Source organism: Pseudomonas sp. Irchel s3h14, assembly GCF_900187425.1.
Classification (GTDB): Bacteria; Pseudomonadota; Gammaproteobacteria; order Pseudomonadales; family Pseudomonadaceae; genus Aquipseudomonas.
Genome location: NZ_FYDJ01000002.1, coordinates 1 through 114648, shown reverse-complemented (window position 1 = coordinate 114648; position 114648 = coordinate 1). Strand labels below are relative to the sequence as shown.

99 protein-coding genes and 2 pseudogenes (1 of these 101 only partly in view) are annotated in these 114648 nt (G+C 59.8%); 38 read left to right on the top strand and 63 right to left on the bottom strand.

Annotation, left to right across the window (positions count from 1 at the left end; genetic code table 11):
- The 16 genes from urtB to cbiE all read right to left on the bottom strand — a co-directional run.
- Nucleotides 1-381: the 5' end (the start) of an urea ABC transporter permease subunit UrtB gene (gene urtB, locus CKW16_RS04215; protein WP_095127347.1), read on the bottom strand. The gene continues 1122 nt to the left of window position 1, outside the view; the window shows 381 of its 1503 coding nt (coding positions 1-381); it begins with the start codon at nucleotides 379-381; its stop codon lies off the left edge, out of view.
- A 144-nt stretch (nucleotides 382-525) separates the two neighbouring features.
- Complete coding sequence (gene urtA / locus CKW16_RS04210) at nucleotides 526-1791, bottom strand: urea ABC transporter substrate-binding protein (RefSeq protein ID WP_033055613.1); 1266 nt, start codon at nucleotides 1789-1791, stop codon at nucleotides 526-528.
- A gap of 223 nt (nucleotides 1792-2014) precedes the next feature.
- Nucleotides 2015-2314, bottom strand: coding sequence for a hypothetical protein (locus tag CKW16_RS04205; RefSeq protein ID WP_095127346.1), 300 nt, complete (start codon nucleotides 2312-2314; stop codon nucleotides 2015-2017).
- Between the two features lie 44 nt (nucleotides 2315-2358).
- Nucleotides 2359-3369 carry an iron ABC transporter permease gene (locus CKW16_RS04200; RefSeq protein WP_095127345.1) on the bottom strand — a complete coding sequence of 337 codons (1011 nt, stop codon included), beginning with the start codon at nucleotides 3367-3369 and terminating at the stop codon, nucleotides 2359-2361.
- Nucleotides 3366-4313 carry an ABC transporter substrate-binding protein gene (locus CKW16_RS04195; RefSeq protein WP_095127344.1) on the bottom strand — a complete coding sequence of 316 codons (948 nt, stop codon included), beginning with the start codon at nucleotides 4311-4313 and terminating at the stop codon, nucleotides 3366-3368. Before CKW16_RS04195 ends, CKW16_RS04200 begins: the two co-directional genes overlap by 4 nt.
- Nucleotides 4310-5098, bottom strand: a complete 789-nt coding sequence (locus tag CKW16_RS04190) for an ABC transporter ATP-binding protein (protein ID WP_095127343.1) — start codon at nucleotides 5096-5098, stop codon at nucleotides 4310-4312. The genes CKW16_RS04195 and CKW16_RS04190 overlap by 4 nt, the downstream gene beginning before the upstream one ends.
- A 140-nt stretch (nucleotides 5099-5238) precedes the next feature.
- A complete protein-coding gene (locus tag CKW16_RS04185) occupies nucleotides 5239-7359 on the bottom strand; it encodes a TonB-dependent siderophore receptor (protein ID WP_095127342.1) in 2121 nt (706 codons plus the stop codon).
- 150 nt (nucleotides 7360-7509) lie between these two features.
- Nucleotides 7510-8889: a PepSY domain-containing protein gene (locus tag CKW16_RS04180; RefSeq protein WP_095127341.1), complete on the bottom strand. Its 1380-nt coding sequence runs from the start codon at nucleotides 8887-8889 to the stop codon at nucleotides 7510-7512.
- Nucleotides 8890-9032: 143 nt separating this feature from the next.
- A complete protein-coding gene (locus CKW16_RS04175; protein WP_095127340.1) occupies nucleotides 9033-11150 on the bottom strand; it encodes a TonB-dependent copper receptor in 2118 nt (705 codons plus the stop codon).
- Between the two features lie 84 nt (nucleotides 11151-11234).
- Nucleotides 11235-11681 (bottom strand): DUF2946 domain-containing protein, encoded by a 447-nt coding sequence (locus tag CKW16_RS04170; RefSeq protein ID WP_095127339.1) that lies wholly within the window; start codon nucleotides 11679-11681, stop codon nucleotides 11235-11237.
- Between the two features lie 20 nt (nucleotides 11682-11701).
- Nucleotides 11702-12181 (bottom strand): copper chaperone PCu(A)C, encoded by a 480-nt coding sequence (locus CKW16_RS04165; RefSeq protein WP_095127338.1) that lies wholly within the window; start codon nucleotides 12179-12181, stop codon nucleotides 11702-11704.
- Nucleotides 12182-12229: 48 nt separating this feature from the next.
- Nucleotides 12230-12628: a DUF2946 domain-containing protein gene (locus CKW16_RS04160; RefSeq protein ID WP_095127337.1), complete on the bottom strand. Its 399-nt coding sequence runs from the start codon at nucleotides 12626-12628 to the stop codon at nucleotides 12230-12232.
- A 98-nt stretch (nucleotides 12629-12726) separates the two neighbouring features.
- Nucleotides 12727-13017, bottom strand: coding sequence for an addiction module antidote protein (locus CKW16_RS04155; protein WP_095127336.1), 291 nt, complete (start codon nucleotides 13015-13017; stop codon nucleotides 12727-12729).
- Nucleotides 13018-13281: 264 nt separating this feature from the next.
- Complete coding sequence (locus CKW16_RS04150) at nucleotides 13282-14010, bottom strand: cobalt-precorrin-6A reductase (RefSeq protein WP_095127335.1); 729 nt, start codon at nucleotides 14008-14010, stop codon at nucleotides 13282-13284.
- Nucleotides 14007-15104, bottom strand: coding sequence for a cobalt-precorrin-5B (C(1))-methyltransferase (locus tag CKW16_RS04145; protein WP_095127334.1), 1098 nt, complete (start codon nucleotides 15102-15104; stop codon nucleotides 14007-14009). The genes CKW16_RS04150 and CKW16_RS04145 overlap by 4 nt, the downstream gene beginning before the upstream one ends.
- Nucleotides 15097-16308 (bottom strand): precorrin-6y C5,15-methyltransferase (decarboxylating) subunit CbiE, encoded by a 1212-nt coding sequence (gene cbiE, locus CKW16_RS04140; RefSeq protein ID WP_095127333.1) that lies wholly within the window; start codon nucleotides 16306-16308, stop codon nucleotides 15097-15099. The genes CKW16_RS04145 and cbiE overlap by 8 nt, the downstream gene beginning before the upstream one ends.
- A 249-nt stretch (nucleotides 16309-16557) precedes the next feature.
- Between cbiE and CKW16_RS04130 the strand changes: the two genes are divergently transcribed.
- From CKW16_RS04130 to CKW16_RS04105, 6 genes are all read left to right on the top strand, one after another.
- Nucleotides 16558-17211, top strand: a complete 654-nt coding sequence (locus tag CKW16_RS04130) for a hypothetical protein (protein ID WP_095127331.1) — start codon at nucleotides 16558-16560, stop codon at nucleotides 17209-17211.
- A gap of 155 nt (nucleotides 17212-17366) precedes the next feature.
- Entirely contained in the window at nucleotides 17367-18674 is a 1308-nt protein-coding gene (gene cobG / locus CKW16_RS04125; protein WP_095127330.1) for a precorrin-3B synthase, read from the top strand.
- A complete protein-coding gene (locus CKW16_RS04120; protein ID WP_095127329.1) occupies nucleotides 18667-19293 on the top strand; it encodes a precorrin-8X methylmutase in 627 nt (208 codons plus the stop codon). Before cobG ends, CKW16_RS04120 begins: the two co-directional genes overlap by 8 nt.
- Entirely contained in the window at nucleotides 19293-20024 is a 732-nt protein-coding gene (locus CKW16_RS04115; RefSeq protein ID WP_095127328.1) for a precorrin-2 C(20)-methyltransferase, read from the top strand. Before CKW16_RS04120 ends, CKW16_RS04115 begins: the two co-directional genes overlap by 1 nt.
- Nucleotides 20024-21727, top strand: coding sequence for a precorrin-3B C(17)-methyltransferase (cobJ, locus tag CKW16_RS04110; protein ID WP_095127327.1), 1704 nt, complete (start codon nucleotides 20024-20026; stop codon nucleotides 21725-21727). Before CKW16_RS04115 ends, cobJ begins: the two co-directional genes overlap by 1 nt.
- Before the next feature lie 680 nt (nucleotides 21728-22407).
- On the top strand, nucleotides 22408-29316 hold the full coding sequence (locus tag CKW16_RS04105) for a TcdA/TcdB pore-forming domain-containing protein (RefSeq protein WP_256580450.1): 6909 nt from the start codon (nucleotides 22408-22410) through the stop codon (nucleotides 29314-29316).
- A 61-nt stretch (nucleotides 29317-29377) separates the two neighbouring features.
- Here CKW16_RS04105 and CKW16_RS04100 read toward each other — a convergent pair whose 3' ends face one another.
- Nucleotides 29378-29974, bottom strand: a complete 597-nt coding sequence (locus tag CKW16_RS04100; protein ID WP_095127325.1) for a MarC family protein — start codon at nucleotides 29972-29974, stop codon at nucleotides 29378-29380.
- A 285-nt stretch (nucleotides 29975-30259) separates the two neighbouring features.
- Here CKW16_RS04100 and CKW16_RS04095 point away from each other — a divergent pair, with 285 nt between their 5' ends.
- The 4 genes from CKW16_RS04095 to CKW16_RS32245 all read left to right on the top strand — a co-directional run bounded on the left by CKW16_RS04095 (nucleotide 30260) and on the right by CKW16_RS32245 (nucleotide 32516).
- The gene (locus CKW16_RS04095; RefSeq protein ID WP_141232703.1) at nucleotides 30260-31069 is read left to right on the top strand and encodes a hypothetical protein; all 810 of its coding nucleotides are present in this window, start codon (nucleotides 30260-30262) and stop codon (nucleotides 31067-31069) included.
- A 63-nt stretch (nucleotides 31070-31132) separates the two neighbouring features.
- Nucleotides 31133-31858, top strand: coding sequence for a hypothetical protein (locus CKW16_RS04090; RefSeq protein WP_095127323.1), 726 nt, complete (start codon nucleotides 31133-31135; stop codon nucleotides 31856-31858).
- Between the two features lie 163 nt (nucleotides 31859-32021).
- Complete coding sequence (locus CKW16_RS32250; RefSeq protein ID WP_176471515.1) at nucleotides 32022-32333, top strand: hypothetical protein; 312 nt, start codon at nucleotides 32022-32024, stop codon at nucleotides 32331-32333.
- Between the two features lie 42 nt (nucleotides 32334-32375).
- The gene (locus tag CKW16_RS32245) at nucleotides 32376-32516 is read left to right on the top strand and encodes a hypothetical protein (protein WP_176471514.1); all 141 of its coding nucleotides are present in this window, start codon (nucleotides 32376-32378) and stop codon (nucleotides 32514-32516) included.
- A 38-nt stretch (nucleotides 32517-32554) separates the two neighbouring features.
- On the opposite strand, the gene CKW16_RS04080 is transcribed toward CKW16_RS32245, so the two are convergent.
- From CKW16_RS04080 to gcbA, 14 genes are all read right to left on the bottom strand, one after another.
- Nucleotides 32555-35332, bottom strand: coding sequence for a hybrid sensor histidine kinase/response regulator (locus CKW16_RS04080; protein ID WP_095127321.1), 2778 nt, complete (start codon nucleotides 35330-35332; stop codon nucleotides 32555-32557).
- 99 nt (nucleotides 35333-35431) lie between these two features.
- Nucleotides 35432-36727, bottom strand: a complete 1296-nt coding sequence (gene purD, locus CKW16_RS04075; protein WP_046044758.1) for a phosphoribosylamine--glycine ligase — start codon at nucleotides 36725-36727, stop codon at nucleotides 35432-35434.
- 151 nt (nucleotides 36728-36878) lie between these two features.
- Nucleotides 36879-38486: a bifunctional phosphoribosylaminoimidazolecarboxamide formyltransferase/IMP cyclohydrolase gene (gene purH, locus CKW16_RS04070; protein ID WP_095127320.1), complete on the bottom strand. Its 1608-nt coding sequence runs from the start codon at nucleotides 38484-38486 to the stop codon at nucleotides 36879-36881.
- A gap of 81 nt (nucleotides 38487-38567) precedes the next feature.
- Entirely contained in the window at nucleotides 38568-38888 is a 321-nt protein-coding gene (gene fis, locus CKW16_RS04065) for a DNA-binding transcriptional regulator Fis (RefSeq protein ID WP_007907419.1), read from the bottom strand.
- Nucleotides 38885-39895: a tRNA dihydrouridine synthase DusB gene (dusB, locus tag CKW16_RS04060; RefSeq protein ID WP_095127319.1), complete on the bottom strand. Its 1011-nt coding sequence runs from the start codon at nucleotides 39893-39895 to the stop codon at nucleotides 38885-38887. The genes fis and dusB overlap by 4 nt, the downstream gene beginning before the upstream one ends.
- Nucleotides 39896-40080: 185 nt before the next feature.
- Nucleotides 40081-41289: a DUF3426 domain-containing protein gene (locus CKW16_RS04055; protein WP_095127318.1), complete on the bottom strand. Its 1209-nt coding sequence runs from the start codon at nucleotides 41287-41289 to the stop codon at nucleotides 40081-40083.
- A 30-nt stretch (nucleotides 41290-41319) separates the two neighbouring features.
- A complete protein-coding gene (gene prmA / locus CKW16_RS04050) occupies nucleotides 41320-42198 on the bottom strand; it encodes a 50S ribosomal protein L11 methyltransferase (protein WP_095127317.1) in 879 nt (292 codons plus the stop codon).
- A 247-nt stretch (nucleotides 42199-42445) separates the two neighbouring features.
- Entirely contained in the window at nucleotides 42446-44095 is a 1650-nt protein-coding gene (locus CKW16_RS04040) for a Fic family protein (RefSeq protein WP_256580441.1), read from the bottom strand.
- Between the two features lie 38 nt (nucleotides 44096-44133).
- Entirely contained in the window at nucleotides 44134-45492 is a 1359-nt protein-coding gene (gene accC / locus CKW16_RS04035; protein WP_008153754.1) for an acetyl-CoA carboxylase biotin carboxylase subunit, read from the bottom strand.
- 17 nt (nucleotides 45493-45509) lie between these two features.
- Nucleotides 45510-45971 (bottom strand): acetyl-CoA carboxylase biotin carboxyl carrier protein, encoded by a 462-nt coding sequence (accB, locus tag CKW16_RS04030; RefSeq protein ID WP_095127315.1) that lies wholly within the window; start codon nucleotides 45969-45971, stop codon nucleotides 45510-45512.
- A 24-nt stretch (nucleotides 45972-45995) separates the two neighbouring features.
- On the bottom strand, nucleotides 45996-46451 hold the full coding sequence (aroQ, locus tag CKW16_RS04025) for a type II 3-dehydroquinate dehydratase (protein ID WP_008031265.1): 456 nt from the start codon (nucleotides 46449-46451) through the stop codon (nucleotides 45996-45998).
- 131 nt (nucleotides 46452-46582) lie between these two features.
- Complete coding sequence (locus CKW16_RS04020) at nucleotides 46583-48322, bottom strand: protein-disulfide reductase DsbD (protein ID WP_095127314.1); 1740 nt, start codon at nucleotides 48320-48322, stop codon at nucleotides 46583-46585.
- A gap of 194 nt (nucleotides 48323-48516) precedes the next feature.
- The gene (locus CKW16_RS32795) at nucleotides 48517-49560 is read right to left on the bottom strand and encodes a methyl-accepting chemotaxis protein (protein WP_371918009.1); all 1044 of its coding nucleotides are present in this window, start codon (nucleotides 49558-49560) and stop codon (nucleotides 48517-48519) included.
- A 955-nt stretch (nucleotides 49561-50515) separates the two neighbouring features.
- Nucleotides 50516-52186: a diguanylate cyclase GcbA gene (gcbA, locus tag CKW16_RS04010; RefSeq protein ID WP_095127312.1), complete on the bottom strand. Its 1671-nt coding sequence runs from the start codon at nucleotides 52184-52186 to the stop codon at nucleotides 50516-50518.
- A 286-nt stretch (nucleotides 52187-52472) separates the two neighbouring features.
- Here gcbA and CKW16_RS04005 point away from each other — a divergent pair, with 286 nt between their 5' ends.
- The 6 genes from CKW16_RS04005 (at nucleotide 52473) to CKW16_RS03980 (ending at nucleotide 59228) form a co-directional block, all read left to right on the top strand.
- Nucleotides 52473-53540, top strand: coding sequence for a DUF2333 family protein (locus CKW16_RS04005; RefSeq protein WP_074873450.1), 1068 nt, complete (start codon nucleotides 52473-52475; stop codon nucleotides 53538-53540).
- Between the two features lie 3 nt (nucleotides 53541-53543).
- Nucleotides 53544-54101 carry an NUDIX hydrolase gene (locus tag CKW16_RS04000; protein ID WP_095127311.1) on the top strand — a complete coding sequence of 186 codons (558 nt, stop codon included), beginning with the start codon at nucleotides 53544-53546 and terminating at the stop codon, nucleotides 54099-54101.
- 267 nt (nucleotides 54102-54368) lie between these two features.
- Nucleotides 54369-54740 carry a translation initiation factor Sui1 gene (locus CKW16_RS03995; protein WP_007907444.1) on the top strand — a complete coding sequence of 124 codons (372 nt, stop codon included), beginning with the start codon at nucleotides 54369-54371 and terminating at the stop codon, nucleotides 54738-54740.
- Between the two features lie 218 nt (nucleotides 54741-54958).
- On the top strand, nucleotides 54959-56872 hold the full coding sequence (gene speA, locus CKW16_RS03990) for an arginine decarboxylase (RefSeq protein WP_095127310.1): 1914 nt from the start codon (nucleotides 54959-54961) through the stop codon (nucleotides 56870-56872).
- A gap of 233 nt (nucleotides 56873-57105) precedes the next feature.
- A complete protein-coding gene (locus CKW16_RS03985) occupies nucleotides 57106-58449 on the top strand; it encodes a contractile injection system protein, VgrG/Pvc8 family (RefSeq protein ID WP_095127309.1) in 1344 nt (447 codons plus the stop codon).
- On the top strand, nucleotides 58446-59228 hold the full coding sequence (locus CKW16_RS03980) for a DUF4123 domain-containing protein (protein WP_095127308.1): 783 nt from the start codon (nucleotides 58446-58448) through the stop codon (nucleotides 59226-59228). The genes CKW16_RS03985 and CKW16_RS03980 overlap by 4 nt, the downstream gene beginning before the upstream one ends.
- Before the next feature lie 39 nt (nucleotides 59229-59267).
- Here CKW16_RS03980 and CKW16_RS03975 read toward each other — a convergent pair whose 3' ends face one another.
- Nucleotides 59268-60617, bottom strand: a complete 1350-nt coding sequence (locus tag CKW16_RS03975) for an MATE family efflux transporter (RefSeq protein WP_095127307.1) — start codon at nucleotides 60615-60617, stop codon at nucleotides 59268-59270.
- 159 nt (nucleotides 60618-60776) lie between these two features.
- Nucleotides 60777-61070, bottom strand: a complete 294-nt coding sequence (locus CKW16_RS03970) for a hypothetical protein (RefSeq protein WP_008153736.1) — start codon at nucleotides 61068-61070, stop codon at nucleotides 60777-60779.
- Nucleotides 61071-61232: 162 nt separating this feature from the next.
- Here CKW16_RS03970 and CKW16_RS03965 point away from each other — a divergent pair, with 162 nt between their 5' ends.
- From CKW16_RS03965 to CKW16_RS03945, 5 genes are all read left to right on the top strand, one after another.
- Nucleotides 61233-61535, top strand: coding sequence for a MazG-like family protein (locus CKW16_RS03965; protein ID WP_095127306.1), 303 nt, complete (start codon nucleotides 61233-61235; stop codon nucleotides 61533-61535).
- Nucleotides 61535-62284 carry a methyltransferase domain-containing protein gene (locus CKW16_RS03960; RefSeq protein WP_095127305.1) on the top strand — a complete coding sequence of 250 codons (750 nt, stop codon included), beginning with the start codon at nucleotides 61535-61537 and terminating at the stop codon, nucleotides 62282-62284. Before CKW16_RS03965 ends, CKW16_RS03960 begins: the two co-directional genes overlap by 1 nt.
- Nucleotides 62285-62296: 12 nt before the next feature.
- Nucleotides 62297-62911 (top strand): DUF4136 domain-containing protein, encoded by a 615-nt coding sequence (locus tag CKW16_RS03955; protein ID WP_095127304.1) that lies wholly within the window; start codon nucleotides 62297-62299, stop codon nucleotides 62909-62911.
- A 54-nt stretch (nucleotides 62912-62965) separates the two neighbouring features.
- Nucleotides 62966-63523, top strand: coding sequence for a DUF4136 domain-containing protein (locus CKW16_RS03950; RefSeq protein WP_095127303.1), 558 nt, complete (start codon nucleotides 62966-62968; stop codon nucleotides 63521-63523).
- Nucleotides 63524-63718: 195 nt separating this feature from the next.
- The gene (locus tag CKW16_RS03945; RefSeq protein ID WP_095127302.1) at nucleotides 63719-65701 is read left to right on the top strand and encodes a pilus assembly protein TadG-related protein; all 1983 of its coding nucleotides are present in this window, start codon (nucleotides 63719-63721) and stop codon (nucleotides 65699-65701) included.
- Here the strand turns inward: CKW16_RS03945 and CKW16_RS03940 are convergent.
- On the bottom strand, nucleotides 65671-68424 hold the full coding sequence (locus CKW16_RS03940; protein ID WP_095127301.1) for a PAS domain-containing sensor histidine kinase: 2754 nt from the start codon (nucleotides 68422-68424) through the stop codon (nucleotides 65671-65673). The two genes, CKW16_RS03945 and CKW16_RS03940, sit on opposite strands and share 31 nt — an antisense overlap.
- Complete coding sequence (locus CKW16_RS03935) at nucleotides 68421-68861, bottom strand: TadE/TadG family type IV pilus assembly protein (protein ID WP_095127300.1); 441 nt, start codon at nucleotides 68859-68861, stop codon at nucleotides 68421-68423. The genes CKW16_RS03940 and CKW16_RS03935 overlap by 4 nt, the downstream gene beginning before the upstream one ends.
- A 75-nt stretch (nucleotides 68862-68936) precedes the next feature.
- Here CKW16_RS03935 and CKW16_RS03930 point away from each other — a divergent pair, with 75 nt between their 5' ends.
- A complete protein-coding gene (locus tag CKW16_RS03930; RefSeq protein WP_095127299.1) occupies nucleotides 68937-69407 on the top strand; it encodes a prepilin peptidase in 471 nt (156 codons plus the stop codon).
- Nucleotides 69408-69520: 113 nt separating this feature from the next.
- The gene (locus CKW16_RS03925; protein WP_095127298.1) at nucleotides 69521-70303 is read left to right on the top strand and encodes a response regulator transcription factor; all 783 of its coding nucleotides are present in this window, start codon (nucleotides 69521-69523) and stop codon (nucleotides 70301-70303) included.
- A gap of 420 nt (nucleotides 70304-70723) precedes the next feature.
- Here CKW16_RS03925 and CKW16_RS03920 read toward each other — a convergent pair whose 3' ends face one another.
- The 5 genes from CKW16_RS03920 to cpaB all read right to left on the bottom strand — a co-directional run bounded on the left by CKW16_RS03920 (nucleotide 70724) and on the right by cpaB (nucleotide 76056).
- Nucleotides 70724-71614, bottom strand: a complete 891-nt coding sequence (locus tag CKW16_RS03920; RefSeq protein ID WP_095127297.1) for a type II secretion system F family protein — start codon at nucleotides 71612-71614, stop codon at nucleotides 70724-70726.
- Nucleotides 71611-72495, bottom strand: a complete 885-nt coding sequence (locus tag CKW16_RS03915; RefSeq protein ID WP_095127296.1) for a type II secretion system F family protein — start codon at nucleotides 72493-72495, stop codon at nucleotides 71611-71613. The genes CKW16_RS03920 and CKW16_RS03915 overlap by 4 nt, the downstream gene beginning before the upstream one ends.
- 10 nt (nucleotides 72496-72505) lie before the next feature.
- Nucleotides 72506-73786: a CpaF family protein gene (locus CKW16_RS03910; protein ID WP_095127295.1), complete on the bottom strand. Its 1281-nt coding sequence runs from the start codon at nucleotides 73784-73786 to the stop codon at nucleotides 72506-72508.
- On the bottom strand, nucleotides 73783-74979 hold the full coding sequence (locus CKW16_RS03905; RefSeq protein WP_095127294.1) for a pilus assembly protein: 1197 nt from the start codon (nucleotides 74977-74979) through the stop codon (nucleotides 73783-73785). Before CKW16_RS03905 ends, CKW16_RS03910 begins: the two co-directional genes overlap by 4 nt.
- 129 nt (nucleotides 74980-75108) lie before the next feature.
- Nucleotides 75109-76056, bottom strand: a complete 948-nt coding sequence (gene cpaB / locus CKW16_RS03900; RefSeq protein ID WP_095127293.1) for a Flp pilus assembly protein CpaB — start codon at nucleotides 76054-76056, stop codon at nucleotides 75109-75111.
- 324 nt (nucleotides 76057-76380) lie between these two features.
- On the opposite strand from cpaB, the gene CKW16_RS03895 reads away from it, so the two are divergent.
- Both CKW16_RS03895 and CKW16_RS03890 read left to right on the top strand, forming a co-directional pair.
- On the top strand, nucleotides 76381-76581 hold the full coding sequence (locus CKW16_RS03895) for a Flp family type IVb pilin (protein ID WP_095127292.1): 201 nt from the start codon (nucleotides 76381-76383) through the stop codon (nucleotides 76579-76581).
- A gap of 80 nt (nucleotides 76582-76661) precedes the next feature.
- Nucleotides 76662-77075 carry a response regulator gene (locus CKW16_RS03890; protein WP_095127291.1) on the top strand — a complete coding sequence of 138 codons (414 nt, stop codon included), beginning with the start codon at nucleotides 76662-76664 and terminating at the stop codon, nucleotides 77073-77075.
- A gap of 86 nt (nucleotides 77076-77161) precedes the next feature.
- Here CKW16_RS03890 and CKW16_RS03885 read toward each other — a convergent pair whose 3' ends face one another.
- Both CKW16_RS03885 and CKW16_RS03880 read right to left on the bottom strand, forming a co-directional pair.
- On the bottom strand, nucleotides 77162-78016 hold the full coding sequence (locus CKW16_RS03885) for a MaoC family dehydratase (protein ID WP_095127290.1): 855 nt from the start codon (nucleotides 78014-78016) through the stop codon (nucleotides 77162-77164).
- 2 nt (nucleotides 78017-78018) lie between these two features.
- Nucleotides 78019-79371 carry a 3-oxoacyl-ACP reductase gene (locus CKW16_RS03880; protein WP_095127289.1) on the bottom strand — a complete coding sequence of 451 codons (1353 nt, stop codon included), beginning with the start codon at nucleotides 79369-79371 and terminating at the stop codon, nucleotides 78019-78021.
- A 224-nt stretch (nucleotides 79372-79595) separates the two neighbouring features.
- Between CKW16_RS03880 and CKW16_RS03875 the strand changes: the two genes are divergently transcribed.
- Nucleotides 79596-80873 carry an acetyl-CoA C-acetyltransferase gene (locus tag CKW16_RS03875; RefSeq protein WP_095127288.1) on the top strand — a complete coding sequence of 426 codons (1278 nt, stop codon included), beginning with the start codon at nucleotides 79596-79598 and terminating at the stop codon, nucleotides 80871-80873.
- Here the strand turns inward: CKW16_RS03875 and CKW16_RS03870 are convergent.
- On the bottom strand, nucleotides 80860-81888 hold the full coding sequence (locus tag CKW16_RS03870; protein WP_095127717.1) for a bile acid:sodium symporter family protein: 1029 nt from the start codon (nucleotides 81886-81888) through the stop codon (nucleotides 80860-80862). The genes CKW16_RS03875 and CKW16_RS03870 overlap by 14 nt on opposite strands.
- A gap of 84 nt (nucleotides 81889-81972) precedes the next feature.
- Here CKW16_RS03870 and CKW16_RS03865 point away from each other — a divergent pair, with 84 nt between their 5' ends.
- Complete coding sequence (locus tag CKW16_RS03865) at nucleotides 81973-82764, top strand: helix-turn-helix transcriptional regulator (protein WP_095127287.1); 792 nt, start codon at nucleotides 81973-81975, stop codon at nucleotides 82762-82764.
- 124 nt (nucleotides 82765-82888) lie between these two features.
- Here CKW16_RS03865 and CKW16_RS32790 read toward each other — a convergent pair whose 3' ends face one another.
- Together CKW16_RS32790 and CKW16_RS32785 are read right to left on the bottom strand one after the other, a co-directional pair.
- On the bottom strand, nucleotides 82889-83617 hold the full coding sequence (locus CKW16_RS32790; protein ID WP_371917828.1) for a methyl-accepting chemotaxis protein: 729 nt from the start codon (nucleotides 83615-83617) through the stop codon (nucleotides 82889-82891).
- 129 nt (nucleotides 83618-83746) lie between these two features.
- Nucleotides 83747-84835: pseudogene (locus tag CKW16_RS32785) on the bottom strand (cache domain-containing protein); the annotation flags it as partial.
- 400 nt (nucleotides 84836-85235) lie between these two features.
- Between CKW16_RS32785 and CKW16_RS03855 the strand changes: the two are divergent.
- Nucleotides 85236-86129 (top strand): PA4780 family RIO1-like protein kinase, encoded by an 894-nt coding sequence (locus tag CKW16_RS03855; protein ID WP_056746159.1) that lies wholly within the window; start codon nucleotides 85236-85238, stop codon nucleotides 86127-86129.
- A gap of 245 nt (nucleotides 86130-86374) precedes the next feature.
- Nucleotides 86375-87589, top strand: a complete 1215-nt coding sequence (locus CKW16_RS03850) for an MFS transporter (protein ID WP_095127285.1) — start codon at nucleotides 86375-86377, stop codon at nucleotides 87587-87589.
- On the opposite strand, the gene cueR is transcribed toward CKW16_RS03850, so the two are convergent.
- The 3 genes from cueR to CKW16_RS03835 all read right to left on the bottom strand — a co-directional run bounded on the left by cueR (nucleotide 87543) and on the right by CKW16_RS03835 (nucleotide 90866).
- The gene (gene cueR, locus CKW16_RS03845; protein WP_095127284.1) at nucleotides 87543-87956 is read right to left on the bottom strand and encodes a Cu(I)-responsive transcriptional regulator; all 414 of its coding nucleotides are present in this window, start codon (nucleotides 87954-87956) and stop codon (nucleotides 87543-87545) included. The genes CKW16_RS03850 and cueR overlap by 47 nt on opposite strands.
- On the bottom strand, nucleotides 87953-90346 hold the full coding sequence (locus CKW16_RS03840) for a heavy metal translocating P-type ATPase (protein WP_095127283.1): 2394 nt from the start codon (nucleotides 90344-90346) through the stop codon (nucleotides 87953-87955). Before CKW16_RS03840 ends, cueR begins: the two co-directional genes overlap by 4 nt.
- A 136-nt stretch (nucleotides 90347-90482) precedes the next feature.
- Nucleotides 90483-90866: a hypothetical protein gene (locus CKW16_RS03835; protein WP_095127282.1), complete on the bottom strand. Its 384-nt coding sequence runs from the start codon at nucleotides 90864-90866 to the stop codon at nucleotides 90483-90485.
- Between the two features lie 147 nt (nucleotides 90867-91013).
- On the opposite strand from CKW16_RS03835, the gene CKW16_RS03830 reads away from it, so the two are divergent.
- Nucleotides 91014-91211, top strand: coding sequence for a heavy-metal-associated domain-containing protein (locus CKW16_RS03830; RefSeq protein WP_046044719.1), 198 nt, complete (start codon nucleotides 91014-91016; stop codon nucleotides 91209-91211).
- A 189-nt stretch (nucleotides 91212-91400) separates the two neighbouring features.
- Nucleotides 91401-92597: a multidrug effflux MFS transporter gene (locus CKW16_RS03825; protein WP_095127281.1), complete on the top strand. Its 1197-nt coding sequence runs from the start codon at nucleotides 91401-91403 to the stop codon at nucleotides 92595-92597.
- An 8-nt stretch (nucleotides 92598-92605) separates the two neighbouring features.
- On the opposite strand, the gene CKW16_RS32240 is transcribed toward CKW16_RS03825, so the two are convergent.
- The 3 genes from CKW16_RS32240 to CKW16_RS03815 all read right to left on the bottom strand — a co-directional run bounded on the left by CKW16_RS32240 (nucleotide 92606) and on the right by CKW16_RS03815 (nucleotide 94254).
- Nucleotides 92606-92776, bottom strand: a complete 171-nt coding sequence (locus CKW16_RS32240; RefSeq protein WP_176471512.1) for a hypothetical protein — start codon at nucleotides 92774-92776, stop codon at nucleotides 92606-92608.
- A gap of 136 nt (nucleotides 92777-92912) precedes the next feature.
- A complete protein-coding gene (locus tag CKW16_RS03820; protein ID WP_095127280.1) occupies nucleotides 92913-93926 on the bottom strand; it encodes a zinc-binding alcohol dehydrogenase family protein in 1014 nt (337 codons plus the stop codon).
- A gap of 34 nt (nucleotides 93927-93960) precedes the next feature.
- Nucleotides 93961-94254, bottom strand: a complete 294-nt coding sequence (locus CKW16_RS03815; RefSeq protein WP_095127279.1) for a putative quinol monooxygenase — start codon at nucleotides 94252-94254, stop codon at nucleotides 93961-93963.
- A gap of 119 nt (nucleotides 94255-94373) precedes the next feature.
- On the opposite strand from CKW16_RS03815, the gene CKW16_RS03810 reads away from it, so the two are divergent.
- The 3 genes from CKW16_RS03810 to CKW16_RS03800 all read left to right on the top strand — a co-directional run bounded on the left by CKW16_RS03810 (nucleotide 94374) and on the right by CKW16_RS03800 (nucleotide 97859).
- Complete coding sequence (locus CKW16_RS03810) at nucleotides 94374-95303, top strand: LysR family transcriptional regulator (protein ID WP_033059503.1); 930 nt, start codon at nucleotides 94374-94376, stop codon at nucleotides 95301-95303.
- A 317-nt stretch (nucleotides 95304-95620) separates the two neighbouring features.
- Nucleotides 95621-96355: a helix-turn-helix transcriptional regulator gene (locus tag CKW16_RS03805; RefSeq protein WP_095127278.1), complete on the top strand. Its 735-nt coding sequence runs from the start codon at nucleotides 95621-95623 to the stop codon at nucleotides 96353-96355.
- A gap of 127 nt (nucleotides 96356-96482) precedes the next feature.
- Nucleotides 96483-97859 (top strand): MFS transporter, encoded by a 1377-nt coding sequence (locus CKW16_RS03800; RefSeq protein ID WP_095127277.1) that lies wholly within the window; start codon nucleotides 96483-96485, stop codon nucleotides 97857-97859.
- A gap of 116 nt (nucleotides 97860-97975) precedes the next feature.
- Here the strand turns inward: CKW16_RS03800 and CKW16_RS03795 are convergent, their stop codons facing one another.
- From CKW16_RS03795 to CKW16_RS03785, 3 genes are all read right to left on the bottom strand, one after another.
- A complete protein-coding gene (locus CKW16_RS03795; RefSeq protein WP_095127276.1) occupies nucleotides 97976-98929 on the bottom strand; it encodes an adenosine deaminase in 954 nt (317 codons plus the stop codon).
- 82 nt (nucleotides 98930-99011) lie between these two features.
- Nucleotides 99012-99977 carry a 2-oxoglutarate and iron-dependent oxygenase domain-containing protein gene (locus CKW16_RS03790; protein WP_095127275.1) on the bottom strand — a complete coding sequence of 322 codons (966 nt, stop codon included), beginning with the start codon at nucleotides 99975-99977 and terminating at the stop codon, nucleotides 99012-99014.
- A gap of 144 nt (nucleotides 99978-100121) precedes the next feature.
- Nucleotides 100122-101204, bottom strand: a complete 1083-nt coding sequence (locus CKW16_RS03785) for a BMP family ABC transporter substrate-binding protein (protein ID WP_095127274.1) — start codon at nucleotides 101202-101204, stop codon at nucleotides 100122-100124.
- 307 nt (nucleotides 101205-101511) lie between these two features.
- On the opposite strand from CKW16_RS03785, the pseudogene CKW16_RS03780 reads away from it, so the two are divergent.
- Nucleotides 101512-101637 (top strand): annotated as a pseudogene (locus tag CKW16_RS03780) (calcium:proton antiporter); the annotation flags it as partial.
- A gap of 115 nt (nucleotides 101638-101752) precedes the next feature.
- On the opposite strand, the gene CKW16_RS03775 reads toward CKW16_RS03780, so the two are convergent.
- The 3 genes from CKW16_RS03775 to CKW16_RS03760 form a co-directional block, all read right to left on the bottom strand.
- Nucleotides 101753-103111, bottom strand: coding sequence for an 8-oxoguanine deaminase (locus CKW16_RS03775; protein ID WP_095127273.1), 1359 nt, complete (start codon nucleotides 103109-103111; stop codon nucleotides 101753-101755).
- 258 nt (nucleotides 103112-103369) lie between these two features.
- On the bottom strand, nucleotides 103370-104056 hold the full coding sequence (locus CKW16_RS03765; protein WP_095127271.1) for an SDR family oxidoreductase: 687 nt from the start codon (nucleotides 104054-104056) through the stop codon (nucleotides 103370-103372).
- A gap of 25 nt (nucleotides 104057-104081) precedes the next feature.
- Nucleotides 104082-104432: a MerR family transcriptional regulator gene (locus CKW16_RS03760; RefSeq protein ID WP_095127716.1), complete on the bottom strand. Its 351-nt coding sequence runs from the start codon at nucleotides 104430-104432 to the stop codon at nucleotides 104082-104084.
- An 82-nt stretch (nucleotides 104433-104514) separates the two neighbouring features.
- On the opposite strand from CKW16_RS03760, the gene CKW16_RS03755 reads away from it, so the two are divergent.
- Complete coding sequence (locus tag CKW16_RS03755; RefSeq protein ID WP_095127270.1) at nucleotides 104515-104955, top strand: hypothetical protein; 441 nt, start codon at nucleotides 104515-104517, stop codon at nucleotides 104953-104955.
- A gap of 40 nt (nucleotides 104956-104995) precedes the next feature.
- Here the strand turns inward: CKW16_RS03755 and CKW16_RS03750 are convergent, their stop codons facing one another.
- The 6 genes from CKW16_RS03750 to CKW16_RS03725 all read right to left on the bottom strand — a co-directional run bounded on the left by CKW16_RS03750 (nucleotide 104996) and on the right by CKW16_RS03725 (nucleotide 111376).
- A complete protein-coding gene (locus CKW16_RS03750; RefSeq protein WP_095127269.1) occupies nucleotides 104996-105922 on the bottom strand; it encodes an ABC transporter permease in 927 nt (308 codons plus the stop codon).
- Entirely contained in the window at nucleotides 105922-107028 is a 1107-nt protein-coding gene (locus CKW16_RS03745) for an ABC transporter permease (protein ID WP_095127268.1), read from the bottom strand. Before CKW16_RS03745 ends, CKW16_RS03750 begins: the two co-directional genes overlap by 1 nt.
- 11 nt (nucleotides 107029-107039) lie before the next feature.
- Nucleotides 107040-108599 (bottom strand): ABC transporter ATP-binding protein, encoded by a 1560-nt coding sequence (locus CKW16_RS03740; protein ID WP_095127267.1) that lies wholly within the window; start codon nucleotides 108597-108599, stop codon nucleotides 107040-107042.
- Nucleotides 108600-109130: 531 nt separating this feature from the next.
- Complete coding sequence (locus CKW16_RS03735) at nucleotides 109131-109712, bottom strand: YigZ family protein (protein ID WP_095127266.1); 582 nt, start codon at nucleotides 109710-109712, stop codon at nucleotides 109131-109133.
- Between the two features lie 7 nt (nucleotides 109713-109719).
- Nucleotides 109720-110370 carry a TetR/AcrR family transcriptional regulator gene (locus CKW16_RS03730; protein WP_046044703.1) on the bottom strand — a complete coding sequence of 217 codons (651 nt, stop codon included), beginning with the start codon at nucleotides 110368-110370 and terminating at the stop codon, nucleotides 109720-109722.
- A gap of 85 nt (nucleotides 110371-110455) precedes the next feature.
- Nucleotides 110456-111376, bottom strand: a complete 921-nt coding sequence (locus CKW16_RS03725) for a LysR family transcriptional regulator (RefSeq protein ID WP_046044702.1) — start codon at nucleotides 111374-111376, stop codon at nucleotides 110456-110458.
- Nucleotides 111377-111500: 124 nt separating this feature from the next.
- Here CKW16_RS03725 and CKW16_RS03720 point away from each other — a divergent pair, with 124 nt between their 5' ends.
- Together CKW16_RS03720 and CKW16_RS03715 are read left to right on the top strand one after the other, a co-directional pair.
- Nucleotides 111501-112850, top strand: coding sequence for an aspartate aminotransferase family protein (locus CKW16_RS03720; RefSeq protein ID WP_095127265.1), 1350 nt, complete (start codon nucleotides 111501-111503; stop codon nucleotides 112848-112850).
- An 80-nt stretch (nucleotides 112851-112930) separates the two neighbouring features.
- A complete protein-coding gene (locus tag CKW16_RS03715) occupies nucleotides 112931-114424 on the top strand; it encodes a CoA-acylating methylmalonate-semialdehyde dehydrogenase (protein WP_095127264.1) in 1494 nt (497 codons plus the stop codon).
- Nucleotides 114425-114648 lie beyond the last annotated feature (224 nt).

The following is a 114648-nucleotide window of genomic DNA, read 5'->3' as shown; positions in this document are numbered from 1 at the left end:
ATCTTTTTCGCCAGCCAGTTGCTGGTCGAGAAATTTCAACTGCGCCGGTTTGGCGCTTTTCTGCAATTGCTGCGCGGCGACCAAACGGGTTTTGGCGTCGGTGGCGAGCAATTGGTGGCTGGCCAGTGCGGTGTCGATCAGACCCCGCAGGCGGTTGTTCAGGCGCAGGGTTTTCGGTTGGCCGTCGACGGTCAGCTCGCCTTGCTGCAGGGCGTTGATCAGCTCGATACGGGCCGGATCGGGCTGCGCGGCCCAGGCTTCCAGGAGCTTGGCTTGCTGCACGGGATTGGCCGCGACGAAGTCTTCGGCGTCGCTGGCGTGGGCGGCCATCGGCAGCAAAAGTGCGATGGCGAAAATGAGGCGGTAAAGGGCAGTGGGCATGTCATTGGCCTTGCGTATTGATCGTTCCCACGCTCCGCGTGGGAATGCCTCACCGGACGCTCCGCGTCCGCTTTTGGGACGCGGAGCGTCCCTGGCTGCATTCCCACGCAGAGCGTGGGAACGATCAGGCTGTGCGGGGTGGCTTTAGTTGCTCTTCACCGCATAATCCGGCTTCTTGTCGTTACCCGAGATGAACGGGCTCCACGGTTCAGCACGGATCGGCCCTTCGGTCTGCCACACCACGTTGAACTGACCGTCCGCCTGAATCTCGCCGATCATCACTGGTTTGTGCAGGTGGTGGTTGGTCTTGTCCATGGTCAGCGTGTAACCGGACGGCGCGGCAAAGGTCTGGCCGGCGAGGGCTTCGCGGACTTTGTCGACGTCAGTGGACTTGGCCTTCTCAGCCGCTTGCGCCCACATGTGAATGCCCACGTAGGTGGCTTCCATCGGGTCGTTGGTCACCGCTTTGTCGGCGCCCGGCAAGTTGTGTTTCTTGGCGTAGGCTTTCCAGTCGGCAACGAACTTCTTGTTCGCCGGGTTCTCGACCGATTCGAAGTAGTTCCATGCCGCGAGGTTGCCCACTAGCGGTTTGGTGTCGATACCGCGCAGCTCTTCTTCGCCGACCGAGAACGCCACGACCGGAACGTCGGTGGCTTTCAGGCCCTGGTTGGCCAGCTCTTTGTAGAACGGCACGTTGGAGTCGCCGTTGACGGTGGAGATGACCGCTGTCTTGCCACCGGCCGAGAATTTCTTGATGTTGGCCACGATGGTTTGATAGTCGCTGTGACCGAACGGGGTGTAGACCTCTTCGATGTCCTTGTCCGCCACACCTTTGGAGTGCAGGAACGAACGCAGAATCTTGTTGGTGGTGCGCGGGTAGACGTAGTCGGTGCCCAGCAGGAAGTAACGCTTGGCGCTGCCGCCTTCTTCGCTCATCAGGTATTCCACCGCCGGGATCGCTTGCTGGTTCGGCGCGGCGCCGGTGTAGAACACGTTCGGCGACATCTCTTCGCCTTCGTATTGCACCGGGTAGAACAGCAGGCCGTTGAGCTCCTCGAACACCGGCAATACCGACTTGCGTGACACCGACGTCCAGCAACCGAACACCACGGCAACCTTGTCCTGAGTCAGCAGTTGACGGCCCTTTTCAGCGAACAGTGGCCAGTTCGACGCCGGGTCTACCACCACCGGCTCCAGCATCTTGCCGTTCACGCCGCCCTTGGCATTGATCTCGTCGATGGTCATCAATGCCATGTCTTTGAGCGACGTTTCGGAGATCGCCATGGTGCCGGACAACGAATGCAGAATACCGACCTTGATGGTCTCGGCGGCCTGGAGGCTCCAGGTCATGCCCATCGCGGCAATCGATGCCGATAGTGTGAAAGCCTTGATCAAGCTGCGACGCTTCATTGTGCGATCTCCATGAACTTATGAATTTTCTTGGTGGCAGATGCGGACTACTGAAGGGTCTTTAGCAAGGGCTGTGCCTGGTCGGCAAAAGGCAGGGAAATGTCGTATTAGAGCGGTTGCGCGGTTCGGGTGGCGCACCATGAAGGGACGAGGGCGGGGCGGTGGTGCGGCGGTGTGCGTCATTGTGGTGCTGCCGCTTGGCGGCAGCGGTGATGCGGGGGATTCAGTTAACACCCGGAAAGGAGTCGACGTACTTGATGGTGAAATCGGGGAAGGAGTCGACGATCTGAATCTTGTAGTCGGGGAAACTATCGACTGTTTTCCATTCGCCGGCTGAATCCGGGAAAGAGTCGACTTTCTTTACCTTCAGATCAGGGAACGAATTCACCACCTTCACCTTGTAGTCGGGAAAGCTGTCGACGAATTTGATCTTGCCGTAAATCCTTGAGACGTCGACGGTGGTGTCGGCCGAGGCGGAAAAGGAACCGAGCAGCAACAGGGACACAAATACAGCTTTCAACATGGGGCTCATCCTGAGAATGGTGATGTGCGCAGTCTAAGTAACGATCAACGGCGGCGCATCAGTCCGATGAAAAACAAGCCGCCGATGGCGGCGGTGGCGACGCCGATGGGCAGGTCTTCCGGGGCGATCAGGGTGCGGGCGGCGACATCGACCCAGACGAGAAAGAGGCTGCCCAACAATACGCACACCGGCAGCAACCGCCGATGCTCCGCCCCGACCAAACGCCGCGCAATGTGCGGCACCATCAGCCCGACAAACCCGATAGACCCGCTTATAGACACCAATACCCCGGTCATCAGCGAAGCAATCAAAAACACCCGCAACCGCACGGTACGAGCGTTGAGCCCGAGGGTCACGGCCGTCTGCTCACCTGTCATCAATGCATTCAACGGTCGCGCCATGCCCAGCAACAACACCAACCCGAGCAACACGCTGGCCGCTGGCACCGCCAGCAATTCCCAACGTGCCAACCCTAGCCCGCCAAGCATCCAGAACATCACCGCCGAACTCGCGCGGTGATCGCCGAGAAACAGCAGTAGATTGGCGATCGCCATCATCACGAAGGACACCGCGACGCCACACAGCAGCAGCCGATCACTGTCCAGCCGCCCGTTGCGGTTGGCGATCATCAGCACAATCAGCATGCTCAGCAACGCGCCGATAAACGCCGCGATCGGCAAGGTCAGCAAACCGACGATTTCACCGACATGCAGCACCACGATCACGGCACCGAGGGTCGCGCCGGAGGTGACCCCAAGCAAATGCGGGTCGGCCAATGGATTGCGCGTCACCGCTTGCAGCACCGCACCGATCAGCGCGAGCCCGGCGCCGACCAACGCACCCAATAGCATGCGCGGCACGCGAATCAGCCAGACGATGTGTTCCTGCCCGGCGGCCCAGTCCGGCACGCCGAAACCGAAAATATTGTGCAGCAAAATCCGCCACACAACATCCACCGGCACCCGCGCCGGGCCAAAGCCCAGCGACACCACACACGACACCAGCAACAACGCGCCGAGGGCCACCAGCAACAAGGCGTAGCGACGATTGATCATTCGCCGTGGAAACCCTTGGCCAGGGTTTCAACCGCCAGCACGTTGTCGATACCCGGCGTGGCCTGCACATACGGAATCACGATGAAGCGCTGGTTCTTGATCGCGTCCACCGACTGCAGCGCCTTGTTGTTCAGCAGGAATTGCTCTTTCTGTTCGGCAGTGACTTCGCCGTAGTCGACAATCACGATCACCTGCGGATTGCGCTCGACCACGTTCTCCCAGTTGACCCGCGTCCAGCTCGATTCGACGTCATCCAGAATATTGCGCCCGCCAGCCGCGTCGATCAGCGCTTGCGGCATACCGAGGCGACCGGAAGTCATGGCGCGGTCTTCACCGCTGTCATAGAGGAACACGCGAGGTTTGTCCGCCGGCAGATCCTTGCGCACTTCAGCGACTTGCGCCTGCATCTGGGCGATCACGGCGTTGGCGCGATCCTGCACGTCGAAGATTTTGCCGAGGTTGCGCAGGTCGTTGTAGGTGTCTTCCAGGCTGGCCGGCGGACGCTTCATCACGAACGCGCAGGACTCGGTCAGCTCGTAGACATTGATGCCCAGCGGCTGCAACGTTTGCGGCGTGAGGTCACCGCCTACGCGCATGCCGTAATCCCAACCGGCGAAGAAGAAATCAACGTTGGCGTTGAGCAGGGTTTCTACCGACGGGTACTTGGCTGCCAGCTCCGGCAAGCCATCGAGGATGGTCTGCATCTGGGGCGTGACCGACTTCCAGCCGGTCACACCGCTGTACCCGGCCATGTTTGGTTTGAGGCCGAGGGCGAGCATCATCTGGGTCATGTTGATGTCGTGGCTGACCGCGTGTTTCGGCGCTTGCTTGAAGGTCACTTCGCGGTTGCAGCTCTGCACGGTCAACGGGTAGTGAGTGGCCTCGGCAAATGCTTGGGCATTGCCCAGCAACAGGGCGGCGCAAAGCAGGGAACGCAAAGTCATGATTGGGTTATCCAGGTGATTCGTGGGTAGCCGTGCAAGGGATGTTCGTCGATCAGCGCTTCGACACCGAACACGTCGCGCAGCAGTGGGGCGGTCAGGACTTCTTTCGGCGTGCCGCTGGCGACGATGCGGCCGTGATTGATCACGTACAGCCGATCGCAGAAAGCCGCCGCCAGATTGAGGTCATGGATGCTCGCCAGGGTGCCGATCTTCAGGCGTTTGACCAGTTGCAGCAGTTCGAGCTGATAACGCGGGTCGAGGTGATTGGTCGGCTCGTCGAGGATCAGCATTTGCGGTTGCTGAGACAGGGCGCGGGCGAGGATCACGCGCTGTTTTTCACCGCCGGAGAGAGTGGCGAAGGCATGATCCTCGAAGCCTTTCAGGCCGACTGATTCGAGGGCCTCGGTTGCGAGTTCTCTGTCCTCCAGGGTGTCGCCGTCGAACAGACCTTTGTGCGGTGTGCGGCCCATGGCGACGACTTCGTCGACGGTGAGGCCGAAGGCGTCGGGGAATTCCTGCAGGACCACGGCGATGCGTTGCGCGCACCAGCGTGAGGATTGCTTCCAGACGTTGTGGTGGTCGAGCTTGACCTCGCCGCGCTCGGGTTTGCTGAAGCGCCAGGCACAGCGCAGCAGGCTGGTTTTGCCGCTGCCGTTGGGGCCGATCAGACCCACGAACTCACCGGGGAGCACGTGCAAGGTTGCATCACGCAGTTGGAACTGGTGATGGCAATGGCCGTGGCCCAGGGGTGTCCAGGTCAGGTTTGTGAGGTTCAGCGAGGTCATGCGTTAACTCTGAGATTTTCGGTGGTGCTGACGGCCTCATCGCGAGCAAGCTCGGCTCCTACAGGAATTATGTCGATCACATATTTGCGAACGACACAAACCCTGTAGGAGCCGAGCTTGCTCGCGATGAGGCCCTATGCTCAAAAGGTGTAATCAGCCGTGACGAAAAACGACCGAGGTTCGCCGAGGATCCACTGCTGCCCCTCATTGTATTGGCTTTGCGCGTACTGCCGGTCAAACAGATTGTTCACCTGCAACCCCAGCGTCGTATTCCGCAACGCTTTCCAGGACAACGTGGCATCCACTACGGTGTAGCTCGGCAGCTCGTTCTGGTTGGCCATGTCCGCATAACGCGCATCCACATAACGCACGCCGGCTCCGGCCTTCAAGTCATCATTGATCGCTTTGCTCAACCACAGATTCGCCGTGCGCCGTGGCACGTCCACCGGACGATTGCCGTTGCGCGACACCGGCATACCACTCACCACTTCTTCGAAATCGTCGACCCTGGCTCTGACGATGGCCGCATTGGCTTGCAGTTGCCAGGCGTGCGGCAGTTGCAGATCGAGGCTGGCTTCCAGGCCGTTGGACGATTGCTGGCCGACCTGCTGTTTGAGCGTCGGATTGCCCGGGTCGTCGGTCAGCAGTTTCTTTTTGACGATGCGATAGGCCGCCAGCGTCCACTCGCCGCGCTGATCCCAGAACAGCTGCTTCACGCCAATCTCGGTCTGCTTCGCGGTGGACAAGTCATATTGTTGTTGGCTGGGGCTCAGGGATATCAACCCGCCGACGCCATCGGTGCTGGTGGCGTACTGGCCGTAGAACGAGGTGTCCGGCGTCACGGCAAACACCAGCCCGGCCTTCCAGTTGTTGCCAGTCAGGGTCTTATCGCTTTGGCTGCCATCGACCAGGTTGTCGCGATCGACGTGCACATAATCGCGGCGAACACCGGTCACCAAGGACCAGCGCTCGCTCAACTGCGTGCGATTTTCGGCGAAAGCCGACATCTGTTTTGTCGTCGACTGGAACTGATCACGGTACGGATCGGCGCTTTCAAAACTACCGCGCTGCGGGTGATACAGATCGATCGGTTGGCCTTTCGGCAATACGTCATTGAACGGCGAGTTGCTGTCGAGCTGGAAGCGAATCCGGTTGTAATCGACACCGGTCACGGTCTGGCTGTCGAGGCCGAACAGAGAGTGTTTGAAAGTGAAGGTTTGACGGTCGCCGACCTGTTCCTGCTTGTGGCCGATGCCGAAGTAACCGCTGCGGCTGAGCTGTTGAGTGTCTCGGTCGAAGTTGTAGTTCTCGGCGTTCTGCCAACGACGCTGGGCCTTGAGGTAATACAGCTCGTTGCTTGAACTGACGTTTTCGGAGATCTGCCAGTCGCTGGTCAGCCGCGTCCACTGATCGTTGTAGTGCTGCTTGTCGTTGCTGACGTTGTAGTTCTTGTCCCGCAGGCCTTCGTGAAAGCGCCCGTTGATCAGCGGCGTGCCAAAGTAGTTCATCGGTTTTTGATCGCCGTAATCGTGGGCCAGCGTAAACGCCAGATCATCGTTCGCTTGCCAGCGCAGGGCGGCGCTGATGAAGTCGCTGGACGAATCGCCGCGATCAACCCAGCCGTTGCTGCGCAGGCGATTGAGGTTCAAGCGGTAGCTCAGGGTATCGGTCAGCGAACCGCCACTGTCGAAGGCTTGTTGCTGACTGTCGTAAGAGCCGTAGCCGAGACGCAGGTGGTTTTCGATCTCGCCTTCAAACGGTTTTTTCGGGATCACATTGACCACCGCACCAGTCGCGCCTTCGCCATACAGCACCGATGCCGGACCGCGCAGCACGTCAACGCGCTCCACCGACCAGGTGTCGACCGGGAAGGTCACGGTGCCCATGCCGGTGTACATCCGGTTGCCGTCATACAGCTGCATCACCGAACCCTGCCCGGTAAAACCCCGAGCCGACAACGACGTGCCGCCATCGCCCGGCGTGCCGGTGCGGCTGATCCCGGTGCTGCGCGACACGGCGTCCTGGACACTGCGATCACCCCGCGCGCGAATCTGTTCGCCGGTCAGGCTTTCGACACTGGCGGGGGTTTCCAGGGCGGTGAGTTTGAGGCGGGAGCCGGCGGTGGTCGGGGTGTTCAGGCTGACAGTTTCGTCGTCATTGGCTTGGGCGGTGATGGTGCCGGTGGGCAGGGTCAACGGTTGCGCGTCGGCGCTGTTGTTCATGGCGAGCAGGCAAAGGCCGGACAAGAGGAACTTGTTCATCGGGACGGTGAATCACTTCTTCAAAAGAAAACCCGCAGCATCCGGCTGCGGGCAGGGCGGTACATTGGCGTTGTATAGCAACACCAAGAATGACCGGGAGATAAGCGCGGGAAGTCTACAGATCCCTCTAAACCGCGCATCTCGCCTGTTTCATGATGAAGGTGAGGTTGATTCAGTTTGCCGATTGAATCGCGACAGCAGCACCCGATCGAACAGCCAGACCACCACCAAGGACGCGCCCACCAACGGAAACGCCACCGCCAATGCGAACATGATGACCATCGCGGTTTTCCATTTCGGCAGGTCGTGGCGCAGCGGCGGAACACCGAATTTGCCTTGCGGGCGACGCTTCCACCAGATCACCACGCCGCTGACGGCGCTGAGCAGAATCATCAGGCAGATCAGCAGGATGATGATCTGATTGAGCGGGCCGAACATTTTGCCTTCGTGCAGCATCACGCCGATTTCCGTCGCACGGGCGACGGTGCCGTACTGCTCGAAACGCACGTCGGCGAGGACATCGCCGGTGTACTGATCCACATGCAGCGTAGCGTCGTTGCGCGGGTCATCGGCGAACACTGCGATGGTGAACACGCCCGTGGCGGTTTTCGGGAAGGTGATGCTGTAACCCGGTTCGACCTTGCGTTGCGCAGCGATGTTCTGCACGTCCTGCAAGCTGATGGTCGGCGCGGCGGGGCCAGCTTGCGCGCTACCGTGGGCCATGTGTTCGGCGTGGTCGCCGGACATTGGCATCGGTGTGTTTTCCATCGCCCAAGGCACGGTCTGGCGGGTGGCAGTGTTGAGGCTGCGAGCCTCGACATCGGACTTCGGTACGTCGTCCCACATCGCTGCCGGAAAGACATTCCACACTTCGGCGTATTGCTTGCCCCAGAACCCGGTCCAGGTCATGCCGCTGAGCAGCATCACCAGCAGCAACGACGCGCCCCAGAACCCGGTCACTGCGTGCAGGTCACGCCAGAGTACTCGACCGCGACTGTTCAAGCGCGGCCACAGGATGCCGGCTGCCTGGCCACGCGGCCACCACAGAAAGACGCCGGAGACCACCAACACCACGCCCCAACCGGCGGCCAGTTCGATCAGTCGATCACCGACGGTGCCGATCATCAATTCGCCATGAATCGCTCGCGCAACGGCTTGCAGATTCTTTTTGGCGTCTTGCTCGCCGAGGATGTCAGCGTGGTAGGGATCGACGAATACGTTGAGCTCGTTACCGCCATCGATCACGACAAATTGCGCGCTGCGTTCGGCGTTGACCGGTGGCAGATACTGCTTGATCGTGGCTTGTGGGTAAGCCTCTTTCACCCGCTTGAGCAAGTCATCGGCCGGGACGCTGTGATGCCCGGCCGGGACATTCAGCAGGCTGCCGTACATCAATGGGTCGAGTTGCGGCTTGAACAGGTAAATGATGCCGGTCAGGGCCAGCATCACCATGAAAGGCGCGACGAACAGACCGGCATAAAAATGCCAACGCCAGGCCAGGTTGTAGAAATTCACTTTGGGCTGTTTCATCGGTTGTGCTCCGCTTGGCTTGGATCTTTTGTTGTTGTCTGGTGACTGCTGCGCAGTCATTCGCGGGCAAGTCGGATCGCCGCCCGCTCGCTCCTACAGGTTCGGTGTTGTCCTTGTAGGAGCGATGCTTGCTCGCGATGCTTTTAGAAGCTCATGTCCACTTTGGTCCAGAGCGTGCGCCCCGGTTCTTTTATGGCTTGCGGGTCATTGGCCGGATAGCCAAAACCAGCGTTGCCGGCCAGGTTCAAATGCTCGGCGTACGCCTTGCCGAACAGGTTGTCGACGCCCGTGCTGACCTTCCAGTTTTTGTTGATCCGGTACGCGCCATTGAGCGAGAACACGCCAAACCCCGGGGTCTTGTCGAAGTCCTTGCCAACGACGTTGCCCTTGTTCTGGTCGATGCGGTTTTGCGCCGCGACCACCCGCCACAAGGCCCCGGCGCTCCAGTTGTCTTCGCTGTAGGTCAGGCCAAAACGTGCGTCCAGCGGCGGCATTTGCGGCAGTGCGTTGCCGTCGCTGCTGTTCTTGCCCCAGGCGTAGGCCAGGGTCGCATCGGCCTTCCAGTTGGAGGTCAGCTTGTAAGCCGCCCCCAATTCACCGCCCATGATCCGCGCGTCGATGTTCTGTGCTTGCGAGGTCATGCCCATCATTGTTGGCGTGTAGTTGAACAGGATGTAGTCGCGCACCTGCCCGACGTAACCCGAGGCCCAGGCTTCGAGGTCTTCGGTCTTGTATTGCAGGCCGAAGTCGAGCTGGGTGGTTTTTTCTGGCTTGATCGAATCGAAGGCATTCACCGAGCCGGCGGGGCCGGACTTGGGTGAAAACAGCTCCCAGTAATCCGGGAAACGCTGGGTGTGACCGAGGCCGGCATACAGCGTGGTCGGGCTGTCGGCCAGGTCATGCTCGTAACGGACGAAGCCGCTTGGCAGTGTGTCGGCGCGGGTGTCGTCGGCGGTCGGGTTAGGGCGCGCCATCATCCCGGAGCCAGTACTCTGCCGGAAATCCTTGGCCGAAGCGCGGTCCAGTCGCGCGCCGGTAATCAGCCGGTCACGGTCGGCGGCGTACCAGGTCAATTCGCTGAAAACGCCGTAGTTGTGGAAGTCGGCGTCCTTGTTGCGCGGCAGATCCTTGTAGACGTCGATGCCCATGGCGTTGCGTTGGCGATGTTCGCTGGTCTGCGCATCGATGCCGCTGATCAACTGCACATCGGCCCAGCGCCAGGTGGCTTTGATCCGTGCGCCGAGGGTTCGACGGTCGACGTTGGAGGCCATGGGACCTGCCATCATTCCGGTGCCGGACGGCGTGCGCAGGGTGTAGTTGTCCATCACGTGGTCGGCGTAGTTGTAGTAAACCTGCGCCTCGACCTTATCCAGCACATCGCCGATGTTCGACTGCTCGAAACGCAGGCCCAGGCTTTCGCGCTTGAACTGCGAACCGTCCATGCCGCGCCCGGCATAACGCGCTTCGCCATCGCCCTTGCCGGCGGTGAGTTCCAGCAGGGTGTCGGCGTCCGGGGTCCAGCCCACCGCGACATCGCCGTTCCATTTGTCATAGCGCGACGGCACGGTGTCGTTGTTGCCGTCCTGGTAGTCGTCGGCATGCGCGGTGTTGCCGATCACTCGCACGTAACCCAATGGCCCGCCGGCAGCAGCGTCTACCACTTTGTCGAAACGGCCGTTGGAGCCGGCCAGCACGCTGGCGTTCACCCGGGTGCCGAGTTCGCCGAAGCTCTCCGGCTCACGGTCGAAGAGGATGGTCCCGGCCGACGCCCCCGGTCCCCAGAGCACGGTTTGCGGGCCTTTGATCACGGTCAGTTTGTCGTAGGTTTCCGGCGAGATGTACGAGGTCGGTGCGTCCATTCGGCCGGGGCAGGCGCCGAGCAATTGGCCGCCGTTGGTGAGGATGTTCAGCCGCGAGCCGAACATGCCGCGCAGCACCGGGTCACCGTTGGTGCCGCCATTGCGCACCAGGGCGAAGCCGGGAATGGTTTTCAGGTAATCGCCACCGTCGCTGGCCGGCACCGGTTGGCGCGGGTCCTTGGGGTTGGTGACGATGGTCAGTGGCGAACTCGGCGCGACGGCGGTGATCACCGTCGGGCTCAGTTCTTCGCTGTGACCGGCGTGTTCATCGGCCAGCACCATGGGTGTCAGCAGTGCACCGCAAAGGAAGGCGGTGGCGTGCCTGAAACGAATGCTGGATTCGTTCAAGGCAAAAGAAGCTTGGGCAGCGCTCAAGCGTGTGTCAGCAGAAAACCTGGACATGACAATTTCCATCGAACAGTCGTAAACGACACGGCCGGCAGCCTGCGGCTGTCTTCTAAACCGTGTGAGATCGGAGGTGGGTGTTTACGCGTCGATGGGCGGGGCGCGGGTGCGGGCACCGGGGAAGAAGGTTTGCCGGGCGTGGCCCAGGCGAGGGGAGGGTGTGGTGAAGGTGCTGGCTGTTGGTGTGTCGAATGCGACGAAAGACTGGCCGCCGGTCAGCGCCGGGCAATTGAACAGCAGGCTGCAATAGCCGCATTTTTCCCAGAGCGCGTGATGTGAGGCCTTGGGCGGGCAGTGCTCGGCAGCGGGTTGTGCGTCGTGGTCGGCGTGATCCATCGCCGACATGTTCATGCTCATGTCCATCGACATCGTCATGGACATCGAGGCGCGCTGATCCATCGGCATCGACTGAGAAATCAGCGGGCCGATAAAGATCATCAACATGGCGAACAGGCTGATCCAGCTACCCCGCGTCAGGCTTAACGGCTGACGACGGTGTGCGGATGACCTGGCGCTAAGCGGGCGCATGGGCGTTTTTGCTCAGTCGCTTACTGGGCGTGGGCGTGCGTCTGCATGCCTTCCGGCGGCTTCTTCTGCACCGAGATGTCGACCGTCACGTCGCCGGATTTTTCGAAGTGCATCGTCAACGGGAAGCGTTTGCCGTCGCTCAACAGGCTGCGGTCTTTCAGGTTTACCAGCATCACGTGATAGGCCATCGGCGCAAAGGTGACGTTGCCACCGGCAGGAATGTCGACGCTCGGCACCTGCTGCATTTTCATCAGATCGTTTTGCATGACGTGCTCGTGCAACTGGGCTTCGCCTGCAATGGGCGAGTCGACACTGAGCAGCCGGTCAGCCGTTTTACCGTTGTTGTTAATCACGAAATACGCCGCAACCGTTGGCGCGTTTGGCGGCAACTCTTGCGACCACGGATGAGCGATCTCCAGCTCCCCGGCTTTGTATTCGTGAGCATTGGCAAAACAGGCAGGCAGCAGCAACACAGCCAGGACGATGAGTTTGTTCAACATGGCAGTTCTCCAGAACGATTCAAAACGCAGGTCAATTGCGAGAAGGAATCACACCAGAGGGGAAGCGCGGGGGTTGAGGTTCGGCCATTGCTGGCGCGGTGTCGGTGTATCGAGAGAGGCGTCAGGCAGGCTTCGATTGGCTTCGAAACGCGCGAAGTACAGTTGCGGCACATGCCCGGGCAGCGCCACCAGTGGCGCGGAACCCGAACAGCACCAGCAATGTTGCATGTTGGAGTGATCGTCACTCTGCGGGGTTTTCTGTTCGATATCGCCCAGGGAAATCGCCACCATCTTGATGCCGCTGGACGAACAGAAACTGCCCCACAACAACTGCTCGGCGGGTGATTTCGCCGTCTGCGCTATCGCTCCGGACATCGGCATGGCGAGCATGTTGAACAGCACTGCGAAGCAGGCGATCCAGGCAAATGCGAGCCGTTGTCGGGACATGGGAAAAATCCGGTTGGGTGGGCGATCAGGCGCGGCTATTTAGCCTGATCAGGGCCGATAAGTAAAAAAGCGGCGTGCGGTGTGGTGTCGCAGCGCAGTCAGAGAGTGCTGGCGTGCAAGCGCAGGCCCAAAGCTTTCATAACCTTCATGATAGTAGTGAATTCCGGATTGCCAGTGCTGCCCAGTGCTTTGTACAGGCTTTCACGACCCAGCCCCGCATCACGGGCAATCTGTGTCATGCCCTTTGCTCGGGCTATGTCGTTAAGGGCTGCACGTATGAGCACTCCGTCGCCAGCATCTTCCTCAAAACAGGCGTCCAGGTAAGCGGCCATTTCTTCTGGTGTTTTTAGAAACTCGGCTGCGTCGAAACGGGTGAATTGTTCGGTCATCGTAGTCTCAGAGCAGCTTGTTTAAGGGGCTCAGAACCATAAGGGGAGGATTGCGAACCGACTAGTCGGTCGTTTTGGATGATGTTGTGTGTGAGGTCCGATAGAGATGTAGGGCGTTGCGCATTCTTTTGTAGCAGCTGGCGAAGCCTGCGTCCGGCTGCGAAGCAGTCGTAAATCCTCCATCCACGATTAACCTGAAAAACCGAGGCGTTTGATTTTACGACTGCTGCGCAGCCGGACGCAGGCTTCGCCAGCTGCTACAGGTTATGTGGTGGTTTCTGCTATCAGGGCTGCCAACACCTCTGTCACCGACCCAAACTCCCGATCAACCTCCGTCAACACCGGCCGCTGCAAAACAATTACCGGCACCCCACGCTCCCGTGCCACTTCCAGCTTCGGCTCGGTCGCGGTGCTGCCGCTGTTCTTGCTGATCAACACATCAATCTGCCGACGTTCAAACAGTTCACGTTCATCCTCGATCAGAAACGGTCCACGCGCGCCGATGACTTCGCAGCGTTCGTTGCCGGGGTAAACGTCCAGGGCACGCAGGGTCCAGAATTGCTCTGACGGTATTTCGTGCAGATGCTGCAACGGTTCACGGCCAAGGGTGAACAGCGGCCGCCGGAACGGTTCCAACGCTTCGATCAACTCGGCCCAATCGCTGACATCTCGCCAGTCATCCCCAGCCTGTGGTTGCCAGGCCGGGCGCCTTAACGCCCAGCAGGCAATGCCGCTCAACCGCGCAGCGGTGGCGGCGTTCTGGCTGATTTGTGCGGCGTAGGGATGGGTGGCGTCCAGCAACAGGTCGATCCCTTCACCCTGAATGAACTGCGCCAGACCTTCAGCGCCGCCGTAACCGCCAACGCGAACCTGGCAGGTCAAATCCGTTGGCACGCGACCGACGCCGGCCAGGCTATAGATGTGTTCTGGCCCGAGGGTTCGAGCGATGGCCAAGGCTTCCGTCACGCCACCCAGCAACAACACGCGCTTCATTGAAAAGCTCCCGCATGGCCGACAATCCCGCCCTGGCGATCGATGGCAAATACTTCGACCTGAACCTGCGCCGGCACGACGCTGCGGGCAAAGTCCAGCGCGTGCTGACACACCGCATCACCGAGGGCGATGCCCGCCGCACTGGCCATCGCCAAGGCTTGCTGACTGGTGTTGGCCTCGCGAATCCCTTGCTGCAATACCTCATCGGCGCCAATCGCCGCCGCCCACTCGGCCAGTTGCGGCAGGTCGATGCTCGAATGCCGGCTGTGCAAATCCATGTGCCTGGCCGCCAGTTTGCTGATCTTGCCGAAACCACCGCAGAGGCTGAGTTTATCCACAGGCACTTTGCGCAGATGTTTGAGCACGGCGCCGACGAAGTCGCCCATTTCGATCAGGGCGATTTCCGGCAGGTCGTAGACCCGGCGCATGGTGTCTTCGCTGGCATTGCCGGTGCAGGCGGCGATGTGCAGGTAGCCGTTGGTTTTTGCGACGTCGATGCCCTGATGGATCGAGGCGATGTAGGCCGCACAGGAAAACGGCCGGACGATGCCGCTGGTGCCGAGAATCGACAAACCGCCAAGAATCCCCAGGCGCGGGTTCATGGTTTTCAAGGCCAGCGCTTCACCGCCTTCGACGTTCACCGTGACGTCGAAACCGCCGCGGTAATCGAGTTCTTCGGCCAGCAGGGTCAAGTGGTCGGTGATCATCTTGCGCGGTACCGGGTTGATCGCGGGTTCGCCGACGCCCAACACCAGCCCCGGCCGGGTCACCGTGCCGACACCACGACCGGCATTGAAGCGAATGCCCGGCGCCGTGTTCAGTCGCACGTGGGAGTAGAGCAGCGCGCCATGGGTCACGTCGGGGTCGTCGCCCGCGTCCTTGATCGTCCCGGCCTCGGCGCCGTCATCCGTCAGTCGACAGAACTCCAGACGCATCTGCACGTGCTTGCCTTTGGGCAGGACGATGTCCACGGCGTCCGAGCCTATCCCGCTCAGTAACAGTCGAGCCGCCGCAAGGCTGGTGGCGGTGGCGCAGCTGCCGGTGGTCAGGCCGCTGCGCAACGGTGCGGGTTGTTCGGCGGTTTCGTCACGCATTGAAAGGCTTCGTCACTTCCAGCAAGGTAATCGGCAACGCCTGACGCCAGGTATCGAAGTCTCCCAGCGGTTGGGCTTGAGCGATATGGATTCGCGTCAGTTCCCCGCCGTGCTGCTCGCGCCAGGCCATCAAGGTCATTTCACTTTGTAGCGTGACGGCGTTGGCGATCAGTCGGCCGCCGGGTTTGAGTTGTGCCCAGCAGGTGTCGAGTACGCCTTCGCGTGTGACGCCACCACCGATGAAAATTGCATCCGGGCGTTCCAGTCCGGCCAAGGCTTGCGGCGCACTGCCGCGAATCAATTGCAGGCCGGGCACGCCGAGTGCATCGCGGTTGTGCTCGATCAACAACTGCCGACTTTCATCGGCTTCGATGGCCAGCGTTCGGCAACTCTGATGGGCGCGCATCCACTCGATGCCGATCGAACCGCTGCCGGCACCGACGTCCCACATCAACTCACCGGGGATCGGGGCAAGACGCGCGAGCGTGATGGCGCGCACGTCGCGTTTGGTCAGTTGGCCGTCGTGCTTGAAGGCTGAGTCCGGCAGACCGGCCAATCGGGAGAGGCGCGGCGTATTGGGTTCGGCGATGCACTCGATGGCGATCAGGTTCAGATCGGCGAACACAGGATTGTTCCAGTCATTGGCGACACCTTCGATGCGTCGTTCGGCTGCACCGCCCAGATGCTCCAGCACGGTGAGGCGACTCGCACCGAAACCGCGCTCACGCAATAACGTCGCGATCGCGGCCGGGCTCTGACCGTCGTTGCTCAACACCAGCAAGCGAACACCGCTGAACAACTGCGCATTGAGTGCGGCGATGGGACGAGCAACCACCGAAAGCGTCACCACATCCTGCAACGGCCAGCCCATTCGCGCTGCCGCCAGCGAGCAGGAGGAGGGCGCCGGCAGTATCAGCATTTCATCGTTGGGCAGTTTTCGGGCAAGGCTGGCGCCTACACCGAAGAACATCGGATCGCCGCTGGCCAGTACGCAGACCGGTTCGCCGCGCAGCGCTAAAACCGGCTCAAGGGAGAAAGGGCTGGGCCACAACTGCCGCTCGCCACGGATGCACACCGGCAGCAAATCCAGTTGCCGCTGACCGCCAATGATCCGCGAAGCGCGCAGCAGAGCGTGCCGGGCGTTTTTGCCCAGGCCCTTGAAGCCGTCTTCACCGATTCCCACTACTGTCAGCCAGGAGGCCATGTTGTTCCTCAACCCAATGTTCATGTTCAAAGGCGGCATGATAGCGCGGCTTCTGTCATCTGACGCGGATCTATGCCCGAGACAGGAGAACTCCGAGTTGCAGACACTTAATGTTGAGGAAAAATTGTTTTTTGAACGGGAGGTTTTGGTAGTTTGGTTTGTGTTTTGGTTGCACGATTTTATATGTAATAAGTAAGCGGCCAATAGTTGATGTTGGCTGCGACACTATCAAGGATGAAAGAAACTTATATGGATAACGTGTTAGCTAAAGGCGTCATCGAGCATGATGCGCTGATGATGAATAATGTGCTGCTGACCGGCATTGCCGGCCAGACGATCGCCGACAATAGCTTTGTCAAAAATTGCATTCATCTGGCCCAGCATGGCGCGAATAAAGTCGCAAAGAGCGAGACGCAGCCGGGGCCTTGGTTCGATCATTACGCCGGTATGTTCTGGTCAATGGACTGGACGCTTGCCGAGCCTGTCGAGTACATCAAGCCGCAGTTTTCGGGCAGTTTGAAACAGGCCTGGTTGAACGTGGCACGTCCCTACCTATCGAGCGCTCAAATAGCTCAGGTTGGAGCAGTACTTGGAAAGCTGGAGAGTGACGCCAAGTTGCTGGCAAAGATTGCGGGCTTAAGTGGGAAAATAGGCGGATTCAACATCGTACCGGTCAGTTATAAGCCCAACGGAGATCTGGAAATGGTGGTCAGTCATGTCAGGTTGATCAAGTCGGGCATCACTACACCCTATCTGTTCTGGACGATAGACCAGAGTCTGTCCCAATTGGATATCCGGATTCGGCGGTTGGAGATCAAGCGTCGAGACATGGACGCCATTCGACAAAGCGTGGAAGAAGCGACTCGAGCCCTTGCGCTCGAGTTCAGCGAGTACGAGCTCTAATCCACGCAGGCCGAAGCATTCTTTTGCTTGATTGATACTTCGGCAGCGTTTCCGACCGGCAGACTTTTCATGCACTCGGGCAAAGCAGGCATAATGGCGGCCCTTCGCCCTTCACGTGCATCCAGTCAGCCGGTCACTCATTGAACAAACGCCCGATGTCCTCAGCCTTACGCCCCTCGGCCTGCCCGGGGTTGCTGCGTATCGTCCAGGCGCTGGACGGCGGTATCTGCCGGATCAAACTGAATGGCGGTTCGATCAGTGCGGCTCAGGCCGACGCAGTGGCCAGTGCTGCCGAAAGGTTCGCCGGCGGCGTGATCGAGGCGACCAACCGCGCCAATCTGCAGATTCGCGGGATCGGTAGTGAACATGACGCCTTGATCGACGGCCTGATGGCAGCAGGGTTGGGCCCAAGCACTGCTGCTGGCGACGATGTGCGCAATCTGATGCTCAGCCCCAGCGCCGGGATCGATCAGCAGATGCTGTTCGACACGCGTCTGTTGGCTGAACAGATCCTCGCCACCTTGCAAAGTCATGAACGCTTCCACGACCTCAGTGCCAAGTTTGCCGTGCAACTGGATGGCGGCGAAGGCTTGGCGATGCTCGAACATCCCCATGACCTGTGGTTGTCCGCCACTGAGCGAGACGGCGAGCTGGTTTTTGCATTCGGTCTGGCGGGTTGCCCTGTGGACCCGCCTGCGGGCGCGGTGTCACTGGATCAGGGCCATGCGCTGGTGGTCGCGGTGCTTGAGTTGTTTCTTGATCTGGCGCGTCCCGATCAAACGCGCATGCGGCATTTGCTCGCTGAATGCTCGCTAGACGAATTACTCTCCCGTCTGGCCGAGCGTGTGCCGCTGATGCCCATCACGGGTTGGCAGCGCAAAGTAAGTCCGAGTGTCTTGCACATCGGCGCTCATCCACAACGCGACGCCGAGCATGTCTATATAGGCGCGGTGCCGCCGCTGGGCCGTCTCAATCCCGCGATGCTCAGAGGCGCTGCACAACTGGCTCGTGACCACGGCGACGGCAGCCTGCGCTTCACACCTTGGCAAAGCCTGTTGTTACCCGGTGCCCATGTCGACGATGCGCCGCAAGTTATCCACAACCTTGAACAACTGGGCCTGCGTTGCTCGGCCGACGATGCCTTGGCGCACCTGGTCGCCTGCACCGGCTCGACGGGTTGCGGCAAAGGCCTGGCCGACACCAAGGGCGATGCCCGGCAACTGGCCGCGCTGTTGCAACACCAGGGCCAGACACAGAACGTGCATCTGTCCGGTTGCTCACGTTCCTGCGCGGCCGCGCACATTGCACCGGTCACGTTGCTGGCGGTTTCTCCCGGTCACTACGACCTCTATTTTCGCGATGCAGCGCATCCGGGTTTCGGCGCGCTGCACGCACACAACCTTACTATTGAAGCGGTCGCAGCCTTGCTCGACGCCCGCTCACGGAGCCCCCTTGATGCTTGATTACATCCGCGACGGTCAGGAGATCTATCGCAACTCCTTCGCGATCATTCGTTCCGAGGCCAATCTCGAGCGTATTCCGGCCGATCTGGAGAAACTCGCGGTCCGTGTGATCCACGCCTGCGGCATGGTCGACGCCATCGACGGCCTGCAATTTTCCGAAGGCGCGGGCAAGGCCGGGCGTGATGCGCTGGCCGCCGGTGCACCGATCCTGTGTGATGCGCGGATGGTCAGTGAAGGTGTGACCCGCACGCGTTTGCCTGCGAACAACGAAGTCATCTGCACCCTGCGCGATGAAAGCGTTCCGGAGCTTGCCCGCGAACTGGGCAACACCCGCTCCGCCGCCGCGCTGGAACTGTGGCGCCCGCACCTGGAAGGCAGCGTGGTGGTGATCGGCAACGCACCGACCGCGCTGTTTTATCTGCTGGAAATGCTCGACGCTGGCGCGCCGAAACCGGCACTGATCCTCGGCTTCCCGGTGGGCTTCGTCGGCGCAGCCGAATCCAAGGCAGCGCTCGCGGCGGACAGCCGTGGCGTGCCTTTCGTCATCATGCAAGGTCGGCTGGGCGGTAGTGCCATGGCCGCCGCCGCCGTCAATGCCCTCGCTACGGAGATCGAATGATGCAGCAACCTGGACGTTTGATCGGCTTGGGCGTCGGCCCTGGTGATCCGGAACTGATTACCGTCAAAGCCCTGCGCCTGCTGCGCGAATCGCCGGTGGTGGCGTACTTCGTCGCCAAGGGCAAAAAAGGCAACGCATTCGGCATCATCGAGGCGCATTTGCAGGACGCGCAAACGCTGCTGCCGCTGGTGTATCCGGTGACCACAGAAGCGTTGCCAGCGCCGCTGTCGTACGAACAAGTGATCAGCGATTTCTACGATGCGGCCGGCGAAGCACTCGCCGCGCACCTGGACGCTGGCCGTGACGTGGCGGTGATCTGCGAAGGCGATCCGTTCTTCTACGGCTCCTACATGTACCTGCATGATCGTCTGGCTGAGCGTTATGAAGCCGAAGTTGTGCCGGGTGTCTGCTCGATGCTCGGCGGTGCCTCGGTACTGGGCGCGCCGCTGGTGTATCGCAATCAGAGTTTGTCGGTCCTGTCGGGTGTATTGCCCGCCGAGGATCTCAAGCGTCGTCTGGCCGATGCCGATGCCGCGGTGATCATGAAACTGGGGCGCAACTTCCCCAAGGTCCGTCAGGTACTCGAAGAACTCGGGCTGGCGGAACGTGCGCTGTACGTTGAACGCGCGACCATGGCCAACCAGAAAATCGTTCCGCTGGATCAGGTCGAGCCGATGTCCTCGCCGTACTTCTCGCTGATCATTGTGCCCGGTGAAAGGTGGCAAGGCTGATGGCCCGTCCAGTTCCGGCGATTGTCATTCTGGGCAATGGCAGCCTCGCCACCGCGCGCAAGATTGCGCAGCTGTACCCTGGCGCATTGATCCATGGCCTGGCCGAACGGGTGGAAGGCGCGGACCGCGTCTATCACGAATTCGGCGCCACCTTGCGTGAGTTCTATCAACAGGACACGCCGATCATCGCCTTGTGCGCTGCGGGCATCGTGATCCGCACGCTGGCCCCGCTTCTGCTGGAAAAAGGCGCCGAGCCGCCAGTCCTGGCCGTGGCTGAAGACGGCAGCGCCGTGGTGCCGCTGCTTGGCGGTCTCGGCGGGGTGAACGTCATGGCGCGCGAGATTGCCGCCGGTCTCGAGGTTGCTGCGGCGATTACCACCAGCGGTGAATTGCGCTTCGGCACCTGCCTGCTCAATCCACCCAGCGGTTACGCCCTCGGCGATCTGGAACTGGGCAAGCGCTTCGTCTCGGATTTGCTCGCCGGCCAAAGCGTACGCGTCGAAGGGGCTGCGCCGTGGCTGGCGCAAGCGCAGTTGCCGCAAGATCCTCAAGCGCAGCTGTCGATCCATGTCGGCCATGCCGAGCGTGCGCCTGCGGCCAATGAATTGATGATCTACCCGCGTAATGTGTTGGTGGCGGTGAGCGCCGAGGTCGCGGATCTGCCAGGCGCGATTCGCTCAGCCTTGCATCAGGCGAAAATCGCCGTGCAATCGGTGGCGTGCCTGTTAGCGAGCGATCTGAACATGGCCAGCACGGCATTGCGCGAAGCGGCACTTGAACTGGGTGTACCTCTGCGGTTTGCGTCGGTCAGCGGCGGCGTTAGCGAGTTGTCCCGCCACACCGTGCCGAACGCTACCATCGTGTCAGCGGATACCGGCATTGCCATCACGGTGGCCACTCAGCCGCTGGACGCTACGCAGATCGGCCGTGCACGCGGTCGTTTGGCGGTGATCGGTCTGGGTCCTGGCGCCGCCGAACTGATGGTGCCAGCGGTCAAGGCCGAACTGGCCAGGGCCACCGACGTACTCGGTTACGAAACCTACGTGCGCATGGCCGGGCCGTTCCGCGAAGACCAAGTGCTGCATTGCACTGACAACCGCGAAGAGATGCAGCGTGCCCGTCACGCCTTCGAGCTGGCGGCGCAAGGCCGTTCGGTGATTGTGGTGTCGTCCGGTGACCCCGGTGTGTTCGCTATGGCGGCGGCGGTACTTGAAGCGTTGCATGAGTCGAGTGAGCCGAGCTGGCACAGCGTCGATCTGGAAATCCTGCCGGGTGTCTCCGCGTCGCTGGCGACCGCTGCGCAGGCCGGTGCGCCGTTGGGGCATGACTTCTGCGTGATGTCGCTGTCGGACAACCTCAAGCCTTGGGCGATCATCGAGAAGCGCCTGGACCTGGCCGCCGAAGCCGATCTGGCGTTGGCGTTCTACAACCCGATCTCGCGGTCGCGTCCTTGGCAGTTGGGTCGGGCACTGGAGATTGTCGCGCAACACCGCACCGTAGAAACGCCGGTGGTGTTGGGACGAGACATTGGTCGCCCGGGCCAGACCTTGCGCGTGACTACGCTGGGGCAGTTGACCCCGGATCAAGTGGACATGCGCACCATGGTGTTGATCGGCTCGTCCACCACCTGTGCATTTCCTCGTGCCGAGGGTGGTGAGTGGGTGTATACGCCGCGTTGGTACGGTATCAAGCCTGCCTCCTGAACCACAGCGGCCCCGCGTGGGCCGTTTTTCACTTGATACATTCCCGTCTGCTGATTTGGCACTTTCACTTTGGCGTTGATGCGTCATTTATTTCACCAGCCGTTGTGGGATTTATGACTCTCGCCACGACGAATTAATACTGTTTTCTGTCGCTGATTTCTTCCTTTATACAGTGCTTTTTTTGCAGTCGAAAACTTCGGCGTTGCGCATGAGTCACAACGCTGCCTGTTTGTTGATGGCCTCGATGATTTTGTTTGTCCAAGTGCGATTATTTAAGTCGGCAATATAAAGTTTTATTATTTTCAAATTTGATTGTATTGAAATTAATTGAATTTCTTCGGGTTTGAAGTGCCTGCTTTTACGATTTAGTTTTGTCTCGTGTGAAGTGGTTGCTTCACGTAATGATCTGGTCTCGTTCAAAAATACGAAATGGTTGACGTTGTCGTCGAGCGGTATTTGCGTGGCTGGCTTACAGAACTTAATTGCATGTATTGAAGCTGGAGAGTGCCTTGTCTAATAGTCATTTGGATGTTCCGTATGTCGGTGAATATGTAAAGTTCGCAAAACTTTTTAATCTTAAAGATCTTGAGCAGGCGTTAATTTCACACAAAGGTACCGATGAGTATGACGCCGTCTTCAGGTATTACTCAGGCTGCATCGACTTGCTCGATTCGCCAAGGATGCTGGAGCCGCTGGGCCTGTTGAAGCAGGCTTTGGCATCTTTTGGCGGGCCTGTGGGTCGACCACGACGAACGACTGAGTCGCTTCCTCCCAAGAGCGCGCCCCCCGACGTGACAGACATCTACGAACGGCTCGAAGGTTTCGAGGCTCGTTTGTCGAACGGTACCCAGCAGTTGCTAATTCCCAAAACAAACGTTCCTGACAATCTGCATTTTGTCTGGCTCGGCGGTGGTATGGGCGATATCCAGCGCGACTACATCAACATCTGGAAGCAGACATTGTCTGGGCAGGGTTACACCCTCAAACTCTGGTACGACAGCGATGCATTGCTGGCCTACGAAACCAATCGGATTATTGTCGAGGCGGCCAAGGCTGACGCCATGCTTGATGGCGGGCAGGCCAGTAGTACCGCTATTGAACTAGGCGATAAATATGAAGAACGGGTCATTGCTCTCAAGCAGCAGATGTTTGCGCACATTAATAAAGCGGTAGAGCGCGGAGAGAGCGCCGACGACGCCAGGATCGATCTGTTGGTTCGAGCCTATAGTCAAGATGAAGGACGGTTGAAAGTACTCAGGGAAAACAACCACCAGAGTCTGTTGTCGTTGAAAGAGAGCGCTATTGTTCTTTGCGATCTCGCCACCGAGGCGACACCCTTGTACTTGCAGGACATCTACGAGCGAGAAGTCAGCTTGCGTGGCAACTTTGCTGCCGCCTCCGATATTGTCCGCGCCGAGGCACTGCTCGCCGACGGTGGCAGTTATGCAGACGTGGATAACCTGCCGCCGCTGTTAGAAAAGCTGGGCGGGGTGGATATAAGCCGGTTTGGCTCGGATGCACGCCTGGGTGTTTTGCAGTTGATACTTGACCACCGTCCTGAGTGGATGCCGGGGCGGCAGGTTATACGCAGCAGGTACACAAGCTATTTCGAGCAAATTCCTCAGGAGCACCGTGAGGCGCTGGAGAGTTTTGCCAAGAGCAGCCCTGATATCAGCAGTGTTTTCCGTCGCCCGGTAGAGCGCCAGGTGCGACCGGATGGACTGCGTGCCGTCGCCGAACAAAGCACAATGAGTAACGCGTTCATGATGGCTCATACCGGGTCAGCGATGCTCAAGGCTGTTCTTGACCGTTTCAGGCTTAACTATGAGGTAGTTGATGCCACCGCCCGGTTAGCCGTTGAAAGAAGGATCGCGCTTATCGATGCCCAGGCAGTCAGTGACGTTGCCGAGGAGGTGGTCGAGAAACGGTTCGGGCCCTTGCATGAACTGTCGATGGAGGAAGAAATAGCGCTCAGGTTTTTGGTTGAAGCTGCCGCTGCTTACTACAGCGACGGAATCCGTCCACAGAGTGAAGTGACCATTTATCTGACCGGGCCTGCTGCGATGCGCGATGGGCTGGCGGATTACGAGAAGATGCATTTCACTCCACGGGGCGCTGAAGCTTCGAGAGCTGAAGTCGCCATACCCGCCATCGCAACCGTCAACCGGGCGACCGAGGAGGAGCTGGATCACTCCTGGAAGGAGAACGAGAGCGATACGGCTCAATGGCTGAATAGAGAAAAGCAGCGTTGGGAGGCCGGGAAGTTCAAAGCCCGCTATGCCGGCGATGTCACACAACTGCTCAAGTACCAGCGTATTGATTTCGAAGAAGGCTGGCCGGTGATCGAAGGTCGTCATGTGTTGATTACCGATCTGTTGCAGCAACTGGCCGATGACCTCGGTGAGCCATTTCGCCAGGCAATGAGTCAGCGCCACAACGGCAGCGTGACGTTTGAAAAGCCGTTGTCCCTGAGCTTCGATGACCGGCAAGCGATCATTGCTCAGGACGCCAACATCCGCCCCCCGGCACCCTTCCCGGACGCGGCGACACAAAACCTGTCGGTGGATGAACTGCTGAGCCAGCTCGCCAAAGACCCACTGCTCACCCTGAATCTAAACCCGCTGCAACGTCTGTTGCTGGGTGGCCTGTTGGGGGTCAATGCCCTGGATAACCGGCATTTTGATGCAGCCAGTGCAACGCTTGAAAACCTTGCCAATACGATGTCGGAGTTGGGAGTCATCCACCGTTACGGGGCCATTGAGCGGGAGTTGTTCAAGCAAAGTCATCCGGCTTTCCTTGCCGGGTTGACGAGTGCTTCCAACCCGCCCGTGGCCTTGTCCGAAACCAGCGTCGAGCTCAAGAAGCAGGCACTCGAACGCCCGCTGACGCTGGTGGAATGGGGGCGTTTGGTCGCCAGGATTCAGCACGTGGCGAAACTCGAGTACCGCGACCGGATTGGCGAACGAATCGGTGAAGTGCTGGAGAGCTTCGATCACGGCAGTTTCAAGTTGGTGCCCCAGGACTTGTTGCTCGAAGGATCGGGCGATCGGGTTGCCGGACGCTGTTACCCACTGGCACTGGCCATGGCTGCTGCGCTCCATAAAGGCAGCAACGCGGCAAATACCTTGCGGGAACGCTTTTACCTGGCGGTTACCGAGCCTGAAGCCGGCGACTCAAAGGGGTTTGTGAACATGATCGAGGAGCTGCGTGACGTCCCGGTCAATGAATCAGGCAAGCCATTGATGCGTTCCGATCTGACTCAGGTCGTAGCGATGCTGGAAGAAAAAACGGCCACCACCACCCTGATGCTCAACTCGGACAACCACTCGATGCTGGTTGCGAAAACGTTTGAGGGGCCACACAGCGCTTACCTGCTCTACGATCCGAATTTCGGGATCTTCGAGTTTGTGACTGCCTCGACGTTCAGTGAGGCGCTGACGCACTTTTTCATCCGCAAGGAGATGGCCAGGCATTACGCCGCCTTTGGGGATGTGGCACGTCCGATTTTTGACTTGATCGAACTCAATGGCGCAGGGCTGAACGCCATGGTGCTTGCGTCCGGTGCTCAGGTCTCAAGTCTGTTGGTGCCGGGAGCGTTGCCTGAGCAGGCGCCTCGGGTAAGACAACGGCTGGCCAGTGCCCGGGGGCAGTCGTTGGTCAACAATGCGGCGCTGGGCAGTTCATTGCTGGAACTGGACGCGCACTGGTGGGGTGGGCAGATCGCGCAGGCGACACGGCAGTTGCAGGAGCAACACGGGCTGGCGTCGGATTCTGTTGTGTTGTTCGAGACACTGGAGATAACCCCAACGGGGGAATACACAATCAGTCTGGTCAACACCGATGCCGGGCAGACCATTGAGCGTGTCACCACCAGCGATCACCGGTTCCTGAGAATTAAAAACTTCCTCTCCGAAACCTTCCATTCATTGGCCGCTCGCCCGCGTGCGCCGGTCAATCCGCTCGATCCGACGGACGCCGGCAGCGTTCATACGCTCAATGCCGGTTTCACCATACAGGCCCTGATGAATGCGCTGCGACATCACGAGGGCGCGGCCAGCGGTGGTGACAAGGCCCTGACCACCGCCATTCGCCTGCATGCCTACGTGAACTATGCCCAGTTGGCCCATGGCAACGTAGTGGACGTTATTGGTGTGATCAAACTGGTCCGCCAGGCACTGGACGATGAAAAGCTGATCGCCAGGACCAGCGCGCCGTTTGTGCGAAGGGCGTTGGGGCATATCGCCAATGAAGGGGTCGGTACGGTATTGGGGATGGTGAATGTCGGGTTTGATATTTATCAGCTAAGCCACGCCACCAATGAGATTGAAAAGGCGCAGTTCGGGACGCAGTTGGCCTTCGACTCCGCGAGTGTGGTGTTGGGCGTAGCGGGTCTGGGGGCAGCCCTGGCTGGCGCGGGTACGGTGGCCGCGGTGCTGGGGGGCGCCGGGGTGATTTTTGGCGGAGTGGCAGTGGGCGTTACTGCGCTGGCCGAAGGTTTTGCGACGATTGCGGAGGAAGCCAAGGAGGTCGCGCTGTTTTTTGCTGGGCTTGAAAAGGCGTATGTACAAGGCGGCTATTACCTGGACAAGGCGTTGAATGCCTGGATTGCGCAGCCCTTGCTGGTGTTTGCCGATTTGGATTTGCGCGCATCCACCGTCCATTTCGACAGCCCGAAACTGTTCCCGCTTCGGAACCATTTCGGGGTCCCGGATTACGATGTGAATTACGAACGAGCCATCGATATTCGTCAGGGACTTGAGTTGCCGGACTCGGCGAATTTCTCACCACAGGCAGGACAGACCATCGTTCTGCCCTGCCGACCGAAGACCTGGTACGGCTACGAATACAAGGCGCTGCCGTTTGTCACGTTTCGTCATGCCGGCGGGTTCGACACGGCACGTCGACTGGAGAAAAAGAACGCACAGGGGCAATGGCAGTTTCTGTTTTCGTTCTATTCGTTTCCCAGCGATTACGTGGTCAACCGGCTGTACCCGGTCTACAAATCAACGGTATTCAACGTTCGTCTCGATAACATCGAGCGATCACTGGCGGTACCTGCGCTGCCGAAGATGTGGCACGGGCTGGTGTCCTACCGGGTAGAAGGCGCAGGAGCTCAATGTTCCGTGCTGCTCAATCCCGGGGTGAGCCTTGAACTCGTCGCACCCGGTCACATTGCCATGCAATGGATGCTGCTGGCTCCATGGCTGGTGGAGGCAGACATCCGGATAGAAGCCGGGGGGCGCCTTGTCTCGGGGACATTGGATGTGACGTTCAGTGGCAGTGGCGTTCACCATGTGTTGCTCAAGCTGTCGAAAAACAAAATCGTGCTCGTTGATCTTGTTGCCTGCAAGCTTGAAGTGGTCGAAGAAGAGGCCAGTCCGGCCCTCGGGGAACAAGCGTTGCTGGATCACTTCAAGACACTGACCCATGAACATCGCCTCGCCGCGTCTTACACCCCTGTTCGCAACTTCGTGGTGCCGTTCGAAAAACCGGACGAACCCAGGACAGTAACCGCGTATTACGACTCGGCGCTGGATCGTTTTCTGTACATCCGCGACTCGCATGTCCTGATGTCGGATGAGGTGAGATTGGGCGCGGTGGTGGAGGGTTCGGCTTACTTCTATCACCCCGAGACTTTCTATGTCTGGCAGGTCGATGCGATCACCGGCACGCTGGTTCAGCGCTATCGTTTGCTTTTTAGAGATAGCATGGCGATTGTCCGCTTCGAGGCTGTGACCAATGGCGGCATTCAGATCGTGCAGCAGCTCCCTGGAAAGGACGGCCAGCGCGATGAACTGACCTATGTGATCCATGACCGGGCCGTGCTGCTCAGCTCGATCACCCGCGGTCAGGATCCTGCGTTGCAGGTCGTTTTGGAGGCTGACACGCTGAAGGACTGGAAGCAGGTGCTGGGCGACTATGTGTTGCTGGCAGAGTCCGCCAATTCAGTGAACTGGCGTCCCGGTGCACTGGTTTCGATTTGTTGGCAGATCGATGCCGAGTCGCGGGATCTGGTCTGGGTGCGCAGCAGTGATGGGTTGATTATTCGTGCACCTGCCAGGCGTCACCATGCGCGGGGATGGGCAGACTCGATCAAGGCCTTGAATGATCTTGTGCTCATTGCTCCCGCCGGTGTCGAGGGCGACGTGTTCGTTACCTACGACAAACTTCACCAACGCCTCATGTGTCAGCAAAGGTCGATGGTGGAGGGTCGCGCACAATGGGCGTCCAGCAACATCTCCCCCCCTGGGCTGAAAAATGTTGTCGCCGTTGAGCGGGACTATCTCGTCCTGACCGACTCTGGTCTGTTCTTTAACATTATGCCGGACGGGAATCTGAGACTCGGCGGGCTGACCGAGCACTGGTTCAAGGGAAAAACCCAATGGTGGTCGGCGCTGGAAACGGTTGCGGTGCAATACCCGGTGTCGAGTTTTGCCATCCTGGGTTTGACCGGTTTCAAGGGAGATGCCTTGTGCGCCTGGTACCTGGATGGTCGGCTGCTGCTCGCTGAAATGGGGCGCGGTAAAGAAGTACGGTTGCTGAGTCTTACTCCAGACAATCAGGCCACCTGGCTGTTTGATCTTTCAACCGGCAAGATTGTCCGTCAGGGTTTTATCGATCCAGACCGCTTGAGCACGGCATTTGCCCAGGGAACGAAACTGTTACTGGCTGAGGCATTGCCAGCCCTGACGCAGGAATGGGCGAGCTGGACCTTTAGCGACGTAACAGAGGAAGGCTCTGGCCTGAGGGCAACGACGCTTGAAGGTGTGGAGGTGGATTTACAGTACAACGAACCGGTACGGATTACGGGCGTTAACAGCCATTGGGTCGCTGCATTGGAAGTTGAGTTGAGTGAGGGCCTGGCGGTGCTGGCGAACGAACATCGATGCGCCGATTTTCTGTCCGTCAAAGACCCTGACTACCAACAATGGTACGTGGTCCGGACCGGACGGTTGATCCGAATTCCGAAGACCGCTATTGCTGCGCCATTCACGCTCGTCGGCACCCAGCATCAAACCAATGTGATGCTGCATGACCGCAGGGACGGTTTTTTGCACACCTATCCGCAAAACAACAGGGTCGGGCCGCTCGACTATGTCCAGCGAAACGCCGAAGTACTGGTGGTCGAGGGGGCGAAAACGCGTACGGACCTGCTCCCGTTGATTGCCGATAATGTCAGCATCCTGGTGCTCAAACTGGGTCAAGGTTCAACGACCTGTCGGCTTACCAGAGCCGCATGGTTGAAACTTGAATCGGTCATTGTCGATTGCCGCTATGCACTCGATCACCCGCCTTCGGTTCCGGGAAAACTGATCTGGGATATCGTGGTCGCGGATCAGTTGTGGGCGAGCCGGGTCGATGAACACTTGGTGATTGTGGATGCGGACAGCGGACACAGTTTGATCTTTCGCGACGTATTCTCGACCGATGTCGTTTTGCAACGGAACGTATTTCTGACGATGAGCGGCTATCACTCCTTAGCGGTGTCAACACTGGTGAGTGCCCTTGTTGCCAGGAAAGGCAGCACGAGTAGTGTGTTGCTCAAAGACATTTTGCCCACCGCAATAGTTGAAAAAATAGAAGATTGAGTTCTGACAGCCATCGATGGCGAGGACAGGCAGTTCGCCGCGCTAATGACGAAGGTGGGCGTCACGGAACCAGATAGCCCTTCACCCCGGTAAAGATGATCTGCGCCGCCAATGCGCAGACGAACAACCCCATCAACCGGCTGACGATCTGCAAGCCCTGGTCACCGAGAATGTGCTCGATGCGGTTGGACAGATAAAGCACTATGCCGACCGTAAAACTGGCCAGGGCAATACTGAGAATGGCCGTGAGTTTGTCGTCCCAATGAGGCTGGCTCACGCCCATCACCAGCAAGGCGCCGATGGTGCCGGGGCCGACCGTCAGGGGAATGGTCAGCGGGACGATGGTCACGTCCTGCTGCACGTTGTCGGTCTGCACCGCAGACTTGCCTTGGGCCATGCCCAGCGCCGAGATGAACAACACACTGCCGGCGCCGATGCGGAAGGCGTCCACGGTGATGCCGAAGACACTGAAAATCACTCGCCCGAACAGGTACAGCAAGACGCTGGAGACCAGGGTGGCAGTCGCCACTTTCCAGGCCAGGCGACGTTGTTCCTTGCGCGAATAACCGCGGGTCAGACTGATGAAGCAGGACAGTACGAAGAACGGGCTGTAGAGCACCAGCATCTTCAGGTAAACGCTGAACAACACGTGGAGCATGGTCGAAGCCCGCGGCGATTGAAATTGAAGTGGAGTCTATCAGGCGCCGGGCAGTCTGTCGGCTTGCAGTCATGGGCCGGTTGCAAGTGCCAAAGTCCTCGTTATGTTAATAGTGGCTTAGTTGTTTGTTTGTTTGTTTGTTTGTTAGTGGGTGGTTGGCTTGTCGGGATAATAATAAATTACATTATTTGAAGTTACAGTTGTGTGCTTGTTCGTTTTTTATAAGTTGCGTAAGTTTGTCGCTCGGGCCCATGGAGGGCCTTAATTAAATAAAAGGAAATTGAAATGAACATTGAGTCTAATCCGGTTGTAACTCTGTCTGACCGTCTTGAGCGTTTGAATGCTTATGATGCAGCACCTGAGAATGTTGTTATCGCTCCACGGGGTATGGCGATCAAATCTGTGCAGATTAATACCGATATCGAACAGCCGGACCGTGCATCGATTGTAGGTGACGGTGTGCTGTCTTTTGTGTCGGGGATGTCCGAACAAAACAAGACCGACATTCAACACACTTATCTGTTTGCCTCGTTAGTGGCGAACAAAAAGTATCCGCGTGATGATCAAGGCAAGGAGTGGTATCAGTACTTCCTGCAAGTCATGCAGGATGCGGGCTGGACCATTCTGCAGAAGTATTACGACACCGTTGCGGCCTCGGGCAAGAGCTTCAAAATGGATCAACTGGTCCTGAAGGTTTTGGGCTCCGCCGTTGCCGCCGCCGCTGTACCTGGTCCGACCTCGGCGCTGATGTTGAAAGTTGCCGGCGATGCGCTGGCTGCACTGCAAGCCAGTGATAAACCGCTTCAGGTCTTCGACCAGAACATCAAGGATTCCGGTACGGGTGGTTTTGGTGTGGCGTCCTGCATCGAGAGTCAACACGGTGAAGTCATCCTGGCTCTGGGCGCGGTGCGCTTCATCAAACATGTTAACCAGACCAAAGTCCTGTTTGTTGATTGGGATGCCAGTTCGGTTGATCTGTACAAAGGCGAGAGCCATATGACCATGGTGCCATCCATTGTTGCGCGTACTCGTGCCACTATCATCGCGAAGTTAGGTGATCGTGCACTGACTAAAATCGACGAATACGAACTCTGATCACGGGTGATCGCTTGGCGACTGCGTAGCAGTCGCCATTCTTGAATGGATCAGGAGAATGTGATGGACAATCAGTATTCAGTTTTTATTGATGCAGGTGCCGTTGTATTACTGTCCTCTACGCTATTGGCGCAGGAGAGGCAGGATGTATTGAATTCGGTATTGTTTGCGCAGTTAGTGGCTAACAAGAAATACCCGGAGTTCGCCCGTGCTGGCGGGTGGTATGAGACATATCTGGGGGTGTTAAAAGACAGTTGGTTGCAGAGGTCTGTTGCGTGGGACAGTTTCGCCGTTGACGACGCGTCGAAACGCGCCATGGTCAATTGGGTTGAGAATCGGTTGGAAGCGCCATCGGCTCGCACCACGATTGCCCATGTCATGCGTGCCTTTGACGATATTGTCCACTTGCCTGATACCCACCCGGTGATTGAGCGGCTGCGGGAGCAAACACTCAGGCCAGAAAATGACAAGGATGGGGACTCTCCAGCGAGTTGTAACGTCAGGTTGCAGATCATCGTGGCCCGACAAGGGTTGTTGATGGACAGTCTTTTTGTAGAGTTTAAAACTACTGTACAAGGGGCGAGCGATCCCTTGGGCCATCTTTTTTCTACCGAACATGTGGAGGGTAATATCTATCTAAGGTGGTTTAATGCCAACTTGTCGCCTGTACTTTATGGCTCCATTCGTGAAGCCGTGGTAAGGAAACTGGGGGGCAAGGCCGCGAATAATATCCTTGCCGTTGACGTCCAAGCGGGCGAAGTGCCGTTAACGCCAGAAGTGTCTTTATGAGTATTCTGAGCGCTCGGCAGGCCGTCACTCAGACCATCAACGATGGCACCTCTCCAGGCGCAGCAGTGGTTTCAGTGAGGGTCTGTCTCCCCAAGACAGGGAAGATATCTACCTGAGCAATCTGTATGCGCAACTCGCCACCCGTTCGGCATACGAGGACGGGTTGGTAGGTAACTGGTTCGATTACTATAAAAACAAACTCAAGTTTCTGGGTTGGGATACCACGCGTCCTGTCACTCCTGCACAGGCAAGGGGAGGACAGATGGCGGATAGCGTGTCGCGGCAACTATCAGACTCGGCGGGCGACCGCTTTTCGCGCCCGGCAAGTCAGGCGTTAGCCGCTCTGAAGCGTAACAGCACAGCGCTTGAGGTATTTGAAAGGACCAGTCTGCTACGTGAGAAGGGGATTTTCCAGATGATCCCCTATGCGCTGAAATCGCCCGGGAAAGTCGAAATAGCCCTGTATCACAAGTAGTTCAACACTCGCCCACGGGTCTCGAAGTTCTTGTTCTGGCCAATGGAGGAAATCGTTGAAACCAGCCAGGAAGAAATGGCGATCATTACTTTCAGCACGTTTCACTACGCAACGTTCAGAAAGAAAGTTGCTGCTGCAGTTGTCGCCGAAACGACTCGTCATTTACATGCGCTGGAGTTATGAGCGGCGTTTCGAGCGCCTGATTATTGCAACGTCGAGGCTCAGGACGTTTGAGTCGCTGCCCGGATCTGCTGATCACGCTGGGCCACCCAATGCTCGATCAGGTCACGCAGTTGCGACAGCTCGACCGGTTTGGCCATATGCCCGTCCATACCGGCCTGGCGTGCACGTTCTTTGTGCTCGGCGAGGATGTGCGCAGTCAACGCCACCACCGGCGTGCGAGTCCGCTGATTACCGACTTCCCAGGCACGCAATTGCTGAGTTGCGGAGAAGCCGTCGAGGATCGGCATTTCGCAGTCCATCAGGACCAGGTCATAACGCTGGGCTTTCATCGCCTGCAAGGCTTCTTCGCCATTGCTGGCGGTATCCGGTTGCAGGTTGAGCTTGCCTAGCATGCCGCGAATCACTTTGGTCGAGATGCTGTTGTCTTCGGCCACCAGGATGCGGAAATCGCTTGGCACCTTCACCGGTAAGGTCGGGCCGGTGGGCAGGTGCTGCGAGATGGAGAGGCCCTTGTTTCGCTGGTTCAGCTCGTCGGCCAACGTCGTCTTGAGGGTATAGCCGGCCACCGGTTTGGCGAGGATGCGTTTGATCCCCGAGTTGCGCGCGATGATCTTGCTGGGCGCATTGCTGATGCCGGTGAGCATGATCAGCAGGATGTCGTGGTTCAGGCTCGGGTCTTCCTTGATCTTGGCCGCCAGTTGCATGCCGGTCATGCCAGGCATGTTCTGGTCCAGCAGGACCACGTCGAAGTAATCGCGCAAGTGAGCCTTGGTCCGCAGCAGCGCCAGCGCTTCCTTGCCGGACGCTACGGCACTGACATTCAGGCCCCAGGCGGTGCACTGTTGCACCAGCACTTTGCGACAGGTGTCGTTATCGTCCACCACCAATACCCGTGCACCCTGCAGGGGGCCATCAAGGTCAGACGTCGGATGTTCGAGGCGGTCAGGGTCCAGCGGCAGGGTCAGCCACAAGGTGCTGCCTTGGCTGGCGCCGCTCTTGATCCCGAACTCCCCGTGCATCAAGCGAATCAGCTGACGGGCAATCACCAGCCCCAGATTGCCTCCCAAGCGGGTGGCCGAAAGGAAGTGCTTGCTGTGCAGTTCGGCGTGCATCAATGCGTCGCGCTCTTCGGCGTCCATCGGCTCACCGCTGTCCTGCACGGCAATGCGCAAGCGCGGTTTGGCACTGCGTTCATCGAGGGCGACGACGATCAGGATTTCGCCTTCGTCGGTTTTTTTCAGGGCGTTTTCCAGCAGGCTCAGCAGGGTTTGACGCAGGCGAGTCGGGTCACCGCTGATGACGCGCGGCACTTGCGGCTGGATAAAGCTGATCAGCTCGACGTTCTGCTGTTCGGCCTTGGCGCGGAAGATGCTCAGGCAGTCTTCGATCAGTGCGTTGAGGTCGAACTGCACATCGTCCAGTTCGATCTGCCCGGATTCGAGCTTGGAGATATCGAGAATCTCGTTGATAAGTGTCAGCAGTTCGTTGCCGGCACTGTGGATGGTCTGTACATAGTCGCGCTGCTTGACCGAGAGCGGCGTGCCCAGCAGCAGCTCGGTCATGCCCAGTACGCCATTCATCGGGGTGCGGATTTCGTGGCTGATTTTTGCCAGGAATTCGGCCTTGGCGTTGATCTCGGCGTTGCTGGCAGCCAGGTCGCGGCTGACGCTGAAACGGTCTTCGGTGATGCTGCGCTGACGTTCGCTCAAGGCAATGCTCATCAACACGCCGCTGATGCAGATTAACCCCAGCAGCGTCATGATCAAGCCTTGCGGTGCGACCAGGGTCAATCCCAGCAGTGCCGGCAACATGATCAGAGTGCCAATGTTGAACACCACCATCGCCGCGACGAACAGGCGCGCCGGGCGATAACCTTTTTGCCAGTGATAGGCGCTGACGAACAACATGCTCAGACCTGCCAGAGCGACCAGGGCGTAGGTCATGATGTTCAGCGGCAGCGTGTTGACGAACAACAGCAGCAAGCCGCAGACCACGATGAACAGAATGTCCCCCAGCAGCAGTTTGTTCAGCGGGTGCGGGCCGAGTGGGGCGAAGAAGCGATAGGCGAACATCAGGCCGCACGGCGCCGTCAGCAGCAAGGCGAGGTAGGCGCCGGGTGTCTGCACCGCGTGCCAGTTCGGCAGCCAGGGCCCTGCCAGATTCAGCAACAGCAACAGGCTGAGCATCAACAATGCTTCACATCCGGCCAGCCAGAAACTGCTGCGTGAGCGGGTATAGGCGTAGCGGACGAGGCTGTACAGGATCAACATCCCGAGGCAACCGAACAACAGTCCGTAGATCAGCGTCTGATTCTGATTGGCCGCGGTCATGACCGCTGACTGCAGGGTGATGTAAGGCCTCAACTGATGGTCGGAGACCAGTCGCAGGTAAACATCGAGAGGTTTTTCGTTTTGCGGCAGCGGCAACATGAAGTCGCTGCTGGGCAGTGGTCGTTCAGCCTGGGGCTGACCGGTGCCGGTGTTCAGTTGCTCGATCAGCGTGTCGCCGTCCAGCACATACAGATTGAAGTGCGACAGGTCGGGAGCGAACACCCGCAGCAACTGTTCATGCTTGCCGGGAGCGAGTCTGAAGCGCAGCCATAACGCGCCATCGGGTTCGGCGGCGGTGAGGCGGTCGAGTTCAATGGGGCTGAATTGATTGGTGTAGCGAGCGGAACGGATGTCGCTGAGCTGCAAGTCGCCCTGTTCGTCAAGCAATACCGCCCAGCCACTGCCTTGCGCGGCCTGGGCCGGGAGCATGCAGAGCAAGGTCAGCAGAGTGACGGTGAAACCTATGGCAATCCTGAGCCAGCGCACGGCGAAATCCCTTCGTAGGTTGATGCCAGAATATAACTATGCGCGGCGCCGGAATAGTCAGGCAAGGGCCCGAAGCCCTTGCCTGGCCGAAAGGCGCTCTTATTCCTGATTTTCGCCACGCTCGCGGGCAATGGCACGGTAGCCAATGTCCTTGCGATAGAAACAGCCTTCCCAGTCAATTTTGGCGGCCAGCTTGTAAGCCTGCTGCTGAGCGGCATCGACGCTGGCACCCATTGCCGTGGCGCAGAGTACCCGACCACCGGCCGTCACCACTTGACCGTCCTTGAGTGCAGTACCAGCGTGGAAGACTTTGCCTTCCAGTGCTGCAGCTGCATCGAGACCGTTGATGGCAACGCCTTTAGCGTAGTCACCAGGATAGCCGCCAGCGGCCAGCACAATGCCGACGCTCGGACGCGGATCCCATTGTGCTTCGACCTTGTCCAGGGCTTGCGCCAGCGCCGCTTCGACCAGCAACACCAGGCTCGACTGCAAACGCAGCATCACCGGTTGGGTCTCAGGGTCGCCGAAACGGCAGTTGAATTCGATGACTTTTGGGTTACCAGCCTTGTCGATCATCAGACCGGCGTACAGGAAACCCGTGTAAACGTTGCCTTCCTCGGCCATGCCGCGCACGGTCGGCCAGATCACCAGATCCATGACGCGCTTGTGCACTTCAGCGGTCACGACCGGGGCAGGGGAGTAGGCACCCATACCGCCAGTGTTTGGACCGGTGTCGCCGTCGCCGACGCGTTTGTGGTCCTGGCTGGTGGCCATCGGCAATACGTTCTTGCCGTCGACCATGACGATGAAGCTGGCTTCTTCGCCGTCCAGAAACTCTTCGATCACCACGCGCGAACCGGCATCGCCGAATGCGTTGCCGGCCAGCATGTCGCGCACGGCGTCTTCGGCTTCGGTCAACGTCATGGCAACGATCACGCCTTTACCGGCGGCCAGGCCATCGGCCTTGATCACGATCGGTGCGCCTTTTTCACGCAGATAAGCCAGGGCAGGCTCAATCTCGGTGAAGTTCTGGTAGTCGGCGGTCGGGATCTTGTGGCGCGCCAGGAAATCCTTGGTGAAGGCTTTCGAACCTTCCAGCTGAGCAGCGCCAGCGGTCGGGCCGAAGCAATCCAGGCCACGGGAGCGGAACAGATCGACGACACCAGCGACCAGCGGCACTTCCGGGCCGACGATGGTCAGTGAAACGTTTTTCTCGGCGAAGTCAGCAAGCTGTTCGAGTGCCAGCACGTCGATAGCGACGTTCTCGCACTTGGCTTCAATGGCGGTGCCGGCGTTGCCGGGCGCCACGAAAACTTTCTGCACGCGCGGATCCTGAGCCACTTTCCAGGCCAGGGCGTGTTCACGGCCACCGCTGCCAATGATCAAAACATTCATTTCAAAAACCTCGGATGACGCTAATTCTGTGGAGGGCGATCGTTCCCACGCTCTGCGTGGGAATGCCTCTGCGGACGCTCCGCGTCCGAGGGACGCGGAGCGTCCCGGGCTGCGTGCCCACGCAGAGCGTGGGTACGATCAAGCAAACAAATCAGTGACGGAAGTGGCGCATGCCAGTAAAGACCATGGCGATGCCAGCTTCATCAGCTGCTGCAATCACTTCGTTATCGCGCATCGAGCCGCCAGGCTGGATCACCGCAGTGATACCAACCTTGGCCGCGTTGTCGATACCGTCGCGGAACGGGAAGAATGCATCCGATGCCATGACCGCACCCTGAACCTGCAGACCAGCGTGTTCAGCCTTGATCGCAGCAATACGCGCGGAGTTCACACGGCTCATCTGGCCAGCGCCGACACCGATGGTCTGACGGTTCTTGGCGTAGACGATGGCGTTGGACTTAACGTACTTGGCGACTTTCCAGGCGAAGATCAGGTCGTGGATCTCTTGCTCGGTCGGGGCGCGCTTGGTCACGACTTTCAGGTCGTCGGCACCGATCATGCCGATGTCGCGGCTCTGCACCAGCAGACCACCGTTGACGCGTTTGTAGTCCCACGCAGCGGCGCGATCAGCCGACCACTCGCCGCAGGCCAGCAGGCGCACGTTGGCTTTGGCAGCCACGATGGCGCGAGCTTCTTCGCTGACGGACGGGGCGATGATCACTTCGACAAACTGACGCTCGACGATGGCCTTGGCGGTTTCAGCATCCAGTTCGCGGTTGAAGGCGATGATGCCGCCGAACGCCGACTCGGTGTCGGTGGCGTAGGCCAGTTCATAAGCCTGGCGGATACCGCCTTCGGCGTCCGGGCTCACGGCCACGCCGCACGGGTTGGCGTGCTTGACGATCACGCAAGCCGGTTTGACGAAGCTCTTCACGCATTCCAGCGCGGCATCAGTGTCGGCCACGTTGTTGTACGACAGCTCTTTGCCTTGCAACTGGGTCGCCGTGGCGATACCGACTTCGGCAGGCTTGGCTTCAACGTAGAACGCCGCGCTCTGGTGCGGGTTCTCGCCGTAGCGCATTTCCTGAGCCTTGACGAACTGGCTGTTGAAGGTGCGCGGGAACTCGCTGCGACCTTCGGTGCTGAGGGTGTCAGCCGCCTGGTTCACAGTGCCCATGTAGTTGGCGATCATGCCGTCATAGGCGGCAGTGTGTTCGAAGGCCTTGAGCATCAGGTCGAAACGCTGAGCGTAGGTCAGGCCGCCGGCCTTGAGGCTTTCGAGGACGCTGGCGTAGTCGCTGGCATTCACCACGATGGCCACGTCTTTGTGGTTCTTGGCTGCCGAACGGACCATGGTCGGGCCGCCGATATCGATGTTCTCGATCGCGGTCGGCAGGTCGCAGCCTGGCTTGTTGATGGTGGCTTCGAACGGGTACAGGTTGACCGCTACCAGGTCGATCGGCTTGATGCCGTGCTCGTTCATGATGGCGTCGTCGATACCGCGACGACCGAGGATCCCGCCGTGGATTTTCGGGTGCAGGGTTTTTACCCGGCCGTCCATCATTTCTGCGAAACCGGTGTAATCCGCGACTTCCACTGCGGCAACACCGTTGTCGCGCAGCAGCTTGAACGTTCCGCCGGTGGAGAGGATCTCGACGCCCAGGGCTTCAAGCTCTTTGGCGAATTCGAGGATCCCGGTCTTGTCGGAAACGCTGATCAAGGCGCGGCGGATCGGCAGGCGGGTAGTCTGGTCGGTCATTTCAATTTCCATCAAAAGCAAAGGAGTCAGCAAAAAAGGCGACCGTTTTTACGCGGGCGCCTTTCTGGTTTGATTGAATGCTTACAGCAAATCGTACTGCTTGAGTTTCTTGCGCAGCGTGCCTCGGTTCAGTCCGAGCAGCTCGCTGGCCTTGGTCTGGTTGCCCTTGACGTAGTTCATCACGCACTCGAGCAGGGGCGCCTCGACTTCGGAGAGCACCAGGTTGTACACATCCGTGACGGCAGCGCCCTCAAGGTGGGCGAAATAATTGTGCAGCGCCTTCTCGACACTCCCGCGAAGGGTCTGACCTTCTTCGCTCGGAGTATTGAGGTGCTGTTTCAAATTCACGTTGTCGCTCACGGGTGTTGTTCCACTCACTAAAGTCTCGGTCATCATCGTCATGCGGCCACCCCTTCTCCGTCCCCTGTCAGGCTCTTGTAACGTTCGGCGAAGAAGCCCCGAACGTTGGCGCATTGTGCTTCCGTATCTTCCAAACGATTGAAGTGGGCGCGAAACTCCCTGGCGCCCGGCAAGGTTGCGAGATACCAGCCCACATGCTTTCGAGCAATGCGTACGCCCATGACGTCTCCATAGAAGACGTGCAGCGCAGCCAGATGCTCTAGCAGAATGCGTTCCACCTCGATCAGTTCCAGTGCCGGGAGTTTCTCGCCGGTACGCAGAAAATGATCGATCTCACGAAAAATCCACGGCCGCCCTTGGGCGGCCCGGCCTACCAGCAGGCCATCGGCACCGGTCGCATCGAGCACGTACCGGGCCTTCTCTGGCGAATCGATATCGCCATTGGCAAAGACCGGAATCGACACGGCCTGCTTGATTGCGGCAATGGTGTCGTACTCGGCTTCGCCGGTGTACAGATCGGCACGGGTGCGGCCATGGACTGCCAGCGCCGTTATGCCTGCCTGCTCGGCGATCTTCGCCACGGTCAGGCCGTTTTTGTTGTCCCGGTCCCAGCCGGTACGGATCTTCAGGGTCACCGGCACATCAACTGCAGCCACTACGGCCTGCAGGATCTCGGTCACCAGTGCTTCATCCTTCAACAGCGCGGACCCGGCGGCCTTGTTGCAGACCTTTTTCGCCGGACAGCCCATGTTGATATCAATAATCTGTGCGCCCAGTTCAACGTTGGCCCGGGCCGCATCCGCCAGCATTTGTGCATCACCACCGGCGATCTGTACCGAGCGGGGCTCGGGATCACCTTCGTGGATCATGCGCATCCGCGATTTGCGGGTGTTCCACAAGCTCATGTCGCTGGTGACCATTTCCGAGACTACAAGTCCTGCGCCCAGTCGCTTGCACAGCTGACGAAAGGGTTGGTCTGTGACTCCCGCCATCGGGGCGAGAATCAAGCCGTTGTGCAATGTGTAAGGACCGATGCGTACCGCCGACATAGGACTTCCCTGTTGTGGGGTCGGATCATGAGAGTTCGAAAAAGGGTTGGCATGATACCCGCTCTCGATGACTGGATAAAGGCTGAATTGAACAAAATCTGAACAGTTATTCTGTTATCGCCAGCGGTTTGGTGTGAGCGGCCAAAGTCAGAAATATGCCGTCAAAGCCGTAACACTGAACCGTTTCACTCGGGCGAATGGAAGCTCAGGCTGTAATTCACCGCTTTGGAGCCTGGATCGAGGATATCCAGTGCGATGTGGATCGGCGTTTGCGGAGGCATTTCCGCCATCCCTTCGAGATCGCCGTTGAGGTACTCGCCGGGCTTGAAGCGACGGCTGGCGATCAGGTGGCCGTTGAGGTCGGCAAAACGCAACTCCAGCAGCGGGAAAGGCTGGGAGAAGGGCGCGCGGTTGTAGATGATCGCGTCGACCACCAGTGCACCGTTGAAGTCCGGGTGACTGCGGACCACCAGGTTGCTGCTTTTGATTTTGGCGATGTCGACTTTGGATGGCACGGTGCAGCCGATTTGCGGACACACTTGCTGGAACCACGGACGGTACTGGTCCTGACGCGCCAGTTCATCGAAATGGTAGGCGATGTACTGACCGGCGAGCGCGGCGGCGCCGAGCAGGATCAGCAGCAGCCAGAAAAATCGGCGACCCCAGGGTGAGCGGCGCTTTTGCCAGTCCAGCTGCAGCGGGTCATCGGTCAGCTCTTGCAGGGCTTCGGCGCGGACAGCCGGCTCACGCTTTTTGCGCTGAGGCTGGATCGAGGGCCGATCGTCGTCGATATCATCGGTCGCCGACAGGCGTTCGTGATGCATCGGTGCGTCGAGCGGGTCGTGCAGTCGCAGCTGTGGCGGCAGATGTTCGTCGTCCAGTTCCACCGGTTCCAGGGACAGCGAAGGTTCGGTGCGCGAGTATTTGCTCGGATCGAGTTCCAGCTCCGGCAAGTCGGCTTCAGTGGTCTGCGCACGATCGGCAGCCGATTCGCTGAACAGGCTGTCGGGCCACGGCGCTTCTTCGTGCTCGACGGTATCCCGGCTGGCACTCAGATTGTCTTCGCGGGGCCGGCCGAATTCCGTGGTCGGCTGGATCTCCCGTTGTTCGAGGCGAGCGAGCTCTTCGTCCAGGTCCAGACTGTCCAGATCCAGCTCGGCCGCGGTCCATTGCTTTTGGCTGATGGCTCGCGGCTCCGGCGGTTCGACGATGACCGGGGCAGCCGGCGTGATCGCGTCCTTGCCGGACCGTTGCTCAAGTAGCTGCTGGGCGGCGTTGAACACCTGCAAGCACGAGCCGCAACGAACCACTCCGCGGGCCACGCTCAATTGAGCATGGCTGACGCGGAAGCTGGTTTGGCAATGCGGGCACTGAGTGACGAAGCTGTCGGTCATGCGGCAATCCGGTTTATGCAGGCGTTCATTCTAGCGCCGACGGCCAGTGATGCGCACCCAGCCATCGCGATTGGCGATCGGGTCCAGATCGAAGTCCTGAGCGTAAGCCTTGGCGACTTCTTCACCTTGCTCGGCGAGGATGCCCGACAGTGCCAGACGACCACCGGATTTGACCAGGCTGGACAATTGCGGCGCCAGGGAAACCAGCGGGCCGGCCAGGATGTTGGCGACCAGCACGTCGGCCTGAACCTGCGGCAGATCTTGCGGCAGATACAGCGGGAACAGTTCGTCGGCGATGTTGTTGCGCCCGGCGTTATCGCGGGAGGCTTCCAGGGCTTGCACGTCGATATCGGTACCGACGGCTTCCTTGGCGCCCAGCAGAAGGGCGGCAATTGCCAGGATCCCCGAGCCGCAGCCGAAGTCCAATACGTTGCAGTCCTTCAGGTCCTGGCCGTCGAGCCATTCCAGGCATAGCGCGGTGGTCGGGTGAGTGCCGGTGCCGAACGCCAGGCCCGGGTCCAGCAGCAGATTGACCGCGTCAGGCTCGGGAGCTGCGTGCCAGCTCGGCACAATCCACAGGCGCTGGCCGAAACGCATTGGCTGGAAACCGTCCATCCAGCTGCGTTCCCAGTCCTGGTCTTCGATGACTTCGCTGTGATGCTCGGGCAGCGGACTGCCGGTCAGCAACTCAAGGTGGGCCAGCACGGTGGCGGCTTCGGTGCCACCTTCGAACAGGGCCAGCAAGTGCGTGTGCGACCACAGCGGCGTGGTGTTGAGTTCCGGCTCGAAGATCGGCTGATCTTCGGCGTCCATGAAGGTCACCGATACGGCGCCCACTTCAAGGAAAGCGTCTTCGTAGGTTTCGGCTTGTTCTGGGCTGATGGCGAGACGGACTTGCAGCCAAGGCATGGCGGGCACCTTTGAAAAATATTGATTGCAGCCTAGCGGGCTGCGAGAAGCGCGCAAGTTTACGCGAGCGCGGGGCAGAAGACGACAGGACCGACATGTGTATGCTTTTCGTAGGAGCATGGCTTGCCCGCGATTCAGGCGACGCGGTCTCTCAGGTAGACCGTATCATCGTTCATCGCGGGCAAGCCTTGCTCCTACAGAAACAACAAAGCCGCTCGAAAGCGGCTTTGTTGGTCTGGATCACATATTAGTGCTGATTCCCTGCATTGTTGGCTGTGAGCCATTGCAGGCCTTTGTTCGTCAGACGATAGCGTTGCAGGCGGCTGTTGGGGCGTTCAGGCAGCGTCATTTCAAGCACCCCGGCGGCCATGGCCGGCAGTATGTAAGCCTTACGGAAATGGTCGGCGTTTTTCAGGCCCATAGTGGTCTGAAGTTCCAGCCTGCTCATGTTGCCTTCAATGGCCCTCAGCACCGAAGCGACTTCCATGCTGACTTCCATGGTTGTTGCTTCTGCTCTCTGTGACTGAGGGTGCGCTGGAAGCCGTACGACATACGAAATCCGATCATCGTCGGTTTCAAATAGTGGCGCAGGTGAGCCATTGCCCGCCATGACCTTGAGGATTTTCGGGATGCCTGTCGAGCGGCCTTCGGTCAGATTCAGTTCTTTCAGGAGCTCACCAATTCGCCGGTTACGGTAGCGGCGGCTCACGGCGCGGCCTATTCGCAGGTCCTCCATTCGAATCGAGCGGTCTGGCCCCGGAAAGCTCAGAATCACCAATTCTTCCTGGCTGATGCGGACCTCAATCGGTTCGCGTTCTTCATAGGACCGGTGATAAACGGCATTGACCAGCGCCTCTTCAATAGCAGCGAAGGGGAAGTTCCAGATCCGTGTAGCTTCGGCGCGGTCTGCATGCTTGATCACTGTTTCATGCAGGTAATTGCGCTGGATATAAGCCAGTGATTCGCGGGTTATGGTTGCCAGTGGTCCCTTGAAGATCTTTTCGTCAAGGCGATCACCGCCAGCACCCTCCGGAAACCACAGCACATCAATCTGTGTGCCGGGGAAGAATCGCTCTGGGGCTGGGCTAAAGAACATCAGGCCTGCATTTTTAGGCCATGGCGACTCGGTCGGGCCGCCCACGACGTTCATTTGTCGCCCTAGCGCTTCGGTAGACAGAGCTGCTGCATCCTCGGCCAGGGCACTGCCCACTTCTTGCAGAAAGCTTTGCATTAGAGGTTTGGACAGATCACTGACACGAGCACCCAAATTGAAGCGGTCATCAAAAGGTACCTTGGCAGTAAGGCTCAAGAGTTCCTGTTCGGTTTCGCCCTTGGCTTCCACCGTGCTGCTGTAGCGACGGATGTAGTAGTGCAAGCTTCTGTGTTTGGCTGTCACTGCGGCCGGAGCTTTATAGGGACGATTTTGCCCGCCGGGCGCCCATAGCACGATCAACTTGCGACCTTCGACCTCTTCCATGCTCAACACTGGAAAGTAAGCAGGCTGAATTGATTGGCAAGCCGCTAGCAGTTCGAGCTGGATCTTGTCGAGCACCTGATCGGAAAGTCCCTGTGGAGGAAAGATCGGCTGACCATTGGCATCGCAATCCTGCCCAATCACAACGTAACCACCGCCCAGGTTTTCGAAGTCGTTGGCGAAAGCGCAGAGCGTGCGAATGATCGGATCAGGATTCCAGCCTGATTTGTATTCGATTCGCTCACCCTCGACTGCGCCTCTGGCGCAGGAGATCGTTGAGATTGATGGGCAGTTTTTCAGGCATGGGCTGGCTCTGGTTCGTCGGCGTTGCGCTGATAAGAGGGCGATTATAGCCAGCCCGGACAAACCAGTGCCTGCCAGATTAGCCCTCGCTGGGACGGATGAAACCACCAGAAACAACAAAGCCGCTCGAAAGCGGCTTTGTTGGTATGGATCACAGCTTAATGCTTTTCGCCAGCCAGCTTGTGTTCCAGGTAGTGGATGTTGATTCCACCTTTGCAGAAGCCTTCATCACGGACCAGATCGCGGTGCAGCGGGATGTTGGTCTTGATCCCGTCGACAACGATTTCGTCCAGCGCATTGCGCATGCGCGCCAACGCTTCGTCACGGGTTGCGCCGTAGGTGATCAGCTTGCCGATCAACGAATCGTAGTTCGGCGGAACGGCATAGCCACTGTACAGGTGCGAATCGACGCGAACGCCGTTGCCGCCTGGTGCGTGGAAATGCTTGACCGTGCCTGGGCTCGGCATGAAGGTTTTCGGGTCTTCGGCGTTGATTCGGCATTCCAGTGCATGACCGCGGATAACCACGTCTTCCTGGGTGTACGACAGCTTGTTGCCAGCGGCGATGCTGAGCATCTCCTTGACGATGTCGATGCCGGTGACCATTTCAGATACCGGGTGCTCAACCTGAACGCGGGTGTTCATTTCGATGAAATAGAACGCGCCGTTCTCGTACAGGAACTCGAAAGTACCCGCGCCACGGTAGTTGATGTCGATGCAAGCCTTGACGCAGCGTGCGAGGACTTCAGCCCGTGCCTTCTCGTCGATGCCCGGTGCCGGCGCTTCTTCGAGAACCTTCTGGTGACGACGTTGCAGCGAGCAATCGCGGTCGCCCAGATGGATGGCGTGACCCTGGCCGTCGGAAAGTACCTGAACTTCCACGTGACGTGGGTTGGTCAGGAATTTTTCCAGATAGACCATCGGGTTGCCGAACGCTGCGCCCGCTTCGGTGCGGGTCAGTTTGGCGAAGGAGATCAGGTCTTCTTCTTTATGCACAACGCGCATGCCGCGACCACCACCGCCGCCAGCGGCTTTGATGATCACCGGGTAACCGACTTCGCGACCGATGCGCAGAGCGGTTTCTTCGTCTTCAGGCAGTGGGCCGTCGGAACCCGGAACGGTTGGAACGCCCGCTGCGATCATGGCGTGCTTGGCCGATACCTTGTCGCCCATCAGGCGAATGGTGTCGGCTTTCGGGCCAATGAAGGCGAAGCCGGAGTTCTCGACCTGTTCAGCGAAATCAGCGTTTTCCGCAAGGAAACCGTAGCCTGGGTGAATGGCGGTAGCGCCAGTCACTTCAGCCGCGGCGATGATTGCCGGGATGTGCAGGTAAGAATGCGCGGCCGAGGCCGGGCCGATGCAGACGGATTCGTCTGCCAGACCCAGGTGCATCAGCTCTTTGTCAGCCTTGGAGTAAACGGCGACAGTCTTGATGCCCATCTCTTTGCAGGCACGCAGAATCCGCAGGGCGATCTCACCGCGGTTGGCGATCAGAACTTTTTCCAACTTCGCAGTCATCAAAGTCTCTCCGCGGTTCAAACGATGGTGAACAGCGGTTGGTCGTACTCAACCGGCTGGCCGTCTTCGACGAGGATAGATTCGATCACACCGCTGGATTCAGCTTCGATGTGGTTCATCATCTTCATGGCTTCGACGATGCACAGGGTGTCGCCTTTCTTCACGGTCTGGCCGACTTCAACGAAGGACGGCGAGGATGGCGAAGACTTGCGATAGAAGGTGCCGACCATAGGCGAACGGGCAACGTTACCGTTCAGAACTGGCGCGGCCGGAGCAGCAGGTGCGGCGGCAGCAACCGGGGTAGCAGCAACAGGCGCAGGCGCCGGAGCATGCATTGGAGCCGGTGCGTAGTACTGCTGAGCCGGGGTCTTGCTGTGACGGCTGATGCGTACGGACTCTTCGCCTTCCTTGATCTCGAGCTCGTCGATGCCGGACTCTTCCAGCAGTTCGATCAGTTTCTTAACTTTACGGATATCCATGAATCATCAACTCCCAAGGGTCGGTCAGGGGCGTATAGCTTGTTGTTCAAGCTGTTCCAGGGCGGCCTCCAGGGCCAGTCGATAACCGCTGGCGCCAAGGCCGCAGATCACTCCCACCGCTACGTCGGAGAAGTAAGAGTGATGGCGGAAAGGTTCGCGTTTGTGCACGTTAGACAAATGCACTTCGATGAATGGGATGCTCACCGCCAGCAGCGCGTCACGTAATGCGACACTTGTGTGCGTAAAAGCTGCTGGGTTGATCAGAATGAAGTCCACACCTTCGCTGCGGGCAGCGTGGATGCGGTCGATCAATTCGTACTCGGCGTTGCTTTGCAGGTGCAGCAAATGGTGGCCGGCTTCACGGGCACGGCGTTCCAGGTCCTGGTTGATCTGCGCCAGTGTCGTAGCGCCGTAGGTGCCCGGTTCACGGGTGCCGAGCATGTTCAGGTTGGGTCCGTGCAGAACCAGTAGCGTCGCCATCTGCTGTTCCTTGTTATCTGTGTGCAATTGTCAGAACCCGGCGACTATGCCGCAAAGCCTTTGTGACTGTCCAGTTCTATGCAATAGCCAGCACGATGGCCGATGTTTGCGCGAAATATGTGACCGGGTTATTAAATCCGGTCATTTGCTTTCGCAACACGTTCGGCGAAGTCGGTGGCGTTGATCTCGCCGATCACTCGCACATCGGCGTGTTCGATGCCGTCCTTGCCGAAAAACATCAGCGCTGGCGGGCCGAACAGTTTGTAGCGGTCGAGCAGGGCGCGTTGCTCGGCGTTGCTGGCGGTGATGTCGAAGCGGATCAGTCGATAGCCTTTGAGGCGTTCGACGACCGTGGCGTCGTTGAGCACTTTATGTTCGATGACTTTGCAGCTGATGCACCAGTCGGCGTACCAGTCGAGCAGCAGCGGGGTGCCCGATGATTTGGCTTCGGCGAGGACACGGTCCAGGTCTGCCGGGGTGCTGATGGTTTGCCAGGTGCTGGTGCTTTGCGGTTGCTCATTGCCTGCAACCGTGCGCGGCTGGCCAATCGGATTGAGCGGGTCGGTCTGGCCGCTGAACGCTCCGTACCAACACGCCAGCGCATAAAACAGCAGGAACATCCCAAGCAATTGGCCCAGGCGTTTTCTCGGCGGTTTGTAGACAAACTCCAGCGCACCCATGAACAACCCGGCGCCACCGGCCAGCAAACCGATCAGCAGCAACGTGATCTGGCCCGGCAGTACTCGACTGAGCAGGCCGATCGCCAGCCCCAGCAACAAAACGCCTATCGCGTTTTTCACATAGATCAGCCAGGGTCCGCTTTTCGGCAGCCAGGCGGCACCACCGGTGGCGACCAGCAACAGCGGGGCGCCCATGCCTAGGCCAAGCATGAACAGTTTCAAACCACCGCCCACTGCATCGCCGCTGGCGCTGATGTACAGCAGCGCGCCGGCCAGCGGTGCCGAGACGCAGGGCGAAACCAGCAGGCTGGAAACCACGCCCAGCACAGCGGCACCCCACAACGAACCACCCTCGGTGCGACCGGCGATCCGATCCAGCCGACTGCTGATAGCGTGAGGCAGCTTGAGTTCGAAGACACCAAACATCGCCAAGGCAAACAGCGCAAAAAACATCGCGAACGGCACCAGCACCCACGCCGATTGCAACCGCGCCTGAAGATTGAGCTGTGCGCCGAACATCCCCATCAGCGCGCCAAGCAGGGCGAAGCAGACGGCCATTGGCAGCACATAAGCGAGGGACAGATTGAAGCCGCGCAAACCACCCACCTGACCGCGCAACACTACGCCGGACAGGATCGGCAGCATCGGCAGCACACACGGTGTGAACGTCAGGCCTACGCCTGCGAGGAAGAACAGCGCCAGTTCGCGCCAGCTCCAGGCCGGGGGCGCGCCTGTGCTGCCATCAATACTCAGGCGCTCGGTCTCGGGTGGATAGCACAAGCCTTTGTCGGCGCAGCCCTGATAGGTCACGGCCAGGGTGAAGGCGCGTTGATCGGTGCGCGGCAGCTCTACATCGAGAACCCCGTGGTAGACCTCGACATCGCCGAAATACTCATCGTGCTTCTGTTCGCCCTTGGGCAGTTGCGCGGCGCCCAGGCCAACATCACTCGGGTCAGCGCGAAACTGAAAACGATGGCGATAGAGGTAGTAACCCTCTGCGGCGACGAAACGCAGCTTGATCGATAGCGGTGTGCTTTCGACCAGGCTCAGCTGAAAGGCTTCGCGTACCGGCAGAAAGTCGGCGCTGTTGTTGATCGAGCCCAGCGTCGAACTGGGCCGACTGTCCAGCAACCCGGCGGCGGTGGCCGGCAGGGCGAGCACTAAAAACAACAGGCAGAGCAAACGGCGCATGACAATCTCGCGTATCGAAAGTGAAGGCATGATAGCGGACAGTCGCGGGGAGTGCAGGGCCGGAGTTTTGATCGTTCCCACGCTCTGCGTGGGAATGCAGCCCGGGACGCTCCGCGTCCCAAGAGCGGACGCAGAGCGTCCATTGAGGCATTCCCACGCAGAGCGTGGGAACGATCATCAGGTAAGGGCAACTATCAGACGCGGAAGGCCTGGACGGCGGTATGCAACCTTCCACCCAGCACCAACAAATTCTCACCCTGCACGCGCCCCTCACCGATGCGCAGCAAGTTATCCCCACCCAATTGGTGAATCCGCTCACTGTGATCGCGGATCTCGCTGACGGCACCGCTCTGCTGGGCGGTGACATCGGCGATGCGCACGGCGGTGTCGGAAATGGTCTGGATCGCGCCGACGATTTTATCCAGCGCACCGTCGGCGGCCTGGGCCTGATTGGCAGTGGCTTCGGCGTGTTCGACCTGGGCGCGCATGCCTTCCACCGATTGTCGCGCCGCGGTTTGCAAACCGGCGATTAACGTCTGGATCTCTGCTGTGGCGCCAGCGGTGCGTTGTGCCAGTGAACGAACTTCTTCGGCCACCACCGCAAATCCTCGACCCATTTCCCCGGCACGGGCCGCTTCGATGGCGGCGTTCAGGGCCAGCAGGTTGGTCTGGTCGGCAATCGAGCGGATCACTGTCAGCACGCCGCCAATGGTTGCCGACTCCTCGGCCAGGTGTTCGATCATCTGCGCGTTGCCTTGCACTTCACCGACCAGCGCGTGCAGCCCGGTGAGACTCAAACCGATGACTTTCTGGCCGTGCTCTACCGCCAGCCCGGCATGGCGGCTGGCGTCGGCCGCCTGGCTGGCATCGCCGGCAACCTGTTGAATGGTCGCTTCCAGCTCGCCGAGGGAATCGCGGATCAGCGCCGTGTCGCCGGCCTGATGTTCGGCGCCGCTGTGCAGGTCATTGCTCAACTCGGCCAAGGTTCGGCTGCTGCCGGCGACCTGTTCGGCGTTGAGGCGAATGGTCCCGACCAGGTCGACCAGATAGGCGCGCAAGCGATTGAGCGACGCTTCAATGTCGTGCAGTTCACGATTGGTTTTACCCAGTTGAATGTCCTGGCTGAAGTCGCCCTCGGCCCAGGTCGAAAGGGCCGGGGCGAGGTTGGTCAGCGTCCGGGCCAGTTTCCGTTGCAAGGTGTCGATGAGCAAAGCAATCAGCAGAATCAGGCCAATCATCACGCCTTGCATCAGCCGCACTTCGCCCTGGATCTGTCCGTGCTGGGCGCGAACCACCGGCTCCAGTCCGGCGATGGCCTGCTGCACGGCGGCGATTTTCAGGTGAGTGGCGGCGCTGAGGTCGGTGCGTTTCTGGATCTGGTCACGAGTGCGCGCCAGTTCGGCCGGGTAGCGAGTGAGGAGGCTGTTCAGTTCACGCTTGAGGCCCACGCCTGCATCCTCGGCAACAGCTTTTTCGGTGTTCTCCAAGCCCATCATCGCGGCGAAATCATCGGTGCCGGATTCGCTGCTGCTGGCTACACCGAGCAGCGGCAAGGCGCCCAGCAACTCAGCCTGAGTGCGAATGTTGGCGACTTCACGCTCGACATCGGCGGCCAATTCGCTGCGGCCGCTGCTGACCAGTTTGTTCCGGGCCAGAGACAATTTGCCCAAGTGCTGGGAGGCGGCGAGCAATGGCGTCAGATACGCCGCGTTAGCGCTGGCGTACTGACTGAGCTGATCGAGGCTGGCACCGAGTTCGCGTTCGGCCTGAAGCAGCAGCGCTTGCGGATCACCGGCCAGTTTGCCGGCCGCCAGCAGATCGGTTTTGCTGAATTCTTCGAGGTTCGACAGGCTCGGGCGCAAGGTGTCGGCCAACGCCGGCGGCAACTCTGCGAGTTCCTTTTGCACGCCGTCAATGGCCTGGCTGGCGCTGCTCAGGCGCAGGGCATCGCCGCTGGCGAGGTAGTCCTCGATGTTACGCGCCACTTCATTTTGAAATTGCTGGGACAAGCCCAAGTAGCGCTCCATCAACAGATAGGGGCGTTCCAGGGCTTTTTGCGACCACCAAAGCGTGACGCCAAGGGCCACGCACACGGCGACTAAAAGGAGGGTATTGAGATTGGTCAGCAGCTTCAAGCGCATCGCGGGTCTACCAGCGGCAGAATGGTAAGCGCCTGAAGTTATTGCGTTTGTGTTACAGGGTTATGACCGAATGGGTCGACTCCGATGAAAAGGTGGCACTTTGCTTTGATGTTCGCGCGGCCTGCACGCGGTTGCGTCCGGCGTCTTTTGCGCGGTACAGCGCTTCGTCTGCCTGGCTGGCCATCATCAGGCTGTCGGAGTGTTCACACAGCTCCACCACCCCGGCGCTGAACGTGCACCAGAGATCCTGCGGTTGAGCCGGGTAGTGAATCTCGGCAAAACGTCGACGGATTTCGTCGAGCACTTTATGGGCCGATTCGAGATCGGTGTCCGGCATGACGATCGCGAACTCTTCACCGCCGTAACGGCCGATGAAATCGGTCTTGCGCAAGCGTTGCTTGAGAAACAGCGCCAGGCTCTTGATCACTCGATCGCCCATGGGGTGGCCGTGGCTGTCGTTGACCCGTTTGAAGTGGTCGATGTCGAGCATCGCAAAGCTCAGCGGCTTGTTCTCGCGACGGGCGCGGAACGAACAGTCTTCAAGCAATTGCAGAATGTGGGTGTGGTTGTACAGCCCGGTGAGGCTGTCGCGGACCATCCGCGCCTTGAGATTGCGTGCCCGCGCCGCGCGGTTTCGCACGGTGGTGATCAGGTGCCGGGGCTTGATCGGTTTGGTCAGGAAGTCGTCGCCGCCCTCGCTCATGGCGTCGAGCTGCTTGTCCAGATCGTCTTCGGCCGACAAGTAAATGATCGGTACGCTGACATAACGGTCGTTATGGCGGATCACTTTGGCCAGTTCAGTGCCGGTGCAGGCCGGCATGTACATGTCGAGGATAATCAGGTCTGGCTGGAAATCCGCGAGCTCGGCCATGGCCTGGATCGGCTCGATCAAGGTCCGCGTGACGATCCCGGCGCTATTGAGCAGGCGCTCTGTGTGCAAGGCCTGGGCGCGGGAGTCGTCGATGATCAGCACTTTATAAGGTTCGTACTGGGCGACGCAGGTCAGGACTTCGATTTTCTCCAGCAGGCTCGAGGCTTCGAGGGTGCCGGTCAGGAACTCCTGGCCGCCGGCACGCACGGCGGCGAGACGGGTCGGGGTATCGGTTTCGTGCAGGCTGAAGAACAACAGCGGCAATTGATGATCGAGGCCTTCCTGGGCTTCGGCGGCCAGTTTCAGGCCGATGCCGGCACCACTGAAATCCACGTCCATGACGATCGCCGCAGGCAAGCGCTCGACCATCGAAGAGCGGAACGCCGCTACGCTGTCGAGGGCTTGAGCGCTGAGCCCAAAAAATTCCAGCTGCTTGGCCAGACGCTCGGCGCGGTCGTAATCCTGCAGCATCACGTAAACCGGCTTGCGCAGCGGCGGCAGAAAGGTCTGCTCCAACTGATCGCCATGGCGCAAACCGGTGCGTGACAGGCGCTGCATCAAACGATTGAGGTCAGTGATCAGTCCGCTGCTCAGGCGTCCGCGATTGGCGTCGACAGCCTCCAGCGACTGACCGATGTGGCGTGCCAGCTGCGAGTGTTCAGGTTGTTCGAAGCGCTCGGCGAAACGCAGCAGGCGCAGGTTGGCCTCGCTCAGTTCCGATAAGTCGGTGGTGGACCACTCGCTGCGTTGCAGGCGCTGCCATATCTCAAGAATTTGACGTGCCTGATGAATTACCCGCTGGGCAAAGTGGTGCTTGAGGCGCTCGCGGCTGGGGTCTTCTGGCTCGGTCATATCCTGACTACTAGTTAGGGTGCATGCTGAGATCGACTGGTGGCTCTATGCTAGCACCTCTTTTCGATTGCATGAGTGTCGTACGTCAATTAACTGCAAAGCGACCTGATTCAGTTCCTGACCGACTGGTCGCATAGGATCGAAGCTGTGCTTCATTTATAGTGGCCGTCGATCATGGTCATTGTGCGGGTAGTGTTTACGCAGGATTTAATGCGCGGCAAACGAGGCACGATGAGATAGGGTTGTGGTCGAACCGATGAACTCAAGTGATTGAAAGGATATCGCCATGCTGGACTGGAAGAACCGCGCGGGCAGCGCGCCTGAACGTGCCGCTGAACCGAAATCGGCCACCCGTAGTTACTTGGGTGGCCTGTTGTTCAGCCGGGCGCTGGCCACTCTGATTGGCCTTTACTTGCTGGTGGCTATTGCGCTGGGCTGGTACTGGAGCCAGGAACCTGCGCTGTTCCCGGTTCAGCAGAATGCCCAGATGGCCGCCGAGAAAGAAGGCAAGCAAATGGTCATCGGCTACACCACGGTCGAAACCCTGAAGACCGTCGCCGGTACTTTGCTGACCAAACCGGGTGGCTATATTTCCAACGACCGTTTCCCGCCAGGCCTGTGGATGGATAACACGCCGAGCTGGGAATATGGCGTGCTGGTCCAGGTCCGAGACTTGACACGTGCCTTGCGTAAAGACTTCGCCCGTTCGCAGTCGCAATCTGCCGAAGACTCCGATCTGGCCAAGGCCGAGCCGCGTTTCAACTTCGACAATAAAAGCTGGGTGCTGCCCTCCAGTGAGTCCGAGTACCAGGAAGGCATGAACTCCCTGAGCCGTTATCAGGCGCGCCTGTCCGATCCGTCGCAGAAAAACGCGCTGTTCTACGCCCGCGCTGACAATCTGAACAACTGGCTGGGCGATGTGGGGACTCGTCTGGGTTCACTGTCGCAACGGCTGTCGGCCAGCGTTGGCCGGGTCAAACTCAACACTGCGCTGAAAACCGAAGTCGTCGCACCGGGTCAGGTGCCGCAGGTTGACGAAGAAATCGTCGAAACCCCGTGGATGCAGATCGACAATGTGTTCTACGAAGCCCGCGGTCAGGCGTGGGCCTTGTCCCATCTGCTGCGCGCCATCGAAGTCGACTTCGCCGATGTGCTGGCCAAGAAGAACGCCACGGTCAGCGTGCGTCAGATCATTCGTGAACTGGAAGCCTCGCAGGAACCGGTCTGGAGTCCTATGATCCTTAATGGCAGCGGCTTCGGGGTGCTGGCCAACCACTCGCTGGTCATGGCCAACTACATTTCCCGGGCCAACGCTGCAGTGATCGATTTGCGTCAATTGCTCAATCAGGGCTGAGTCATGGTCGATAGCGCCAGAGAGGTCGCGCACCGCGCGGCCTCGGATGCCGAACAGATCGCCTGGGTTGACGAGCAGGACAACCTGCTCGGCGCCCTGGTCCGCTCCGACCTGCGTGAACGCGGGCTGATCGGACGCGGCACTTACATCATGCTGTTCAATTCCGCCGGTGAACTCTGCGTGCATCGACGCACGCTGAGCAAAGCCATTTATCCAGGTTTCTGGGACGTGGCGGCGGGGGGGATGGTGCTCGCTACCGAAACCTACGCCGAATCGGCTGCCCGCGAACTGGAAGAAGAGCTGGGTGTGAGCGGCGTGGAACTGACCGCCCATGATCACTTTTTCTTCGAAGACACCGGTAATCGGCTCTGGTGTTCGGCGTTTTCGGCGGTGTGGGACGGCCCGTTGATCCTGCAGCCCGAAGAAGTCCTTGAAGCGCGCTTTATCCCCGTTGATCAAGTCCTGCTGGAAATCCAGCAAAAGCCTTATTGCCCGGACTCTCTGGCCGCATTGAAGCGGTATCTTGGTTCTCGGGCGAATGACGTCGCAAAAGAGGCATAAATTGGCGCCGATTGGCTCTTAGCAAGTCGGCTTTTTGCCGTTACACTGCGCGACCTTTTGTAGGAGCAAAGCTTGCTCGCGAAAGAGCGCATGGACGACACGTGCTGTCTGATGTCGCGCGTTTTCGTTGACGTCCATCGCGAGCAAGCTCAGCTCCTACAAGGTTGTACCGTTTCAGTAGCGCTGCCCCTGCCTGAGTGGGGCTTCGCGGTCGATAGCCTTGCCCAAGTGCTGCGACCAGTCTTTGTCCTCCCAAGAGGATTGCCGGTGGCCAAAAAAGCCGCATCCTTCGCCGCCCTTGGTGGCCTGGTATTTTCCACCGACGCAGGTCGTCATTGCCCGGATTGCAGTCAACCGGTGGATGCCTGCATCTGCAAACAGACCGTTATCCCGGCCGGCGACGGCATCGCTCGCGTGCGTCGCGAAAGCAAGGGCCGTGGCGGCAAGACGGTGACCACCATCACCGGCGTGCCGTTGGCCGAAGACGCACTCAAGGACCTGGCGACCACGTTGAAGAAACGTTGCGGGACCGGTGGTGCGTTGAAAGACGGAATCATTGAAATCCAGGGCGATCATGTCGAGCTACTCTTGGCCGAGCTGATCAAACACGGTTTCAAAGCGAAGAAGTCCGGCGGCTAGCAGCCTCTGTGAAAACCACCCTCGGCTTGATCCAGCCCTGATCCGATTCAGGTCTGGCGTCGTCTACATGGTTTTCACAGAGCCTGTTCTGACCGGTTTCTAAACTCACTGCGGTCAGCGAGGTCTATCCCCTCGTTGACGAACCGTCATTTTCATTCTTTAGACTGCGCCGGCCTGAACCCAGGCGACGCTCTATGACTTCTTTATAGGGGACTTCAATGTCCGTACGACGCACACGCAAAGACGATGGCAGCCAATGGACAGTTGCGGACAGCCGCAGTGTTTACGGGATTCGCCATTGGGGGGCCGGGTACTTCGCGATCAATGACGCCGGTCGCGTCGAAGTTCGTCCGAACGGTCCGACCAGTTCGCCTATCGACCTGTTCGAGCAAGTCGACCAGCTGCGTAAAAGCGGCCTGTCCTTGCCGTTGCTGGTGCGTTTCCCTGACATTCTGCAAGACCGCGTGCGTCAGCTGACCGGCGCGTTCGACGCCAACATCGAGCGTCTGGAATACCAGAGCAAGTACACCGCGCTGTACCCGATCAAGGTTAACCAGCAAGAAGCGGTGATCGAGAACATCATTGCCACCCAAGACGTGTCGATTGGTCTTGAAGCCGGCTCCAAGCCTGAGCTGCTGGCCGTGCTGGCCCTGGCGCCGAAGGGCGGCACCATCGTCTGCAACGGCTACAAGGATCGCGAATTCATTCGTCTGGCGCTGATGGGCCAAAAGCTCGGCCACAACGTGTTCATCGTGATCGAGAAAGAATCCGAAGTCGCGCTGGTGATCGAAGAAGCCGCCTCGCTCAAGGTCAAACCTCAGGTTGGCCTGCGCGTGCGTCTGTCGTCCCTGGCGTCGAGCAAGTGGGCCGACACCGGTGGCGAGAAATCCAAGTTCGGTCTGTCGGCGGCGCAACTGCTGTCAGTGGTCGAGCGTTTCCGCGCGGCTGGCCTGGACCAGGGTATTCGCCTGCTGCACTTCCACATGGGCTCGCAGATCGCCAATCTGGCGGACTACCAGCACGGTTTCAAGGAAGCGATTCGTTACTATGGCGAACTGCGCAACCTCGGCCTGCCGGTAGATCACATCGACGTCGGTGGCGGTTTGGGCGTGGACTACGACGGTACGCACTCGCGTAACGCCAGCTCGATCAACTACGACATGGACGATTACGCCGGTGTTGTGGTCGGGATGCTCAAGGAGTTCTGCGATGCGCAGAACCTGCCGCACCCGAACATCTTCTCCGAAAGCGGCCGCTCGCTGACCGCTCACCACGCCATGCTGGTGGTCCAGGTGACCGACGTCGAGAAGCACAACGACGACGTGCCGCAGATCGACAACAAGGAAGAACTGCCGGAAACCGTGCAGTGGCTGGTTGACCTGCTGGGCCCGACCGACATCGAGATGGTCACCGAAACCTACTGGCGCGCCACTCACTACATGAGCGACATCGCGACCCAGTACGCCGACGGCAAGCTGACCCTGGCCGAGAAAGCCCTGGCCGAGCAATGCTACTTCGCCGTGTGCCGTCGCCTGCACAACTCGTTGAAGGCTCGTCAGCGTTCGCACCGTCAGGTGCTCGACGAACTCAACGACAAGCTGGCCGACAAGTACATCTGCAACTTCTCGGTATTCCAGAGCCTGCCGGACACTTGGGCCATCGGCCAGGTCCTGCCGATACTGCCGCTGCACCGTCTCGACGAAGAGCCGCTGCGCCGTGCCGTGCTGCAAGATCTGACTTGCGACTCCGACGGCAAGATCAAGCAATACGTCGACGAGCAGAGCATCGAAACCAGCCTGCCGGTTCACGGTTTGAACGACGGTGAGGACTACCTGCTGGGTATCTTCCTGGTCGGCGCCTACCAGGAAATTCTCGGCGACATGCACAACCTGTTCGGTGACACCGACTCGGTGAACATCTACCAGAACGCTGACGGCAGCGTGTACCACGCGGGTATCGAAACCCACGACACCATCGAAGACATGCTGCGTTACGTGCACTTGTCGCCGGAAGAGTTGATGACCCACTACCGCGACAAATGTGCCAGTGCCCGCATCACCGCCGCCGAGCGTACCCAGTTCCTCGACGCGCTGCGTCTGGGTCTGACCCGTTCCTCTTACCTGTCTTCTTGAGGTAAGGCACGGCTCTCATCAGGTTGTCTGAAAATGTTCCGCACGTAGCGGAAATTTCAGATGGCTTGGTGGGATGCCTCTCTGATTTCAAGCGAAATGACTTACATTCTTGGTCATCCAAGCGATGTGGTCTTCTTTTCGCGTAGGTCATTTCCTAAGTTGTACTTCGGCACTCTACTCGGCCAACTCTCTCGGAGAGAATCCCCGGCCGCCCCTCCTGTAGAGAATCGCCGATGTTCGATCCAGTCAACGAGCCGTCATTTCGTCTGGATGTAGAGGGTCTGCCCGACCCCTTTGAGGTCTTGGCCTTTACCGGTAGAGAAGCCATCAGCGAGCCTTTTGTGTTCGACGTGGATCTGCTGATCGATGACCCGACACTCGACCTTGCAAGCCTGTTGTACCGTCCGGCCTTTTTGCATGTCGGGCCTGCGGGAAACGGCTTCCACGGACAATTGCATGAACTCGTCCAGCGTGATCATGACTTGACTGTCAGGCACTGTCGCGTACGTCTGGGGCCTAAGCTGGAGTGCCTTTCCCTGCGCTTCAGTCAGCGAATTTTCAGCGCGCGCTCGGTACCGCAAATCCTCAGTCAGGTGCTCAAGGAGCACGGTATTGCCGGCAAGAGTCGGCGCTTTGAGCTGAGTGGCGATTACCCGGCCCGTGAATTCTGTACGCAGTACCGGGAATCAGACCTGCAATTTATCCAGCGTCTGTGTGCCCAGGAACGGCTTCAGTACCATTTCGAACACGGCGAGCGCGGGCATTGCGTGGTCTTTGGCGAGGGGCAGGAGCAATTTCGCCTCGGCGAAAATACGCTCTTCCAGGTCGAGAGCGAGCAATCGGCTGTGCGTCAGTTCAAGGTTCAGGGTTGCGCTGATGCAGCCCGAGAGGGACAACGAACCGCGCAGATTGCCGAAGGTCGCACGGACCTGACGACGCTGCGCAGCGGTCAGTTGATGCCGCTGTCCGGTCATCCGATCGCCGACTGGAACCATCTCTGGCTGTTGACCCACGTTGAGCATCAGGGCAGCCAGGATTTAGCGGCGTCCTACAGCAACCAGATCCGCGCGATTCACTGGCAGGTGCCTTTTGTAGCGCCTCATTGCGCAGTGAAACCCAGGATGCACAGCCTGCAACGGGCCTGGGTGGTCAACATTGATGAGTCATGCCCCGATCCGTCCAGACCGGTTGCCGTGCAATTTGACTGGCTCTATCAGGGCGAGGGCGCGGTGCCCAGCCACAGTTGGCTGCCGGTGGCCGCTGAACTGGGCGACGCGGCAGTCACCCAGCTGAGTGAGGGGACCGAGGTGGTGGTGAGCTTTATCGAGGGGGATCCGGATCAGCCGCTGATTACCGGGTTTCTTCACGTCCCTTCGTCCGTTGAAGAGGCTGAGGAGGTCGACCCGCAGCGCACATCCGCGACAGATGATGTCGAGGGCTTGCTGGAGCTTCTGCAATCGAGCGAACCATTGATGTTGCTATGTCTGCTGCCCGGTGGTGGCAGTTTCAACCATTGCACGCAGGCCCTCTGCACCTGCCGGGCGGCGAAGCGATTTGGCCAGAGCGGTGCGGCATGATCGTCGCGACCCCGCAATGGCTATTGCTGGATGTGCCGGGTGCGCCACAGGCGGGGGCGATGCTGCAACAGCAGTTTGCGCAAGCCCGGTGGTTCTGGTTGTTCGAAGGCACTGAGTGGCATGCGTTGCGTGAACACGGCCCGGCCCTGATCGACCTTCGGACATGCCCAGCGCTGGCCGGGTTGTGCCACAGCGAAGTGCCCCTCTGGCGTGGCTTGCTGATCGCCAGTGAAGCGTCGTCGTCGCAGTTGCTGGAGCATCTGCGCCGCATGCTCACGGTCACTGTTGGTGTGCATCACCGAGCCTTGTTGAGTTACTACAACCCACACACCGCCAGTTACTTGTTCGATGCCTGCGATGCGCAGGAGCTGAGTCGCTGGCTGGGTCCTATCAGCCATTTGCGCTGGTTCGGCGGGACGTGGGCTGACCGCGCGATCGGCAGTCAGGGCTGGCAGCAACTGGTCAATCCGGGGCTTGCCGTCAGCCCTTTGGCGATTGAAGAAAACCTCAGTCCTCGTCAGCAGGAAAAACTGCAAACCTGCCTGCTGGAGCAACATGCCTGGCACTGGAGTCGATCCACCGGGACGGACTACAACACGCTGTGGTCCCACGTGCAGGAAGGGCTGGCGCTGGATTTTACCGAGCGTCCGGTACTCGATGACTGGTTATGGCTACGTTTGCAGTACCCCGGCGCTTTGCCTGGGCACGCGTTGCCGGGACTCACCCAGCAGGAGCGTCTCGATAGCCTGCGCAACCGGTGGCAGAACGATCAACCCTGAACACGGTGATCTGCCGCTGCGCTTCAAAGCAGCGCCGACTCAGTGAGCTTTGCCTGCGAACCAGCCGTCGTTTTTGTGCAGGTACCAGGCAAACGCGCCGAGGGTCAGGCTGCGCAGCAACATGAACAATAGAAAGGTTATCCACAGTCCATGGTTGCCAAAACCTTGCAGCGCCCAAGCGAACGGCAGCAACAAAACCACCGTCAGCAGCATGCCGTTGCGCATTTCCCGGGCGCGGGTGGCGCCGATAAACAACCCGTCGAGCAGGTAACTCCCCACCGCGATCAGCGGCAGCGCGGCGAGGTAGGGCAGGTAGATGAACGCCGTGTCGCGCACGCTCTGAATGTCGGTCTGCATCTCGATAAACAGATGCCCGGCGAACAGGAACAGCACGGCAAAACCCAGGCTCGCCAGCAACGACCAACCGCAGGCCACCACCAATGAGCGGCGCAGGGCCTCTCGATCACGAGCACCGATGGCATGCCCACAAAGGGCTTCCACGGCGTGGGCCAGGCCGTCCAGCGCATGGGCGGTCAGCAGCAAACCGTTGAGCAGCAGCGCGTTGGCGGCGACGGTGGCATCACCCAGTCGCGCGCCTTGCACGGTGATCAGGAAAAATACCGATTGCAGCGCCAGGCTGCGGATGAAGATGTCGCGGTTGACTGCCAATAGCGGTCGCCAGCTCTGCCACAGCGCCAGCGCGGCCCAGGCGATGTGGCCGGGATAGGCGCGCAGGGCGTTGCGGGTCATCAGCAGGCCGATCAGCGCGCCGGTCCATTCGGCGATCACCGATGCTCGGGCCGCACCGACCACGCCCCATTCCAGCCCGAGGACGAACCACAGGTTCAGCGCGATGTTCACCAGGTTGGTGCTGAGCAGAATGGCCAGCGGCGCGCGTGCGTTCTGAGTGCCGAGGAACCAGCCGACCAGCGCATAACTGGCCAGCGCCGCCGGCAGACCGAACAGGCGCGTGTGGAAAAATTCGCGGGTCAGCTGATCCAGCTCCGCCGATGGCTGCATGAAATGCAGCGCAACCCCGCTCAACGGCACACCCAGTATTCCCAGGACAATGGCCAGGCCCATGGCCAGCAACAAGCCCTGCAGCAAGATCTGCCGCAATGCCGCGCCGTCCCCACGCCCGGCGGCCTGTGCGGCGAACCCGGTGGTGCCCATGCGCAGAAAACCCATGGCCCAGGCGAGAAAGGTATACAGGCTGGCCCCGACCGCGACGGCGCCCAACTGATGGGCGTGGGGCAAGTGGCCGATGACGGTACTGTCGACCAGCGCCACCAGCGGTACGGAAATGTTCGAGAGAATCATCGGCGCGGCGAGCGCCCACACTCGACGATGGGTAGGGCGGTCGCGCCAGTCGGCGATCAGGTTGGACATGCAGGCTCCTTGGGGGAGCGGGCATTGTAGCGACAGTTTGCGGTGATCGTTCCCATGCTCTGCGTGGGAATGCCTCCTGTGACGCTCTGCGTCACGCCGTCAGGGACGCGGAGCGTCCCGGGCTGCATTCCCACGCAGAGCGTGGGAACGATCAGGTTGCTAGTGGATTATCCAGCTCAACAACCACAACCCCAGCAGCAACCAGATAATCCCCATGATGATCGACGCATTCATGAACGCCCGAATCGCCGACCACAACAGCATCAACCCCAAAATCAGCGCAATGATGCTGATGATCGACGCGTCCATGCCCAGCGCCCGGGACAGCCCTTCAACAAAGTTGCTGCCGGCGTGGCTCAGCAGATTGAACAAGCCGCTGAGGCTGTCGACGATGAAGCGGATAACCGAACCGAGTGCCTGGCCGAGCCATTCGAAAAAACTTTCTACCTGCATGTTGTAAGCGTCCTTGATGAAAGTGGTGGCGTGGTTGCCGGACTTGAGCCTTGGGCTATCGAGCAGGGTTCCGAGTTCCCTCCAAGCATAGTGGTTTTGCAGCGGTTGCCGCTTGCCTTCATTCCTTATCCCCCCGAAGCTATACGCCTTCAGGAGAGCCCGATGAACCTTGTTGAACTGACCGAACGCCTGCACGCCATCCGTGACCGCAATGACTGGCAGCAATTTCACAGCCCGAAAAACCTGGCCATGGCCGCGAGCGTGGAAATGTCCGAGCTGGTGGAGATTTTCCAGTGGCTGACCGAAGACCAGTCGCGCCAGTTGCCAGCGGACAAGCTCGCCCATGCCGGGCAGGAAATCGGCGACATCGTGCTCTATCTACTGCTGCTGTGCAGCGAGTTGGGGTTGGACATGAATGAAGTGGTGCGCAGCAAACTCGCGGACAGCGAACGGAGGTTCAGCTGATGAGCGACCGTCATTTCGATCAACTGGCGACCCGCTTCGCCGAAAAAATCTACGGCGGTGCCAAAGGCGCGATCCGTCTGGCGGTGCTTCAGGCCGACCTGGCCGAAACCCTGCCGGACCGACCTTTGCGCGTACTGGATATCGGTGCTGGTCTGGGCCACATGTCGTTGTGGCTGGCCCAGCGCGGCCATGACGTCACGCTGGCCGAGCCCGCCGAGCCGATGCTCGAAGGCGCCCGCCAACGCTTTGCCGACGCCGGGCAAACAGCGACGTTCATTCAGGCGCCGTGGCAGGATCTGCTCGGCCAACTCACCGAACCCTACGACCTGGTGCTGTGCCACGCCGTGCTGGAATGGCTGGCCGAACCTCACGCGATCCTGCCGGTGCTGCACCAATTGACCAAACCAGATGGCTGGTTGTCTCTGGCCTTCTACAACCGCGATGCGTTGATCTATCGCAACTTGCTCAAAGGCCATTTCCGCAAGATGCGCAAGAACGACATGGCCGGCGAGAAACAGAGCCTGACCCCGCAGCAGCCCCTTGATCCACGGGAACTGGCGGCGCAACTTGAGGGAATGTGGCAGGTCGAAACCCAGAGCGGGGTGCGAGTTTTTCACGACTACATGCCGGTGGAATTCCAGGCCCGCGTCGAACTAGCGGATTTGCTGGAAATGGAGCTGGCCCACCGTCGTCACCCAAGCTTTGCCGGGCTTGGGCGCTACTTGCACTGGATCTGTCGGCCGGTCTGATCGGAGCGCGAAATGAACAGTCGTTCGGGGTTATTGGTGATCTGTCTCGGGTTGGCGGCCTGTCAGGGCAGCAACCCTTATGTGGCGTCATCCAACCCCTTGCCACCCGCGCCGCCTCAGGCGGCCAACACCTTTGACCGCAGCGCCTACCCGGCCCCTTCGCGCGACTACGGGCGTTACCGCAGCTGGGCCTGGCTCAACGGGCAGCTGCCACCGGGCAGCGCCTGGGCGGATTCGGCGCAGGTCGCCGAAGCCGTCAGCAATGCGCTCGATCAACGTGGCTTGCGCCCGCTGCACGATAACCGCCCGGCCGACCTGTTTGTCAGCGCCGACCTGCACCTGGAAACCCGCCTGCGTCAGGTTCGGGACGACTATGGTTATTACGGCGGCGGTTATGGCGGCTACAACCGCTACGGCAGCGGTTACGGCATGTACAACAGCGTGCCGATCGTTAGGACTTATCAGGAACAGGTCGTGGTGGTGCGGGTTGATTTGTTTGACGCTCAGAGCGGTCAACCGGTATGGAGTGCTAGCGCCGAAACCAGCAACCGGGGCAGTCAGAGCGAGCGTGCCGATGCGATACGGGAGGCTGTAGAAAAAGCGATGTCGGCGTATCCTCCTAGTTAGCTTCTGTAGGTAAGAAGCATTGCGCAGGTTCATGTCTTCAACCGGAGAAATATCATGTTCCGCCGTCTCGCTTTACTGGCTGTGGCCGTGCTGCTCACTGCCTGCGCCGGCAGCCAGGTCAATCATGACTTCGATGCCAGCCGCGACTTCGCCGCCTATCGCAGCTGGAGCTGGAAAGAACCCGCCCTGCAATATCGCCCCGATGACCCTCGGATCAAGAGCGACCTGACTGAGCAACGCATCCGTCAATCGGTGACCGATCAGCTGGATCAGCGTGGCCTGCGTCCGGCTGCGGGTGGCCAAAAGGGCGATTTGAGCGTGCAGACCTATCTGATCGTCGAGCAGCGCCAGCAACAAGTAACCACCAACTACGGCGGCGCTTGGGGTAATCCATGGAACGGCTACTGGGGCGGGCCGATGTACAACGAAACCCGTAACGTCAGCTACAAAGTGGCGATCATCCAGATCGACCTGCTCGACGGCAGGGACGGCAAACTGGTGTGGCGCGGCAGTGACGAGCAGATACTCAGCCGCACAACGAACCCGTCAGATCGCAGCACGGCGGTACGCGAAACGGTCGGGCGAATTCTCGCCAACTACCCACCCAAATAAACACCACCCAACCCTGTAGGAGCACGGCTTGCCGGCGATGGCGTCCTTGAGATCGCCATCGCCGGCAAGCCGTGCACCTACAGGGTTTTTTGTTGTTTTGGCTGGCATGTTGCCAGCATTCCGGCCAAGTCTTGTCTACACTGCTGTTCACCCAAGGAGGTAGCCCTCGGCTGTGCACCGGCAAAGGAGTGTGCGATGTCTCCCCGTTTGCAGTTTCGCAGTCCGTCCCGGCAACGGGGGGCGATCGGTTTGATGGCGGCGCTGACATTGGGCATGGCCCTGATGTTCTTGCTGGTAGTGGTCGACAGCGGTCGTTTGTACCTGAAAAAACGTGACCTGCAGCGCGTAGCGGACATGGCCGCACTTGAAGCTTCCACCCGAGGGGGGGATTGCGCCGCTGGCAACTCCGCTACCGTCTATGCGACCGCCAGCGCAAACCGTAACGGCTTCACCCTTCCTGACCCCAATCACACTCTGCTGGTCGCTTGCGGCGCCTTGACCCTGGATGCCAATAACCTTCGGGTATTTGGCGCCGACCCGAGCAAGAGCGAAGCCATTCGGGTGATCGCCAGCCATTCGGTCCCGCAGAGTGTCGCCGGCGGTGTCGGCGCCCTGTTTGGGGGTGCTCCACGCGCGGCGACCATCAACCTGACGGCCAGCGCTGTCGCCGCATTACCGCCACCGCTGGCTTCGCTGACCCTGCGCAGCACGACGCTGAGCGTCGACACCAGCAAATCGGCCACGCTCAACGCGCTGTTCGGTGGTTTGCTCGGAGGCAACCTGAACATCAACGCGGCGGGCTGGAACGGACTGGTGAGCACTGATATCAACCTGCTCGGCTACCTTGACCGATTGAAGGTCGACCTTAACCTCAGCGCTGCCGGGTATGACCAGGTATTGGGCAATACGATTGCCGTCAGCCAGCTGATCCAGACCGCCGTCAATGTACTGGACCCCGGCGGCACACTCGGTGCGACCGCAACCATTGCGAGTCTTCAAGCGCTGAAGGTCGCGGCAGGCGCAACCACCGTCGTACTCGGCAACGTGCTGCACGTCGAGGCTGGCAGCACCGTGACGGCGCTGGGGACCAACCTGAAAGTGTTCGACCTGATCGAAGCGGTCGTGCAACTGGCCAACAAGAAAAACGGCCTGGTGGCGACCCTGCCGATCAACCTCGCGGGGCTGGCGCAAATCACTGCTCGAGTACAGGTGCTGGAACCGCCACAGCTCTCGGCCATCGGCAATCCGAAAAACGCCGCGCTGGCTCCATTGGGGCCCAACCGCATCTATGTGCGAACTGCCCAGATCAGGACATTGCTGTCGATCGACTTGCCGGTGCTCAATACCATCGTGGCGCTGATCAATGCGGCGGCTGATCTCGCAGGCCCGCTGACCAACACACTCAACGCTTTGCTCAATCTCAACCTGGTGGGAGTGCTCAACTCACTGACCTGTGCCTTGCTCGTGCCCTGTCAGACTCCCGACATCATCGTGCTGCCGCCACCGATACGTATCGACGTGGCGCTGGACGTTGCCAGCGCCAACAGCTATGTCACTGCCTACAGTTGCGTCAGTACCACCAACAAAACCCTGACCACCAACACCAGCACTTCGCTGGTAAATCTGAAGATCGGCAAGATCGATCCAGCCACCGCTTTCGGCAGCAACACCACGCCACCGGCGGTAGAGGTACAGCCGTTGAAGGTGATCGATATCGGGGTGAAAACCTGTATGAGGATTCTGTTCCTGCCCATCTCCTGCGACCCACGGATTCCGGGCGTCGGCGGCGGCATCAGTATCATGGCCGACACCACCGTGGCACAGAGCGCCAACATGCCGCACGTCTATTCCGCACCGCCGGCCACCAGCCTGCCAGAGATCAACCAGCCACCGTTCTACTATTCCTATTCCACCAGCAATATCGTCAGCAGCCTTACCGACACGGCGACCAACATCAAGGTCGACATGTACGGCCCGACGGGCAGTCTGGTCGGTGGTCTGGGGGCGATCCTCAGCACGGTCACAACATTGTTGGTCAATGCGATCAACAGCGTGCTCAGCCCGTTACTCGACACCTTGATCAACACACTGCTGCTCAGCCTGGGGATCGATCTGAACAAGGTCGATGTCGGCGCCAACCTCAGTTGTCACTCAGGACGAGCGACGCTGGTGATCTGATCGTCGGCGGCAATCGGCAGTTCGATACAAAACCGTGCGCCCTCGATCGAGTTTCTAACGCTCAGTTTTCCGCCCATGTTCTCGACGATGCCGTAACTCACCGACAACCCGAGCCCGGTGCCGACACCCACGGGTTTGGTGGTGAAGAACGGCTCGAAAATCCGCTCCAGCAACCGCGGATCGATACCGCCGCCGTTGTCCTCGACCCACAGTCGCACCGAATACTCATCACGTTCGGCGTACACCGAGATCCACGGTTTGAACTCGCGATCGGCCTCGCGTTTGCCTAGCAACGCATCCCGCGCGTTGACCATCAGATTGATCAACACCTGTTCGAGCTGATCGACGTAACCGCGCACTTTCACTTCAAACCCTGTCTCGTTGACCCGCAGGTCGACCCCTTTGCCGCGCATCCCTTCGGCCAGCAACGACAGCGTGCCTTCGATGGCTTGCGCCGGATTAAACGGATGTTGCTCGATCTCCGAGCGGCGGCCAAATACCCGCATGTGATCCACCACCCGCGCGGCGCGCTGGACCTGTGCATCGATGCGGTTGAGCTTGTCGGTCAGGTAGTCGATCTGCGCATCGCCGTTGCTCAGACGCTTGAGCACGTTGACGATGGCCATGCGCATCACATTCAACGGCTGATTGATTTCATGGGCCAGCCCTGTGGCCATTTCACCGAGGGTGGCCATTTTTGCACTTTGGGTGAGCTGCTGCTGGGCGCGGCGGACCTCGGTGTTGTCGCGACCCACCGCCTGAATCTCCAGCAAATGACCGTGCTCATCGAACACCCCGCGATCCGACCACACCCACCAGGCATGTTCCCGTCCCGGCAGTTGCAGGTTGATTTCCGCGGTGCTGACCGGGAATTCCGGGCTGAGTCGGCTGAGCCGCTGGAGAAACGCTTTGCGCTGTTCCTGCGACATCCAGCTGCCCAGATTCACCCCGGGCAGTTGTTCGGGCTGGCACTCCAGGTAAGTCGCCAGCGGACGGTTGCCGAAGGTCAGGGTCAGGTCCGGGCGGTAGCGGCAGATCATCGCCGGAGAGTCTTCCACCAGGATCCGGTAACGTTCTTCACTCTGCTTCACCTGTTCGGCGGCCAGGGTTGCTTCGGTGACGTCCAGCCACAGGCCGACGGCTTCCACCGGCAAACCAAGGTCGTCGCGCAGTAGCTTGGCTTCATCGAGTAGCCAATGGTATTCGCCGCGACTGTCGCGCAGCCGATAGCGGGCGCGCACCGAACCTTCACGCAGCAAATGCCGGGTACGTTCGAAGTACCGATCGCGGTCCTCAGGGTGGACCCTTTCAACCAAGGTCCCCGTCGCGCAATCAGCCAGTGTCCAGCCGAGCAGCGGCAGTAGGCTGTCACTGAAAAACGTCGGTTGCAGCGCACCTTCGACATAGCGCTGCACGTAGATCACCGCCGGCGAGCTGGCGATCAGATTATCCAGTCGGGCATGGGCCGCTGCGGCGTTTTGCTCCTGGTTTTTGATGTCGCTGATGTCGAGCATGAAGCCCACCAACCGCCGGCTTTTACCGATGCCCAGGACCTGGCCTTGCAGGCGATACCAGTTCGGCGTTTGTGCCAAACGCACGCACAGCAGCAGCGGGGTACCGTCGTCTTGCAAGGCTTGCAGACGACTGCTCAGCTCTTCCCGGTCGGCGGGGTGCACCCGCTCAAGCCAGTCGTGCAGCGGCAAACGATCGATCGCAAGGTTCAGGTGACTGGCCAACGACGGCGCCAATTGCACCTCGCGACTGTCGCTGAACACCTCCCACCATCCGGTGCCGAGCAAGGCTTGCAGCGACTCCAGCCGTTCCAGTTGCAGATGGTGCCGGTGCTCGCGCAAGCGCTCAAGCAACGGGCCTGCCAGCGCGGCGGTCAGTTGTAACCAGTCGCGATCATTCAGGTCGGGTGCATGTTGTTGCACCGGATAAAGGCCACACAGCAACCAGGCGACCACACCCTGAGCATCGTGATAGGGCACCGCGAACCCTTCGGCATTACCGAAGATGCCTTGCAAGCGGGGATGTTCAGCGGGCGTCAGGCATTGCGGCGCAGAGCCGTTCAGGCTGTCGAGCCCGGTGCGCAGGCGCTGAGCGTTTTGCCACAGGTGGGGCGCATCGAAGGCCGTGTAATGCTGGTGAATCTGCCAGCCTTCTTCCTGTTCATCGAGTAACGCCACCGCAATGCATGGCATGTGGAAACGCTGGGCCAGGCCTTGCAGCTGTTCCACCAACACCTCGGGCAGGCGCGTCAGGTTGCACCGGCGCAACTGTTCGCCGATCTGCGCTGCGAGTAATTGGCATTGCTCGCGGCTGCGTGATTGCCGGCGATCGAGCAACAAGTCGCCGATGTCCAGCAACTGCAACAGCCAGGCATCGGCCAATGGCTGGACCCAGCCACGCAGGTGCAGGGGTTGTCCGTTGAGGCTGTAAAAGTCCAGGTCCAGACTCTGTCCCTGCCAGTCGACGGGCGAGCCTTCAACGGCGAGGCCGCTGTGAGGCATGAGGAAATCGAGCAAATGCGGTGCTTGCGCAGCGGGTGTCTGCTGGGCCAGCACATGCCGCAGCGGGCCGGTCAGGTGAGTCACTCGACCTTCGGCATCCAGATGCATCTGCAAACCGACACTTTGCACGCTCAGGGTGTCTGGCGTGTCCACTGGCTGAGGCGGATGGCGGTTAAGCAGGCGCCCGAAGAGTTTGTCTGCGGAACTCAAAATTGCAGGCTCGAACTGGCTTTGAGGTTTGCCGGCAGATTGGGCACTTGGCCAATTCCCGGCAAATTCAGAAACGGGATGACCTGCTGCAGTTTGCTGGTGGGGTAGTTGATGCTGACCTTCAACACGCCGCCTACGTAGGTGGCGCTGGCGTCGGTGGCGACATTGAAATTCAGAGCGGCAGGAATCCAGGCCAGCTGTCGGCTCAGTTCTGTCGTGGCAATGGTTTTTACCGCGGTGTCGTACCCGGGGGTGCTCGGGTCCAGCGCCACGCTTCGGCGCACCGCTTCGGCGGTCGACTGGGTGAACGATTGCATCAGCAACAGCGGCAAGCTGTAAGTGACGATTCCATAGAACACGGCGAAAAAGATGAGAAAAACCAAAGCGAACTCAATCGCTACAGCGCCTTTTTGCTTACGGGGGAGGCCTATTTTCATGACTGCGACTACCCTGATATTCACGACGTGATATCAGCATAGAATCATTCAGCCAAAACGGACGTTTTTTACCGGATGCAGAGCTTTGTATTACTGATCTGGCTGACGCTATGCGCAGCACAGGATGCTCGAGAACGACACATCGCCAATGGCCTGACCCTTGGCGCAGCGGTGTTGGCGCTGGCGTATCTCCTGTGGACGGGCACTACCTGGCTGGGGGCCGAGGCGGTGCAGGGCGGTTGGGCTTTTTTGCTGGCGCTGGCCTTTACCTTGCCCGGTTATGCGCTGAGACGCTTGGGCGCAGGCGATGTGAAACTGATGACCGGCCTGGGCCTGGCGATGGACGGCATGCACCTGCTTGGCGTGTTCATCGGTGCCGGATTGGCCAGTGTGCTGTGGCTGCTGCTGGCGCCAAGAGTCTGGCTTCATATGGGCCAAGGGCTTAGAAATCATCTTCGATATCTGGGGCCTGGAATGTCAAAGAAACAGCCCTTTGCACCCTTCGTGTTGGTGGGTCTGTTGCTCACACTCGCCTGGTTTCACTAGTCGACAGTTCTATATACAGAGTCGGAAAGTACGTCTACTTTCAATTCAGAAGTTGTACAGCCTGTGGCTGTCAGTAGAGGAATGGTCAACTTTGACCTTGCAGGGAGTCGCACGTGAACAAGCTTTCTTCGGCAGTAAAAATCCTTGTGGTCGACGACCAGCCGTTGATTGCCGCAGAGCTCTGTGAGTTTCTTGAAGGCAGCGGTTACCGTTGCGTTTCTTGCGAGACTGGCAAACAGGCCGTCGAGCGTTTCAATGAAGACGAAGCGATCGGCCTGGTGCTTTGCGATTTGCACATGCCCGGTCTGGACGGGATTCAACTGGTTCAGGAGCTGCAACGGTTATCCGGCAAGCACCGTGTGTTTGAAGCAATCATGCTCACTGGGCGTGCGGACAAGCAGGATGTGATCAAGGCTTTGCGGGCCGGGTTTGCCGATTACTACCAGAAGCCGATTAATCTGGGTGAGTTGCTCGAAGGGATTGCGCGTCAGGCAGTGGTTTTGCAGGAACGGCAGAAGAATGTGCAGCTGGGGCATCTGGATCAGAAGCTGCAGTATCTTGCCGAGTCGATCGATGATCTGTATCAGGATCTGGATAAGGTTCGGCGTGGGCCGCGGTTATCGGTTTCCACTGATGAAGATGTCATCGCTGTGGATCGGGTTGAGATTCCGGCGATTTTCAGTCAGCTGTCGCCAAGGCAGTTGGAGGTGGCGCGGCTGGTGGGGAAGGGGCAGACGAATTATCAGATTGCCTGTGAGTTGGGGATTACCGAGAACACGGTGAAGCTTTATGTGTCGCAGGTTTTGCGGTTGACCCATATGCATAATCGGACGCAGTTGGCGCTGGCTTTGTTACCCAGTCATTCTGGATTGCGTCAGGGGGTGACTGCGCATTAGGTTTTTGTTGGCGGTATCGACCGCGATTCACTTTTTTACAAGCGCCTGGAATGTGTTAAGCCGTAACGCGATCTGTAGCAGCTGCCGAGCCTGCGAGGCTGCGTTCGGCTGCGTAGCAGTCGCAAATCAGTCATTGCGGTACGTCAGGCATACCGCGTCAGCCGGACTCACGACTGCTACGCAGCCGAACGCAGCCTCGCGGGCTCGGCAGCTGCTACAAAGAGTGTCGCGGCTGAAATTGCTTAACTGACTGGCATTACCCGGAATGCCGGCCCGAAAAAAGTCAGCCAAAAAACGCTAGCCCCAAGCGTCCAATTCCCGGATCAAGACTACCCCCCGTCCCACCGCCCACTTGCCCGCTCTCATACTGATCAAAGTACTCCGGGATCTCATGCTGATAGCTTTTCAATAACGATCCCTCTAAGAACCAAAGGCATGGGACAGGGCGGTGAAGCCCGGGCCGGCCAGTACGATCAATAACGCCGGGAAGAGAAACAGCATCATCACGACGGACATTTTGGCGGACAGCTTGGAGATGTATTCCTGCAGACGCGTCAGGCGCCGGTCATCGAGCAATTGCTTGAGGGTCAGCAGGGATTTCATCGCACCGCCCCCCTGATGGATCAACTGCTCAAGGATGACGCAGGTGTCGGTGAACTCGTCGACGGCCAGCAATCGGGTGGCTTTGTTCAGTTCTTCGCCCAGTTCCAGGCCGGAATCGACCCGGGCCAATACCAGACGCAATTCATGGGTCAGGGCCGGCAATAATTGTTTGCCTTCATTGCTCAACACTCGCAGCGACTGCTCCACCGCCATGCCCGATTCGAACAGGATGCGCAGCAGCGGAATGAAGGTGGAAATCTCGCTCGCCAGTTGTTTTTGCCGACGCTGCGCGGCAGCGGCCAGCAACCTTTTGGGCAACAGATAGCCGATGCAGGTGGCGAGCACCGGGGCCATCCAGTGGTTGTCTGCATGAGGGAAGAACACGCCCTGGATCAGCAAGGTCAGGGCCAGTGCCAGCACCGGAGCGCCTACCTGGAACGCCGCGAACAGTGAACGTCGCCGGGCGCTGCGCCAGCCGAGACGGTTAAGCAATGCCTGGGTTTCGTTATCCAGGTTGACCGAGCGCTGACCGATCCGGCTGCTGCCCAGCACCTGCAGCCACTGATCCACACGGTGGTCGCTCGCCAGTTTGCCGTCGAGTCGTTGCGCCACCTGGCGAACCCGCCGACGGTGTTCCAGCAAACCGCTGAGCAGCAACAAGACTGCCCCCAGAAACAGCAATGCGCAGATCAGCAAAGGCACTTTCATACGCTGCGCAACATGTGCCAGAGCGCCAGGCTACCGACCACCTGCAAGCCGAACGCGGACGCGAGCATGATTTGCCCCGAATCGTCGTGCCACATGGCGAGCAAGTAATGAGGGTTAGTCGCGAGGAAATAGCCGGCCAGACCAATCGGCAAACAGCCCAGGACCCACGCGGTCACCCGGGTTTCACCGGTCATGGCCCTGAGCTGGCGCGCAGCCTGCTCGCGCTCCCGGATCATCTTGATCAGGTTTTCCAGCAATTCGCTGGCATTGCCGCCATAGCGGTGATTGACCTTCAAACCGAGCGCGAACAGGCGAAGTTCGTCTTTCTCATACAGCTCAGCGAGGTCTGCCGCGGCATCCGGCAGGCTGACCCCCAACTGCACGTTGCGCTGAACCCGCCCCATGGCGTTTTTCAGCGGGTCTTCAGCGGTGTCGATGGCGCCCAGCACCGCATCGGCCAGGGTGCGCCCGGACTTCAGACTGCGCACGGTGTGATCGAGCATTGGTGGCAGTTGTTCGATCATGCGCTGGAGTCGGCGTTGATAACGCCAATTGACATACAGACGCAGCATCAGCGGCGGTAGCAGTAACAGAGCCAGCAAGCCACCCCAGCCACCGGTAGCAAATCCGAGCAAGATGCCAAAGGCCCAGAGCAGCAGCCATACCCCCAGACGCTCGGTGGGACGCCCAAGGCCAGCCCGCAGAAAGGCCCGATCCAGACCCGCCCAGGAGGTTTTCGTCAGTACCGGCTGCGGTTGCCCCTGGGTCAGGCGTCCCAGTACCCGCTCGGTGCCGGTCTGGCGCAAACCGCGATAAAACAAGCGGATCGACAGTCCGAGCAAGACCAGGCAAACGAGGATGAGCAGCACCGGTTTGAGCATGCCGTGGCCTTCAATACGCAGAGGGAGAGAGCGCCAACTCACGGCGCAGTTTGTCGCCGGCGGGGTTGACCGCCTCGCGCATGAATCCGATGCCGCTGCGCTGGTCGAGCCGGAACAACGTGTTGGTGACATACACGTCATCACGCAAGCCGATCACCTCCACCACTTCGCTGACGCAACGGCGGCCGTCGGGCATGCGCTTCAGCTGGATCACTACGTCCAGTGCGGCGCAGATCATTTGCCGCAAGGTACGTTCGGCGATGGTGCGGCCCGTCAGGCCCACCAGTGTCTCCAGGCGCAACAGCGCATCCTGGGCGTTGTTGGCGTGCACGGTGCTCATGGAGCCGTCGTGGCCGGTGTTCATTGCGGTGAGTACGTCCACCACTTCGACGCCACGAATCTCGCCGAGGATGATTCGGTCCGGGCGCATCCGCAGGGCGTTGCGAATCAGGTCACTGGCTTTCACTTCGCCGTGGCCTTCGGCATTCGGCGGTCGGGTTTCCAGGCGCACCACGTGAGGGTGCCCCAGGTGCAGTTCGGCGACGTCTTCGATGGTGACGAGTCGCTCGTGAGGGTTGATCAACTGGCTGAGAATGTTCAACAGCGTGGTCTTGCCGGTGCCGGTGCCGCCGCTGATCAGGATGTTGCAGCGCTTGCCCACGGCCTCCTGAAGAAAGTCGAAGATCGCCTGGTCGATGGTTTGCATCGCCATCAGGTCCGAGCTTTTGAGCATGTCCTTGCGAAATTTACGTATCGACAGGCAGGGACCATCGAGCGCAATCGGTGGAATGATCGCGTTGACCCGGCTGCCGTCGGGCAGTCGTGCGTCGACCATTGGCGACGACTCATCGAGCCGTCGACCGAGGGGCGCGAGAATCCGTTGCATGACCCGTTCGATGTGATGCGCATCGATGAAGCGCAAGTCGCTTTGATGCAGTACGCCGTCGCGTTCAATGAACACCCGGTGCGGGCCGTTGACCAGGATCTCCGTCACCGCCGGGTCTCGCAGCAGCACTTCCAAGGGGCCGAAACCGGTGAGTTCATCGACGATTTCTTCGGCCAGACGCTCCATTTCATAGCGGGAAATCGCCAGGTGCAGCCGGGCGATGTACTCGGCAACCTTGTCGATGACGAACTGCGAGAGCACCTGCCGTGAACCCTCCAGCAGGTTTTGGCCGGACTCCTCGATGGCGTCGATGATGTAGCGGTGCAGCACCAGTTTCAGACCTTCGTGGTCGGTGTTGCCAGTGGTGGTGCGCACAGGGGCACCAAAGAGTTTTTCACCGCTCATTGCGCACCCCTCAACCGGTTGAACCAGCCAGACTTGGGTTTGGCCAGGCCCTCGGAGCGCTTGGCCAACCGATCACCGAGGGCGCGCAGGCTTTGAGTCAGGCCTTCGCGGGGGGCCAGTTCAAACAACGTCACACCTTGGTTCTTGGCGTTAAGCCGCACTTCCGGGCTGTAGACGAGGGTCGCGATGATCTCCATGCCGAAGCTTTTGCTCAGGGTGTCGGAGTCCGGTGCGACGTTGCGCAGGTAGCGGTCCACCAGCAGTCTGGCGTGATCGAGCTTCATGCCTTTTTCGCGCCACAGGTTGAGTACCGCCAGGTTGCGACGGCAGTCGAGTACGTTCTGATCGGTGTACCACAGCAACTTGTCGCAATGGGTGACGAAGGTGCGTAGCGCTTCGCTGTCCGGCTGACCCGTCAGGTTCACCACGATGTGCTGGAAGTGTTGGCGCAGGGCGCTGAGCAGCATGTACAACTCGGCGGTGCTGGTGTGTTCCAGCGGCTCATCGTGGTGGGCGTAGGCGAGGATCCGCAACCCGGCGGCGCAGTTGGTGAACGCGCTGTCGATCAGCGTCGCGTCGAGGCGCCGCAAGTGCCGGAGTGCATCGCCGAAGTGGAACGAACTCTCCAGCCCGAGCAAGGCCAGGCTGTCACCGCGCGGCAGGCCAAGGTCCAGCAACAGCGTTTGCTGTCCGCTCTTCTGCACCACTTGCGCCATGTGCGTGGCGAGCAGCGCGCCGTCGGCGTTGATCTGCACACCGTAGAGCACCGTCAGGCTGCCCAGTTGGGTGTTCGGGGCCACGGGTGGCAGGCGTTTGCTCAGCCGTCGCACCAACCCCGCGACTTCACTGGAGCGCGAACCATAGGCCACGAAATCCCGTGCGCCGGCGCGCATGGCGTTGAGTACGAGTTGGTTGTCCATGCCATCGCCCAGCGCGACGATCGCCAGCATCGGTTTGGCTTCCAGGGCACCTTCGATCAGTGCGCTTTGGGCCACCACGTGTTCGCGGTCCAGACCGATGAACACCAGACTGGCGAAGGTCACGTCCACCAGCGCCAGCAATTCGTCGAGGCTGCCACCGCCGGCGCTGACCACTTGGCCCAACGGGGCGAGGGCGCCTTGCAGCCACTCAAGGTCGGTGCTGTTGCGCGTGATCGCGAGGAAGGTCTGGCTCAGGTTCTGGCTCTGGCTCATTGCGATAATCCGCTGCGTTTATCGAAGTTGCAGTTTTCGAGGCAGTTCAGGTGATACCAGTTCGGGTCATAGTTGCGCTTCAAACAGGGGCATGGAACGACTGCGCATTTTGATGCGTCCTTGCTCGATTCAGGGGGGTTGTTGGGTGATTTCGTTGCCGCGGATGACTACCACGCTCGACTTGCGCGGTGCTGTGCTGCCGTTGGTGACGACAGGTTTGGGTGGGGGCGTCATGGCCAGTTGGCTGAACTGGATCAACTCGCGGTTGGCACTGGCAAGTTTGGCCGATGAATCGCTTTTACCGGCCCAGTAACGAGCCAGACGTTTTTCATCGGCGCTGCGTACGGCCAGGCGCAGCACGCCAGCCTGGGCCGCCAACATCAGGCGGCTCAATAGTTGTTCGGGGACGGCAAGCAAGACGCTGCGGGCGCTGGCGCGCAATTGTTCCTGCCTGAGTTTTTCTTCGATGCTGCGGGCCGGGCTTGCGGGTTGACCGTCGTTGGTCAACCCCATCTGTTCGCCCACCCCGAGTACCCGCAAGGCCGGCACCACCAGTTGCGCCGACGGCTGAAGGTTGTTGTTGTCCATGCGCAGAAACAGCAGCACATCGACATAGTCCCCGGGTGTCAGTTGCCCTCCGGCATTGATCACTTCATCCACTGCGACGGCGAGGGCGCGTTCATCGGGACGAATCATCCGCGCCAGTCTGCCGCCGGCTTCAAAGCTTTCATCATTGAGCCAGGTGCCGGCGCTGAGGGCGCGCCAGGGCGTTCGGCCAATCGCTTGATCGAGGCGGCTCAGGCTGCCGGCCGGGACGGTACGGAGTTTTTCCAGGGTCACGTCGGCGGCGCTGATCGGCACGAACGGTGGCACATCATGCAGCAACACCACCACCGGTTGGCGGGTGGGGTCGTCCACGGGGGGCAGCGTCTGGGCGATGGGTGCAGGCGTGACGATCTCGGGTTGCACGACAGACTCGGGAGCGGGTTGGCGGCTTAGCGTGAGGCCCCAGTAACCGGCAACAATGGCGCCCACCAGAAACAAACCGGCCAGGCCCAGAGTGATACGACTGTTCATGACGGCTCTCCCTTTCCTGCTGCTTGAGACCTCGTCGCATCCTACGAGACAACTTCGCAATCAGGCAGCTATGAACATGGAACTATTTCGCTATTTGACGGTAGCTCAGCTAGAGCAAAAAGCCATTACGGGCCTGAAAATAACTAACGAAAGTAAGTAGTCAGGGCGAAAACGTGACTTTTTTGACGTCAACGAAGCAATTAATACTTTAGTGATAATTCGTTCTTACAGTTGTGGGTACGGGGAATGCCGACAATGCTGATGCTGGCAAAGGGGAATCATGTTGCGACCGTGCAACACCCGCCGTCTTTCAGGAGAACTGCCATGTCCTTTACCAAGATTGCTCAGAAGATCAAATCCGAAATCGCTTTTTACAAAGGCCTGGCCAAAGATACCGAGGGTGCCTCAGGTATTGAGTACGCGATTGTTGCCGCCATGGTCGCGGTGGTGATTGCCGGCCTCAGTGCAGGGATGGGAACCTCGATAACAACCCTGTTCGGCACCATCAAAGCCGCCATCGATTGACGCGAGAAGACGCACCGGTAGCTTGCCAATGCTCCAAAGGGCTTCTAACGTCAGCGCTTAGTCCATTGCAGGTGTTGCCCATGAACGCTCCCTCACTTCCACGCCAACAGCTACTTCTGGTCGATGATGAGGAGGATGCGTTGCTGGAGTTGGCGGAGTTGCTGGAGGGCGAGGGCTTCAATTGCTTTACCGCCACCTCGGTCAAACTCGCGCTGCAACATCTGACGCGCCACCCTGATATTGCGTTGGTGATCACGGATCTGCGGATGCCGGAGGAGAGTGGCATGTCGTTGATCAAGCGGTTGCGTGAACATACGTCCCGCCAGCATTTGCCGGTGATTGTGACGTCGGGGCATGCGGACATGGAGGATGTCAGTGACATGTTGCGGTTGCAGGTGCTCGACCTGTTTCGCAAGCCGATTTATCACGTGCGGTTGTTGGAGACGTTGAATAATTTGTTTCCGCAGCCTCGCATGGATTTAGTGAGTCAGTGATTGATCGTTCCCACGCTCTGCGTGGGAATGCAGCCAGGGACGCTCTGCGTCCCAAGAGCCGAACGCAGAGTGCAGGAACGGTCGGGTCAGGCAACCGGCCGCCAATGGCCCGCCATATGCTCAAGATCCCCCGCACCCACCAACAGCAAATCCCCGCTCGACCCTGCCGCACTGGCCAGCAACGTCACCTCACTGGGCAACCGCACCGGTTTGCGAAATTGCACCGCAATCTCGACATTCGCCGCCGGCAGATGATCGGCAAGCGCCGCCAGGGTGCGCGCCTTGTTCCACAACCCATGGGCGATGGCCTTCGGGAAACCGAAGAGTTTGGCGCTGACGGCACTCAGGTGAATCGGGTTGTAGTCGCCGGACACTTTGGCGTACTGCCGCCCAATGTCCGACGGCGCTTTCCAGCAGGCGACTTCCGACATTTCCAGCGACGATGCCAATACTTCTTCTACGGGTTCGCCTTCGAGTTTGACCCCGCGGCACAACATCTGGCTTTCAGCTTCCCACAACGCCCCCAGTTGATCGTCGAGTGTCGTCACCAGGTCGAACGTCGCGCCCTTTTCATGGGGTTGAAGGTTTTGCACCTGAACGCTGACCCGCACGCGATTCACGCCGCCCATTGGTCGAAAGATGCGAATGCGGTTGCTCAGGTGAATTAACCCCAGCAGCGGAAATGGAAACTCCTTGGCCGTCAGCAATTGCATCTGCAAGGCGAACGCGAGGATGTGTGGATAGGTTGGCGGCAACAAACCGTTTTCGGCAAAACCGCAGACCTTGCGATAGTCCGCCAGGCGCTTCGGATCGACATTGATCCAGCAGCGCAAACCCGAGTCGGGCAGGGTGGTGCCGGTGATTTTGCGTCGCGTCGCGGCCCGCACGTACAGTCCCGACAGGCTTGGTTCGCGGTTGAGTATGTGCCAATCGATGATCATGCCTAAGCCCCCAAAACACTTTGTCCGCACACTCGCAGGGCTTGACCGGTGAACGCGCCGGTACCCGGTTGAGCCAGCCACGCCACCGCTTCGGCGACGTCTTGCGGCAGACCACCCTGGCCCAGCGAACTCATGCGCCGCCCGGCCTCACGCACGCCGAACGGCAGGTGCGCGGTCATCTGGGTTTCGATGAAACCGGGTGCTACCGCATTGATGCTGATGCCGCGCTCGTTCAGCAGCGGCGCCCAGGCTTGGGCCAGCCCGATCAGCCCGGCCTTGCTGGCTGCGTAATTGGTTTGCCCGCGATTGCCGGCGATGCCGCTGATCGACGCCAGCAGGATCACCCGGCCGTTGTCGTGCAGGGTGCCGCTGTCGAGCAGTGCCTTGGTCAGCACTTGTGGCGCATTGAGGTTGACCGCCAACACCGAGTCCCAGAATTCCGGGGTCATGTTGGCCAGGGTTTTATCCCGAGTGATACCAGCGTTGTGGACCACGATGTCGATACCGTCGGGCAGTTGCTCGATCAACTGCGCGGCGGCGTCTTCGGCGCAAATGTCGAGGGTGATGCTGCGTCCGCCGAGGCGTGCGGCGAGGGCTTCGAGGTCAGTCTTGGCCGGTGCTACGTCGAGCAGGATCACGTCGGCCCCATCGCGGGCCAGGGTTTCGGCGATGGAGGCACCGATGCCGCGTGCAGCACCCGTGACCAGTGCCGTGCGGCCAGACAATGGACGAGTCCAGTCCGTCACCTGCGTGTCGCAGGCATTCAAGCGAATCACTTGCCCGGAAACGAATGCACTTTTTGGCGAGAGGAAAAACCTCAGCGGGCCTTCCAGTTGATCCTCCGCCCCTTCGCCGACATAAATCAGCTGCAAGGTGCCGCCACTGCGCAGTTCCTTGGCCAGCGAACGGCTGAAGCCTTCCAGTGCTCGCTGGGCACTGGCGGCGAACGGATCGCTCAAGGTCTCCGGCGCGCGCCCCAGAATCACCAGGTGCGCGCTGTGATCGAGGTTTTTTATCAGCGGCTGGAAGAACTCGCGCAGCTGTTTGAGTTGATCGGTCTGCACCAGGTCGCTGGCGTCGAACACCACGGCTTTGAGTTTGGGGCCGTGGCCGGGAATCCACGCAGTGGCCAGCGAAGGCTCGGTGCCGTAGCTGTAAATCGCGTCGGTCAGGCGGTTGGCGAAGGTGCTGATTTTCTCCGTCAACGGGCCACCGCCTAACAACAGCGCCCCCTCGACAGGCCGCAGCCGGCCTGCTTGCCAGCGCTCCAGACGAACCGGCGACGGCAGACCCAGGGCCCCGACCAAACGATGGCCGATGGACGAATTGGCGAAGTCGATATAACGGTCAGACATGGAACGCGCTCCAGCAGCTGGGGTTAAAAGTGTGGACCATGAATGGCAATCAGTCGTTCGATCCACGAGATAAGGCCTACGCTTGATCACTGTAGGAGCTGAGCTTGCTCGCGATGGCGGTGTATCTGTCGACATCAATGTAGCTGACACACCGCTATCGCGAGCAAGCTCGGCTCCTACAAGGGGGGTGGTTTTCAAAATGAATATTTCATCAGGAGCTTTTCATGACTCAACTGCGCCGCGTTGCAATTATTGGTGGTAACCGTATCCCCTTCGCCCGTTCCAACGGGCCGTACGCCACCGCCAGTAATCAGGCGATGCTTACCGCCGCGCTCGAAGGCCTGATCGAACGCTACAACCTGCACGGTTTGCGCCTGGGCGAAGTGGCGGCGGGGGCGGTGGCCAAGCACTCCCGGGATATGAGCCTGACCCGCGAGTGCGTGCTGGGCTCGCGGTTGTCGCCGATGACGCCGGCCTACGACATCCAGCAAGCCTGCGGCACGGGGCTGGAGGCAACATTGTTGGTGGCGAACAAAATCGCCCTGGGTCAGATCGAATGTGGCATTGCAGGTGGCGTCGACACAGCCTCGGACGTGCCGATCGGTGTCAACGAAAGCCTGCGCAAGATCCTCCTGCAGGCCAACCGCGCCCGAAGCACCGCCGACAAACTGAAAACCTTCCTGCAACTGCGTCCCCGCCACTTGATACCCGACTTTCCAAGCATCAGCGAGTCGCGCACCGGTCTGTCGATGGGCGAGTACTGCGAGTTGATGGCCCAGGCCTGGAACATTCCGCGCGACGAACAGGACCAACTGGCGTTGGACAGTCACCAGAAAATGGCCGCGTCCTACACCGAAGGCTGGCACAACGATTTGATGACACCGTTCCTCGGCCTGACCCGCGACAACAACCTGCGCCAGGATCTGACCCTGGAGAAACTCGCCTCACTGAAACCGGCCTTCGAGAAAAGCGCCAAGGGCACCCTGACGGCGGGCAACTCGACGCCGCTCACCGATGGCGCATCGCTGGTGCTGATGGGCAGTGAAGAATGGGCCAAGGAACGTGGTCTGCCGATCCTTGCCTATTTGCGCGATGGCGAGGTGGCGGCGGTGGATTTCGTCAGCGGTGCGGAAGGATTGTTGATGGCGCCGGTGTATGCGGTGCCACGTTTGCTGGCGCGCAATGGCCTGACCTTGCAGGACTTCGATTACTACGAAATCCACGAAGCCTTCGCCGCGCAGGTACTCTGCACGCTGAAGGCCTGGGAGGATCCGGAATATTGCAAAACCCGCCTCGGTCTCGATGCGCCACTGGGCTCCATCGACCGTAGCCGCCTCAATGTCAAAGGCAGTTCACTGGCGGCGGGACATCCATTTGCGGCTACCGGCGGGCGCATCGTCGCCAATTTGGCGAAGTTGCTGGATGCGGCGGGCAAGGGGCGAGGCTTGATCTCGATGTGCGCGGCTGGTGGCCAAGGGGTGACAGCGATTATCGAGCGCTGAGGACGGCGGCGCTTTTCTGCTGGGCCAGCTGCCGATTGCGGTTGGCGTAACTCTCGGCCATGACCGAGCAGACGATCAGCTGCAACGGGTGGTAGATCATGATCGGCAACAGGATCAGTCCAAGCCCCGGGTTGGCGCCGAAGATCAGCGCCGCCATTGGCGCACCGGCGGCCAGTGATTTCTTGCTGGCGCAAAACACCGCGGCGATTTCATCGGCCGGGCTGAATTTCAATGCGCGAGCGGTGCGGGTGGTCATCCACAGGATGATCGCCAGCAGGATCGCACTGCCGATCAGTGCCGTGAGGATCACGCTGTTGCCCTGCTTTTGCCACATCCCCGAGACCATCGAATTGCAGAACGCCGCGTACACCAGCAACAGGATCACCAACTTGTCGGCGATGTTGGTGTAGCGCTTGTGGCGGGCGAAGAACTTGCCGAGGAACGGCCGAACCAATTGGCCGAGTACCAGCGGCAACAGCAACATGGCGCAGAGGTCGAGCAGGGTGGCGCCCAGATCGATGCCGCCCGCGCCGCTGCCGACCACGAAACTCACCAGTAACGGCGTCAGGAAAATCCCCAGCACGCTGGACAGGCTCGCGTTGAGAATCGCCGCCGGTACGTTGCCGCCCGCGCTGCCGGTCAGGGCCACGGACGAGGAGATGGTCGAGGGCAGGGCGCAGAGGTACAGGAAGCCCAGCATCAGCAGCGACGGAATGTGCGAACCCAACAGCGTGTCGCTCAGCAGCCAGATCAGCGGAAACACCGCGAAGGTGAATCCCTGAACCATCACGTGCAGCTTCCAGTTTTTCAGACCGTGAGTGATCTGCTCGCTGGACAGGTTGACCCCGTGCAGGAAGAACACCAGGAACACGCCGATGTTGATCACGTATTCAGCGTGCATTCCGCCGCCGGTGGCACCAAAGGTCGGGAAGAAATACGCCAGCAGCGTGGCGATCAACATGCCACACAAGAACCAGTCGGTGACCACGCGTTTGAGGTGTTTGAAGGCATGCATAACAGGCACCGAATACATTTGTAAGAATTGGTGACTTAGCCTAACGTCGGCTCCATCAGCCGTCTTGCGACATAAGGCCAATCAATGCCGACTAACGGACAACTTTCTCTCGAACGGACGATTCCGACGCTGACGGTGCTGCCGCGTCCGCTGTATGCCCGTGCGGAAAGCCTCAACGCCGGTTCATGGACGCCGCCGCATCGACACGATTGGGTGCAGTTCTCCTACGCGATCAGCGGTGTTCTCGGCGTGCATACCGCCGAGGGCAGTTTCTATGCGCCGCCGCAGTGGGGCATCTGGATTCCGGCGGATCTCGAACACCAGGTGGTGACCTCGATGCGCGCCGAGATGCGCAGCCTCTATGTGCGCCGCGAGGATTGTGAATGGGCGGACGGGCGTTGCCGGGTGCTGGAAGTGACGCCGTTGGCCCGGGAGCTGATCAAGAGTTTTTGTTTGCTGCCGGTTGAATATCCACAGGGCGACAGCCAGGAATCGCGGCTGGTGAGTGTGCTGCTGGATCAGTTGGCGCATCTGCCGGAGGTCGGCTTCTCGCTACCGTTACCGCGCCATGAACGGTTGCTGGGGTTGTGCAACGAGCTGATCGAAAGCCCTGAGCGCAATGTGACCTTGCAGGCGTGGGCCGAGCGGTTGGGCACCTCGGAGAAGACCTTGATGCGGCTCTTTCAGCGGGAAACCGGGTTGAGCTTTCGAGGGTGGCGACAGCGGATGCGGTTGCTGTCGTCGTTGAGTTTGCTGGAGGAGGGGGACAGCGTGACGAATGCCGCGCTGTCTTGCGGGTATGACTCGACTTCGGCGTTTATTGCGGCGTTCAAGAATCTGTTCGGGTTTACTCCCGGAGAACTCTTCAAACAGTGACGGCCTCATCGCGGGCAAGCCTTGCTCCTACGGATTTGTGTGACACCGATATGGGGTACGACACAAATCCGTAGGAGCAAGGCTTGCCCGCGATTGGCCGCGGAGCGGCCACCGGGATTCAGGATCAGGTTCTGAAGCGGCGCACCAACCCATCCAGCTCATTCGACAACCCCGCCAGACTCTGCGAATCCAGCCGCGCCGAGTTCGCCAGTTCCGCCACCAATTGCGCATCACCATGAATCTGACTGATGTGCCGATTGATGTCTTCAGCCACCTGATGCTGTTCTTCCGCCGCGGTAGCGATCTGGGTGTTCATGTCGCGGATCACGTCCACCGACTCACGAATCAGCCCGAAACTGCTGCGTGCTTCACCGATCCGCGTCACCGATTGCTGGGACACTTCCAGGCTGGCGTGCATTTGCTGAGTCACCTGACTGGTGCGTTTGGCGAGGTTGCCCAGCAAACCATCGATTTCCGCCGTGGAATCGGCAGTCCGCTTGGCCAGTGCCCGAACTTCATCGGCGACCACTGCAAACCCACGACCCTGTTCACCGGCCCGCGCTGCTTCGATAGCGGCGTTCAGCGCCAGCAGGTTGGTCTGTTCGGCAATCGAGCGAATGGTCCCGAGGATTGACTGAATGTCGTTGCTGTCGCGCTCAAGCTGTTGCATCGACTGGGCCGACTGTTCGATTTCCTGGCTCAAGCGATCAACGCTGGTCACGGCCGCATCAATCTGCTGCTGACCTTCACGTGCCTGGCGCTGGCCGCTGTCGGCCGATTCCGCCGCCTGGCTGCAAGAGCGCGCGACTTCGTTGGCGGTGGCGACCATTTCGTGGAACGCCGTGGAAACCATGTCCACCGCTTCACGCTGACGCCCGGCGGCTTCGGCCATGTCGCTGGAGACCTGGGTCGAACTCTTGGAGGTGGCGAGGATCTTGGTCGCGGCGCCGCCGATGCTCTGGATCAGGTTACGAATCGCTGCCAAGAACTGGTTGAACCAGTTGGCCAGTTGCGCGGTTTCGTCGCTGCCACGGATTTGCAGGTTCTTGGTCAAGTCGCCTTCACCTTGGGCGATGCCTTCCAGACCGCTGGCCACGCTGCGGATCGGTCGCACGATAAGGCTGGCGAAACTGGCGCCGACGATGGCGAAGAACACGGCCAGCACGGCGGCGATGATCGCGATCAGCCAGGTCAGCTGAGTGGCCGAACTCATCACGTCGGTCTGCTTGATCAGGCCGATGAAGGTCCAGCCCAGTTGCTCCGACGGCCAGACGTTGGCCATGTAGCGTTCGCCGTTCAGCTCGACTTCCACCAGCCCTTTACCGGCCTTGGCCAGTTGCGCGTAGCCCTCGCCGAGGCTGCTCAAGGCTTTGAAGTTGTGTTCCGGTTGCTTCGGATCGACCAGCACGGTGCCGGTGTTTTCCAGCAGCATCAGGTAGCCGGTTTCACCGAGCTTGATCTGCTTGACGATTTCAGTGAGCTGCTTGAGCGTCACGTCGATGCTGACCACACCGCCATTGGTGCCCAACTTGTTATCGATGGTGCGCACGGTACTGACGTACGTCGCGTCGTCCTGGGCCCAGTAATAGGCCTCGGTGCGGAACGGTTTGCCCGGTTTGGCCTGGGCAGCTTTGTACCAGGGGCGCTGGCGCGGGTCGTAATTGTTCAGTTTGGCATCGTCCGGCCAGGACACATAACCGCCCGCCGCGGTGCCGAGAATGGCATAGGCGTAGGACGGGTGACTGTTACCCAGGTCCTGAAGGAGGCCGAAGACCTTCTTGTCCATCTCGCCTTGAGGAATGCTTTCGGCGTTGGCGCTCATGTACGTCTTGAGGCTGTCGTCGGAATTCTTGATCAGTGGTTGGGTCGCCAGGTAATCCACGTTCTGGCTGATGCCGTCAAAGAACAGTTGCATGGCGTTGCTGACCTGACGAATTTCGCGGCCACTGCCGTCAACGAAACTGTCCTTGGCATCACTGCGCAAGTTCAGCACAACCAGGGTAGCGACCAGCACCACCGGCAAGCAGGCGATGATTGCAAACGCCCAGGTCAACTTCTGTTTGATGTTCATCCGCGCTCCAGATTTTTCTTGTAGGCCCACGCAGTGCAGATGACTCGCGGATATTGGCAGAACGATTGTCGGACAAATCACTTTGTCACTGATGACTTCGGCTGGCCGAGGTGGAAATTGAGGTCTGTTAAGAAAAATCCTACGAAGGGTATGAATCGAGATGTCAGCTTCTGTCGCAAATACCCGCTTAGCCCTTCAGCAACAAGTGGCGCAGGGTCAGCTATGATCTGTGGCGCCGATGACGAGCGGCGGTTGCTGACTGATTAAACCGGCACATTGTGTGCTTCTCGACGGTCACAGGAACGTTCATAGGTCGGCAACCCCTCCCCCGAATGAGTGGATTGCCGTATAACGAATGACTTTCGCGTGTTTGGTAATAAAGGACCCCCAATAAAAGCTGATGAAGACTCCAAAACGCATTGAACCCCTGATCGAGGACGGTCTGGTCGACGAGGTGCTGCGCCCACTCATGAGTGGTAAAGAAGCAGCTGTTTATGTGGTGCGCTGCGGCAACGAGTTACGTTGCGCGAAGGTCTACAAGGAGGCGAATAAACGCAGTTTCCGTCAGGCGGCCGAGTATCAGGAAGGCCGCAAGGTGCGCAACAGCCGTCAGGCTCGAGCGATGGCCAAGGGCTCCAAGTTCGGCAAGAAAGAAACCGAAGACGCCTGGCAGAATGCCGAAGTGGCGGCGTTGTTCCGTCTGGCCGGTGCTGGCGTGCGGGTTCCTCAGCCTTACGACTTCCTTGAAGGCGTGCTGTTGATGGAACTGGTGGCCGATGAGTACGGTGATGCCGCGCCGCGTCTGAACGACGTGGTGCTGGAACCGGATCAGGCACGCGAGTATCACGCGTTTCTGATTTCGCAGATCGTGCTGATGTTGTGTACCGGTCTGGTGCACGGTGACCTGTCGGAGTTCAACGTATTGCTGACCCCGACCGGCCCGGTGATCATCGATCTGCCGCAAGCGGTCGACGCAGCGGGCAACAACCACGCGTTCAGCATGCTGGAGCGGGATGTCGGCAACATGGCGTCCTACTTCGGGCGGTTTGCGCCGGAGTTGAAAAAGACCAAGTACGCCAAGGAAATGTGGGCCCTGTTCGAAGCCGGCACCTTGCACCCGGCCAGCGTCTTGACCGGCGAGTTCGATGAGCCGGAAGAGTTGGCCGATGTTGGCGGGATCATGCGCGAGATCGAGGCGGCACGCCTTGATGAAGAGCGCAAGCAAGCGATCCGCGCTGCTGACGACGCGCCACCGAGCAAAGCCGAAGAGCCGCCTCCGCCTTGGATGCAGTGATCGGTTAACGAAAAACCCGGCTTCTGCCGGGTTTTTTGTAGATGCCAGCCACCTGACCTCCAAACGCTGGAGTACCAGTGTGGGAGCGGGCTTGCTCGCGAATGCGGTGTGTCATTCAACATCAATGTCGACTGATCTATCGCATTCGCGAGCAAGTCGAATCGTCGCACCGCCGCTCCCACATTGGATTTTCGGTGTAATTGAGTTTTGAGATTTCCCGGACTCCCCACACTCAAGGACTGAATGTGAACGCCACCCGCAACGCCCAACTGATCATCACCGCCCGTCTGGTCTCGGACTTCGGCGCCTTCCTCAACATGGTCGCCCTGGCCACCTACGTCTACCTGCTCAGCAACAGCGCCATGAGCGTCGGCATCTTCCTCGCCAGCCGCGTGGCCGGTGGAGTATTCGCCAGCCTAATCGGTACGACGTTTTATCGCCGCTGGGCCGGGCGCCTGCCGCTGATTGCCTTCGACCTGTTGCGCGCCGGGCTGCTGGGCCTGCTGCTGGTGCTGCCGGTCGCCCAACAAGTACTACTTTTACCGTTAATTGCATTCGGTCTGGGATTCGGCAACTCGATGTTCGCGATCGGCCTGAACAGTCAGTTGCCGCACTTGATCGAAAGCGAACACCTGCTCAAGACCAACGCCTGGATCACCTCGGCGTCGTCGGCCGCCATGGTCGGCGGAAGTCTGGTGTCAGGGCTATTGGTGGCAGCATTCGGCTTTGAAACGGTGCTTGCATTGAACGTCGTCACTTATCTGCTGGCCGCGTTGTTCATCTTGCCGCTGCGCTTCTCAAAACCTGCGCCCAGTGATGAACCCAGCCACGAGCGTGGTGAGTGGGCGGTCTTGCTCCAGGGACTGCGCAGCACACCGGTGGTGGCGGCTATGCTCGCCGTGGCGATGGCTGACACCCTTGGCAGTGCCGCGCACAACGTGGGTTTTCCGATTATTTCCAGACTGCTGACGCCCGAGTCAGCCAGCACCACGCTGGGCCTGATGTTGGCGGTCTGGGCCTGCGGAAAACTCATCGGCGCGCGCATCGCCAGCCGGCTGAAAGGTTCGGACAACGTGAACCTGGAGCGACGATTTTTCTTTGGTGTGTTGCTGATGTCCTGCGGCTTCATCCTGATGTTTCAGCAGCAAACGCTCTACGGCTTGCTGTTGTTCTCGTTGCCGGCGGGGTTGGGCGACGGTTTCTCGGAAGTCGGCCTGATGTCGCGCCTGCAACGTGAGCCGGACAGCCTGCGTCTGCCGATTTTCAGCTTCCTGACGTTGTTGCAAATGACCGGGTTCGGCGTCGGCATGCTGATCGCCGCGCCGTTCTATTCGTGGTGGACGCCGGGTGCCGTGGTGCTGTTGTTCCACGGGATTCCCCTCACCACGTTGTTGGTGGTGAAGGGGCTGGCAATCAGGGGCGAGCGGGTCGGGCGCAACAGCCCGACTCCAGGTTCTTGAGGATCGGGCAGTCGGGACGGTGATCACCGTGGCAGTGTTCGACCAGGTCCTGCAGGGTGTCGCGCAGTTGGCCGAGTTCGCGGATTTTCTGGTTCAGCTCGTCGATGTGCTGACGGGCCAGGGCCTTCACGTCGGCGCTGGCTCGCTGGCGGTCCTGCCAGAGGGTCAGCAGTTTGCCGACTTCTTCCAGTGAGAACCCCAGGTCCCGGGAGCGCTTGATGAACGCCAGGGTATGCAGGTCGTCGTCGCCGTACACCCGATAGCCGCTGTCGGTACGATGGGCGGCCTTGAGCAAGCCGATGGATTCGTAATAACGGATCATCTTCGCGCTCAGGCCGCTTTGGCGGGCCGCTTGGCCGATGTTCATCGGTTGTCCTCCAGATCCTTGGGTTTCCAGGTTTTCAACAGTAACGCATTGCTCACCACGCTGACGCTCGACAACGCCATGGCCGCACCGGCCAGTACCGGGTTGAGGAAGCCGAACGCTGCCAGCGGAATGCCGATCAGGTTGTAGACGAAGGCCCAGAACAGGTTCTGACGAATCTTCGCGTAGGTCTTGCGACTGATCTCCAGCGCCGCCGGCACCAGCCGTGGGTCGCCGCGCATCAGGGTGATCCCGGCCGCGTGCATCGCAACGTCGGTGCCACCGCCCATGGCGATGCCTATGTCGGCGGCGGCCAGGGCGGGTGCGTCGTTGATGCCGTCGCCGACCATCGCTACCACGCCGGTTTTTTTCAGTTCCGCGACGGTGGCGGCTTTGTCCGCCGGCAGCACTTCGGCGTGGACATCCTTGATGCCCAGCGCCTCGGCGACCACTTTGGCGCTGCCGCGATTATCGCCGGTCAGCAGGTGACTGCTGATGTTGCGTGCGTTGAGTTGTTGCACGGCTTGCAGCGCGCCGGGTTTGAGGGTGTCGCCGAAAGCGAAGAGGCCCAATACTCGTGTCTCGGGGCTTTGCTCGATCAGCCAGGACAGGGTCCGGCCTTCGGTTTCCCACGCGGTGGCGGAGTCCGCCCATTCACCTGCGCTCAAGCCGCTCTCTTCCAGGAGACGACGATTACCCAACGCCAATCGACGACCGTCGAGAGTGCCGGCGATGCCACGGCCGGTCAGCGATTGACTGTCGCTGACATCGGCCACGGTCAAGCCACGGTCGGCGCAAGCATCCAGAACGGACTTGGCCAGTGGGTGTTCGCTGCCGCGTTGCAGGGCGCCGGCCATTTGCAGCAGGGCCGCTTCGTCATTGTTGATGGCGCTCAAATGAGCGATGCGTGGGGCACCTGAGGTCAGCGTGCCAGTCTTGTCGAACACCACTGCACTGACTTCATGGGCACGCTCCAACGCTTCGGCGTCCTTGATCAGAATCCCGTGGCGCGCCGCCACGCCGGTGCCGGCCATGATCGCTGTCGGTGTGGCCAGCCCGAGCGCGCACGGGCAAGCGATCACCAATACCGCCACGGCATTGATCAGCGCCGTTTCCATCGGCGCGCCGTACAACCACCAGCCGATCAAGGTGGCCAACGCAATCAGCAGGACCGTTGGCACGAACACCTGGCTGACTTTATCCACCAGTTTCTGGATCGGGGCCTTCGCTGCTTGAGCGTCTTCGACCAGGCGGATGATGCGCGCCAGCACGGTTTCCGCGCCCAAAGCCAGGGTACGAACGAGCAACCGGCCTTCGCCATTGATCGCGCCGCCGGTGACCTTGTCGCCGGGTTGTTTGGGCACCGGCAGGCTTTCTCCGCTGATCAGCGCTTCGTCGGCGTGGCTCTGACCTTCGACCACTTCACCGTCCACCGGGAAGCGTTCGCCGGGTTTGACCATGACCAGATCATTCAAACGCAAGGCGCTGATGGCGACGTCCTGCTCGCGACCGTCGATCACCTGAATCGCCCGTTCCGGGCGCAAGGCTTCGAGGGCGCGAATGGCGCTGGCGGTCTGGCGTTTGGCGCGGCTTTCCAGGTATTTGCCCAGCAGCACCAAGGCAATCACCACCGCCGAGGCTTCGAAATACAGGTGCGGCATGCGCCCGGCGGCGGTGGCCCATTCATAGAGACTCAAGCCATAACCGGCGCTGGTGCCCAACGCGACCAGCAAATCCATGTTGCCGGCACCGGCGCGCACGGCTTTCCAGGCAGCGACGTAAAACCGCGCACCGAAGATGAATTGCACCGGCGTGGCCAACGCGAATTGCACCCAGGCCGGGAGCATCCAGTGCACACCGAACGGTTGCAGCAGCATTGGCAGCACCAGCGGCGAGGCGAGGACGATCGCCATGATCAAGGCCCAACGCTCGCGGTGCAGGCGTTGTTGTTGATTATCGGTTTGCGGGTGTTCGACTTCCCAGACACTCGCGCTATAGCCCGCCTTGGTCACTGCGCCGATCAAGGTTTGCGGATCGATCTGGCCGAGCAGTTCAAGGTGAGCACGTTCGTTGGCCAGGTTGACGCTGACGCTCTTGACCCCCGGCACCTTGGCCAGCGCTCGTTCGACCCGGCCGACGCAGGAGGCGCAGGTCATGCCATCGATGCTCAATTCCAGACTTTGCTGCGGTACGCTGTAACCCGCCTGCTGCACGGCGTCCATCAAGGCTGGCAGGCTGTCGCTGGGCGCTTGCACCCGGGCCTGTTCGGTGGCCAGGTTGACGCTGACGGCAGAGGCGCCGATGACTTTGCTCAAGGCACGCTCGACACGCCCGGCGCAACTGGCGCAAGTCATGCCGGCAATCGGCAGATCGAAAGTGGTGGATTCGGACATCGGTCACGCTCCCTGTAGAAGATGACTACAGGATCAACCTTGCCATGCTGGCAAGGTCAAGCGCCATGTCTCAGATCAAAAGACCGGCACCTGATCGTTCCCACGCAGAGCGTGGGAACGATCATCAACAGGCGACTCAATAGTCCAGGGCGGCAGGCTTGAGGTACATCCCTTCCTGCGTCATCGCAATCCGGAACTTCAGCACGTCACCGGCCTTGAGCGTGATGTTCTGCGAACCCGGAGCGAGCATGCCCGGGTTGCAACCCGACGCCTGCCCCGGCAGCAGCTTCAGGCGCAAGGAGACATTGCCCGGCGGCAGGTTGAACGAGGTGCTTTGTTCCTGGAATAACCGCGCCGACAGCTGATCGTGAATGTACACGCCGATCTCGCAGGAGGTCGCAACTTCCAGGCGCTCGCGGGAAATGATCAGTACGCCATAGTCCTCCCCGGCGGCTTGAACCGAAGGTGTCGCGGCAAATAGGCTGAGAAAGCCAAACAGGCTGAGAGCTGACCAGCGCATGGCTGAATCTCCTGATGTCGAGTCATTGATGGACGCAGCTTGGCCGAGCGCGACGCTGATTGCCAGCCCGGCAGCTCACTTCAGAACTTGACCTTGCCATGATGGCAAGCTCGAGACTGCACGCAACCTCACTCAAGGAGTCATCCCATGCAAGTGTTCAACGTTCAAGGCATGTCCTGCGGTCACTGCGTCAAAGCCATCACTCAGGCGCTGCAAGCCAAGGATCCTGCGGCCAGCGTGCGTATCGATCTGGCCGCGAAAGAAGTCGGCGTCGAGAGTGCCTTGTCGGCGGATCAGGTAATCGCGGTGATCACCGAAGAAGGCTACGAGGCCAAGGTTGCCTGAGTCCATCTTTGTAGGAGCCGAGCTTGCTCGCGATAGCGAACTGACAGACAACACAAGACGTAAAGCCGCCATCGCGAGCAAGCTCAGCTCCTACAGGGTTTTTAATAGTTAGCGACCTAACGGAATGTTCAAGGCGTCCATGCGCGGCTAGACTGTGGGGCTGCCGACCCCTGTCCAACTGGATGCCTGATGAATTTCCGTACCATTTTGATTCTTGGCGCCTTGAGCGCCTTCGGTCCGCTGGCGATCGATTTCTATCTGCCGGCTTTCCCGGCGATGGCGCTCGCCTTCGCCACCGATGAAAAACACGTTCAGCTGACCCTGGCGGCGTATTTCCTTGGATTGTCCATCGGTCAACTGGCTTACGGCCCGGTGGCGGATCGCTTCGGGCGACGCATTCCCTTGCTGACCGGTGTCGGGCTGTTCACCGCAGCCTCTCTGGCCTGTGCCTATGCGCCGAACCTCGAATGGCTGATCGGCGCACGTTTCGTTCAGGCGTTGGGCGGGTGCGCGGGGATGGTGATCGCGAGGGCGATTGTCAGTGATAAATGCGATGCGGTGGGTTCGGCGAAGGTCTTTTCGCAGCTGATGCTGGTGATGGGCCTGGCGCCGATTCTTGCGCCGATGCTGGGCGGGCTGTTGGTCAACACCACGGGCTGGCAGTCGATCTTTCTCGTGCTGACCGGTTTCAGTGCGCTGGCAGGGTTGGCTGTGGCGCTGGGGTTGCCGGAAAGTCTGCCGGCCCATGTGCCGCGTCAACCGTTGTCCGGCGCGTTGCGTCAGTACGGTCGACTGTTGTCGGACCGGGTGTTCCTCGGCCACGCGTTGACCGGTGGCATCGCCATCGCCGGGATGTTTGCCTACATCGCCGGTTCACCATTCGTCTTCATCAAGCTGTATGGCGTGCCGCCCGAGCATTTCGGCTGGCTGTTCGGTACCAACGCGGCAGGTTTCATTCTGGTGGCGCAGCTCAACGCGCGACTGCTGGCCAAGCGTGGCCCGGCGTTTCTGCTGTCGCGCACCGTGTGGATCTACGTCGGCGCCGGTCTGGCGCTGCTGGCCGTCAGTTCGCTGCACACCGCGCAGCTATGGCCGTTGCTGATTCCGCTGTTTGTCTGCATCGCCAGCCTCGGTTGCATCCTGCCCAACGCCTCGGCCTGCGCCATGAACGGGCAGGGCGCTCGCGCCGGCAGTGCGTCGGCAATGCTCGGTTGCCTGCAATTCAGCGTTGCCGCCGGGGCAGCAGCACTGGTGGGCGTTTTACACGACGGCAGCGCCATGCCGATGGCCATGGTCATCAGCCTGTGCGGAATTCTGGTGGTGAGCGTGGCGATGCTCACCCGGCGTTTGCAAAAAGCCCGGGCGCTGGCGCAAGCCCAGGTCTGAGGGTGGACTCAGCCAGCCGCGCGTTGCTGCTGGTCGGGAAATTGATGAGGGGCGTGCAGGCGCGCTTCAAGGGTTCGGGTGAAGGCGCGGGCTTCGGCTTCGCTACGGAACGTCACAGCATGTTGGTCCAGGCGGACCTGCCACTGGGATTTAGCCACTTCTTTTATCAGGATCTTCATTGCTGACCTCCTTATGTAAAAGATTGCATCGCAGAGGTTTCGATTGTAGACCCGAATACGATCGCAATTATGACAACGGTCAACTCTCTGACTGACGGTGTCGTCCTTTACCGGACGACACGTCTGTCAATGTGTTTCAGAATCCTTCAAGCACAATCTTGCCCCTGGATTTGCCGCTCTCCAGAAGTTCGTGGGCACGACGCAGGTTGGCCGCGTTGATGGTGCCGAAGTGTTCACCCACCGTAGTTTTCAGCGTCCCGGCGTCGATCAGCTCAGCCACGCGGTTAAGCAATTTGTGCTGCTCGATCATGTCTGCGGTTTCGAACAGCGAGCGGGTGTACATGAACTCCCAGTGCAGCGACAGGCTCTTGCGCTTGAGCTTGGTCACGTCCAGCGCCTTCGGATCATCGATCAGGGCCAGTTTGCCTTGCGGCGCCAAAGCCTCGACCAACTGATCCAGGTGGTGATCGGTCTGGGTCAGGCTGGCGACGTGAGTCACCTGATCGACACCCGCGCGTTTGAGTTCTTCGCTCAACGGCTGGCTGTGATCAATCACCAGGTCGGCACCCAGCTCACGAACCCAGCTCTGGGTTTGCGGGCGGGAAGCGGTGCCGATGACTTTCAGCCCGGTCAGTTGGCTGGCCAGTTGCGTAAGAATCGACCCCACACCGCCAGCGGCACCGACAATCAAAAGGCTCTGGCCTTCATCGGTTTTGCCTTCACGCACTTGCAGGCGTTCGAAGAGCAATTCCCACGCCGTGATAGCGGTCAGCGGCAGAGCGGCGGCTTCGGCGAACCCAAGGGTTTTCGGCATATGGCCGACGATCCTCTCATCGACCACGTGCAGTTCGCTGTTGCCGCCCGCGCGGGCGATGGAGCCGGCGTAGAACACTTTGTCGCCGGCCTTGAACAGCGTGACTTCACTGCCGACAGCCTTGACCACACCGGCCACGTCCCAGCCCAGCACTTTCGGCGTGCCCGCTTCAGGCTGGACGTTTTGGCGCACCTTGGTGTCCACCGGGTTAACCGAGATGGCTTTGACTTCCACCAACAGGTCACGCGGGCCGGCAACCGGTTCTGGCAGTTCGATGTCTTGCAGAGCGTTTGAGTCGCTGATTGGCAAGGAGGCGTAGTAGGCAATGGCTTTCATTGGAGCTCCTGAAAAGTAATAAAGAAGGAAGAAATCAGACGATGGAGCGCAGGCGCTTGAGGTCGAAATGTTCGAGAAAGTCGCCAGCCTTGGCGCGGAAGTTCTGGACATGTGCGCTGGCGTCATGGGCTTGCAGGGCTTCGTCACTGCTCCATTTTTCGATCATGTAGAAGGCATGAGGATTTGCTAGGTCCTGGTGCAAGTCGTATTGACCGCAACCGGCCTCGGCGCGGGTCGGTTCCAGCAGCGCACGCAGGTGCTGTTCGAGGGCATCCTGCTGGCCGGCTTTGGCGATGAGGGTGGCGATGGCGGTAAAAGGCTGGGACATGTTCGGCTCCGGGAACGGGATGAATTCGATGGGACGGATGATTGGCTATTTCTCTGCAAGATAAAACCCGCTAAAAGAGCAGTCTCTTTCAATATTTTTTTGATAATCGAGGCTGGAAAATGCTGCGTTTCGATGACTTGCAGTTGTTTGTCCGGGCGGCGGACCTGGGCAGTCTGTCAGCGGCGGCGCGGGGGATGGACATGTCGGCCGCGGTAGCCAGTGCGGCGTTGAAGCGCATCGAACAGCAGCTCGGCGCCCGGTTGCTCGCCCGTTCTACCCGTAGCCTGCGGCTGACAGCTGAAGGCGAGGGATTTCTCGAATACGCTCGGGCTGCCTTGAGCAATCTCGATGAGGGCCGCCGTTTATTGGCCAGCGGCCAGGACCAGGTCAGCGGTATTTTGCAGCTCTCGGCGCCTTCGGACTTTGGCCGCAACCTGCTGCTGCCCTGGCTGGACGAGTTTCAGCGAGAGCATCCGAAGCTTACGGTGCGTTTGCTGCTGGGCGACCGCATCGCTGACCTGTTCCGCCAACCGGTGGACATCGCCCTGCGGTACGGCGAGCCGGAAGACTCAAGCCTGGTGGCGCTGCCCATCGCCCCGCAGAATCGCCGCGTGCTCTGTGCCGCCCCGAGTTACCTGGCCCGGCATGGCGAGCCACGGCAACTCGAGCAACTGGCTCAGCACAACTGCCTGCTGTTCATGCTCGGCAGCCGGGTCCACGATCATTGGAGTTTCCACGACGGCAAACGCGAGGTCAGCCTGACCGTCAGCGGCGATCGTTTCAGCGATGATGCCGATGTCGTGCGGCTGTGGGCCGTGGCGGGTGCCGGGATCGCCTACAAATCCTGGCTCGATGTCGCGGCCGATGTGCTGGCCGGTCGATTGAAAGTGCTCATGCCGGAACTGCTCTGTGAGCGTGCACCGCTGAATTTGCTGTGCGCCCATCGCGCACAATTGAGTAAGCCGGTGAACCTTTTGCGGGAAATGCTCGCCAGCCGATGCGCCCGCTTGAGTAGCCAATTTCCGACGTTATCGGGTACCGATCATTAGTCGCAGGCAAATAGCGAAATTTCACTCAGGAACTATCACCACCAACGGTTTCCCAAGGGCAGGAACCGGCGGTTAACCCGCATATACTAGCGCTCGCCTCATGTACGCACCGTCGATCTCGCATTGGCGAGTCCACGTCCGAGTCAGCCAGGCCCCATGGTCAATCGCCGCGGCTTTGCGAAACCTGCGAAGCAATGGCCTGTGCGATTGACCGGCTTTGCCCGGGTTATGGCGGTTTCCACGCCTTGGCCGACGACACATTACTGGTCAAGATGTCTCTGAGCAGTAGACGAAACGATTCAACAGGGAGTGAATACATGGAACATGCACCTTGCATCAGCCAGATCGCCACGTTGCTGGCTGACCCAAAGCGCAGCGCAATGATGTGGGCCTTGATGGACGGCTCGGCGCGGCAAACCGAAGAGCTGGCCTTGTTGGCCGGCCTGTCACCGTCTTCGGCCAGTGCGCATCTGGGGCGTTTGTCCGCCGGAGGTCTGTTGAAAGTCGAATTTCGCGGCCGCAAGCGGTTCTTCCGTCTTGCCGCCCCTGAAGTAGGTGCCGCGATAGAGGCACTGGCCAGCGCTACCCTGGCCAGCACGCCTCGGGAAGTCCCGGACGTTTTCAAGCGCACGCCCCCTCTCGCCAAACCTCAGACGGCGCCTTCGTCACTCTTGCGCGCCAGGCTTTGCGACGACCATTTGGGCGGCACTCTTGCCGCCGATCTTTATCAGCGTTTGCTGGATGCGGGCTGGATCGAACAGTTCGATCAGCGGGTCATGATCACCCACAAGGGCGCCACGCAATTGGCGACGCGGGGTGTGTTCATCCAGGCGCTGGCTCATCGCAACAGCCGAGTCGCCTGCGCTTGTCCGGACTGGAGCGAAAGACGCCCACACATGGGCGGATCACTGGGTGCGGCGTTGCTGCAATTGTTCATGCAGTCCGGTTGGTTGAGCCTGCCCAACGATTCTCGAGCCTTGCAGATCACCGCCGCTGGGCAGCGTGAAATCCATCGATTCGCCAAAGAAACCGAGCTGGAAATGGCGTTGTAGACGCATCGAGATCGACGTCCGAAGCTTCGGACGTCGTTCAGAGCTGCGAACAGGTCGCATCCAGCAGTAACCCCCAGCCGCTATCGCGCACACTCGTCCGGGGACTTTCGGATTGGGGGAATGTGGCATGGAAACACGAAGCTTCAGCGCGGCAGAACGACTGGAACGGCTGCCCATCAGCGGTTATCACCGAATCATTTTCATCATCATTGCCCTGGCGTTTTTCTTCGACTCCATGGACCTGGCGATGATGACTTTCCTGCTCGGCTCGATCAAAGCCGAGTTCGGCCTGAGCACGGCACAGGCCGGGTTGCTGGCCAGCTCGAGCTTTTTCGGCATGGTCGTGGGGGCGTCGCTGTCCGGCATGCTGGCCGACCGCTTCGGGCGCAAACCGGTGTTCCAGTGGAGCATCGTGTTGTGGGGGATCGCCAGTTATCTGTGCTCCACGGCGCAGACCGTCGAAACGCTGACGTTGTTTCGAATCCTGTTGGGGATCGGTATGGGCATGGAGTTTCCCATCGCCCAGTCGATGCTCTCGGAGCTGATTCCAGCCAAACGGCGCGGGCGTTACATTGCGTTGATGGACGGTTTCTGGCCGCTGGGCTTCGTCGCCGCCGGGGTACTGTCGTACTTCCTGCTTCCGGTGATTGGCTGGCGGGACATCTTCCTGGTGTTGGCGGTGCCGGCGGTGTTTGTCCTGGCGATTCGCTTTTTCATTCCCGAATCACCGCGCTGGCTGGAACAGGCCGGGCACCATGACGTGGCAGACAAGGTCTTGCTGCGCATCGAAGATCGGGTCCGGGCATCTCTGGGACGTTCGGATCTGCCTGAGCCGATCCGCCTGCCGAGAGTGGCGAGTACGCCGGGCCATTTCTTTTCCGCGTTGCGGCAGATCTGGTCGCCGCTTTATCGCCAGCGCACGATGATGATCTGGAGCGTCTGGTTCTTCGCCTTGCTGGGTTTCTATGGCCTGACGTCCTGGCTCAGTGCGTTGCTGCAGCAGTCGGGTTTTGCCGTGACTCAGTCGGTGTATTACACGGTGTTGATTTCCCTTGGCGGGATTCCCGGTTTCCTGATGGCCGCCTGGCTGGTGGAGCGTTGGGGACGTAAACCGGTGTGCGTGGTGACAATGCTCGGCGGCGGGGTGATGGCGTTTCTTTATGGTCAGAGCGCAGTGTTTGGCGGCAACGTCAGCCTGTTGATTGCGTCGGGGCTGCTGATGCAGTTTTTCCTGTTCGGCATGTGGGCGGTGCTTTACACCTACACGCCTGAGTTGTACCCGACATCGGCGCGGGCCACGGGCTCGGGTTTTGCGTCGGCAATTGGCCGCGTGGGTTCGTTGCTCGGGCCAATGGTGACCGGGTTGGTGTTCCCGATGACCGGGCAGGGCGGGGTGTTTGCGTTGGGGGCGATGTGTTTTGCGATTGCGGCAGGGGTGGTGTGGGTGTTCGGGATGGAGACCCGGGGCAAGACACTGGAGGAGTTGAGCGAAGCAGTCGCTTAATGATGATCGTTCCCACGCTCCGCGTGGGAATGCAGCCCGGGACGCTCCGCGTCCCAAGAGCGGACGCAGAGCGTCCGGTGAGGCATTCCCACGCAGAGCGTGGGAACGATCAGTCACTAGGGTTTCACAAGCCGTGCATCCAGGCTGTTCTGCGCCAATCGCTTGGCCTGGTCCTGGGTCATGCCTAAATGGGTGTACAACGCGTGGAAGTTCTCGGTGACATAACCACCGAAGTACGCCGGGTCATCCGAGTTCACGGTCACTTTCACGCCACGCTCGAGCATGTCGAGAATGTTGTGCTGAGACATGTGATCGAACACGCAGAGTTTGGTGTTCGACAACGGGCACACGGTCAACGGGATTTGCTCGTCGATGATCCGCTGCATCAAGCGCTCATCTTCGATGGCGCGCACGCCATGGTCGATGCGCTGGACTTTCAGCAAGTCGAGGGCTTCCCAGATGTACTCGGGCGGGCCTTCTTCACCGGCGTGGGCAACGGTAAGGAAGCCTTCGTGACGGGCACGATCAAACACGCGCTGGAACTTGCTTGGCGGGTGACCCATTTCCGAACTGTCCAGACCGACGGCGACAAACGCATCACGGAACGGCAGCGCCTGGTCGAGGGTTTTCTCGGCTTCTTCTTCGCTCAAGTGACGCAGGAAGCTCAGGATCAAACCGCTGGTGATGCCCAGTTGCTGCTCGCCATCATTCAACGCGGCGGCGATGCCGTTGAGCACCACTTCGAACGGCACGCCACGGTCGGTGTGGGTCTGCGGGTCGAAGAACGGTTCGGTGTGAATCACGTTCTGCGCCTTGCAGCGCAACAGGTAAGCCCAGGTCAGGTCGTAGAAATCCTGAGAGGTGCGCAACACGTCGGCGCCCTGGTAATACAGGTCGAGAAATTCTTGCAGGTTGTTGAAGGCGTAGGCCTTGCGCAGGGTTTCGACATCGCTCCACGGCAGGGCAATCTTGTTGCGTTCGGCCAGGGCGAACAGCAGCTCAGGCTCCAGCGAACCCTCGAGGTGCAGGTGCAGTTCTGCCTTGGGCAGGGCGTTCAGCCAGTCGTACATAGTCTTTTCTCATCAGGTGCAGATGGCGAGCATTCTACAGATGCCCATGGAAACAATTAGCAAAACCTGACCAGCCGGTTCATCACAGCGCTTCCTGTTCCCGTCGATAGGCGTAGGTATCGGCGAAGCGCGAGAGCAGGAATTCGGCGCAGGTGGTGGCCGGATACTGTGCCGGGTGCTGTTCATCCTGACAGCCGGGCAGGCATTCGATGACCGTGTCAGGGTGCGGCTCGGCGAAGAACGGCATCGAGTAACGGTCCACGCCCAGCGGGCTGATCACCCGGTGCGGCGTCGACAGGTAACGGTCGTTGCTCCAGCGCGCCATCATGTCGCCGAGGTTGACCACGAACGTGCCGTCGATTGGCGGTGCATCGATCCACTCGCCTTTAACGTTTCGCACTTGCAGGCCGCCGGCGGCATCCTGATACAGCAGGGTGATACAACCGTAATCGGTGTGGGCACCGGCGCCTTGTTGCTCTTCGGAACTGGCGGTGTGGCGCGGTGGGTAATGAATCATCCGTAGCACGCTGACCGGCTCAACGAAACGGGTGTCGAAAAAGTCGCGCTCAATGCCCAGCGCCACGGTCATGGCCCGTAACAGGGTTAGGGCCAAGGCCTGCATGTCGACGTAGTGCTGCTCCATCAGCGATTCCCAGCCGGGCATCGACGGATGACGGTTGGGGCCGCGCAGCGGTTTTTCTGCCAACACTTCAGGGTGATCGGCCGGCAGGTGCAGACCCATATCGAAGGTTTCTTTCAGGTCGCTGGGTTTGCTCGGGTCAAGTTGTTCGGTGGCGATGGCGCCATAACCGCGGTGGTGGCGGGTTTGGGTGATGTCGATCTTGAGTTTTTCGGCGGCGGGCAGGGCGAAGAAACGTTGGGCGTGGTCGAGCACGGCGTTAATACGCGCAGCAGGGATTGGGTGACCCTTGATATAAAAAAAGCCCCACTCGCGGCAGGCGTGATCGATTTGCGTGGCGACTGATTGCCAGGCATGTGCGTCATCGCTGTAGAGCAGGCTGACGTCGATGATGGGAAGTTGGTTCATGCGCAGTCCTTAAGAACGCTGAAAATCCATTGTGGGAGCGGGCTTGCTCGCGAAGGGGCCAGCACATTCAACATCTTTGTTGACTGACCCAGCGCCTTCGCGAGCAAGCCCGCTCCCACAGGGTTCTGTGGTTGACCCGGGGAGTTACTTCGGAATGTCGGCCTTCATGCCTTCAACGTAGTAGTTCATTGATGCCAGCTCCGCATTGCTCGCCGTCGCGCCCGCCGCGATTTTCTCGACGCCTGCCTGATCCTTGATCGGTCCGGTGAACGGGTGGAATGCGCCGCTCTTGATGTCGGCAATGATCTGCTCTGCCTCGGCTTTCACCGGTGCCGGCACCAGATCGCTGATCGGCAACTCAACCGTACCTTCCTTCAAACCACCCCAGTAATCCTGCGACTTCCACGTGTGGTCGAGCACGCTTTGGGTCGCCTGAATGTAGTGCGGGCCCCAGTCGTTAACGATCGACGTCAGCACCGCTTTCGGCCCGAAGTGCGCCATGTCCGAAGCGTAGCCCACGGCATACACGCCGCGACGTTCAGCCGCCTGGATCGGCGCCGGGCTGTCGGTGTGCTGGAACACCACGTCCACGCCCTGATCGATCAACGCGTTGGCGGCATCGGCTTCTTTGCCCGGATCGAACCAGGAGTTGACCCACACCACTTTGATCTCGGTGCCGGGGTTGTACTTGTTCAGGGCCAGTTGAATGGCGTTGATGTCGCGGATCACTTCCGGGATCGGGAAAGACGCGACGTAACCGATCTTCTTGGTCCTGGTCATCTTCGCCGCGAGGAAACCGCCGACGTAGCGCCCTTCATAGGTGCGCGCCAGGTAGGTGCCGAGGTTCTTGTCCTGCTTGTAGCCGGTCGCGTGTTCGAAGGTCACCTTGGGAAATTGTTTGGCGACTTTCAGGGTCGGGTTCATGTAGCCGAAGGACGTGGTGAAGATCAGGTCGTACTTGTCCTTGGCCATGTTGCGGATCACCCGCTCGGCGTCGGCGCCTTCAGCGACGTTTTCCACATAGTTGGTGGTGATCTGGTTACCGAACTTTTCGGCCAGCGCCTTGCGCCCCTGTTCATGCTGATACGTCCAGCCGTGGTCGCCAATCGGACCGATGTAGACGAAGCCGACTTTCAGCGGGTCTGCGGCACTGGCAGTCAGGCTGGCGCTCAGACCGATGGCCGCGGCAACGGCGCAAAGCAGCTTCTTCAACGGACGTTTGTGCATGAATTCGAACTCCATGTTGTTGTGAGGTTGGCAAGGCCAATGCAAATTGCTGACCAACAAGACAACAAATGCGAAACCGCGTAACGACTTGCCCGCGATGAGGCCCGCAAGGCCAATAAAAGTGCACCCCCCGAACCTGTTGCCATCCACTGGTGCGCTAAGGTGTAACGAAACGTTAGCGCCGCCCCACCGTCAGTAGCTCATCACCCTGGTTTCGCTTCACACGACAAAAAGGCCCGCAATGCTCACACTCCTCAAGCAAGAAAAGTTTCTGCTGCTGGCCCTGCTCGCCGCCGTCGTCGCTGCGATGATCTTCCTCACGCTGATCGTCAGCGCGATCAACCTCAACGATGGCGAAACCAACGCCATCGAAGGCATGACCCACTTTGTGCTGTTTGCGACGTTCATCATGTTGTCGCTGTTGGGCTTTTGATCGTTCCCACGCTCTGCGTGGGAATGCAGCCCGGGACGCTCCGCGTCCCAAGAGCGGACGCAGAGCGTCCATTGAGGCATTCCCACGCGGAGCGTGGGAACGATCAGGTGGTGGATCAGGTACCGGCGATTAGCTGCCGAGCCGCCTGGCTGTGATCCGCAATCAACCCCTTCAAATCCAGCCCTTCAACCTGCCCATCAATCACCCGCCACTTGCCGCCGACCATCACCCGATCCGCCCGATCAGCGCCGCACAGCAGCAACGCCGACACCGGATCATGACTGCCGGAGAACCGCAGCTCATCGAGCTTGAACAGCGCCAGATCCGCCTGCTTGCCCACCGCCAGTTCACCGATATCGGTACGCCCGAGCAAACTCGCCGAACCCTTGGTCGCCCACCCCAAAACCAGTTCCGGCGTGATCTTTTCGGCGCCATAACGCAGCCGCTGAATGTACAGCGCCTGACGGGTTTCCAGCATCATGTTCGATGCATCGTTGGACGCCGAACCGTCCACGCCCAAGCCCAGCAACGCGCCGGCAGCGGTCAGGTCCAGGGTCGGGCAAATGCCGGAAGCCAGGCGCATGTTCGAACTAGGGCAATGGCAAATACCGGTGCCGGCGGCGCCGAGGCGAGCGATTTCATCCGGGTTGAAGTGGATGCCATGAGCGAGCCAGGTGCGCGGGCCGAGCCAGCCGACGCTGTCCAGGTAATCCACGGTGCGCAACCCGAAGCGTTGCAGGCAGAAGTCTTCTTCGTCGAGGGTTTCCGCCAGATGGGTGTGCAGGCGCACGTCGAGTTTGTTCGCCAGTTCGGCGCTGGCGGACATGATTTCCGGGGTCACCGAGAACGGCGAGCAGGGCGCCAGTGCGATCTGGATTTGCGCGCCATCGCCACGCTCGTGGTACTCGGCGATCAAGCGTTGGCTGTCGGCGAGGATCACTTCGCCTTCCTGCACGGTCTGCTGCGGCGGCAGGCCGCCGTCCTTTTCACCGAGGCTCATGGAACCGCGCGTCAGCATGGCGCGCATGCCCAGTTCGCGAACGCTTTCGACTTGCACGTCGATCGCATTTTCCAGGCCTTGCGGAAACAGGTAATGGTGGTCGGCCGCGGTGGTGCAGCCAGACAGCAGCAACTCGGCCAACGCGACTTTGCTGGCGAGGGCGAGTTTTTCAGGGGTGAGGCGGGCCCAGACCGGGTAGAGGGTTTTCAGCCACGGGAACAACGGCTGATTGACCACCGGTGCCCAAGCGCGGGTCAGGGTTTGATAGAAGTGGTGATGGGTGTTGATCAGTCCCGGCAGGATCACATGCTCGCGGGCATCGAAGACTTGTCCACAAGGCGCGGAAGGTTGCTGGCCGGCGGAGAGCACTTCGACGATCAAACCGTCTTGCAGCACCAGGCCGCCACGGGCATCGAGGCCATTGGCAGTGAAGATCGCGAGGGGATTTTTTAACCAGGTACGGGTCGCAGGCATGTTGGCCGGCTCCTCTGAAAGTTGGGTTCAGGTTAGCCAGCTCAGTGATTACCCTGTCTGCTGATCCAGGGTCGCCGCGGGGGACGAGGTGCGGAGTTTCGAACAAAACCGCTCGGCAGGCAAGCCTCGCCCGACAGGACAACACAAATCCCCTGTGGGAGCGGGCTTGCTCGCGAAAGCGGTGTGTCAGTCGACATTGATATTGACTGACACGGCCCCTTCGCGAGCAAGCCCGCTCCCACATTGGATCTGGGGTGATTACCAGGGAATGGTTTCACCCCGGTAATTCACAAAATGATGCCCGCCCTTGCCGGTATACGCATTCACCTGATCGACCAACCCACGCGTACTGGTGTCGACATCAATGTCGGCACCTTCACCGCCCATGTCGGTCTTCACCCAACCCGGATGCAGCGACAGCACGGTGAGTTTCTGCTCGCCCAACTGAGTGACGAAGCTGCTGGTCATCGAGTTCAGCGCCGCTTTACTGGCCTTGTACAACGCCAGCTCGGGCGCATCCGGCATGGTTACGCTGCCCAGCACCGAACTCATGAACGCCAGCACGCCGGTATCCGGACGAATCTGCCCGACAAAACGCTGGGCCAGATTGATCGGCGCCACCGCATTGGTGAAGAACAGTTGGCCGACCTCTGCCAGCGTCGCGCCGCCCGGCGTCTGAACTTCCGGGCCTTTGACCCCGGCATTCACGAACAGCAGGTCAAACACTTCGCCCTTGAGCTGCTGGCTCAGGGCGATGACCGCCTGCTGATCGTCCATGTCGAGTTTTTCGATCCGCACCTTGCCCAAGGCCTGCAAGGCTTCGGCGTTCTGCGGGTTGCGCACGGTGGCGGTGACCTGCCAACCGTCGGCCAGCAGGGTTTTCACCAGACCGAGGCCCAGGCCTCGGGAGGCGCCGATGATGAGTGCGGTTTTTGCCGTAGACATGAGTGGCTTCCTTGATAAATGAGGATCACGGATTCAATGGACAACGCTGGCCGAGCCGTTGCTGCAACTCCTGACGCAGCGCGCCGAGTTCGTCGATTCGGGTTTCGATCAGTTTGAGTTTGTCTTGCAGCAACTGCGTGACGGCGCTGTCCGGATCGGGCGACTGCCATATCGCGGCGACGCTGTTGCCGATCTCGCCGAGGGTAAAGCCCAATCGCTGAGCGGTCTTGATGTACTGCACCAGTTGCACCATGTCCGCCGGATAGTCGCGATAACCGTTGGCGCTGCGTTGCGCCGCAATCAACCCGCGTTGCTCGTAGAAGCGCAGCGTGTCGCGGCTGACGGCGCTGGCCTGGGCTAATTCACCGATGCGCATCATGACATCTCGAGAGGGCTTGACCCTGGAGCATACTCCAGGCTTTAGCCTTGTTGCTCCCTGAATTTATGGAGCAAAACGGATGTGGACTTCAACGCAATATCGCCGGTTAGTGAAGGGTAGCGCCTGGTATGACTTGATCGTCATGGTGGCGTTTGTCACGCCGTGGAGTTTTGCGGCGTTGCATGGAGTTTTGTTGAGTGTGAGTCAGGTGTTCAATTTGTCTGGCGAACTGCCGCCGTTTGAGCCGATGCACATGCTGATGGCCAATCTGTTGGGGTCAATTGTCTGCGTGTGGGCGGTGCTGCGGATTCGTGATCCGCAGCAAGTGTTTGGGCGGTATGACGCGGTCGGTAGATTTCTGTTTTCGGCTTGGCAGCTCTATGCCTTGCTCCATGGCGCCAGTTCGCTATTGGTGATTTTCCTGTTCTTTGAATTGGCGTGGGGCGTAGCTCAGGGGTTGCCAGTTCGGCAGCCATCGCTGGCAAGCCATGCTCCTACAGGCGCAGCGCCAAACCTGTAGGAGCCGAGCTTGCTCGCGATGGGGCCCGCCCGGCCAGCCTCTAATGCCCGGCCTGCCACGGCTTCCCCAACGACACCGGCGCAAACAACCGCGTACGCACCGCATCCCGAGACAGCAGCACCAACACCACAATGGTCGCGACATACGGCAGCATCGCCAGCAGACTCGACGGAATCGCCAGCCCCAACCCCTGCGCCACCAGGTGCAGGATGCTGGCGAGCCCGAACAGATACGCCCCCAGCAGCAATCGCCACACCCGCCAACTGGCAAACACCACCAGTGCCAGGGCAATCCAGCCCCGGCCGGCGCTCATGTTCTCCGCCCACATCGGCGTATAAGCCAGCGACAAATAAACCCCGGCCAATCCAGCCATCGCCCCGCCAAACAGCACCGCCAATGTGCGCACGCCCAACACCGGCAAGCCCATGGCACTGGCGGCATCCGGGTTTTCCCCGACCGCCTGAATGATCAGCCCGACGCGACTTTTCACAATCACCCACGCCACCAGCGCAAACAGCACGAACGACACATACACCAGCAGATCCTGCGCAAACAGCATCCGTCCGATCAGCGGGATTTCACTCAAATAAGGAATCGCCACCGGCTCGAAACCGGCCAGCGGTTTACCGACCCACGCCGCGCCGACAAAGGTCGACAGGCCCACACCGAAGATCGTCAGCGCCAACCCGGTGGCCACCTGATTGGCGTTGAACACCAGCGCCACCAGCGCAAACAGGGACGACAACAGCATCCCGGCAAGCATCGCCAGCAACACGCCGAGCCACAGGTTGCCGCTGTTCAGCGCGACGATAAAACCGATCACCGCACCAAACAGCATCATGCCTTCCTGGCCGAGGTTGAGGACGCCGCTCTTTTCACAGATCAATTCACCCAGCGCCACCAGCAGCAACGGTGTGCCGCAGCGGACCATGGCGTAGAAAATATTACTCAGCAGATCGATATCCATCACAGCGCTCCAGCTTGTACGGCGGTGGCTTGTGCGCGACGGGTCCAGCGCAGGTTCAAGCGTGGTCGGTAGAGAATCAGCACGTCACTGGCCAGCAGGAAAAACAACATCATTCCCTGGAACAATTGGGTGATTGCCTGGGGCAGATTCATGCTCATCTGCGCGCTCTCGCCGCCGATGTACAGCAACGCCATCAACAGGCTGGAAAACAGAATGCCGATGGGATTGAGTCGCCCGAGAAACGCCACGGTGATCGCGGCATAGCCGTAACCGGGCGAGACCTGTGGCACCAACTGGCCGATCGGCCCGGTGACTTCACACACGCCGGCCAGCCCCGCCAACCCTCCGCTGATCAACAGCGCCAGCCAGATCAGTCGCTTCTCGCGAAAGCCAACGAACCCCGCCGCGCGCTTGTCCAGCCCGAGCACTTTGATCTGGAACCCGATAAAGCTTTTCTGCAGCAACACCCACACCGCCACCAACGCGAACAAGGCGAAATACACGCCCACGTGGACCCGACCATCCTCCATCAACAGAGGCAAACGGCTGGCATCACCGAACATCGCCGACTCCGGAAAGTTGAACCCCGCCGGATCCTTTAGCGGCCCATGCACACAGAACAGCAGCAGGTTCAGGGCGATGTAATTGAGCATGATGCTAGTGAGGATTTCGTTGGCGTTGAATCGCGTACGCAACCACGCCGTCAGCCCGGCCCACGCGGCACCGGCCAGGGTGCCGACGAGCAGGATCAGCACCAGCGCCCAGCGACTTTGCATGCCGATGATGTTCACCGCCAGCGCACTGCCGGCCAGGGCGCCAAGCAGCAACTGACCTTCGGCGCCGATGTTCCAGATTCGTGCTTGGTACGCCACCGCCAGCCCCAACGCGCAGAGCAAAATCGGCAGCGCTTTGACCAGCAGTTCGGAGACGCCATAAAGGTCGCTGACCGGGGCGATCAGCAAGGTGTGCAAAGTCAGCAATGGGTCATGCCCCAGCGCAATAAACAGCAGCGAGCCACAGCCCAACGTCAGGACAGCCGCCAGCAACGGCGAGCACCACAACATCAGGCGCGATTGCTGGCCACGGGGTTCGAGAGAAAGCAGCATGTGAAACTCCGTTAAACCATTGCACGTAATTGAGGAGCGTCGAACTGGCCGGCCATCCAGCCGCCGACATCGATCAGGCGGGTGTCGACCGTGGGCTTGAGCGGTGACAATCGACCACCGCACAAGGCGCCGAGGCGGTCGCTGATCTGGAACAGTTCGTCGAGGTCTTCGGAGATCACCAGGATCGCCGCGCCGGCGTCGCGCAAGGCAATCAGCGCCCGGTGAATGGTCGCGGCAGCACCGACGTCCACGCCCCAGGTCGGGTGCGCGGCCACCAGCAGTTTCGGTTGCTGCAGGATTTCCCGGCCGAGGATGAATTTCTGCAAGTTGCCGCCGGACAGGCTGCGGGCCGGTGTCTGGGTGTCGGGCGTCTTCACCCCGAAGCGACGGATGATCTCTTCGGCCAAGGCTTCGACCTTGTTGCGCTGGATCAGGCCGTTGCTGACCAGCCCTTGTTGAAAGGCGGTGAGCAGAGCGTTGTCCGCCAGGCTCAAGTCCGGTACCGCGCCATGACCGAGGCGTTCGGCGGGGACGAAGGCCAGGCCCAGTTTGCGCCGTGCATCCGGCCGCAAATGCGCCACCGGTTGCCCGGCGAAACTGATCGTTGCGCCGTCGTTGCGGCTTAGAGGTTCCTCGCCGCTGAGCAGGGCCAGCAACTCATCCTGACCATTGCCCGCGACCCCGGCGATGCCGACGATCTCGCCATTGCGCACTTGCAGGTAAATGTCATTCAGCGAGCAGCCGAACGGGTCCGGGTTGTGCCAGGACAATCCCGTCACGTTCAGGAATGCATTAGCGCCAGTGACTTTCGGATAATCCGTAATCAGCGCAGCGGCTTCGCCGACCATCAACTGCGCCAATTGCCGATCCGAACACTCGGCCGGCACGCAATGCCCGGCCACCCGACCGCCGCGCAACACCGTGGCGCTGTGACACAGCGCGCGAACTTCACCGAGTTTGTGGCTGATAAACAGAATGCTGCAGCCCTCGGCGGCCAGTCGACGCAGGGTGACGAACAATTCGTCGGCCTCTTGCGGAGTCAGCACCGAGGTCGGCTCATCGAGAATCAGCAGACGGATGTCCTGCATCAGGCAACGAATGATTTCCACCCGCTGGCGTTCGCCGATCGACAGGCTGTGGACAAGTCGCTCCGGCTCCAGCGCCATGCCGTAGCGCCGGGAGACTTCACGAATCTTTGGCTCAAGCTGTTTCGGTGTACCCGCCGCCGCGCCCATCGCCAGGGCAATGTTCTGCGCCACGCTCAGTGTCTCGAACAGCGAGAAATGCTGGAACACCATGCCAATTCCCAGCCCCCGAGCCTGAGCCGGGTTGCGCAGGGTCACGCGTTGCCCTTGCCAGATCATCTCTCCCGAGTCCGCGTGGGTGACGCCGTAGATGATCTTCATCAGCGTACTTTTGCCCGCGCCGTTTTCGCCAAGCAGGGCATGGATTTCGCCAGGGGCTATGCTCAAGTCGATGGCATCGTTGGCCAGGCAACCGGGGTAGCGCTTGCTGATTCTGCGCAGTTGCAGACGAGGTGTTGGATCGGGGATCGGCACGGGGTTGGGCATGACAGGCTCGGGTCGATTGAAGTGATGCCTGTGGACAAAGCAATTTCCTGGCCATTGAGTCAGGAAAACTCAAAAGCGTTACAGGCAAAGGCTTGGAAGACGACGCCTTGCCCTATGTCGATCCCGAACCAGGCACCACTTGAGGGCAACGCCGTTGATCAGGCTCCGGTTTTGCTCAGGGTGTTTGATCAAAAAACGAGCAACCGACGACAAGCCACGCCGGACATGGGGCGGCGACAGCCATGAACGGGTTATCCACAGATTGCTCCACAGTATTTGTGCGCAAGCCTGAGGCTCGGGCATAAGCACTGTGTGGCTTTCTTCTAAAGGTGATAAACCGCTCTAACTGATTGTTTTTACGCGGATTTAGATTTTTTGATGGCGGATTGGATGAAAAGTGAGCAAAGCCCGCAAAGCCGCATGACAGAAGGGTTACAGCCGGGTGTGCTCAGGTTATCCACAGCCGGGTGCACAGTAGATGTGGGCAAATGCAGAGGTTCGACGAAAGGGCTGCGAACGTTATTGGTGCGATTAGTGCTGCAACAAAATGCGCCCGCGACTCAGATCCGCCAGCTGCGTTTGCAGGGTATCGATCTGGCTTTCGCCGACTGCCAATTGCAGTTCTACGCCGTTGGCCGTGAACGTTTCTTCCACAACCAATCCACCCAGTTCCGCCACCCGAAGCTTCACCAGCGGCAACTCTGCAAAAGCACAGGCGCAACTCACCGGCACCCGACTGATCAACTCAACCTTCGCCGCCGCTTGCAGGCACTTGTTGGCGCCGCCGCCATACGCCCGGGCGAGGCCACCGGTGCCGAGTTGAATGCCGCCATACCAACGAATCACCAGCACCGCGACCTGATCGCAATCCTGCGCGTCGATTGCCGCCAGAATCGGCCGGCCAGCGGTGCCGCCGGGCTCGCCATCGTCAGTGCTGCGGTATTGGTCGCCAAGCTTCCAGGCCCAGCAATTGTGCGAGGCATTCAAATCGCTGTGCTGTTCGATGAACGCCTGGGCTTCAGCAGGGCTGTTGATCGGTGCGGCGAAAGTGATGAAGCGGCTTTTGCGAATCTCTTCGCGGTACTCGCAAAAACCGCTGAGGGTAAAAGGCATAAGTGTCTTAGATCGTTGGCGTCAGGCCGCAGCCCTTGAGAATGATTCGGATCAGGTTGTTGCCGGCGTCTTCCATGTCCTGCTTGGTGAGTTTGGTACGCCCGCTGACACGGCAGATCTGCGTGGCGAAATCGGCGTAATGCTGAGTGCTGCCCCACAACAGGAAGATCAGGTTCACCGGGTCGACCGGGTCCATTTTTCCGGCGTCGATCCACGCTTGGAACACGCCCGCCCGCCCCTGGAACCAGGCGCGATAGTCTTGATTGAAATACTCGGTCAGGCACTCGCCGCCGCTGATCACTTCCATCGCGAAGATCCGCGAGGCCTGCGGCTGGCGACGGGAGAATTCCATCTTGGCGCGGATGTAACGCGTCAGCGCTTCGGCCGGATCATCTTCAGCGGTCAGGGTGTTGAAGGTGCTGTCCCACAACTGGAGGATGTTGCTCAACACCGCCACGTACAAACCGAGTTTGTTGGTGAAGTAGTAATGCAGGTTCGCCTTGGGCAACCCGGCATTCAGGGCGATGGTGTTCATACTGGTGCCTTTGAACCCGTGACGGGCGAACTCGTCTTCGGCGGCTTTGATGATGGTCTCTTCGTTCTTCTGACGAATGCGGCTGGCAGGTTTGCCGCCGTGAGCGGGGACTTCAAAGGTCATAGGCACTTCCGAACAAGTGAGTGGGTGCAACCAGTGCGTTGATAGCGCACCCACCGGCATCAGACAAGTCCTGACGCGATAAAACCTAGCGTGTCGCAGCCAGGCTCTCCAAAAAGCTTTCCAGCACCAAATGCGGGCGACGGCCCTTGCGCGTGACCGATGCGAGGCTCAGGTCGTAAAAACGCACCTTTGGTTTCAGCGCACGCAACCGGCCTTGCTGCACCCAGAGGCTGGCGTAGTGGTCCGGCAGGTAGCCGATGTAGCGTCCGGTGAGGATCAGGAACGCCATGCCTTCACGGTCCGAGGCGCTGGCGGTGCAATTGAGCGCCTGGTAATGGGCCTGGATTTCCGCGGGCAAACGGAAGGTCGGCGCGATGGCGTCCTGGCTATTGAGGCGCTCGTCATCCAGTTGTTTATCGTCGACATAAAACAACGGATGACCGACCGCGCAATACAGCAGCGAGCGTTCGCTATAAAGCGGCTGATATTCCAGCCCCGACAGCGCACTGGCTTGCGGCACCACACCGACATGCAATCGACCGTCGAGCACGCCTTGTTCGACTTCATTGGGTGCGATCATGCGGATCTGAATCTGCACGTCCGGACCGCGTTCCTTCAATTGCGCCAAGGCATGGGTGATGCGCATATGGGGGAGGGTGACCAGGTTGTCGGTCAGGCCGATGGTCAATTCGCCGCGCAGATGTTGGTGCAGGCCGTTGACCTCGGTGCGGAAACTTTCCAGCGCACTTAATAGCTGCAAGGCCGATTGGTAAACCTCGCGGCCTTCCTCGGTCAGGGAAAAACCGGCGCGACCCCGTTGGCATAAACGCAGACCGAGGCGCTGTTCCAGATCGCTCATTTGCTGGCTGATGGCCGAGCGACCGATCCCCAGCACCGATTCCGCCGCGGAGAAGCCGCCGCATTCCACCACACTGCGAAAGATCCGAAGCAGGCGGATATCAAAGTCACTGACTTGCGCCAGCGGATCGGGGCGACGGCTGCTCATAGTTTAGTGATGACCTGACTGAACGTTAGAAGAGTTGGATTTCACAGACTTTATCCCCGTGGCAATTTAGCTGCAAGAACGCTTTTGATCTCTATGCCGCTTATTGCCCTGCGAGGTTTTGCCCATGAACTTGCCTGAAAACAACCCGACTTCCCTGGCCAGCCAGCTCAAGCTCGATGCTCACTGGATGCCCTACACCGCCAACCGTAATTTCCAGCGCGATCCGCGACTGATCGTGGCGGCTGAAGGTAGTTGGCTGATCGATGACAAGGGCCGCAAGGTTTACGACTCGCTCTCCGGTTTGTGGACCTGCGGCGCCGGGCATACCCGTAAGGAAATTCAGGAGGCGGTCGCCAAGCAATTGGGCACCCTCGATTACTCGCCGGGCTTCCAGTACGGCCATCCGCTGTCGTTCCAGCTGGCTGAGAAAATCACCGACCTGACCCCGGGCAATCTGAATCATGTGTTCTTCACTGACTCGGGCTCCGAGTGCGCTGACACGGCGGTGAAGATGGTGCGTGCTTACTGGCGCCTGAAAGGCCAGGCCACCAAGACCAAGATGATCGGTCGTGCCCGTGGCTATCACGGCGTGAACATCGCCGGCACCAGCCTCGGCGGCGTGAACGGCAACCGCAAAATGTTCGGTCAGGCGATGATGGACGTCGATCACCTGCCGCACACCTTGCTGGCCAGCAATGCTTATTCCCGTGGCATGCCGAAAGAGGGCGGCATCGCCCTGGCGGATGAACTGCTCAAGTTGATCGAGCTGCATGACGCTTCGAACATCGCTGCAGTGTTCGTCGAGCCAATGGCCGGCTCCGCTGGCGTACTGGTTCCGCCGCAGGGTTACCTCAAACGTCTGCGCGAGATCTGCGATCAGCACAACATCCTGCTGGTGTTCGACGAAGTGATCACCGGTTTCGGCCGTACCGGCTCGATGTTCGGCGCCGACAGCTTCGGCGTAACCCCGGACCTGATGTGCATCGCCAAGCAAGTCACTAACGGCGCGATCCCAATGGGCGCGGTGATTGCCAGCTCCGAGATCTACCAGACCTTCATGAACCAGGCGACGCCTGAGTACGCGGTGGAATTCCCGCACGGCTACACCTATTCCGCGCACCCGGTGGCTTGCGCCGCTGGCCTGGCAGCACTCGACCTGCTGCAAAAGGAAAATCTGGTGCAGAGCGTGGCCGAAGTCGCACCGCATTTCGAAAATGCGCTGCACGGTCTGAAGGGCTCGAAAAACATCATCGATATTCGTAACTACGGCCTGGCCGGTGCGATCCAGATCGCGCCGCGTGACGGCGACGCCATCGTGCGTCCGTTCGAAGCCGGTATGGCGTTGTGGAAAGCCGGGTTCTATGTGCGCTTCGGCGGCGACACCCTGCAGTTCGGCCCAACCTTCAACAGCAAGCCGCAAGACCTTGATCGTCTGTTCGACGCGGTCGGCGAAGTGCTGAACAAGATCGACTGATTTTCCCTTCTATTCTCTCTATATATAAAGACGGGCGCCCCTTGAAGGGCGTCTCGTGGACAAATTTTCAGGAGCCCCGCATGAGCCTTATCCCGCATTTGATCAATGGCGAACTGGTGACCGAAGACGGTCGCACCGCTGACGTGTTCAACCCGTCTACCGGCCAGGCGATCCACAAGCTGCCGTTGGCCAGCCGCGAAACCATTCAAAAAGCCATCGACTCGGCCAAGGCTGCGTTCCCGGCCTGGCGTAACACTCCGCCGGCCAAGCGTGCGCAGGTGATGTTCCGCTTCAAGCAATTGCTGGAACAGAACGAAGCGCGTATCGCTCAACTGATTAGCGAAGAACACGGCAAGACGCTGGAAGATGCTGCCGGTGAATTGAAGCGCGGTATCGAGAACGTTGAGTTCGCTTGCGCGGCACCGGAAATCCTCAAGGGCGAGTACAGCCGTAACGTAGGCCCGAACATTGATGCCTGGTCGGACTTCCAGCCGCTGGGCGTGGTGGCCGGTATTACGCCGTTCAACTTCCCGGCGATGGTGCCGCTGTGGATGTATCCGCTGGCGATCGTCTGCGGCAACTGCTTCATCCTCAAACCGTCCGAGCGTGATCCAAGCTCCACGCTGTTGATCGCTCAATTGCTGTTGGAAGCCGGCCTGCCTAAAGGTGTGCTGAGTGTGGTTCACGGCGACAAGGCTGCGGTGGACGCGCTGATCGAAGCGCCGGAAGTCAAAGCATTGAGCTTCGTTGGTTCGACGCCGATTGCCGAATACATTTACGCCGAAGGCACCAAGCGCGGCAAACGCGTTCAGGCACTGGGTGGCGCGAAGAACCATGCGGTGTTGATGCCGGATGCGGATCTGGATAACGCGGTCAGCGCGCTGATGGGCGCGGCTTATGGTTCTTGCGGTGAACGTTGCATGGCGATCTCGGTGGCTGTGTGCGTCGGTGACCAGGTGGCGGATGCGCTGGTGGCCAAGTTGGTACCGCAAATCAAGGCGCTGAAAATCGGTGCCGGTACTTCATGTGGTCTGGACATGGGGCCGCTGGTTTCCGGTCAGGCTCGCGACAAAGTCAGTGGCTATATAGAAGACGGTGTTTCTTCTGGTGCGACCTTGGTGGTGGATGGTCGTGGTCTGAGCGTGGCCGGTCATGAGGAAGGTTTCTTCCTGGGTGGCTGCCTGTTCGACAACGTCACGCCAGAGATGCGTATCTATAAAGAAGAGATCTTCGGACCGGTGCTGTGTGTCGTCCGGGTTAACAGCCTGGAAGAGGCGATGCAGCTGATCAACGATCACGAGTATGGCAACGGCACCTGCATCTTTACCCGTGATGGGGAAGCGGCGCGGTTGTTCTGCGACGAGATCGAAGTCGGTATGGTCGGCGTCAACGTACCGCTGCCGGTACCGGTGGCTTATCACAGCTTTGGCGGCTGGAAGCGTTCGCTGTTCGGCGACTTGCATGCGTACGGTCCGGATGGCGTGCGTTTCTACACCCGTCGCAAGGCGATTACCCAGCGCTGGCCACAACGGGCGAGCCATGAAGCTTCGCAGTTCGCATTTCCTAGCTTGTAAGTAGAAGGGAAGAAGGCCGGCCCCTTGGGGCCGGCCTTTGCGTTTCAGGGGCTTTTTTCACCTATATGACAGAATTGTGAAAATAGGTGTTGACGGAAGATTCTGGAAGTCTATAATTCGCCCCACTTCCGGCGCAGTCGAAACGGAAAACTCCTTGGTAAACAATGAGTTACGCAGTTTTCGACAGCGAGTTGCTTCAGGTCATCGAAGCCCAGAAGGAGTCG

What these genes read in the sequence shown, in the direction of transcription:
- CKW16_RS03970 (WP_008153736.1), bottom strand. Translation starts at nt 61,070, where the DNA reads ATGCAGGTAGAAAGTTTTTTCGAATGGCTCGGCCAGGCACTCGGTTCG.
- CKW16_RS03805 (WP_095127278.1), top strand. Translation starts at nt 95,621, where the DNA reads ATGGAACATGCACCTTGCATCAGCCAGATCGCCACGTTGCTGGCTGAC.
- CKW16_RS03715 (WP_095127264.1), top strand. Translation starts at nt 112,931, where the DNA reads ATGAGCCTTATCCCGCATTTGATCAATGGCGAACTGGTGACCGAAGAC.
- gcbA (WP_095127312.1), bottom strand. Translation starts at nt 52,186, where the DNA reads ATGACCGAGCCAGAAGACCCCAGCCGCGAGCGCCTCAAGCACCACTTT.
- CKW16_RS03895 (WP_095127292.1), top strand. Translation starts at nt 76,381, where the DNA reads ATGTCCTTTACCAAGATTGCTCAGAAGATCAAATCCGAAATCGCTTTT.
- CKW16_RS03820 (WP_095127280.1), bottom strand. Translation starts at nt 93,926, where the DNA reads ATGAAAGCCATTGCCTACTACGCCTCCTTGCCAATCAGCGACTCAAAC.
- CKW16_RS03915 (WP_095127296.1), bottom strand. Translation starts at nt 72,495, where the DNA reads ATGCTCAAACCGGTGCTGCTCATCCTCGTTTGCCTGGTCTTGCTCGGA.
- CKW16_RS03870 (WP_095127717.1), bottom strand. Translation starts at nt 81,888, where the DNA reads ATGCATGCCTTCAAACACCTCAAACGCGTGGTCACCGACTGGTTCTTG.
- speA (WP_095127310.1), top strand. Translation starts at nt 54,959, where the DNA reads ATGTCCGTACGACGCACACGCAAAGACGATGGCAGCCAATGGACAGTT.
- CKW16_RS03975 (WP_095127307.1), bottom strand. Translation starts at nt 60,617, where the DNA reads ATGTCCAACCTGATCGCCGACTGGCGCGACCGCCCTACCCATCGTCGA.
- CKW16_RS04100 (WP_095127325.1), bottom strand. Translation starts at nt 29,974, where the DNA reads ATGCTCCACGTGTTGTTCAGCGTTTACCTGAAGATGCTGGTGCTCTAC.
- CKW16_RS03725 (WP_046044702.1), bottom strand. Translation starts at nt 111,376, where the DNA reads ATGAGCAGCCGTCGCCCCGATCCGCTGGCGCAAGTCAGTGACTTTGAT.
- CKW16_RS03985 (WP_095127309.1), top strand. Translation starts at nt 57,106, where the DNA reads ATGTTCGATCCAGTCAACGAGCCGTCATTTCGTCTGGATGTAGAGGGT.
- CKW16_RS04000 (WP_095127311.1), top strand. Translation starts at nt 53,544, where the DNA reads ATGGTCGATAGCGCCAGAGAGGTCGCGCACCGCGCGGCCTCGGATGCC.
- CKW16_RS32245 (WP_176471514.1), top strand. Translation starts at nt 32,376, where the DNA reads ATGGAGGAAATCGTTGAAACCAGCCAGGAAGAAATGGCGATCATTACT.
- fis (WP_007907419.1), bottom strand. Translation starts at nt 38,888, where the DNA reads ATGACGATGATGACCGAGACTTTAGTGAGTGGAACAACACCCGTGAGC.
- CKW16_RS03980 (WP_095127308.1), top strand. Translation starts at nt 58,446, where the DNA reads ATGATCGTCGCGACCCCGCAATGGCTATTGCTGGATGTGCCGGGTGCG.
- CKW16_RS04205 (WP_095127346.1), bottom strand. Translation starts at nt 2,314, where the DNA reads ATGTTGAAAGCTGTATTTGTGTCCCTGTTGCTGCTCGGTTCCTTTTCC.
- dusB (WP_095127319.1), bottom strand. Translation starts at nt 39,895, where the DNA reads ATGTCGGCGGTACGCATCGGTCCTTACACATTGCACAACGGCTTGATT.
- CKW16_RS03945 (WP_095127302.1), top strand. Translation starts at nt 63,719, where the DNA reads ATGTCTCCCCGTTTGCAGTTTCGCAGTCCGTCCCGGCAACGGGGGGCG.
- CKW16_RS32790 (WP_371917828.1), bottom strand. Translation starts at nt 83,617, where the DNA reads ATGGTTTCCACGGCGTTCCACGAAATGGTCGCCACCGCCAACGAAGTC.
- CKW16_RS04020 (WP_095127314.1), bottom strand. Translation starts at nt 48,322, where the DNA reads ATGCGCCGTTTGCTCTGCCTGTTGTTTTTAGTGCTCGCCCTGCCGGCC.
- CKW16_RS03910 (WP_095127295.1), bottom strand. Translation starts at nt 73,786, where the DNA reads ATGAGCGGTGAAAAACTCTTTGGTGCCCCTGTGCGCACCACCACTGGC.
- CKW16_RS03765 (WP_095127271.1), bottom strand. Translation starts at nt 104,056, where the DNA reads ATGTCTACGGCAAAAACCGCACTCATCATCGGCGCCTCCCGAGGCCTG.
- CKW16_RS03885 (WP_095127290.1), bottom strand. Translation starts at nt 78,016, where the DNA reads ATGATCATCGATTGGCACATACTCAACCGCGAACCAAGCCTGTCGGGA.
- CKW16_RS03810 (WP_033059503.1), top strand. Translation starts at nt 94,374, where the DNA reads ATGCTGCGTTTCGATGACTTGCAGTTGTTTGTCCGGGCGGCGGACCTG.
- CKW16_RS03720 (WP_095127265.1), top strand. Translation starts at nt 111,501, where the DNA reads ATGAACTTGCCTGAAAACAACCCGACTTCCCTGGCCAGCCAGCTCAAG.
- accC (WP_008153754.1), bottom strand. Translation starts at nt 45,492, where the DNA reads ATGACTGCGAAGTTGGAAAAAGTTCTGATCGCCAACCGCGGTGAGATC.
- CKW16_RS04175 (WP_095127340.1), bottom strand. Translation starts at nt 11,150, where the DNA reads ATGTCCAGGTTTTCTGCTGACACACGCTTGAGCGCTGCCCAAGCTTCT.
- CKW16_RS03790 (WP_095127275.1), bottom strand. Translation starts at nt 99,977, where the DNA reads ATGAACCAACTTCCCATCATCGACGTCAGCCTGCTCTACAGCGATGAC.
- CKW16_RS03920 (WP_095127297.1), bottom strand. Translation starts at nt 71,614, where the DNA reads ATGAAAGTGCCTTTGCTGATCTGCGCATTGCTGTTTCTGGGGGCAGTC.
- CKW16_RS04170 (WP_095127339.1), bottom strand. Translation starts at nt 11,681, where the DNA reads ATGCGCCCGCTTAGCGCCAGGTCATCCGCACACCGTCGTCAGCCGTTA.
- cobJ (WP_095127327.1), top strand. Translation starts at nt 20,024, where the DNA reads ATGGCCCGTCCAGTTCCGGCGATTGTCATTCTGGGCAATGGCAGCCTC.
- CKW16_RS04095 (WP_141232703.1), top strand. Translation starts at nt 30,260, where the DNA reads ATGAACATTGAGTCTAATCCGGTTGTAACTCTGTCTGACCGTCTTGAG.
- CKW16_RS03890 (WP_095127291.1), top strand. Translation starts at nt 76,662, where the DNA reads ATGAACGCTCCCTCACTTCCACGCCAACAGCTACTTCTGGTCGATGAT.
- CKW16_RS03905 (WP_095127294.1), bottom strand. Translation starts at nt 74,979, where the DNA reads ATGAGCCAGAGCCAGAACCTGAGCCAGACCTTCCTCGCGATCACGCGC.
- CKW16_RS03760 (WP_095127716.1), bottom strand. Translation starts at nt 104,432, where the DNA reads ATGCGCATCGGTGAATTAGCCCAGGCCAGCGCCGTCAGCCGCGACACG.
- CKW16_RS03815 (WP_095127279.1), bottom strand. Translation starts at nt 94,254, where the DNA reads ATGTCCCAGCCTTTTACCGCCATCGCCACCCTCATCGCCAAAGCCGGC.
- CKW16_RS04005 (WP_074873450.1), top strand. Translation starts at nt 52,473, where the DNA reads ATGCTGGACTGGAAGAACCGCGCGGGCAGCGCGCCTGAACGTGCCGCT.
- CKW16_RS04185 (WP_095127342.1), bottom strand. Translation starts at nt 7,359, where the DNA reads ATGAACAAGTTCCTCTTGTCCGGCCTTTGCCTGCTCGCCATGAACAAC.
- CKW16_RS04155 (WP_095127336.1), bottom strand. Translation starts at nt 13,017, where the DNA reads ATGACCGAACAATTCACCCGTTTCGACGCAGCCGAGTTTCTAAAAACA.
- CKW16_RS04165 (WP_095127338.1), bottom strand. Translation starts at nt 12,181, where the DNA reads ATGTTGAACAAACTCATCGTCCTGGCTGTGTTGCTGCTGCCTGCCTGT.
- cpaB (WP_095127293.1), bottom strand. Translation starts at nt 76,056, where the DNA reads ATGAACAGTCGTATCACTCTGGGCCTGGCCGGTTTGTTTCTGGTGGGC.
- CKW16_RS04145 (WP_095127334.1), bottom strand. Translation starts at nt 15,104, where the DNA reads ATGCGTGACGAAACCGCCGAACAACCCGCACCGTTGCGCAGCGGCCTG.
- CKW16_RS03825 (WP_095127281.1), top strand. Translation starts at nt 91,401, where the DNA reads ATGAATTTCCGTACCATTTTGATTCTTGGCGCCTTGAGCGCCTTCGGT.
- CKW16_RS04055 (WP_095127318.1), bottom strand. Translation starts at nt 41,289, where the DNA reads ATGACCGACAGCTTCGTCACTCAGTGCCCGCATTGCCAAACCAGCTTC.
- CKW16_RS03775 (WP_095127273.1), bottom strand. Translation starts at nt 103,111, where the DNA reads ATGCCTGCGACCCGTACCTGGTTAAAAAATCCCCTCGCGATCTTCACT.
- purH (WP_095127320.1), bottom strand. Translation starts at nt 38,486, where the DNA reads ATGACCGACCAGACTACCCGCCTGCCGATCCGCCGCGCCTTGATCAGC.
- CKW16_RS03830 (WP_046044719.1), top strand. Translation starts at nt 91,014, where the DNA reads ATGCAAGTGTTCAACGTTCAAGGCATGTCCTGCGGTCACTGCGTCAAA.
- CKW16_RS04120 (WP_095127329.1), top strand. Translation starts at nt 18,667, where the DNA reads ATGCTTGATTACATCCGCGACGGTCAGGAGATCTATCGCAACTCCTTC.
- prmA (WP_095127317.1), bottom strand. Translation starts at nt 42,198, where the DNA reads ATGCCTTGGCTGCAAGTCCGTCTCGCCATCAGCCCAGAACAAGCCGAA.
- CKW16_RS04190 (WP_095127343.1), bottom strand. Translation starts at nt 5,098, where the DNA reads ATGACCTCGCTGAACCTCACAAACCTGACCTGGACACCCCTGGGCCAC.
- CKW16_RS03745 (WP_095127268.1), bottom strand. Translation starts at nt 107,028, where the DNA reads ATGCTGCTTTCTCTCGAACCCCGTGGCCAGCAATCGCGCCTGATGTTG.
- CKW16_RS04180 (WP_095127341.1), bottom strand. Translation starts at nt 8,889, where the DNA reads ATGAAACAGCCCAAAGTGAATTTCTACAACCTGGCCTGGCGTTGGCAT.
- aroQ (WP_008031265.1), bottom strand. Translation starts at nt 46,451, where the DNA reads ATGGCGACGCTACTGGTTCTGCACGGACCCAACCTGAACATGCTCGGC.
- cueR (WP_095127284.1), bottom strand. Translation starts at nt 87,956, where the DNA reads ATGAACATCGGCCAAGCGGCCCGCCAAAGCGGCCTGAGCGCGAAGATG.
- CKW16_RS04115 (WP_095127328.1), top strand. Translation starts at nt 19,293, where the DNA reads ATGCAGCAACCTGGACGTTTGATCGGCTTGGGCGTCGGCCCTGGTGAT.
- cobG (WP_095127330.1), top strand. Translation starts at nt 17,367, where the DNA reads ATGTCCTCAGCCTTACGCCCCTCGGCCTGCCCGGGGTTGCTGCGTATC.
- CKW16_RS03855 (WP_056746159.1), top strand. Translation starts at nt 85,236, where the DNA reads ATGAAGACTCCAAAACGCATTGAACCCCTGATCGAGGACGGTCTGGTC.
- CKW16_RS03840 (WP_095127283.1), bottom strand. Translation starts at nt 90,346, where the DNA reads ATGTCCGAATCCACCACTTTCGATCTGCCGATTGCCGGCATGACTTGC.
- CKW16_RS03950 (WP_095127303.1), top strand. Translation starts at nt 62,966, where the DNA reads ATGTTCCGCCGTCTCGCTTTACTGGCTGTGGCCGTGCTGCTCACTGCC.
- CKW16_RS03960 (WP_095127305.1), top strand. Translation starts at nt 61,535, where the DNA reads ATGAGCGACCGTCATTTCGATCAACTGGCGACCCGCTTCGCCGAAAAA.
- CKW16_RS04105 (WP_256580450.1), top strand. Translation starts at nt 22,408, where the DNA reads ATGCTGGAGCCGCTGGGCCTGTTGAAGCAGGCTTTGGCATCTTTTGGC.
- CKW16_RS03755 (WP_095127270.1), top strand. Translation starts at nt 104,515, where the DNA reads ATGTGGACTTCAACGCAATATCGCCGGTTAGTGAAGGGTAGCGCCTGG.
- CKW16_RS03935 (WP_095127300.1), bottom strand. Translation starts at nt 68,861, where the DNA reads ATGAAAATAGGCCTCCCCCGTAAGCAAAAAGGCGCTGTAGCGATTGAG.
- CKW16_RS03740 (WP_095127267.1), bottom strand. Translation starts at nt 108,599, where the DNA reads ATGCCCAACCCCGTGCCGATCCCCGATCCAACACCTCGTCTGCAACTG.
- accB (WP_095127315.1), bottom strand. Translation starts at nt 45,971, where the DNA reads ATGGATATCCGTAAAGTTAAGAAACTGATCGAACTGCTGGAAGAGTCC.
- CKW16_RS03785 (WP_095127274.1), bottom strand. Translation starts at nt 101,204, where the DNA reads ATGCACAAACGTCCGTTGAAGAAGCTGCTTTGCGCCGTTGCCGCGGCC.
- CKW16_RS03865 (WP_095127287.1), top strand. Translation starts at nt 81,973, where the DNA reads ATGCCGACTAACGGACAACTTTCTCTCGAACGGACGATTCCGACGCTG.
- purD (WP_046044758.1), bottom strand. Translation starts at nt 36,727, where the DNA reads ATGAATGTTTTGATCATTGGCAGCGGTGGCCGTGAACACGCCCTGGCC.
- CKW16_RS03835 (WP_095127282.1), bottom strand. Translation starts at nt 90,866, where the DNA reads ATGCGCTGGTCAGCTCTCAGCCTGTTTGGCTTTCTCAGCCTATTTGCC.
- CKW16_RS32240 (WP_176471512.1), bottom strand. Translation starts at nt 92,776, where the DNA reads ATGAAGATCCTGATAAAAGAAGTGGCTAAATCCCAGTGGCAGGTCCGC.
- CKW16_RS03955 (WP_095127304.1), top strand. Translation starts at nt 62,297, where the DNA reads ATGAACAGTCGTTCGGGGTTATTGGTGATCTGTCTCGGGTTGGCGGCC.
- CKW16_RS04200 (WP_095127345.1), bottom strand. Translation starts at nt 3,369, where the DNA reads ATGATCAATCGTCGCTACGCCTTGTTGCTGGTGGCCCTCGGCGCGTTG.
- CKW16_RS03930 (WP_095127299.1), top strand. Translation starts at nt 68,937, where the DNA reads ATGCAGAGCTTTGTATTACTGATCTGGCTGACGCTATGCGCAGCACAG.
- CKW16_RS04090 (WP_095127323.1), top strand. Translation starts at nt 31,133, where the DNA reads ATGGACAATCAGTATTCAGTTTTTATTGATGCAGGTGCCGTTGTATTA.
- CKW16_RS32795 (WP_371918009.1), bottom strand. Translation starts at nt 49,560, where the DNA reads ATGATTGGCCTGATTCTGCTGATTGCTTTGCTCATCGACACCTTGCAA.
- CKW16_RS04195 (WP_095127344.1), bottom strand. Translation starts at nt 4,313, where the DNA reads ATGACTTTGCGTTCCCTGCTTTGCGCCGCCCTGTTGCTGGGCAATGCC.
- CKW16_RS03880 (WP_095127289.1), bottom strand. Translation starts at nt 79,371, where the DNA reads ATGTCTGACCGTTATATCGACTTCGCCAATTCGTCCATCGGCCATCGT.
- CKW16_RS04130 (WP_095127331.1), top strand. Translation starts at nt 16,558, where the DNA reads ATGGATAACGTGTTAGCTAAAGGCGTCATCGAGCATGATGCGCTGATG.
- CKW16_RS03875 (WP_095127288.1), top strand. Translation starts at nt 79,596, where the DNA reads ATGACTCAACTGCGCCGCGTTGCAATTATTGGTGGTAACCGTATCCCC.
- CKW16_RS03730 (WP_046044703.1), bottom strand. Translation starts at nt 110,370, where the DNA reads ATGACCTTTGAAGTCCCCGCTCACGGCGGCAAACCTGCCAGCCGCATT.
- CKW16_RS03735 (WP_095127266.1), bottom strand. Translation starts at nt 109,712, where the DNA reads ATGCCTTTTACCCTCAGCGGTTTTTGCGAGTACCGCGAAGAGATTCGC.
- CKW16_RS03795 (WP_095127276.1), bottom strand. Translation starts at nt 98,929, where the DNA reads ATGTACGACTGGCTGAACGCCCTGCCCAAGGCAGAACTGCACCTGCAC.
- cbiE (WP_095127333.1), bottom strand. Translation starts at nt 16,308, where the DNA reads ATGGCCTCCTGGCTGACAGTAGTGGGAATCGGTGAAGACGGCTTCAAG.
- CKW16_RS04160 (WP_095127337.1), bottom strand. Translation starts at nt 12,628, where the DNA reads ATGTCCCGACAACGGCTCGCATTTGCCTGGATCGCCTGCTTCGCAGTG.
- urtA (WP_033055613.1), bottom strand. Translation starts at nt 1,791, where the DNA reads ATGAAGCGTCGCAGCTTGATCAAGGCTTTCACACTATCGGCATCGATT.
- CKW16_RS03800 (WP_095127277.1), top strand. Translation starts at nt 96,483, where the DNA reads ATGGAAACACGAAGCTTCAGCGCGGCAGAACGACTGGAACGGCTGCCC.
- CKW16_RS04150 (WP_095127335.1), bottom strand. Translation starts at nt 14,010, where the DNA reads ATGAAGCGCGTGTTGTTGCTGGGTGGCGTGACGGAAGCCTTGGCCATC.
- CKW16_RS03750 (WP_095127269.1), bottom strand. Translation starts at nt 105,922, where the DNA reads ATGGATATCGATCTGCTGAGTAATATTTTCTACGCCATGGTCCGCTGC.
- CKW16_RS03965 (WP_095127306.1), top strand. Translation starts at nt 61,233, where the DNA reads ATGAACCTTGTTGAACTGACCGAACGCCTGCACGCCATCCGTGACCGC.